Raw genomic sequence first — 115,343 nt, 5'->3', positions numbered from 1 at the left:
TTTCCCCAATCTCAGAAAGCTTTTCATTAATTAAGCTTACAGCTAGTTCTACATTTTCCTTAGATGTTCCTAAAGTAATAGTATAGAGCTTAATACCCTTTTCATTTTTAATTTTCCCACTTATATCATATACAAGGCCTCTGTTTGTTCTTATTTCGTCATATAAAAGACAGCTAGTACCTTCTCCAAAAGCTTCATTAAAAACCCTTAAAAGAGTTACTTCCTCGACCGTTAAATGTTGTATAGGAAAAATATACTGAATTTTAGCTCCACTAAGATTTGAACTTTTTTCAAAGTATGTATCCTCAGTTGGATTTTCATAAAGTGGTTTTGTATGTTTTTCTTTGGACTTTTCTATATCTCTACCACCTGGATTCTTTTCTATCACTTCAGAAATTTCACTTGTATTGTAGTCTTCATCAAAGGATTTTCCCATTTCTCTCCAAGAACCAAATATTTCTTCAATTTGTTTAATTACTTCTTCATAAGCTAAAGAAGTTACTACAGAAATTACTGTGTTATTAGGAGTATACAATCTGTTATAAAATCCTTTAATATCTTCTATGGTAAAGCTTCTAAGGATACTTTCCCTTCCAATTATCAAATGTTTAATTCTTCTTTCACTAAAAGCATTAAAAAATAGCAAGTCTTCACAATGCTGAGATAAATCCTCACTCCATTCCTTAAGCTCTTCAATTATCACTTGAATTTCTTCTTTATACCCTTCTTGCCTAAAGGCAGGATTTATAATTATATCACTATAAATCTGAAAGGCTGAAGCAAAATCTTCACTTAAACAAGTTCCATAATATACTACATAGGGATAGTTAGTCATTGCATTATGAAACCCAAAAACCTCATCACACAACTTATTTATTTCTTTTTCAGTTTTAGTTTTGGTTCCCTTAAAAACCATGTGTTCTACCACATGGGCAAGACCTAACTCTTTCTCTGTTTCTGCATTAGCCCCAGCTTCTACCCCTATGGTGAAGGATGTTATACTGCCTGGAATACTTTTATATATAATTTTTATGCCATTTTCTAATATAACCTTTTTCATACTAAAACTCTACTTTCTATAAGATTTCAACTTTTTCAAGGTAGTCATCATTTGAACAAAGCATAATATTTTTTCCTCTTCCAGCCCTATTTTGAACAGGAACATGACTTAATTCCAATGTCTTTTCTTCCCCTTTTATTGTACTTAGCCTTAATGTACCTTCATATTTATCTACACATAAATCCTTTAAGGAGTTTGAATTTAAAGGTATTGTGCTACTTATTAAAGCTCCAAACACCACTTCATCATCATCTTTTAGACTAATTCCAGTAACCCCCGCAGCATTTCTTCCCATAGGATTTACAGTAGTGGTTGAAAATCTTATGCACATGGCTTTTTGGGTTACTACTACAAGGTCACTAGGATTTCCCTCTAGATAAACTGAAATTATTCTGTCTTCATTACCTTTTAATTTGCAAGCTACTCCATAGTCAAAATCCCCACTAAATTCTGAACTGCTAGTCTTTTTTACCATTCCTTTTGAGGTAACAAAATAAACGCCTTCAGTATCTCTGTAATTCATAACTGAAATTATGCTAACTATAGAATCTTCTTCATTAAAATTTTCTAGAATTTCACTAATATCTATTCCCTTTTTATCAATATTTTGAATTAAGTTTCCTTTAAGTTTATGCACATTCCCTTTAGCAGTAAAGAATAGTAAATCACTAGTAGAGGTTGCTATAGTAATTAACTTTTCATTACTTTTTCTATTACTACACCTTAAAGTACCTTTTCCATTTAAAGTTACATAAAATTCTTTATAGTTAAATTCCTCTGTATACTCAATACTTACTGCATCATCATCTTTTACTAATTTAAATAGTTGCTTTCCACTTATGGTTCTATCCAATGCCTCTAATTCAGGCTCTTCAACAGTAAAGTTTAGACCTTTTTTAGTAGATATATTAATAAATTTACGTTCTCTATCCTTTGTTATTAAATCTGCATTGATTAGGGTTTCTTCTTCCCTTAGCTTAATTCCAAGTAACTTACTATAGTTGGTGTTAAATTTACTTAGCTCTGTTTTCTTAATTACGCCCTTTGAAGTAAAGAATAATATATCTCTACTTAATTCAAAGGATTCAACCACATATGCTGAAATAATAGATTCTTCGTTTAAATCTAGGCCTTTAAATAAGGTATCCAGCTTTTCTCCTCTTTCCTTCCACTTAAATTCTGGAATGTTAACAGCCTTCATTTGATACATATTTCCCTTATTGGTAAAGAAAATTGCTGTATCCTTTGTATTTCCCTCCATTAAGAATTTGTTATAGTCTCCCTCTCTATGATCAATATCCTCCACATTTTGAGAAGTTCTATTGAAGGATTTAATCGGAGTTCTTTTAATATAGCCTTCATTGGAAAGAGTTATTACTACATCCTCTTCTATAATAAGCTCTTCTAGTTCAATTTTTGCTTCACTATCATCTTCTACAATAGCAGTTCTTCTTGGATCATCATAGCTTTCCTTAATTTGAAGCATCTCTTTTTTAATAACCTTTAAGAGTTCTTTTTCACTTTCTAAAATTTTTCTTAACTTTTTAATGGTTATTTCAAGTTCTTTATACTCTTTTTGAAAAACGTTAATTTCAAGGCCAGTCAATCTGTAAAGCATCATTTCAAGAATAGCTTCAGCTTGTAATTCAGTAAATCCAAACTGGTTAATTAAATTAATATTTGCATCCTTCTTAGACTTAGAAGCCCTTATGGTTGCAATGATTTCATCTAAGATATCTATAGCTTTAATAAAACCTTCCACGATGTGAAATCTTTTTTCTGCGGTTTCTAGTTCTTTTCTTGTTCTTCTTGTAACAATCTCCTTTTGATGCTCTATATAATAATGGAGCATAGTTTTAAGCCCCATAGTTCTTGGCTTACCATCTGCTAGGGCTACCATATTAAAAGATAGGTTGCTTTGAAGCTCAGTTCTTTTAAATAAATATTTTAAAACCTTATTTACATTTTCCTCATTTGCACTTTTCTTAAACTCAACTACTGCTCTAATTCCATTCCTATCAGATTCATCTCTAATATCGGCTATACTCTCTAAAGCTTTCGAATGTTTCTTGTCTCCAGTCATATCCGAAATGGTTTGAAGTAGCTTTGCTTTATTTTTTCTATAAGGAAACTCAGTAATAACTATACCAAGTCTTCCATTTTCTAAGGTTTCAATGTGAGTCTTAGCTCTTAGGGTTACCTTACCTTCACCTGTCTCATAAGCTGAAATTAATGAATTTTTCCCTATGAGTATTCCTCCTGTTGGAAGATCTGGCCCCTTTATATAATTCATCAGTTCTCTTGTAGTTATCTCTGGATTGTCTGCTAGCGCAAGAGATGCATCAATTACTTCCCCTAAGTTATGAGGAGGAATATTTGTTGCTAGACCAACTGCAATACCAAAGGCACCATTTACAAGTAGATTTGGATATCTAGAAGGCAGCACTGAGGGCTCCTTTTCTGAATCAGAATAGTTATTTACCATATCAACTATATCCTTATCAATATCCCTTAGCATTTCTAGAGCAATATTAGATAGTCTAGCTTCAGTATAACGCATAGCCGCAGCACTATCTCCATCTATACTTCCCCAGTTACCGTGGCCATCAATAAGTGGTTTTCTTGTGCTAAAATCCTGTGCCAAAATTACCATGGCATCATATACAGAAGTGTCTCCATGAGGATGATACTTACCTAAGATATCTCCAACTATTCTAGCTGATTTATAATAAGGCTTATCCGGAAAAGCTTTAAGCATATAGGCTCCATAAAGTATTCTTCTATGAACTGGCTTCATTCCATCTCTCACATCTGGAAGAGCTCTATCCTTTGATACTTCCACAGCATAAGGAAGGTAGTTATCCGGCATTGCTTCATCAATAGAAACATTTATTATATTATTATCAACAGGTATATTGTCCTTTTTCTTCGCCATATTAATCCCTCCTAAAACTCAGCATACTTATACATATAGTTTTTTCTTGGCTCCACCACATCCCCCATAAGAAGAGATATCATCTTCTCTGCTTTGGCTGCATCTTCAATGGTTACCCTTTGAAGAGTTCTTGTTTCTGGATTTAAAGTGGTTTGCCAAAGCTGCTCTGGGTTCATTTCTCCAAGTCCTTTATATCTTTGAATAAGAGCACCTTTACCAATTTCCTTTTTTACTGCTTCTAATTCTTCATCACTATAAGCATACTTAGCTATCTCCCCATTTTTAGTAGTTTTATACACTTTATAAAGTGGAGGGAGTGCCATGTATAAGTGACCATTTTGAATTAGCGGTCTCATATATCTATAAATATAAGTCATCCATAAAGTTCTAATGTGGTAGCCGTCTACATCGGCATCACTCATTATTATTATCTTTCCATATTTAAGTTCCTCTTCTTTGTAATTATCAAGGACCCCTGTACCAATGGCTGCATTGAATATTTTAAGTTCTTCGCTAGCTAGCACATTTTCAAGTTTTTGCTTTTCTGTATTCATTATCTTACCTTTAGAGGGCATTATAGTTTGAAATCTTCTATCTCTAGCCTGTTTTGCAGATCCTCCCGCAGAATCTCCCTCAACCACAATAAATTCTGTAAATTCAGGATTCTTTAGAGTACAAACTGCTATTTTTCCTGCTAGGGGTGCAGTACCATTTCCTATTTTCTTTCTTTCTGCTTCATTAATTTTCTTTATTTTATCTCTTCTTGCTGCAGCAGAAAGGGCATTATTAATAAGCACCGTTGCAATTTCCTTGTTATCTTCTATCCACTCACCAAATTTAATATAACAAAGTTCATTCATCATAGAGTAGGCCTCTACATTGCCAAGTTTTGTTTTAGTCTGTCCTTCAAACATAGGGTTGCTGATTTTTACTTTAACAATAGCAGTCATACCCTCTCTTAAATCGTCTCCCTCAAACTCCTTATCTTTTTCTTTAATAAGGTTTAGTTTCTTACTCCATTCTTTAAAAGCTCTAGTCATTCCCGTTTTAAAACCTGTTTCATGAGTTCCTGATTCTGTAGTTGGTATGTTATTTACATAGCTTGCGATATTCTCAGTAGTAGAATCCGTAAATTGAACACAAATTTCTCCTTCAACTCTGATTCCATTAACTTCTCTTTCTCCACCAAATAAAACAGGCTCTTTATGAAGTACTGTTTTACTTTCATTAAGATAATCTATAAAATCTAAAAGTCCTCTTTCTGAGTAATAAGTCTTTTCCACAATTTCATTTTTTCTCAAATCCTTTAAAACTAAGGTAATTCCTTTATTTTGAAAAGCTAGTTCTTGAAGTCTTTGATCAATAATTTCAAACTTAAAATCCACATTACTAAAAACTTCATTATCTGGTAGAAAGGTTACTTTTGTTCCAGTCTTTCTTGTATTTCCTATAACTTCAAGAGATGTTACTGGTGTCCCTGGCATCTTTCTTTTTAATTCCTTATCATAGGCATGTTCAAATCTTTGCTTAAAAATACTTCCCTTTTGATAAACTTCTACCTCAAGCCATGAGGACAGTGCGTTAACTACCGCAGCACCAACCCCGTGAAGTCCTCCAGAAGTTTTATAATTAGAATTATTAAATTTACCCCCAGTGTGTAGTTCAGTATAAACCATTTCTACTCCTGATTTCTTCTTTATAGGGTGAATTCCTGTAGGTATTCCTCTTCCGTTATCTATTACTGTAACAGTTTTATCTTTATTTAAAATTATTTCCGCTCTATCACCATAGCCATTTGTAAGTTCATCAATGGCATTATCTAAAATTTCCCAAATGCAATGATGAAGACCTTTGCTTCCCGTAGAACCTATGTACATTCCTGGTCTAACCCTTACTGGTTCTAACTTTTCAAGAGAAGTTAAGTCCGTAACCTCATAGCTTGAGTTTTTATTTTCATTAACTTGCATAATATTCCTCCTAAAAATAGAGTTACAAACTTTATTTTATAATTTTATTTGAAGATAGTAAAGAGAAAAAAATAAAAAACAGAAACAAATGTTCTGTTTTTTGTATTTCTGTTGTTATTCTGTACAAGCAACACAGGATTCTTTATCTTTTTTCGAGTATTGTTCTATAAAATTTTCTAGGGCTTTTGCTGCTTCTTCAACCTCGTTAACCATCAGCTTAAAGTCATAGTCGTACTTATCGGAGCTATGCATATAAAGAGGGTCATAGTATTTCACCATTAACTCTTTAACCACTTCATCATATTCTCCTTGCCTTACTTTTTCGCAGTACTCTTCTATATTTTTCTCACTAATATGTTTTTTTAATTTTATAAGAGCTTCACAAATTTCTTCCTTACAATTTTCAACCTTGGTATATTCTCTTACAATAAGGTCTTTTCTAAATTCTATATCAGCATCCACAAACACATGAATTCCACTTTTCATTTTATTGTGAATATATTCAGGTATTACAACCCTTCCAATTCTTCTACTTTCTGCCTCAACAAACACATACTTACCTTGAGTTTCTCTTAGCTGTTCATATACATTAGACTCAAATTGCTTTTGTGAAGTTGTTTCCCCAAGCCCTACAGAGCCAAGTATAGAACCTCTATGATTTGCACAGTCTTCTAAATCAAGTACATTATAGCCATGTTCCTTAAGCTTTTTTAAAATTTCTGTCTTTCCTACTCCAGTGTTACCATGAAGCACAACATATTCTACTTTTTCATTTAACTTTGGAAGCTCTTCTGTAATAAAGGCTCTGTAACCTTTATATCCATCCTTTATTCTTTCAACTCTTGTACCAAGAGCTCCTAAAAGTTCTGCAATGGAACCACTTCTCATACCTCCGCGGGCACAAAAAAGCACTACTTTTTCATATTGTTTTTCTAATTCATGTACATTATCATATATCCCTGGCAATTTTTTTGCCACAATTTCTACTCCTAGTTTTTTTGCTTTTTCAGTACTCTCTCTTGTGTATATAGTTCCAACGGTAGCTCTTTCCTCGTCATCGAATAAAGGCAAGTTAATTGCTCCATTTATTGTAGAATCCTTATATTCTCCTGGACTTCTCACATCAACTATTACATAATTTCCTTTTAAATCTTTATATTCAACGGTTCTTGCCATAACGATTCCTCCATGAGTGAAAATCTAATTTTATTTTTAATCTATAAAAATCTGGTTAAGATTTAATATATGTAAATTCATTATTGAATTTTTTAAAAGCAGTTCCTCATATTATTTTTTTATACTATGAGCAACTATATTGTACAAATGATATGCTATCACTTGCTTTAAAATTTAAGAATGATTTTTTAACTATTAAAAACTTCTATAACTTCTGACTAATTTATTTTATATCCTAATAGTAAGTGTGTCAAATTTCTTTCTTTTTATATAAGTCATCTTCAAAAAAATTAGGCAGTACCATTATTTATTTTGTGTTATACTACATGTCAGACCCTATAGATAACTCCACTATCTAATAACCTATTTCTTTGTCGGCACAAGCTTCCTTATGAACACAAGCTTGCTTGTGAACTCAAAATATTCTTCACACCTTTGACCTATTATTTATTTCCTTCTACCTAATTATTTACAAAATCAGAAAATAAATATACAATTACTTACATTTGTTATTACATTTGTTGTATAATTATAAGAAATATCAACTATACTTAAGTTGCAAAATTATAAACTGGAGGAAAATAATGAGCATAAACTTATCAAAGGAAAGTATCTATGAAAAAAGAATTCATAGATTTTCAAAAATAAAAAAATCCTGGACGCAGCTAAGTAGCTTCTATAGCTTAGTGAGATTATTATTCTTTTTACTTTGTACTATAATTTTCATTTTTTCTTACAAAATATCAAGCTACTACTTAACCTTATTTTCTATATTACTTTTTATTATTGGGTTCATATATATTTCAAAAAAACATAGTACTATAAAGTCTGCTCTACTGAAAGTGGAAAACTTAATTCATCTTAATGATTTGGGAGTTAAAAGAATCAATGGCGACTATAAAAACTTTTATGATGGCAGTGATTTAAAGGAAGAAAATCCTTTTTACAGTGAGGATTTGGATATCTTAGGAAAAAACTCTCTTTTTCAAAAAATATGTTCCTCTATAACACCTCTAGGTAAAAAAAGACTAAGAGATGAGCTTTGTGGGGATATAGACTTTCAAATAGATAAGATAAAAGAAAGACAATCTGCCCTTGAGGAGTTAAATAGCAAATTAAGTTTTTGCCAGAGATTCTTAGCTGAAGGAATGAATAATCCAAAGGGTTTCTCTAATCCCGAGGAGTTAATTAAATGGGGTGAAAGTGAAAATCCCTATTTTTTAAAGAGCTATATAAAGCCTTTATGTAATATTATGACCATATTAATCATAGGTTCTCTAATTTTACCTTTATTTTTAAGGAATTTTACTTTTGCCTTTGTAAAAATATTTATTGCATTAAGCATCATGCTTCTACTTATCAACCTAAACAAGATAAGCAATTCCTTAGAAAAAGTATTGAAATATAATAAAGATATCGCTAATTACTCAAATATGATATCTTACCTAGAAAAAGCAAACTTCAAAAGTTCTCATTTAACAGAGCTACAAAATAAGCTTAAGATTACCAATGACAAGTCTGCTACTTTTATAATTAAACTATTAGACAGCCTGGCAAGCAAAATTTCTGATAGAAGCAATATGTTTTACTGGCCCCTAAATATTATCCTTCTTTGGGACTATAGAACTTGTTATGAACTTGAAAAATTTAAAAAGCTCTATGGGAAAAGCTTGAAAACTATGGTAGAAGTTATTGGCGAGTTTGAAGCTCTTATAAGTTTAACTAATATAAATAGAGATAACCCTAACTGGTGTATGCCTACCTTTGAAGAAAATAAAATGATTGTAAAAGCTGTAGATTTAGGTCATCCCCTTCTAGGTGATAATTCTATATGTAACAGCATTACCATTGATGAAAATAAAAAAGTTATTCTTATAACTGGTTCTAATATGGCTGGTAAAAGCACCATGCTTAGAACCGTGGGGATTAACCTTGTACTTGCATATGTTGGAACTAAAGTTCGAGGCAATACATTTATCTGTAGTAAGTTAAAGCTTATCACCTGTATGAGGACCAGTGATAATTTAGAAGAAAGTATTTCTTCTTTTTACGCTGAAATTTTAAGAATAAAAACTTTAATTGATAAAACAAATGAAGGCCACAAAGTATTTTTCTTATTGGATGAAATTTTTAAAGGCACAAATTCCATAGATAGGCATACGGGAGCAAAAATATTAATTAATCAATTGAGTAACAAAGCAACCCTTGGAATGGTGTCTACTCATGATTTAGAGTTAGGTGAACTATACAGAGAAAATCCTACAGTAAAAAACTATCATTTTAAGGAGTACTATAAAAACAATAAAATATTTTTTGATTATAAATTAAGAGAGGGAGTCAGTGATACAAGGAATGCCCTTTACCTTATGAAAATGGCAGGAATACAAATAGAATAAAAATAGGTCTCAACTCTTATAGTGTTGAGACCTATTTTTATATTACTTCATTCTAAAATTACTAATATATTCCTTATTAAAATAATGTTACAATTTAACTCAAACAATAATTTATCTTCTAATGACACCCCTACAAAGATGTCTAGGTGAATTATTCTTATACAATATCTTTAAATTCTTTAACTAATGTTGGCGGTTTTTCTCCACATAGAGCCTTTACCATGTTTTCTGCTGCAAGCATTGCCATCTCATCACGAGTTTTTCCTGTAGCAGATCCAATGTGGGGTAGTAAAACCACATTATCCATTTTAAGAAGCGGATTGTTTTTATCTACAGGTTCTTTATAAAACACATCAAGACCTGCTGCAAAGATTTTATTACTATTTAATGCATCTATTAGAGCTTCCTCATTAACAGTTTTACCTCTAGATCCATTAATAAATATAGCTGTATTTTTCATCATATCAAATTCTTTATAACTAATAAGCTCTTTAGTATCCTCTGTTAATGGCGTCATAAGCACGATAAAATCTGAATTTCTTAGAAGTTCTTCTAAAGAGCAATATTTTGCTCCAAGTTCTTTTTCTGCCTGTAGTTTTCTACTTCTGTTATGATATAAAATATCCATACCAAAGCCAAACTTACCTCTTGTAGCTACTGCTTCACCAATGTTTCCCATACCAATGATTCCAAGAGTTGCTCCGTGAACATCTAGTCCAAAATGGCTTCTTTCAATATCCTTCTCCCATTTTCCATCTCTTACGAACTTATCTAATTGTACTACTCTACGTGAAGAAGATAAAATAAGTGCAAAAATCAAATCAGCTACTGTATCATCTAGTACATAAGGTGTGTTCGTTCCTATTACTCCTCTGGCTTTCATAGCCTCTATATTAAAGTTATCATATCCTACTGATAGGTTACTTACCACCTTTAGCTTAGGTGCAGCATTTAAAAGTTCCTCATCTATTTTGTGACCAAATACTATTAACCCATCAACGTCTTTGATATTTTTTAATAGTTCCTCTCTGGTTATTTTTGAACTACCATCCCAAATTTCATAATCACAACTTCTTCCTATATACTCTTCAACATATTTAGGAATTGAATTTGCTATATAAACCTTTTTTTTCATGTTTTCCTCCAAAAATTATATTTTTTAGACTCGGCATACAATATAATATAGTATTTATTAACTTTACTAACCTTAGTCATCTTCAAAAAATAAATAAGTCAGTATGCTGGTCTATTTTGAGTTATACTGCGTCAACAGAACCCTTAGATAGCTCCACTATCTAAGGAACCTGGTTCCTTGTCTAACCCAAAATATCCTCCACATCTTTGACTTATTATTTATTTTCAGATGCCTTAATTATATTCTACACTGTTTTCACTGAATATATAAGACCTATTTTACTTAAAACTCTGTTAACATTTTATCTAACTTTTCTATAAATTATCTTCTTTAGTTTACATAATTAAATTTTCATAGTTTCCTAATCTTAAAACTAAATCTAAGGCCAAAGCTTATTTAATTAGAATTCATTTATGTAATTTTATGCAAATGATCTATATTTACATCCATTTATTTCTTCTACCATAAAATTTACATTAAAAGTTGAAGTATTGAGCATTTTATATATAGGGAACCAAAGTTAAGATTTAACTTGTTAATAACTGTTGCCTTTGTATCCTTAAATCCATTTGAAAATGGATTAAATAAACTTATATGATGTGAAGTTATATTGAATTAACTTTTTAAATTATTCCTTAATATCATTTTCACTGTAATATATTGTATTGATTTTTTAATAGTATAATGGTAAATTTTACATACATATGTTAATCATTATTTAATCTTAATTATCGATTTAATTATAATTCTTTCTTTCCAATAAAATAAAACTAGAAGAAAAACTTGAGGTAATTATAATGAAAAAATATAAAAATTTTATACTGCAATATTCTAACCTTTCTAGAGGTGTATACATACTTTTCATCACTAATATTATTACTAAATTAGGAAACTTTGTTATCCCTTTTTTAACCTTATATTTAACTAAAGGGCTAAACTTTCCCCCTGATAAAGTAGGCTTTTTGATTATGATTGGAGCTGGTTTTTATATTCCTGGTTCCTTAATAGGAGGAAAAATAGCAGACCACTATGGTAGAAAATATTTAGTTATTTTTAGTCAACTAGCTGCTGCCCTTTGTTTTATACCGTGCACAATAAATCCCTACTCATTTTACTCAGCCTATTTTATCTTTGGATTTATTTTCTTTAGCGCCATGACTGAACCTGGCTATATAGCCTTGATATCAGATTTTACTACAAAAACTAATAGAAATGAAATTTTTTCCTTGCTTTATATTGGTTCTAATGTGGGTACTGCAATAGGTGCAATTTTAGCAGGATATTTATTCAATGATTACATAAGATTTATATTTATAGGTAACATTGTAGCAATACTTATTTCTATTATATTGGTTCAATTTTTCATTGATGAACCCTTTAAAAAAGAGAAATTTCACAGCTCCAATGGAGAACTAGATGAAAGTGAAAAAGCCGTTGACTCTGGGTTTATTAGGGCATTTTTTTCAAGACCCCTACTTGTAGCCTTTTCTATAACCTGTATTATCTTCTCTTTTACTCATGCTCAGTGTTTATTTGTTATTCCCCTTCAAACTTCTGAATTATTTGGAGGAGAAGGTTCAAAAATTTTCGGCTATGTTATTACAACAAACTCAATTATAGTTGTTACTCTAACGACTTTTATAACTACTGCAACAAAAAAATTCCCTGCTTTAACAAACGTAGCTTTAGGCGGTATAATGTACTTTATAGGTTTTGGAATGCTGTATTTTGTTACTTCACCAACCTTATTTATTTTATCTTCTATAATATGGAGCACTGGTGAAATCTTAGTTTATACAAATCAATCAATATTTATAATTAGCCAAACTCCCATCAGCCATAGGGGAAGATTCAACGCTGTTCTCCCCTTAATAACTGGTGCTGGTAGAGCTGTTGGACCTGCTATTATGGGGAAATTTATAGCCTTAACAGAAATTAAAGCAGCTTGGCTTTTAATAATGGTGCTAATTTCTCTAGCCTCAATGACTATGTACTTTTTACAAATTTATTCAGTAAATAAATCAAACATTCAATAACTTAATACAACAATTTCTCCAAATAAACTTCTTTATTATTTATTAGAATATGTAGTATAATACGAACACTTGTGCTATAATATATATATTATAGTTTTTAACGAGGTTAATATTATGGAGTTAATGGAAAAATTAAGAATTTTATCTGACGCAGCTAAATATGATGTGTCCTGTTCTTCTAGTGGAAGTAATCGAAAAAATACTAATAATGGACTGGGAAATTCTCATGCTAGTGGTATCTGCCATAGTTTTACACCGGACGGTAGATGTATATCCCTGCTTAAGATTCTTTTAACAAATTACTGTATTTATGATTGTACTTATTGTATAAATAGGCTTAGTAATGATGTTGAAAGGGCTGCTTTTACACCTGAAGAGGTTATAGATTTAACAATTAATTTCTATAAACGCAACTATATTGAAGGCTTATTTTTAAGTTCTGCAGTTTTTAAAAATCCTAACTACACCATGGAATTATTAATCAAAATTTTAAAAACCCTTAGATTACAGTATAAGTTTAATGGTTATATTCATGTGAAAGCAATTCCTGGAGCTGATGACTATTTAATCAAAGAAGCTGGACTTTATGCAGATAGAATGAGTGTTAATATCGAATTACCCTCTTCTCAAGGTTTAAAACTTCTTGCTCCACAGAAGTCCAAGGAAAGTATTTTAAAGCCCATGTCTCTCATTAATAAAGAAATAATAACTTCTTCTCAAAATCATAAAATCTTTAAGAAAGCCCCCCTCTTTGTTCCTGGGGGACAAAGTACTCAACTTATTGTGGGTGCCACTGCTGATACAGACTATAATATTTTAAAGCTATCTGAAGGTCTTTATAACAAATTTTCTCTTAAAAGAGTTTATTACTCTGCTTATGTGCCTATAAACACCAACAAAAATTTACCCACCATTAAGCATCCTCCTCTTGTAAGAGAAAATAGATTATACCAAGCAGATTGGCTTTTAAGATTTTATGGATTTAAGGCTGACGAGCTACTTAATGAGCAAACCCCTAATTTTCATGAGCAACTAGATCCTAAAACCAACTATGCTCTAAACAACTTAGACTGCTTCCCTTATGAGATTAACACAGCCTCCTATGAGGAACTTTTGCGAGTTCCTGGCATTGGTGTTCGTTCAGCTAAAAGAATTGTAATTACAAGGAAGGTCCATTTTTTAAACTTTGAAGATATAAGGAAACTTGGAGTAGTTATGAAAAGAGCCCAATATTTTATAACCTGCAAAGGGAAATATTATGGGGATGTAGGCTTTGATAAGGACAAAATTGAGGATAAACTCATTAATAAAACTCCCATTAAATCCTTAAGCACAATAAATAATTATGAACAACTTTCTTTATTCACTTCACTCCCAATGGTATTACCAGAAAAAGACAAGGTTAGTGCTCTTATAGGCGAATTGTGATTTGAAGGTGAAAAGTTATGATAATATATGTTTTTAATGATACTTTTGAGGGTTTTCTTACAGCTGTATACCATAGTTATTATACAGATAAAAAACCTAATAAAATAATCCCTAATAGCTGTTATGAGGAAGAGTATAATTTAGTAGATGAATTTATTAATATAACTACAGATGAGACAAAAAGCAAAAAGGTTAATACTGCTCTTAAAAGAGAGTTTTCTAAACAATCTCTTATTCATATATATTATTGTTCCTTAAGCAGCGATAAAGACATTTTTACACTGCTATACAAATTTATTGTTCTAGGTTTTAAACTTAAAAAGGAGTTAGATTCCCATTTGCACAATGAGACTGTTATACAGGTTTTAAAAACAAGTAGAAAAGTTTCACTAGAAAGTCATAGATTTTTGGGCTTTATTAGATTTAAAAATATGGAAGAAGACTTTTATTATAGTGCCATTGAGCCTGACCATAACATTCTTCCGCTTATTGGCGCCCACTTTGCCAGTAGATTTAAAAACCAAAATTTCATTATTCATGATATAAAAAGAAAAACCGCAATATTTCATAGTCAGGGCCAATGGATTATTCGAGACTTAAACTCCCTTGAAAATCAATCACTCCTTAGTTGTGAGGAACAAGGAATTTATAGTGATCTTTGGAAAACTTACTTTAATTCTACTACCATAAAAGAAAGAACAAACTCTAAACTTCAAAAACGTATGATGCCTAGTCGATATTGGAATCATCTTACCGAAATAGAATAATATTTATTTTACTGTAAATACTATAAATACCCTTAATATAAAGAAGTTTACTTTTTAAAGTAAATTAATAAGGAGGTAATATTTATGGGATTTTTAAGATGGCTAGGTGGAATAGTATTTGCATTTTGGCTAATTGGATTTCTTTTTAACTTCTTTGGTACTGCTATTCACTTTTTATTAATAGCTGCAGTAGTAATCTTTTTAATCGATTTAATATTTGGAAGAAGAAAAGTATAAAAAAAGTGCCAACATATTTTTATGTTGGCACTTTTTTCATCCTACAATTTATTTCATATAGGAAACATAGATGTAAATTTTCTATAAATCAAACAATTAAAGATGTGCACTTCTGTTCATTGAAAATGCACTCCTTTCATATTTTGTATTCTAATATAACTTAGATTATTTTTCTTTTTCTACTTTGAAAGTTGAATTTAGCAATTTTATTGAAAGAAAAATAATAAACATAACTACAAAGATTCCTGCCATACCTTTAGCCATCACTGGAAGTGTTTCTAAAAAAACTTTTATATTTTCACTCATATTTAATTCCTCCTATCCAAGTAGAAAAATTATAAGTCCGCCGGCAATAACTGATGCTATCTGTCCTGCTACGTTTGCTGATACCGCATGCATAAGTAAGAAGTTTTGGTTATCTTCCTTTTGTGCCATCTTCTGAATTACTCTAGCTGACATTGGGAATGCTGATATTCCTGCTGCTCCTACCATTGGATTGATTTTTTCCTTTGAGAATAAGTTAAGGAACTTTGCAAATAGTACTCCTCCAATTGTATCAAAGATAAAGGCTACAAGTCCTAAGCCTATTATTGTTAAAGTTTCAAAAGTTACAAAATATTCTGCTCTCATTTTGGATGCAATAGTGATACCTAATAATAGTGTTACTAGGTTTGCTAATTCGTTTTGAGCAGTTTGTGATAATCTTTCTAATACTCCACACTCTCTGATTAAGTTTCCAAACATTAAGAATCCTACTAGGGATACTGCTGTTGGAGCAATTAATCCTGCAATAATTGTAACCACTACAGGGAATAGTATTTTTGTTGTTTTTGAAACTGCTGCAGGGTTATACTTCATTCTTATTTGTCTTTCTTTCTTTGTTGTTACCATTTTAATTGCTATTGACTGTATTATTGGTACTAAAGACATATATGTGTATGCTGCAACTGTTATTGGCCCTATGTATTTACTATTAAAAAAGTTTGCTACGAATATTGACGTAGGCCCATCTGCTGCTCCTATGATTCCAATTGAAGCTGCATCCTTTAGGTCAAAGCCTAGTAAAGCCGCCGCACTTATTGTAAAGAATATACCAAATTGTGCTGCTGCTCCGAAAAGTAACATCTTAGGGTTTGTTAGTAAAGGTCCAAAGTCAATCATGGCACCTATACCAATAAATAAAACTAGTGGAAATAACTCATTAGCAATTCCCATACTAAATAGGTTATCTATTATTCCTATTTCTTCATGTCCACCAATAATTTGTGTTACTGCTCCTGAGAAAGGAATATTTACAAGAATTGCCCCAAAACCTATTGGTAATAATAGTGCTGGTTCAAAGTCTTTTTTCACAGCTAGATAAATAAGTACTGATCCAATAATCCACATTATTACCTGTTGAATGGTTATAGAACTAATACCTCTTAATAAAAAGTCCATTAATTATGCCTCCTTTGTGTACTAAAATTTAACAAAACTGTATTATTACACACGAACTTTATTATACACCAAAACTATGTTTTAGTATATAAATTTCTAAATTTATTTTACCCGTAAAATTTTAATAAATCCAATGAATTTGAAACTTTTTCTTTTAAGGCATGTGAAAATAAATAACAAGTCAAAGATGTAAAGGATATTTTGAGTTCACAAGCAAGCTTGTGCCGACAAGGAAACAGGTTCTGCAGATAGTAGAGCTATCTAAGGGTTCTGTTGACGCAGTATAACTCAAAATAGCCGAGCATACTGACTTGTTTATTTTTTGAAGATGCCTAATTAAATTCAATATAAAAAGAGCTGTACCAATGATATTACTGTAAGTTTAGGTATCAACTCTTTCATATTTTTTTATAAATTAACTATTTTTTTGTTTAAGAATTCCTCTAAATCATTTTTTGGCAAGGGCTTACTATAAAAGTATCCCTGAATTTTATTGCAACTCATTTTTTTAAGTATATTAAGTTGATCTGAGGTTTCAACACCTTCTGCAATGACTTCCAAATTTAGATTATGTGCTAATTTTATAATTGTATCCATAATAAGTTCTTTATTACTGCTCTCATTTATATTATCTATAAAGGATTTATCAATTTTTAACGAATCTATTGGCAATTTCATAAGATAATTAAGTGAGGAGTAACCCGTTCCGAAATCATCCATAGCAATATTAACTCCTAAAGTCCTTAATTCCTCTAAAATTTTAATGTTTTCATCAATAAATTTCATACTTACATTTTCAGTTATTTCTAATTGAAGGTACTTAGGATCTAGTCCACTTTTACTCAAAGCATTTTTTACTACTACTACAAAATCTCCCTGTTCTAATTGAAGAGGTGAAACATTAATTGATACTTTAATAGGTGCAAATCCTTTATCTGACCATTCTTTATTTTGCATACATGCGGTATTTAGTACCCAAGTTCCAAGATCCCTAATAATTCCAAATTCTTCTGCAATAGGTATAAAAACTAATGGAGAAATCATCCCCTTAGTAGGATGATACCATCTTATCAAAGCCTCTACACTATCTACACTTTCAGTATTAGCATCTATAAGTGGTTGATAATGGAGTACTAGCTCATTTTTCTCAATTGCTTTAATTAAATGTTTCTGAATTTCCATCTTATTTTCTATTTCTTTTGTCATTTCATCTGTATAGAACTTGAAATTGTTTTTCCCACTCTCTTTTACCTTATGCATTGCAATATCAGCATACTTTAAAAGATGAGTGGAACTTTCTCCTTGTTCTGGGAAAATACTAATTCCTATACTAGTAGATAAATTTATATCATTATTATTAATTGTTCTTATTTCTTCTAATGATTTTAATATTTTTTTAGTAAAATCTATAACCTCTGTTATATGGGTGAACTTTGGTATAACTACAACAAATTCGTCACCACCAACCCTTGCTGAACTGACATCACCATGACAAATATGCTTAATTACCTCTCCCACCTTAGTTATAACTTCATCTCCGAAAGAATGTCCTAATGTATCATTTAAATTCTTAAAGTTATCTAAATCTATAAATAGTACTGCTCCCTTAGTACTATTAGATATTGCATCACTAATTATCATATTTAGTTTCGTTTCAATGTTGATTCTATTTGGAAGTCCTGTAAGACTATCATAAAATGCACAATTTTCAAGCTTAGCATATACTAATTCAAAGTTCTCTTGATTTGTTGCTAGTTCTTTCTTTATTTTTGTTACTTCTGTTATATCTTCATGAGTACCTAATATGCACAAAGGCTTTCCCTGTTCATCTCTTGATATAACTTTTATCCTTGTTAAAATATCAATATGACTTCCTTGACTATGTTTTACCTTATAGCTTAGAGAAAACTCATCTTCTAGCAATAAACTACTTATACCTTCGTGAATGTGTTTTAGATCTTCATCTGCTACATGCTTTATCCATTCTTCTGGCGAATTACTAATTTCATTTTCTCTGTATCCTAATAATCTCTCCCAATTTTCACTATAGGAAATGTTATTGTGCTCTCTTTTCCAAATCCAATATATATATCCATTTTCTACCGTGGCAAAGGTTATTAACTCCTTATGGTGTCTGTCATCTTGCTTTTTCATAAAAGTAGCTCCTTAAATTTTATCCATTAATGTCTATACCTTAGAGCATATCATATTATAAAAATAAGTACTCTTAGTCATATTATCGAAACAAACTTCTAGTTTTTAAGTGCTCTTACAATAAAATTTTAACTTCCCTTATACCTTTGAGAACAATTACACTTTTAAACTCGCTATGTTGACATTTTTAAGCTTAGAGAAATTAACATAGTTTTAAATTATAAAGGCACTACTCCTAGTGCCTTTACTTATATCTATTTACTTATTTACTGGTAAATGCACAATAAATTTGCTTCCTTCTCCCATCTTACTCTCAACACTGATCTTACCTTTTAAAACTTTCACTATATGCTTCACAATAGCAAGCCCTAAACCCGTGCCATCAACTTCACTAGCCCTAGACTTATCTACTCTATAAAATCTATGGAATATTCTTGGCAAATCCTCTTCACTAATTCCTACTCCATCATCCTGGACAATAAATATTGCTTCATTTCCTTTGAGTGAGCAGCTAACATAAACATTACCGCCCCGTGGAGTATACTTAATTGCATTATGAATTAGATTTAAAAATAACTGCTTAAACCAATCCTTATTACATATTTTTATCTCCACATGTTCTGGAATATTAAAGTGAAGAGTTATATCTTTACTCTCAGCTAAAAACTCTACTACACTATTTAGTTCGTTGAAAATATTTTTTATATTTAAGTTAATACAGCCTTCCTCATCAAACCCGTGTACATTTTCTAACACTGCTAAGTTTAACATATTTTGTGTTAGTGATTTTAATCTATTAGTTTCTGACTCAATAATTCCCATGAATCGTTGTTTTTGCTCTTCATTCTTGTAGTTACCTAGTCTTATGGTTTCTAAAAAACCACTAATTGTTGTTAGAGGAGTTTTTAGTTCATGGGAAGCATTAATTATAAAGTCTCTTTTTAGGCTTTCTGATTTCTTTATCTCAGTAATGTCTTCAAAAACTAATACCATCCCCTTATTCTCTGGGGCACCTTCGTAGGAAAATAAATTTGCTTTAACCTTATATACAAAGGACGGATTAAACTTAAAAGTCATCTCCTTTGTATCTTGATGTTCTTCTCTTGAAGTATCTTCAATTAGTTCTAATATAGCATCATTCTCAATGAAATTATATATATTTTTCCCCTCTAATTCATCTTCTTGTAAGTTAAGGATATCTTTAGCTAAATCATTAACTAGAATTATATTACCACTAGTATCAAAGGCTAAAATTCCATCTACCATTCCAATAGTAATAGCATTTAATTTTAAGTTTTTTTCATTAAGCATATTAATACTTTTTTCTATGGTTTCAGCCATATAGTTAAAGGTATTTCCCATATCTTCAATTTCATCACCAGTACTTATTCTAACTCTTTTTTTAAAGTTTCCTTTAGCAATAAGTTTTGATACCGTAGTAATGTCTCCTATGGGCTTTAAAATTCTTCTACTGTACAAATAGCCAATACTAATTGATGTGAAAATACCAATTATTATAGCAATACCTATGCTTCTAATCAAAATTTGTGTGAGCTTATGCAAATAATCTAATGGACTTTGAAGTTTAACTATAACTAAGTTATTTTGAACCTTAATTGCAGGCATCACCACTGAAACGTAGGTTATTTTATTTAAATCGTTATTTACTAATATTGTTTTATTTCCATTTAATGCGCTATCCAATTCAGGCTTCCCATTAATACTATGAAACCTTATATTATCCATAGAATCTGCTATAAGTTGACCACTGGCATCAATAAAAGTGATTCTTTGACTTGTTTCTTTTTGCAACTCTTTTGCAAGCTCTTTATAATTTATTTCTTCATTTTCCTTATTAAGTAGAACTTTATGAATAAGATTACCATTACTAATTAGCCTGTCTGAAATATTGTTTATAAGAGATTGTCTTATTAAACTTATAGATAATGCTCCAGTAATAACAGAACTAACTAGTATTACTATTAAACATCCAGCAACTAGCTTCTTTCTCATCTGCACAACTCCTAGTATATAGCAAAATTGCTATTAGATTTAATCTTACTTCAGCTTATAACCAAGCCCTCTTACAGTTTCAATTAAATTTGGGTATTTCTCATCATCACCTAGTTTCTTTCTTAATTTTCTTATATGAACGTCTAAAGTTCTGGTTTCTTCAATTAACTCATAGCCCCAGACTTGTTTGAATAAGTCATGTCTTTGAACAATATTACCTCTATTATGAGCTAATACTTCAAGAAGCTTAAATTCCATATAAGATAAATTTATTTTTTCATTTTCAACAAAAACTTCTCCTGTTTCATAATCAATTCTTAAACCATCACTTTTATTACATATACTCATGGTTGAATTAGTGCCTTTAGCATCAATTCTCCTAAATATTGCTTTAATTCTAGCTATTACTTCACGGACACTAAATGGCTTGGACATGTAGTCGTCTGCTCCTAATTCTAATCCAATAACCTTATCAATTTCGTCTCCCCTTGCTGTAATCATTATTATCACAGTATTAAAAAGTTTTGGATGGTTTCTAATTTTTTTACAAATTTCAAGTCCATCTAAACCTGGTAACATTAAATCCAATAACACAACATCTGGTGTATTAGCTTCACACAGTGCTAAAACGTCATTACCATTGTCACAAGTTATAACTTCAAAACCATTGCTTTCTAAATTTACCTGTAATAACTCAAGGATATATTTTTCGTCATCTACAATTAAAACTTTCTTATCCATAATCTAACCCCTAACTTTTCATTGTTTTACTTTACGTTCCCTTAGAGAACAATATTGTTCTTAAGTTATTATGAAGCCTTCTTTATTCTTCAGTAATAGCTTTCAAACTTTATAAGTTACTAATTATCATAGTAAAAAAATATTTTTCCATAACTTTCACAACATAAGCACTTTTTATTAGAAATCACCTTCAAAATTAATTTACTGTTACAATATAATCTCTATATCATAACACTTTAGTAACATTGTTTTTACTACTATTATTATAAAGTGTACTCATAAAAAATTAAAGGGGCAAACCTACATTTCCCCTTTAATAATTATTCTTACTTTTTCTATTCTTTTTTCTTTCACTTCTTCGACTTTAAATATCATGTTATTATATTCAACAGTTTCATTAACTTTGTTAGGAATGTTATCAATCAAATTCACCACAAAACCACCAATAGTATCTGAATGTTCAGATTCTAAATCTAGGTTTAGATAGTCATTAACTTCATTTATAGATAGCAACCCATTTACTATATAGGTATTATTATCAAGTTTCTTTATATCAGGTTCAGCATCATCGTATTCATCAAAAATATTGCCCATAATTTCTTCAATTAAATCCTCAATGGTAACAATTCCAGCAAAGCCACCATATTCATCAATGAGGATTGCCATATGGTTCTTTGATTCTTGTAATTCTTTAAAAAGAACATCAATATTTTTTGTTACTGGGACAAAATATGGGTTTCTTAGAATATCCCTTATATTAACCTTATTAAAACCATGCACACTTGCCTCAATAATAAAATCTTTCATATAAAGTATTCCTATTATATTATCCACATCTTCTTCGTATACAGGAATTCTTGAATATTTTTCTTCTAGCAAATCTTCAAGAATTTTTTCAGAAGCAGAGTTTATATCGATTAAAAACACCTCTGTTCTAGGTGTCATTATTTCTTCAGCTATGGTATTGTCAAACTCAAAAATACTTACTATCATATCTTTTTCAGTTTTATTTATCACTCCATGCTCTTGCCCCACTTCTATAAGCGAACGAATCTCCTCTTTTGAGACCTTTTCCTCTAAATTCTCCATTTGTATTCCTGATATCCTAACCAATAGATTTGTGGAGTTAGACAGAAGTTTAACAAAAGGAATAGTGACTTTAGAAATATATACTATAGGTTTAACAGCAGCCATTGCAATAGCCTCTGACTTTTGTAGTGCAATTCTTTTAGGATATAATTCACCGAAAACTAAGGTAAAATATGAAAGAATTATAGTTATAATTACAATAGAAACTTTACTACTGTAGGGAATATTATATCTGTTAAGAAAAATTGCAAACTCGCTTGATAGTCCAGTAGCCGCAGAAGCACTAGCGAAAAAACCTGCTAAAGTAATCCCAACTTGAATAGTTGCTAAAAATTTGCTAGGTTCCGCCATGAGTTTCTCTAATAAGATTGCTTTCTTATTTCCTTCATCAGAGAGGAGTTTAAGTCTATTTCTATTTAATGATACAATAGCCATTTCAGCAGATGCAAAAAAAGCATTAACTAAAGTTAAAATGGCTATGAGTATTATTTGAAATATTATTTGACTGCTTGAATTTATACCCATTAGTTTCCTCCCTTATGAATTATAATAACTATATTATTAGTTTGTTCAAATTAATAATAAAAAAACATAATATAATTAAGTTTTACTAAAATTCAATTATATTATTCAATTTGTATCTCATTTAAACACTATGTCTTACTAAGTACTTTACTAACCATATATGTAATAGTGAGTTTATTAAATCTAATGCTTATAAATAAAAAATCTCTATATTTGGCACTTTTCAACTCTAAAAATCTATTGATATCTTAACCTACTTACATATTTACAATAATTCAAGCTTGAAAAGAATCCGTACTTTTTTGTTCCAATATTTGAACTACTTCTTGGAATCAATGGTTCAAATATTAATGTGATTATCTATATTTAATATTAATTTTAAAATTAATAAGGATAGCACTTAAGATGCTATCCTTATTGAAGTTAGTAATACTTCTATGCTAATTCTACTTTACTTTCGTAAATACTATTTTGTTCTATTTGCATATCTACTTCCTTAATCTTTTCTTTAATGAGATTTACTAGTGGATTAAATTCTTCAAAGAAAACAACTATTACGTCTCCAGGTTTTCCCTTATCAATAGCAATATTTAAGGCTTCTTTTTCGTTTAAAACAATTTCAAAACAGTTTTCACTGTAACCTGTTGACAATACACCATTTTTAAGAATTTCAGCTACCTCTCCTTCTTTTCTTCCCCTTTTATCTAAGTCTTCCTTGATGTAAATATAATCAAAATATTGAGAAGAAATTTTACCCAAATCTTCAATATTTCTATTTAATCTATCACCTGGAACCCCGATTATTCCTATTAATCGATTTCTCTTCATATTTTTTAAACCTTGAATTACTGCTTTATACCCCTCGACATTGTGACCATAATCAAGCACCACTGTAACTTCTCCAACTTTGTAAACATTAAATCTTCCTGGATTTAGCTCTTCATTACAATAAAATGTAGCTAATCCATTTTTTATAATGTCATAATCAATACCTAAACCCACTAGCGCGCTGCAAGCTGCCATAGCATTTTCTATATTATATTGAAGATTACCATTGAAGGTTATTCCAATATCTTCTATATTCATAAGATTAGTTATACCTTCCTTATTTTCTATACATAAAAGGCCATTTTCTACATACACTCCATAGCTACCATCTTCAATATTATTTCTTAAGTAGATATTATCTTTGTTTTTTGAGAAAAATATAATAGGACTCTTCATTCTTTCTACAATAGTTAAACTCATTTCATCATCTGCATTCAAAACTACATATCCATTAGGTTTTACAGCTTCACCAACTAAAGATTTTACATGAGCCAAATTCTCAAGGGTGTCAATACCATCTATACCGAGATGGTCATCTGTAATATTAGTTATGACACCAACATCCGCAAGATCGTAAGCTAAGCCAGAACGTACTAGCCCACCTCTTGCGGTTTCTAGTACTGCGGCATCTATTTCCCTATTAAATAATATAGTTCGTGCACTCTGTGGTCCAGTAGTATCTCCTTTTCTTATACATTTATCATTAATGTATATACCTCCAGTTGTAGTCATTCCAACTTTTTTACCAGATAATTGCATCACATGGCTAATAAGTCTAGTAGTTGTGGTTTTTCCATTAGTACCTGTAACAGAAACAATTGGAAAACTATCCTTAGTATCCTTGAATAACATGTCAACTATTTTTTCTGCTACATTCCTGCTTTTTCCCATGGAAGGATAGTGATGCATCCTTATTCCTGGAGCAGCATTAACTTCAACAATTATTCCTTCATTATAAAGAGGTTTGCTAATATCCTTGGTAATTATATCAATACCACAAATATTTAACCCAATTGCTATTGCTGCACGTTTGCAAATTTCAATATTTTCTCTGCAAATTATATCAGTACAATCTAAAGCTACTCCTCCGGTGGATAAATTTGCATTTTCTATTAAGGTTATTTCTTCACCTGCTTGAAGAATTGTATTTAAGTTATATCCTTTTTTTCCTATATGTTGAAGCATTTTATCATCTATTTTAACTTTTGTTAGTGGCTTTTCATGGCCTTCACCTCTAAGTACATCCTTGTTAAGCTCTGATATCAATTCACTAATAGTGCTTTTACCATCACCTAAAATAAAAGGAGGCATTCTCTTTGCAACAGCTATTACTTCTCCATCCACTACACAAACTCTATAATCATCTCCCTGAACGTATCTTTCTATAATGATATCTCTGTAATCTTTTGAAAGCTTTGTAAAACACTGAATTAATTCTTTTTCATCCTTAATATTTGCATAAACACCTTTGCCTTGATTTCCAAACTGAGGTTTCAAAACTAAAGGATAACCTATATTTTCAGCTTCATGTAATAAATCTATGGTATTATTTATTTTAGCTCCTGGAGCTACTGGTAAACATTGAACCTCTAAAATCTGTTTTGTTAGAAACTTATCACAAGCTGTATCTACCGCAATAGTTCCTGTGTTTTCTCCTATGGTAGCTTCAATACGTTTTCCGTATTTTCCATATCCTAATTGAAAAATACTGCCTCCTCCAATTCTTAGAGTTGGTATCCCTCTTTTCCTTGCTTCTTCACAAATAGCAAGAGTACTTGGACCTAGCTGCTCACTTAGTAGGGTTTTCTTGATTTCTTCAACCTTTTCATGTAGGTTATAACTAGTTTTCTTTATAAGAGAATTAATAAACTCTACTATAGTGTTTGCAATATGGAGAGCAGTGTTTGGATAAACATATTGAAATATAATATAGTAATGGTCCCCTTGTACTTCTCTTGCTTTTCCATACTTTGCGTCTAGCCCTAGACGATTTTGAATAGCTATTATACAATGTTCACAAATATGAGCTAAGTATGTTCCTTCATTTAATCTTTTTACAAAACCACCTTCCTCATCAATACCACAACGATGAGTTTTTAACTCAGGAATAGCATTGACAAGACTATCATTAAAACCAGAAATGGACTTGCTTGGCGTTTCACAAAACCCTTCTAAATCTAAATCCATTCTAATACACTTTTTATGTGAGTATATATTTCTCCCCTCAAAAGTGTTAAAACTATTTATTTTCATTTTTTTCCTCCTTGTTTTCGAATGGCTGCCTTTTAATTAAATCAAATCTATCATCACATTTTAGTACATGCATTTTTACATTGAACATTGACAATAATTCATCTGGATTTTGCTCAGACACATTTGTATATGATATATTACTTGCATCTATAACATACACTGCACTAGAACCAATTACTTTAAAATATCCTTTATCACAAACTTCAATTGCAGTATCCTCATCAATTCCTATGCCTAAGCATTCTGGATTTTCAGCTATTGCCCCTAATAACCTTCCAACTCTTCCTCGTTGTGCAAAGTGTTGATCTATAATTACATCTTTAATCAAACCTAAGCCTGGAGCCATTTTTACTGTACATTTTTTAGGAGAATCATCATCGGAACCGCTTATGATCATAGTATCACTCATAACAGAAGCTCCTGCTGAAGTCCCAACAAACACGCACCCATCTTTGTATATGTCCTTTATAACCTTGTACAAAGGTGTGCCTCCTAATAAGCTAGTGATTTTCAATTGATCTCCACCAGTAAAAAATACTATTGAAGCAGCTTTTAACATATCAACATTTTTTTCTTCAAAAGCATGCTCTCTTTCTTGTATATCTAAAACACTTATTTTTTTAACACCTAAATTTCTAAATATCTTTGTATATTCTTTGCCTACTTCCTCTGGAAGTTCTGTTGCTACTGTAGCAATTACTAATTCTTCATTTTCTCTATCTAATTTGCTACATACCTCCTTTAATATCTCCTTTTCACCCTTTTTATCCTCTGCTCCTCCAATGATAATTAAGTTACCTTCAAGCTTTGGTTCCAAACATATCACCTCATCTTTTTTTTACGCATTCTATATTTTTCCCAGTAAAAAAAACTATTATACACTTTTTCCCCTAGTTCTTTTACAAATATAGAAATTCATTTACGAATATAAAAATATGACTAAAAAAATATTTTTATAGAAGTTTTTACAAGTTTTTTTCACTTTTACTATAAATCTGATAAAATATAATGGTGGAATTAAATTTGGATTTTTCACCATTATAATAATGGTGTTGATATATATTTACCCAAATTTATAAAATATTATTTAAACCATTCACAAGTTTTAGTTATTTTGTTTTCTTGTAGGAAAAACTAAGTCTATATTTAAAATTTATCTACCTACTCCTTTAAATATAAATAGATTTATGATTATAACAAAGATTAAAATATTAAAGCTTTAAATTTTGCTAGGAGGAACTATTATGTTAAACTTTCAACCTTTAAGATTAGAAGATAAGCCCTTATTTGATAAATATCTAAAACCTTATAAATTTAAAACTTGTGAGTATTCTTTTACGAGTTTGTTTATGTGGAGGAAGGCCTTAGATATCCATTATGCTATTTTCAAAGACATGTTGATTATAAGAAAACTTGATTTTCAAGGAAACTATCACATGATGGAACCCCTGGGATATACTAAAGAAAACTTAAAAGAGGTCGTTGAAGCCTTAGAAGAATATAAAGAAAAAGAAGGCCTTGGGTATCTTTTTAAAGATGCTGAGGAATCTTTTGTCCAAGATTTAAAGGAAACTTTTGGCGATAAATTAATAGTGGAAGAGGATAGAGATAATTTTGATTACATATACAGCAGTGAAAAACTAATCTCCCTTTCAGGAAAAAAACTGCACAGTAAAAAAAATCATTATAATAATTTTATCAAAAATAACACATATAGAATTGAACCGATTACAGATGAATTAGTTTGTGAATGTATTAAGGCCGCTAGGGAGTGGTGCCGAAAAAATGACTGTAAGGGCTATCTTTTATATGAGCTAAGAGCCATTGAAGAAATGCTAAAAAGCAGTCATTATTTGGATTTTAAAGGTATGGTGGTATATGTTAATGAAAAGATTGCTGCCTTTACCATTGGTGAAAAGGTCAGTGAGGATCTAGCAATAATTCATGTAGAAAAAGCTGATTCAAATATTAATGGTCTTTATGCATTCATAAATAAAACTTTTGTAGAAAATTATTTTAGTGAAGTTCCTTTTATAAACAGAGAACAAGACTTAGGAATTGAGGGATTAAGGAAAGCCAAACTTACTTACCAGCCAGTTAGGCTTGAATCTAAATATATAGTGAACTTTTCCAAAGGTTAACATATTTTCACATAAGTCTAAGCTTACAAATATCCTAATTAAAACTTATATCATAAGAGCTCTCTGCGCTTCAAAACAAAAATGGCCATCTATACAATGTATAGATGGCCAAACTTTACTTTAGTTATATTTCGAGTTTATTAACACCAAAATTCACAACAATTGCAGCAGCTGCAAGGATCACAACAGCAATTATTATTGCCTCTACCGCAGCCAAAATTTAATCCACCACCGCAGAAGCAGAATAATAATGGAAGTAGAAATAATAAGCCTGAACCAAATAGCCCAGAATTTTGATTACAATTATTTGGTGGGCAATAATTATTGTAATTATTGGGATAATAAGCTCCCTGTGTATAACTATTATTTAGTGCAGCACTAACATTTTCGTTTTTGCTTAATTTGACTAGTAGTTTTCTTACTTCGGGATCACTCATAAGAGCATTTAGCAACTCTTGATTTTCCATAAACTTCAAACTCCCTCTATATATTTTATTAAGGAATTACAACCTTTCATTTGTAAAGGTTATAACTTCTTAAGTATAAGGAAAATTTCATTTCTGATAATTTCGTAAATGTCCTTTTCCTAAAAACTCTTTAATATTTTTAAAACTTAACCAGAGGGTGTTTTTAAATAATGCTACACTTATTATATACTATGAAGAAGTATAGATTTTGTTTACTTAAATTAACAAACTAACAATTACTCTAAATAATCTATTAAGTTTTGTCTATTTTCTTGTTTTTCTTTAAGATTACTTAATTGCGCTGAAGACATATGATCTGCATTATAATTAATGTATTTTTGAGTTTTTTCATAATTTGCCTTAACATTTTTCAAATCGTTGTTATTAGCATTATTTCCAAAGGCTATTTTATTTTCTAAGGTATCAATTAATTCAGATCTTTCATTTTGTATATTTTGTGCATGCCTAATTTGATCCTTAGAGGCTATATCAGAATGTTGTTCTAAATGTCTTTCAGTTCTTACATAGCTATTCATTAAGTTTTCAACTTCCTCTACTCTGTTTTTCATTTCTTTTCCTTTTGTATCACACATAAATTTACCCTCCTTTATTATTAACCTTATTGTTCATCATCGCTGATTCCTCTAGTATTTTATGTAGAAATTTCACTTAAATACTATTAAACCATAACCTTAAATTGAGAATTTCTACTGTCATGGAACAAAATTCATAAACAAATAGAGGATGTTTATCGTGAAAAACATCCTCTATTTTACAATTTTATAATTTTAAAAATTTTATTTTTTTTATTTTAGTTTTTATCTGTATTTTTTAAAGCCTCAGCTAAAAAATCTTTTCCAGTGATTTTTTCGGTTAAAACTAGAGACATCATATTCTCAAATACATTTGGTATTTTACTATCCCCTGAACCCATTACGATAGTTGGCACTAAAGGTATTTTTCCATCTTTTATAGCTTCAGTGAAGGAACCCATAACTTCTTTCATTACATAGAATTGCGGATTACCATAAGCTTTTATTTGTGCCATATAAGCTTCACCTTTAGCTTTACCTACTTCTCTCTCACGGAAGGCCTCAGATTCACCTATAGCTTTAATTCTGCTTGCTTCTGCAGTACCTGTTTTTTCAACTTCATATGCTCTTGCTACTGCTTCTTTCTGAATTTTTTCTGCATTAGCATTTGCCAAGTTTTTAATACTTTCAGATTGTGCTTCTGCTTCTTTTATGGTTTGATACTTTCTACCATCAGATTCCTGCTGAGTCCTATATTTATTCGCCTCAGCTAACTTCTGAATTTTCAAAGCTTCTTGAGTGGCAAGTTGTAGTTCAGCTTTACCTTTATTTTCTTGTATTTGAATATTGATATTAGACTCTGTTAAGTCCTGTTGCTTAGCTGCAATAGCCCTAGCTTCATTTAATTCCTTCTCTTTTTCTGAAGACTTTTGTTGAGCATTAAAGGTTTCTATTTGCTCTCTTGCAACTTGCCTATCTCTTAGTTGTGCCAAGATTGTTTCTATTCTATTATCAGCCTTTGAAGGAGCAGGTGTACCAATTAAAACCTCTTCTAGCTCTAAATCATAATGAGTAAACTTTTCTTTCATTTCATTAGATGCTCTTAGTTGTATTTCATTTCTGTTTTGAATAAGTTCTATTAAAGTCATTGTTTGACCAACATTTTTAAAATATCCTGATATCATTGGATCTATTGATTGCTCAATGAGCATTTTTACATCTCCAAATCTTTGTATAACACTAGAAGCTTTTTTGTAATCTATATGAAATACTACTGTAAGAGGAAGTGATGGTTCAAAAGCATCCTTGGTGATTAAAGAAACTTCTTTTAAATTTTCATCCAGTTTATGTCCCCCGATTTGCCCACTTATCCACTTCAAAATTACGTTTGTTGTAGGAACCTTAACTACTTTTGCTGCATAGGTATTAAGTGCGTATTTCCCTGGTGCCAATGCATGCTGCCAAATACCTCTACACCCTTCTGCCACTAATTCTCCATGTTTATATTCTTCTCCTGAAACATCGATACCTCTTTCGCCATGGTAAGAGTTAATAACTCCCACTTCTCCAATATTTATAATGGTTTTAGGTATAAATTCTACAGTTGCAAACAATCTATTAATAAAGTAAGTTCCATCAACTAAAGTCGAGTATTGTTTCCCTCTAAATCCTCCAGCTCTTAAAAACTTTTCAATATCTTGAAAATTATTATGATAAGTTTCTTCTTCATTTGGATTCGCACCAACTGAAGGAGCAATAATGCTACCCTCAGGCAGTGTCTTACCATCATGTACTGTTACTACACCTACAGTGTCCTCTGCATCGCTAATCACTACAGGTTCAAATCCACCTCTTGCCTTTAACATTCTTGTCATTTCATCTATTGCCATTGCTTCTGCCTTATCTCTCATTGGCAGATAATAAGTCTTATCTTCTGTAATTATTATAAATTGTGACAAGTTAAAGGCATAAGTACCTTCACGTAGTATTCCTCTTTGAGGTCCCTTTTGTCCTCCATTGAGTAAAAAGCCTTTCACATCTTGAAAATTGCTTCCCTCTTTAACAATTTTACCTAAGGTTTGAATCGGTTCCATCGGTTGTCCGTCCCTAGCAAATACATATCCAATTTTCCCTTGTGGAATTGTAATAAGTGGTTCAACATAAACTCTGTACATTAGAGGTGTTCTTAAATGAAACCCTCCTCTTAATACATTAGGCTGAAATCCTGATTCTCCATTTAATGCAATAATTCCACCATCTTTTATTGAGCCCTTTAAGCTCCACCATTTCTCTACAATTCCCACGCAATCGCTAGGTATAATTCTAATTCCTATTACTTTTAATACTATAAAAAGTAATATTATCGCGCCAATTATTATATATACAATAGGTGGTATCATCTTTAAATATTCCATAATTTCTCCTCCCAAAAATATTTAATATTTAATCTGATAATAACAGTAGTAGGGTTCAACTATTAACATTTTACTCCTCCCTTTTCATTGCTGTAAATTTTGAGAACTATATTGTATTAAAAGCTTTAAAGCAACTAAAACTTAATAACTTCATCACTGACTTTTAAATTTTACTCTCTTTATTTATATAAATACTATTATAAATGCTTCAGGTTTCACTTAAATGTAAAGGTAAATCTATAAAAAACTAATAAAGATAAGCATATTAATATATATGTAATGATTTTTGTAATAGAATAAAAGCATAAAAAAAAGAGCACTAAGCTCTTTTATTTAACTATTAATTTATCAGAAGGTTTTTTCAGAAACTCATATAGGGATTTTTCCTTCAGCACCATTGCAAATATCCCCTTTATTGTTAAAACTGTTAAAGGACCTAAAATAAGTCCCCCTGGTCCTATTAGCTTAAACCCAATATAAATTCCCATTAGAGTAACCAGCGGATGTACCCCTATTTGATTGCTAATAATTCTTGGCTCAACCACTTGTCTAACAATCAAAATAACTAACCATAGCAAAAATAAACCTACAGCCATATATATTTTTCCAAAGAATAAATTGTAAATAGCCCATGGAATAATAACAATCCCGGTACCTAAAACAGGGAGTAAATCAATAATGCTAATTAATATTGCTATTACAAAGGCATACTTTACTTTTAATATTGATAACCCTAAAAATAATTCACTGAAGGTAATTAAAAGTATAATAATATAAGCTTTTATAAGCTTTATTATAGATACTACAGAGTCATGCTTCATTTCTTTTATATTATTATGCCATTCCTTTGGAACTTGAGATTTAACGTAGTCCATTATTGTGTATCTCCCACTAGCGATAAAATATGTAGAAATGATAGTTGTAAGTGTAAATAACAGAATTTCTGGAAAAGAAAATGCTGTATAGAAAGCTCCTTTAACAATTTTGTTTACAATATTCATAAAGTAACTTAATAAACTAACTGCCATACTTTCAATATGGGAAGTAAACTCCTGTGGTAATTCTATATTCAAAATCGTTATTTGACCACTGGAAATTTTTTGAATATTGGCATATAGCTCACTTATTACACCAGGCATAAAATTTATAATATCCTTTAATTGATTAATAAAGCTGGCTATTATAAATAGTATAATTAGACCAATTATACTAATTATTAATATTAAACTAATGAGAGTTCCAACTTTTCTTGGAATTTTGGCCCTTTTCCCCAAAAACCTAATTACCGGTTCCATTAATTGAGCAATAAAAAATGCTATGATAAAAGGTAAGAAAAATTTTATAGACTTGTAAATTAATACAAGACCTAAGAGAATTCCTAATGTAACCAACGAAATTTTTAATAACTTTTTTCTATCTATATTATATATTTTTTCCAAACTAAAAACCCACCTCCATTTTTGCTTTATCCATCAAAAATATACATAATTCTATTATATAATACACTATAAAACCAAATTAAACTATAATTTGGTTTTAAATTTTAGTGCTAAATTAATTATTTAATACTTATTACATTATTTTCCAAACACCAAGAAAATATTCTTCTCAAAAAAATATAAGGCAGATGCTAAAGCATCTGCCTACAAAAATTATTGTCCTAGGAACATTTTCATGTCGTCTTCTACGTTTGTTATTCCACCAATTCCAAAATTATCAACTAAAACTTTTGCTACGTTTGGTGATAAGAATGCTGGTAAAGTTGGTCCTAAATGTATATTTTTCACTCCTAAGTATAATAGTGAAAGTAATACTATTACAGCTTTTTGCTCATACCATGCTATATTATAAGATATTGGTAGCTCATTTACATCTTTTAGTCCAAATACTTCTTGTAACTTTAATGCAATTAGAACTAGTGAATAAGAGTCATTACATTGTCCTGCATCAAGTACTCTTGGAATTCCACCGATATCTCCTAAGTCTAATTTATTATATTTATATTTAGCACATCCTGCTGTTAATATAACTGTATCTTTTGGTAACGCTTGAGCGAAATCTGTATAGTAATTTCTGCTCTTCGCTCTTCCATCACAACCAGCCATAACAAAGAATCTCTTAATTGCTCCACTCTTAACTGCATCTACAACTTTATCTGCTAATGCAAATACTTGGTTATGAGCAAATCCTCCGATAATTTCCCCTGTCTCTATTTCTACTGGAGCCGCACATTTTTTAGCATGTTCAATAATAACTGAGAAATCTTTCTCTCCTTTTTCATTTGCATCAATGTGAGTTAATCCCTCAAACCCTGTAACACTTGTAGTATATACTCTGTCTTTATAAGAATCTTTAGGTGGTACTAAGCAATTTGTAGTCATTAGGATTGGTCCATTAAACTTTTCAAACTCTTCAGTTTGTTTCCACCATGCATTTCCATAGTTCCCTGCAAAGTGTGAGTACTTTTTGAACGCTGGGTAATAGTGAGCTGGAAGCATTTCACTATGTGTATAAATATCTATTCCAGTTCCTTCAGTTTGCTGAAGTAATTGCTCAAGATCTCTTAAATCATGTCCGCTAATTAATATACCTGGATTTTTTCTAACTCCTATATTAACCTTTGTAATTTCAGGGTGTCCATAAACCTCTGTATTTGCTTTATCAAGTAAAGCCATACCGTCTACCCCATATTTTCCTGCTTCTAATGTTAATGCAATATAATCATCTAAAGTTAGCGTATCATCTAAGGTAGCAGCTAGTGCCTTATGCATAAAGCCATGTATTTCATCATTGTCATATCCTATATGCGTAGCTTGTTTCACATATGCAGACATTCCTTTTAATCCATAAATTATAAGCTCTCTTAAAGATCTGATATCCTCATTTTCAGTAGCTAAAACTCCTACAGTTTCTGCTTTTACATTAAAATCTTCTACATTATTAGCAAACCAAATTGCAGCATCTGGTAGATTGCTTTCCTCTTCTCTCTTAAATCCTACAAATGAAAGCATTTTCTTTAACCAATTTTCATTTGCATTTGAATTTCCTAAGTTTGCACCAGCATTAATAACTTGTTGTTTTAACTCTTCTCTTAATTGTAACCCTCTTCTAACTCTTTGAATAAACACATTTCTATCAAAGTTAGCATTTGTAATTGTAGCAAATAAACCTTCAGTAATGAACTTGTCTACTTCTTTATTAATTACCCCTACTTCTCTTCCTTTAACACTATAAACTGATATACCTTTTAGTATATATATTAATAAGTCTTGTGCTTTTGCTAAATCCTCTGTTTTACCACAAACACCTTTCACTGTACATCCTTTGCAGCCTGCTGCCTCTTGACATTGATAACAAAACATACTCATTTTTATTCCTCCATATACATTTATTTTTAGTAAGTAAACTAATTAAAATTTTTTCTAATTTATTACTATATATGTTAAATTTTCTTCGGTTTCTTGTTTATTGCATTTCCTTACTACAAGATAAATTATACTAGGATACTCAATATTAATCGGTAACTTATGTTACAGATTAATATATTTTTAAATTTATTTTCTTATACTTTAATCTCTTGTTTTAAAATAGTAGTCATTCTTCTAATAAAGCTACTTTATTACCTATTAGAACAAGCAATTAAAAATTAATAACTTCAAAAAAAATAAACCATTCCGTTGTTTAATATATTCAATATGTACTTTGCATAAAGAATATAACTTTTTAACTGAATGGTTTTATCTTATTTATTCATTAAAGGTTTTTCTAACCTGAAGAAGCATATTTCTTATTGGTAAATCATAAGGACATTTTTTTTCGCAGGCTCCGCATTGTATGCAATCTTTTGCAGTAAAAGCCATTGTTGAATATCTTTCTTCTGCCCACTGTGCTAAATTATATCTTTCCTTATAAGCACTAAATACAAACATTGTTGGAATATCTATTTTTTGAGGGCAAGGTGCACAATAACCACATCTCCTACAGAAACTTTCTCCTAACTCCCCTGCAATCTTCGCGGCCTTTTCCATGTCGCTATCTGAGAATGTCCCCTGTTTCATAGCTGCACCTGCATTTATTGTAACTTCTTCTACTGTGGCCATGCCAGGGATAGCAGTAGTAACATTATGATTTTTAAGTATATATCTAAGGGCTAAATCTCCGTCTTCTAAAGCCCCTCCAGCCATAGGTTTCATTGCTATAACTCCAATATCTAACTCTTTTGCTCTTTTAAATAGCTCTTCGCCTTGATTTTCCACAATATTATATGGATACATTATAGTTTCAAATTTATCCATTTCAATTGCTACTTTAAGCAAATCTAAGCTATGAGAAGTAATACCAATATGCTTTATTTTACCTAAAGCTTTTGCCTCTAGAAGTGCGGCATAGGCTCCATCCTCTTTTAATACTCTTTCTAACTCTTCCACAGTTCTTATATTATGAAGTTGGTATAAGTCTATATAATTAGTTTTAAAGTTTTTTAAGCTTATTTCTATATCCCTTGCCATTGATTCTTTATCTTTCACCATACTCTTAGTTGCTAAAATCCAATTTTCTCTTCTTCCTTCTAGAGCTTCTCCTATATATTCCTCAGATACAGAGTATCCTCTTCCACTATCTACAAAATTTATTCCTAATTCCTCTGCTTTTAGAAGTACTTTTTTAGTTTCTTCTGAATTAACTCTTTGAACAGGTATACCTCCAAATCCTACCACAGATACCTTTAAGTTTGTTTTACCTAAATTTTTATACTTCAAAAGACCCACCCCTTTCTGAAAAAATTATATCATACTTATATTACATTTATGATAATTTTTTCGTAGACTTTAACATTACGTATAAATTTATATATATACATAAATTGTACTTTTGTTTCATATATAAATAAGTTAAATTTTATTCACAATTTGTAGAATCTTAAGATAATTTCATCAAAAGTTAACTTTTAGATGGTTGTAATCGTTTAATTATAAGATATAATAGTATTGTGTAAAATATTACTACTTAAAATAAAGAGGTGCTAAAATGAGTAATGTTAAAAATATTGACTGGGGTAAGTTAGGATTCAATTACATTAAAACTGATCTTAGATATGTGTCTATATGGAAAGATGGAAGTTGGGATGATGGTAAACTAGTTGAAGACAATAATATAACAATTAGTGAAGGCTCAACAGCTATTCATTATGGACAACAATGTTTTGAGGGATTAAAAGCTTACCGTACTGCTGAAGGTAAAATTCAATTATTCAGACCTGATGAGAATGCAAAGCGTATGAATAATAGCTGCAAACGTCTATTAATGCCTGAGCTTCCAATCGAAAAATTTGTAGAAGCTTGTGTACAAGTTGTTAAAGCTAATGAAGCTTATGTTCCACCATATGGAACTGGTGCAACTTTATACCTTAGACCTTATGTTATAGGAATTGGAGACAACCTTGGTGTTAAACCAGCTCCTGAGTTCCTATTTGGAGTGTTCTGTTCTCCAGTTGGTCCATACTTTAAAGGTGGACTTGCTCCTGTAAACTTTATGATTTCTGATTATGACAGAGCTGCTCCATATGGTACTGGTGCTGCAAAGGTTGGAGGAAACTATGCTGCAAGTCTTTTAGCTCATGAAATAGCAGTTAAAAGAGGATTTGCTGATTGTATTTATCTTGATCCATTAACTCATAGTAAAATTGAGGAAGTTGGAGCTGCTAACTTCTTTGGAATAACAAAAGATAATAAATTTGTTACTCCAAAATCTGACTCTATTCTTCCAAGTATAACTAAATATTCTTTAATGCATGTAGCTAAAGAATATCTTGGACTTGAGGTTGAAGAAAGAGACGTACTAATCGACAATTTAGATGAGTTTAAAGAAGCTGGTGCTTGTGGAACTGCTGCTGTAATCACTCCTATCGGTGGAATAGAGTACAAAGAAGAACTTCATGTATTCCATAGCGAAACTGTAGTTGGTCCTATAACTAGAAAGTTATATGATACTTTATGTGGTATCCAAATTGGAGAAGTTAAGGCTCCAGAAGGCTGGATTGTAGAAGTTAAATAGTTATGTGTGAAAATAAAAATACGGGAACTTTCATAGTTCTCGTATTTTTATTATGCTGTAATAGCTTTTATAATTAAGTTATGATTATTTTCCAAATCCATAAGATCCAATTTATTAAGTAATAGCATTAGATATAAGCTACTGAAATTTATATTTATTACATATTTACTATAAAGCTTTAACTGAAAAAATACTTTAATCTGTTCTTAAACATCTTCTTATGTCTTCCTTTACACCTCTTACTAAAGCTACAATATTTTCATAAGTTTTCAAAGTTCCTATTGTAACAATAGGTCTTCCAAATCCTACCCAATGAAGTCTTCTCGATGTAAATCCTCCAATTTTCATCAAGTTATTTACCGTAGGTGAAGTATCAGCTAAGAAAAATCCTTCCATATTTCCATTCATGATATTATATAAATCAGTAATAGCTGGAATTACAAGTTGTGGTTTGTATTGCCTACTTAAAGTATAAACCTTTATTCCAAATTCATCTTGACCTATATATAACAAGTGACCTTGATCTTTCTTTTCAATTTTATCGAAGGTTGGAAGATTTAATAAATCTTCCCTGGAGGGGATTTTATCCACAGGTAAATTATTAACATGAATATTTGCTGCGGTACAAGAGGAGTGTGCTCCACCCACGTCATGGTATATTACTATCATATTCTCACTTCCCTACCTATTATTAATAATATAAAATGTTCAAATAGATTTAACTATTAATACTTATCCTTAAGTTGTATTAACCCTTATTCCTTTCTTTAAGGATTACGCTAGCAAAAATTAATTTATTGTATATAAGTTGCATTAATACTTATACAATATAAGGTAATTTTAAGCAACTTATATTAAAGAAAATGCAAGGTAGAATTCCGTCTACTTGCCCAGTATCTTTATTTCATTCTATGCTCTAAGAAATTATGCAAAAGCTTAAAGATAAAGCTCCTATTATTACCCCTTATTATTGCAGACTAAATTAGATATTATACAAATAACATAAACTAATATAATGAAGATATATTCTAGTCATTTCATGTCATTTAGCAAACTACATTTAAATGAAAATGAGATGATTTCTCATCTCATTTTCATTTCTATAATGCTGCTTTAAATATATTTAATACATCCTGAGAATCTAATGGTCTAAATAATCCTAAACTTCCATGTCTTGTGGCTGCTTTAGCCATAGTTTCAAGCTTTTCTTCCCCTATACCAACTTCTTCTAAATGCATAGGTATATCTAGGGAAATGAAAAACTCCTTTGTTTTTTCTATAGCCTCTTTTGCTATTTGTAGCTTATCCTTATCTGGATTAATTCCCCAAACATTTACCCCATACTCGACAAAGCTATCAATAGTGGTTTCATTCATTACATATTCCATCCAATATGGAGTTAATATGCCAAGGCCAACTCCATGAGTTATGTCATAATAAGCACTTAACTCATGCTCCATTGGGTGAACACTCCATCTTGACTCCTTACCATAACCTAATAATCCATTTAGCGCAAGACTTGAAGCCCACATTAAGTTAGCTCTTGCTTCGTAATTTTCAGGTTCTTCCATGGCAAGTTTACCATATTGTATGCAAGTTTTTAGGATGGACTCTGAAAGTCTATTTTGTACATAAGCCCCTTTAGTGCTGCTAAAATAATTTTCAAAAACGTGGCTCATAATATCTACAGTTCCTGCAGCAGTTTGATTTTTAGGAACTGTGAAAGTGTATGTAGGATCCAAAATAGAAAACTTTGGTTTCATGGAAGGGTTTCCTGTTCCAAGTTTCTCATTAGTATCCATATTTGTGATCACAGCCCCTGCATTCATCTCCGAACCAGTAGCTGCAAGAGTTAGTATAGCTCCTATTGGAAGGGCATTTCTTATTTTAGAAGGGTCTAAAACTATATCCCATGGCTCTCCCTCATAATAATATCCTGCTGCAATTACCTTAGAACAATCAATAGAACTTCCTCCACCTACTGGTAAAATAAAATCGATATTATTCTCTCTACATAATTGAATACCCTTTCGCACACTAGTTATTCTTGGGTTGGGATCAACTCCTGAAAGTTCCCAAAATTTTATGTCATTAGAGTTTAAAAGCTCTACAACCTTACTATAAACTCCATTTTTCTTTATACTACCACCACCATAAACTAAAAGCACCTTGGTGCCATACTTTTTAATCTGCTCAGGTAAAACCTTTATTTGACCTTCACCAAAAAAAATTTCTGTAGGTATAGAATAATTAAAATTTTTCATATTATCTTTCCTTCCTTTTATATCATCACGATTAATTCAGTATACTTGAAATTATTATACTTTATTTTATATATTTTGTTAATATATTTATTATAATGAACTTAATGCTTATGTAGCAATATATTTATTAAATTTGAATCCTACATAAAATTATTATTGTGAAATTACCCAATAGCTGAAGTATACTAATTCTGAATTATTAGTAAAAATATATAACTCTATAGGTAAGTTATTCAGTTCCTTTCACTTAACAAACTTATACTTAACATTATCGTACCTAGAAATAACCTTGATACCAATAAATTACTGATAAATAGAAATTGATACCTTCTTTATTATTGCTTTCTTAATAACTTTTAGTCATATAATCTAATAAAAGAAGGATATGCCAACCTATATTAACATATCCTTCTTTATTTAAAGTTAATCTGATAAATTCTTAAAAAGTTTCACTCCTAGTGTATTTACAAGATTATATAGAACAATATCTAATACTAAAATTATACAAACCATTATACCAAATGCTATATTTGTATTTACTTTTAATAAAGCCACAGGAATTATGGTTACTGCTCCTAATAAAATTGCTATCAACATAGATTTTAATGAGTTAAAATTTTGTTTTACAGCTTTTTGCTCGTTATCCCATATAAGTTTAGGCGATGATAAATCAATTAGCACTCCAGACGCCCCAGCAAAATAAAGCACAAGAATTGACAATACTAATGTCATAGCAAGGATTTTTACACCTGCTCCAAAAACTATTAAGCATATTAACAAAATTACTACTGTAGCTCCATTTAGTATTATACTTGAGATTATTTTTGCATTAATTTGAGTTTTATAACTTACTGGAAGGAATTTAGAAATAAAAACTTTCTCTCCCTCTCTTGAAATGGATGTAGATGCTGCTGGGTTAGTTCCACAAGTAAATAATATACCTCCAAAAGCAGCCATTAGAATTATTGAGTACATTTCTTTATTGGTCATCATTCCTCTTATCATCTCTAAAGTTGCAGCTCCATCTCCTTCTGCAATTAAAGAAAATAACAATATTATTGGTAAAAGTATTATAATTGCCACACAGTTCAACAAGTAGGCAGGAGTTCTAAAAAGTATAATGAGCTCTTTTTTAACCCAAGTGCCAAGTTGTGAACTTTTAATAATTTTTCTATCCATTTCCTTACCACTTAATTTACTTTTCTTGCCGTAGCCTTCCGTAGCTCCTACCGCTCCTTTTAAATAAAAACTATTCGAGACAACTACGAATATAGCTAAAGCAATTAAGGAAATTATTATAATTAGTAAAATATTTATTAATATCTTCCCTATATCATTACCTATTGCAGCAAAGACCCCTAGCTTAGAGGTAATAAAAAGATTTGACATGGTATTTATAAGTGAGTTATTTCCATCAGCTAAAAGCTTCTGAATTGACTGTGGATCCTTAAATCCTTTTTGAGTCATGCTATTAACCACAAAATTAACACCTAAGGCAATTACCATAGCTAAAATCCCAGCTATTATCCTAAAACCATCTTTATGCTTTGAAATGTTAGTAAACCTCATTAGGATCATGGAAATTAAACTACTATAAATTAAAGGTAATATTGGAATTGTAACAAAACAAAAAATCGATACTAAGTAAAACCCTATGCCTGCCGCAGACTTAACTCCAAAAGCAATGGTTACAGGAGCCATTACAAAAAGCCCTACTATATATTCGTATATTAATACAGAGAAAAACTTTGCAAGGGATATTTCCCAAGGTTTAAAAGGCATTGGAAGCACATACTCCACGTCTTTAGCAAAATAAAACACTGTAATTACTGACATTATGCCAAAAATAAAAACCATAAGAGCATAAACATTGTAGCCTAGGGCAACAAGAAGTCCTGTTTGTTGAATGGGTTCTAAAAAGTCATAAATCCCGAAGAGCATAGCCCCAATACTAGCTGTAAAAACAATGAAAGCAAAGATAATAGCAATAATATTGGCATATTCCCAGCCTTTTTTCTCTTTTCTTTTTGTAGAATTTTCACTGCTAAAATTACTCTTTAAGAAAGCTCTGGTTAATAATATTACCCTACTCATTTTCAGTCATCTCCAAGAACATTTTTTCAAGGGATTCATTAGTCTTAAAATGTTCTTTCATTTCAGCTAAAGTCCCACAGAATAAAACTTTACCTTTGTTAATTATAGCTACCCTATCACAAACCTTTTCTGCCACATCAAGTACGTGAGTAGAAAAGAAGACAGTTTTCCCGCTATTTGCATGTTCTCTCATCATTTCTTTCAGTATATAAGCCGATTTAGGATCCAGTCCAGTAAGTGGCTCGTCCAATATCCATACCTCTGGATCGTGTATTAAAGCCCCCATTACAACAATTTTTTGTCTCATTCCATGAGAATAAGTTTGGATTTTATCTCCTAATGCATTTTCCATATCAAATCGCTTTGAAAGATTTTCAATTTTTTCTTTTCTTCTATCTATAGATACACCATAAACATCCGCCATAAAGTTAAGATACTCTATGCCCTTAAACTTTAAAAACATATCGGGATTATCAGGAACATAAGCAAAAAGCTTTTTTGCACCTAATGGATTTTCCTTAATGCTAATACCATTAACCTTTATATCCCCTTTATTAGGCTCCAAAATTCCAGTAATCATTTTAAGAGTTGTAGTTTTTCCAGCTCCATTTGGTCCTAAAAAACCAAATATTTCTCCACTTTTTATTGTTAGGTTTAAATCTTCTACTGCATTGTTAATATTATTATAGGACTTGGTAACATTTAAAATTTCTATCATATACTTCTCTCCTTCTATACCTAATAAATATGTTAATGACACCTTGAGATTCATAAATGCATTTATAAATAAATATTAAATTAAAACACACCGTTAACACCATTTAGTTAATCTAATGAATCATAAATTTAGTAAGATAAGTTTATACCTTTAATGCCTATGTAATAATATAACTCAATACCCCCTAAAAAAGTTCATTTTTTAGGAGGTATTTTTATTTTTTTGAAGTTACTATATGTTCACTGCTAAGTTTTTAAGATAGCTCAGCGTAGTTATTAAAGAGAATATTACAACAGAAGCTAAATCTGCAGTAGTATTGTCAAGATCAAATCTAGGTGATACTTCACAAATATCGAAACTTATAACCTTCTCTGATTTTAGTATGTACTTTAACAATTTTAACACTCTTTCTGGATCCAAGCCTAAAGATTGAGCTGCACTTACACCTGGCGCAAAAGCAGAGGAGAATACGTCAGCACACACAGTTATATAAATATAATCCTGTGATTGTATAAAATCATCAAGTTCTCCAAGTACACTCCAAACGTCTTTATCAATTATATCCTTTGCTAGTATATATTTAACTCCTAGATTATCTGCAGTCTTAAATAAATCTACAGTATTACAATGCTTTTGTACTCCTATACAGAAATATGAATAACTCAGATGACTCTCCTTACAAATATCAGCTATTTGTCTAAACATAGTTCCTGAACTTCCTCCATTTGAGTAAGGTCTTAAGTCAAAATGAGCATCAAAATTAATTATTCCAATTTTAGGTGAAGCACTTTTTTCTTTTAAATGACCAAGTACACCCTTGTAATTACCTAAAGCAGTTTCATGTCCTCCTCCAAGCACTATAGGAAAAAGATTTAAATCAAGAATTTTCTCTATGGTTTTTGAAAGAAGTGTTTGGCTTTCTTCCAAAGTAATTTGTTCACAATACACATTGCCTGCATCAAAAAACTCCACTTCCTTCATAAAAGCACAAGGAAGATTAGCCATTTCCTTTCTAATACTTTCCGGTCCCTTTGCGGCACCAACTCTACCTTTATTTAAATTTACACCTTCATCACAACAATATCCTATAAAAGCAAATCCTAATTTTCCCTTAAAAGGCTTTATGTTTTTATCCATTAGGTTTAATGGTTTAACCCACTGGTGCCATCTAAAGGCATCAAAATTTGTGTCACTGTCTACTCTTCCCTGCCAGGTCCTAATATCTATAGGTTTATAATTTGAATGAAACATTGCTAGCCTCCCATTTTAGCATTAAAATTAATTAATCCTTTACTTAAACTATTCATAATTATAGTATAACAGTTTGTTAATTGTGTCACATTGTTTCCTAACTAAATTATATATTATTCTTACAATTTATACAATTCGTTTATATTTTAATATTAAGTGTAATTTTTTTAAACAACCCTAAATACTGCTATATACATAATCCTATATAACTATATACAAATAAATTAAAATAAAAATCAAATATGATAACTTAAATAACTATAAGATAAAGACAAAAATAAACGGGGAATTTACCAAAATAATTATAAAAAAAGAAGTTAGGTTATTGTATCCTAACTTCCCATATTATTAAAAATCCTATATTATATGATGTTGTCTTTCTTTTCCCATAAAGAAAATTGCCAAATTTCCTGGTCCTCCATGAGTTCCAACTGCTGGTCCAGTATAATTAATCATTACATCTTTAACTTTTACAGCTTTAAGAATACTTTCTTTTAATTTAAGAGCTTCTTCTATACAATCACCATGACATATAGCAATTGTTTGCTCCTCAGGCGCTTCAATTCTCTCTGCAATAATTTCAACTAATTTATTTATAGAACTTTTTCTTCCCTTAACCTTAAATACAGGCATTACTTTGCCTTCATTATTAATTGTTAAAATAGGTTTAATATGAAGGACTATTCCTATCATGGCAGCAGCAGAGGATAATCTTCCTCCCCTTTTCAGATGATGTAAATCATCTACAGTCATATAAGTATTTAACTTTTGTTTAATCTTTTCTATATAATGAACTATTTCATCATGTGTTTTTCCAGCTTCTTTCATTTCAAGAGCCTTAATTACCATTAATCCTTGTCCTAATGATGCTGTTAAAACATTTACAATACTGATCCTTATTTTTGGATACTCTTCTAGTATCATATTTTTAGCTATAGTAGCACTATTTTCTGTTCCACTTAAACCTGTTGATACACATATATATATAATATCCTTGTCCTCATCAGCAATAGCTTTAAATTTCCCATAAAACTCTTCTACGCTAGGTTGTGAGGATAAAGGCGTTACTCCATTCCTTAAATCTTGAAAAAACTGTTTATGCGTTAAACTTTGACCAAAATCATCAAAGTACTGTTTATCTTCATAACTGCATGTAAGTCTTGCAAACTTTATGTTTTTTTCTCTTATAAATTCTATAGGTAAATCACAACATGAATCTGTGAATATTTCAAAATCTCTCATACGCTATTTCCTTCCATCTTTTTTAGACATATTTTTTCATTTTACAACATTATGCTGTAATGCTAACATAATTATTCATAGGTTACAATATAAAAGTTACATATTATTTGTAGAAATCTTAGCCAGTTACAAATTAGAAGAAAGTAAACGAATTTTGATTTTAACTTAATTAACACGCTATACTGATATACCATTAGCTTAATACATAATTTAAGCTTTAACTTTCAAAATAACAAAAGATTTGAAGCCCATAACCCTCTTCAAATCTCTTCCTTTAAAACTTATTTATTTGTCTTTAATAGTCTTTTCTTAAGTTATCTATTTCTTCTTGTAATTCACTCATATTATTTATATATCTTACTAACCTTTTATTTAAATCTTGTATTTCATCATCCCTATCATCCAACTCATTTTTAAGAACCCTTATCTCATCTTCTTTTGAATTTATTTCAACCTTAAGTAATCGTATTTCTTCTTCTCTTTCATCAATTTCATCTTCTAAATTACTTATTACCTCTTCAACATCATAATTTTCATCCACTGGATTATTTACCTGAAAATACATTTCTTCATCATTTTTTAGTATAAGTTTTTCCCTCTCATCATAGGTTATCTCATTTCCATCTTCATCTGAACAATATTTTCTTGGTGTATTTCCACAAGACGTACACACCGCAGTCCATAGCTCTCTATCTCCAAGTTTTTTCACCTTCACCTTAAATGATTTACTTCCACAGTTATAGCAATTAGCCTCAAGCTGTACATATCTTTCCAGAGATATTTTTGATATTTGATTTTGACAGTTATTACAGATTAACTCGTAATTCTCAAAAGAAGAATTAATATTGAATTCTACATTCCCACACTCTGGACATGCCTTTGTAATTTGCATATACATCCCACCCTATAATTATACTTTTTATAATTATATTAAGATGCTACAAATAACATAATTTAATTTGATATTGTTCATAAATAATTCATACTTATAATGCTACATTTTATCCCTTTCCTTCCAACCAAAAATATGCATTATTAAGTACAATGTGGACTCTTTTTATCATAGACACTTTTATAGCAAAGCTATGTGAGACGTTGTCAGAACATTCTATGCATTACCTCTTGCTAAATCTTCTTCTTTTTCCTTAATTGCTTCCCTTGTCAATTCTTGTTTATCTAGAAAGGCTCCCCCATTTATTAATTCTTCTTTTCTTATAGGAGCTCCCATAGCTATGGCATAATCTGTATTTATCCCTTCTTTTTTAGATCTCATATCAGCATGTTCACCACCTTATAAGCTAAAATTACACTTACATATTAGTATTTGATAGTTGTAATTAAATATAACTACCATTAAAATAATATTTTATTTTTTAATAATCACTCGTATAAGAAAACTTTAACTACTAATAATAGTATTATTGAGCTTGTTGTGAAAAATATTTTTACTAACAAGTATATCCATAAAAGCAATAAAAAAATGGTCTATATGAACTTTAACTATGTTTTATTAACATTCCTAAAACTAATAAATGCAAACCAGTATCTGCTTAGCAAATATTTCGCATTACATAATTGAAAGAAGGTGATACATAATGTCTAAAAGTAAAGATCTTACTCCAGAACAACAAGAGTATAAATCTTTCGCAAAGGACAGGGAACCTAAACGCCCTATAGTAAAGAATTGTCTGAGAGCCTTTTTAGTAGGAGGTTTGATTTGCACAGTAGCACAAGGATTACAATGGTTTTTTATTAACTACTTTGGCTTTAATGAGACCAATGCTGGAAATCCCACTGTAGCAATCTTAATCATAGCTTCAGTATTACTTACTGGCTTTGGCGTTTTTGACCATATTGCACAATGGGCTGGAGCTGGTACAGCAGTACCAATCACTGGCTTTGCAAACACTATTGCCTCAGCTTCCATTGAACACAGAACTGAAGGTTATGTACTCGGTGTGGGTGGAAATATGTTTAAACTAGCAGGCTCAGTAATTGCTTTTGGAGTCTTTTCTGCCTTTGTGGTAGCACTCTTAAAAATTTTAATCACATGGTTAGGTGGGATGTAAATGCTAAAAGGCGAGCAAACTTGGGTTTTCCAATCAAAACCCTCAATTATATCTTCAGCCACTGTAGGAGGGCCTTTTGAGGCTGCCGGTGCTATAGCTGATGATTTTGATATTCTACATGATGATATTTGGATTGGTGAAGACAGTTTTGAAAAGGCTGAGAAGAAAATGTTAGAACAATCCTTTCAAACCACTTTAAGTAAGGTTAATCTTACAAGTAAAGATGTTCAATTTTTAATTAGTGGTGATTTAATGAACCAGATTATCTCTAGTAGCTTTACTGCTAGAACTTTGGGGATACCTTTCCTAGGTATCTTTGGTGCATGTTCCAGTTCCATGGAAAGCCTTGCATTAGCTGCTCAACTAGTAGACAGCAATGCCGCTAATTATGTCCTTGCAGGGGCTTCAAGTCATAACGTTGCTGTAGAAAAACAGTTTAGGTATCCTACAGAGTACGGAGCTCAAAAACCTCCTACAGCACAATGGACAGTAACTGGAGCAGGTTCAGCCTTAGTTGGGAAAAATGGCACAGGACCTAAAATTACTTGTGCAACCATTGGAAAAGTAGTAGATATGGGCATATCGGATCCCTATAACATGGGAGCCGCCATGGCTCCAGCTGCTGTTGATACCATAGAAAAACACTTTAAAGACTTAAATATTGATCCTTCCTATTACGACTTAATTGCTACAGGTGATTTAGGTCGAGTTGGCCATCAAATTGCTGCTGATTTATTAAGTCAACATGGCCTAAATATTCCTAAAGAAATATTTACAGATTGTGGTCTTTTAATTTATAAAAAGGATCAACCTGTAATGGCCGGCGGAAGTGGTTGTGGTTGTACTGCTACAGTGACCTATGGTCATTTATTTAACAGAATGCAAAGGGGAGAATTAAAAAGAATATTAGTAATTGCAACTGGTGCATTGCTGTCTCCATTATCATACCAGCAAAAGGAAAGTATTCCTTCAATTGCTCATGCAGTAGCATTTGAAATGTAAAGAGGTGATTTTAAATGGAAAAATTTATTTGGGCTTTTATTGTGGGCGGAACTATTTGTGTTATTGGACAAATAATGATGGATAAATTCAAACTTACTCCTGCTCACACTATGAGTACTCTGGTAGTTGCTGGTGCTATATTAGGAGGTCTCGGCTGGTATGATCCTTTAGTTAAATTTGCTGGTGCTGGTGCTTCAATCCCGATAAGTAGTTTTGGTAATTCACTAGTTAAAGGTGCCCTTATGGAAGCAGAACAAAATGGCATAATAGGAGTTCTTACCGGCATATTTGAAATTACCAGTGCAGGTATTTCAGCTGCTATAATATTTGGTTTTTTAGCTTCTTTGGTGTTTAAACCTAGAGGTTAAAAACTTATATATTTTTATAACTTTAATTAATAATTAAATCTAATGGAGGTGTAATCTATGTCTGATAAAATTCGTAAAGAGAACAAAAACAATAAGGGTGCTAATCCGAAAACCGCTAACCCTATTACAATGGAAAAAGATAAAAATATGCATAAACCAGTTAGAGGATTACCTAACGTATAGGCTTAAAGTACCGCCATATCTTAAAAATATGGTGGTACTTTTTTTGTATATGAATTATTGCTTAATGAAAATTTTATTTTCTAGTTGTTTCACCACTTAAATCAATGATTTTTGCACCTTTTATATGATTATTTATTATATATCTTCCTAAGTTAAACCAACTTTTACAATTATCAAGAATTACGGAGTCACTAGTAATAATCCTCTCCATTTTTGCTAATAGCAAATCTGGATTTGGTGTTAGTTCAACTTCTGTGTTACAAGTCCAACTTTCACAAAGGTTTAGTATTTTGCTTTTTAATCTACCTGAATTAGATACAGGAGCATCAAGGAAAATCTTCACACTAGAAACCTTAAGTTCTTCAAGTGATCTCCCAATAAGCTCTAAGGCCTTAGTTGTTTTATCAATAATTCTATAGCTACCTCTTAAACCTGCAATATCTCTTATGGTTCCATCATTGCAAAGCAATAATATTCCCTGTGACATTGCCACCTCTAAGGTTATAATTAAATTAAATCCATCTATATATAATTCTTTATTTTTTATTTCTGAGTTCTCTAGCAACGAGGCTCTCCTATTTTCACATTGCGATAGTATGCTAGTCCCACGCTGCAAAGCATTCCTTTGTCTTTGTGAAAACTGATATACATTTCCTATAAACTGGCAAGTTGATTCCATTTTATATCCTCTATTAAGTAGCCAATATAGCTCTTCTTGAGCTTGTTGAAGTCTCACAATTTCCTTGTGTGAGAACCATTTATTATCTTCCTCATTAAATCCTCTTCTCACAACACTTTTATTTTCATTTACTGCTATAGAATTATCACTTTGAAGCTCTATATTTAAAAGGATTTCATTTTTCTTTAGTTCCTCACTAGTATTATTTTTTATCAATATTTATACTCCTTCTTTCCTATAATTTTCACTTTAAATTAAAGGGCCTTTTACTCTTTATTATCTCCTTTTATACTAAATTAAATCTATAATATGACAAATTTATACCACGTTTCATAAACTATAAGTAGAGTGAACTAAAGCACTTGAAATGTAAGCCTTTTTTATCTCCAATGTAAGTTCATAGTTCAAAATTTATATAAAAAGAGGAGTAATTATATGACAAACACAAATAATAATCTTCCAAGAAACTGGTCTATGCTCTCCTATGGTAATGAATTAAGAGTTCCTTATGCTGAGGACCCTATGGGTAGTACCTGGCCAACCTATTTCTTGAAAAGAAATGAAAAGGGCAATTTTGTAGATGATAATGGAAACTATCTAGCTTTTCCAATGCGAGAACCAGATACAAGTATTGATTTTGATGGCAAGCAATTAACTGCAGTAAAAGATGCTCAAAGAAAATTAAACTCCAATCAGATAAATATAGCTAAATATTGGGGTACTGGTCCTGCAACTAAACAGTGGACTCCAATTATTGATATATTAATAGACACCTATAAGATAACTGCATTTAGAGCCGCACGAATACTTGCTGCAGTACATGCAGCACTGAATGATGCCTTTGCAGTTACTTGGTACTTTAAATATCTTTGGAAAATACCAAGACCTAATCAATTAGATCAAAGTTTCATTTCTCTATTACCAATGCCTAAACATCCTAGTTATCCTGCGGGACATGGTGTTGTTGCCGGTTGTGCTGAAGTTGTTCTCAGCTATTTTTTCCCACCGGAGGCTTATCGTCTTCATGAACTTGCTGAAGAATGTGCTATTTCTAGGTTATATGCAGGCGTACACTACCCAATTGACAATGAACAAGGTTTAATTTTAGGAAGATTCATTGGAGAAATGGTTGTAGAAAAACTAAAAAAACAAAAGGATGATAATTCTTGCTACGTGGACTATCCAAATTCAGAATATCTGGGGGCTAAACTTCCTCCACCTCCTTATAAACAAGTTATTTCTTATGCTGAAGGTCATTACTGTCCTTTTGCTGAAGATTTGTATTCATCAGATAAATTGGCCAAGGAAATTGAAAGTTAGAGAAAATGGTTATTTCATGACAGATTGAACCTAAATAATATAAAAACCATGGATAAAGAGTTAACCCTCTTTTGTCCATGGTTTTACAAATATTTAATTAGTAGTGATTTTCCTTAATTCAGCATTTTGTATATCTGTATTTTATTATTCACAAGCAATAGTCAGCATTACATCATCTGCCATACTAAAACCGTCTCTACAAAGCAATCCCAGATTTTCAATGGTTTCTTCTGCAGTATTTCCAATAATACCAGTTTTATTAGGAACAATAGTTCCATTCTTAGCTAAGTAAGCAGAAATGATTGCTTCTGCTGCAGAGGTAGATAATTTTATAGCACAACTTTCCTTAGCTCCATCACAAACCATACCAGTTAAGTTTGCTAACATATTCTGTATAGTTCCTTGAATTTCTTTATCTTTTCCTCCTAGAAGCCAAGACACTCCAACACTTGCTCCTATTCCTGCTGCAATAGCGCAACCACAGATAGCTGATAATTTTCCTGTATACTTTTTAACAAAATTATTTACAACATGTCCTAAAAATACTGCTCTTCTTAGAGTTTCTTGAGAAGCCTTAATATCCTCAGCAACCACCATTATAGGAAGAATTACACATAAACCTTGATTTCCACTTCCTCCACTAGTCATAATAGGGCATGTTCCTCCACTCATTCTTATATCAGAACCTGCAGCAGTTAAAATCCTTGCAGTTGTAGCTGAATCTTTTCCGATTTTACCCTCTTGTTGAAGCTTTAAAAGCGATGCTCCCCAATGTAATCCTTTTTCTCTTCTTAACCCTTCAACTGCCGCTTCCTTGTTCATACTAATACCATCATCTATAAATGCTAGCTTTTCACAAGGAATCTCTTCAGCTATAATTCTTAAATCCTTTAGGGTTAGTGATTTAAAAAAGCTATAGCTTTTTGTATCTCCTTTAAGTGATTCACCTTTAAATAGAATTTCTCCATTGACCTTTATTTCATTTATATTTGTATGAGAACCTCTTAGTATAACAGAAACTTCTTCATCATCTCCTATGATAGTAACTTCTACAAATACTGAATCTTCATTACTAACAGGGATTACATTTACCAAATTTTCATCTATAAGTTTATTAGCCTTTTCTACCTGAGCTTTATCTACATTTTTAAATACCATTAGTCCTGCATCAGCATCTCCACAAATGAGACCTAAGGCTGCAGCCATATGTACTCCACATTCTTCAGTATTTGGAATAGTAACCGATTTACCATTCTTATATATATTCTTGCTAACCTTTAAATCTACTTTTGTTGGCTCTCCTTTTAAATACTTTTTAGCAGTTGCAACTGTTAATGCCACAGCTACCGGTTCTGTACAGCCAACTGCTGGCTTCGTTTCATTTTTTATAATTTCAATTAATTGCTCAAATACTTCTTCTTTATTTAAAATGCTCATTTTACTCTCTCCTTAAATATCTAATTGCTTTATAAAAATATAAGTACATAAAAACTTTAATACCATTTAAATTTCTGTTGTATTAACTACTTAATTATACAAGCAATAACCATGCCAACATTTTATCCTAAATGTAGTTTTTTAATATAAACTTTAAGCCCCTAGCCAAATGAGAAGGCTAGGGGCTTAACTCGTATCCTAAATCAAACTTACTGACAGTTCAATAATTTAAAAATCTATTTATAGAGTTCTTTTTCTAAAATTTCATTTTTGTTTTTGCACAATTGCAAAGACATAACAATACTTTTTCGCATTCCTGCAATTTTTTCGCACTATTGCAAATTGTACTTTTTCAGTTTTCTATATAAGGTCGATAAATCTATATTTAAAGCTTCTATTATTTTATTTTTTCCTTCACTATGGTTTCCATAGGTGGTTAGCATATCTACTAAAATGTTTTTTTCGAATTCCTCCAGAGATTCCTTTAATCCCTTACTTACTAATTGCTCTTTAGGTATTATAATATTTAATCTCTCCTCTTTTTCATCATAGGCTTCATTAGAATGCCTGTTATAATTTGAACATTTTATATTTTGAGATTCTAAAGGCCTACTCTTACCTGCAAAATTTACCGGTAAGCTTCCAATTCCAATAGTTTCATCCTTAGCAATATTTACAGCATACTCAATAACATTCTCAAGCTCTCTTATATTCCCTGGCCAAGAGTACTGACTGAATATGTGCTTAACATCTTCAGATATCTTTTTACTCTTCATATTAAATCTACAACAAAACTTATTTAATAAGTAGTTGGTTAGTAAAAAGATATCCTCGCCTCTCTCTTTAAGACTAGGCAAATAGATAGGAATTACATTTAATCTATAATATAAATCCTCTCTAAACTCACCATTTTTAACCATAGCTTCTAAATTCTTATTGGTTGCTGCAACAACTCTTACATCCACATATATTTCTTCTTTTCCACCGATTTTTCGAAAGCTATGCTCCTGCAGCACTCTAAGTATCTTTGGCTGAAGATGTAGTGGTAGATCACCAATTTCATCTAAAAATATAGTACCTCCACTAGCTAGTTCAAACTTTCCAATCTGCCCTTCTCTTCTTGCTCCAGAAAAAGCACCTCCCTCATAACCAAAAAACTCACTCTCTAATAAGTTATCTGGGATAGATGCACAGTTCACCGCAATAAAAGGCGCCTCTTCTCTATTGCTTTCATAGTGTATGGATCTAGCAAAAAGTTCTTTGCCTGTACCACTTTCTCCTCTTAATAAAACTGTTGAATCTGTTTTCGCAATAGTTTTTGCCATGAGTTTTACATTTCTTATACTGCTACTTTCACCTATAATATCTTCAAATCTAACTATATTGCTACTTTCAAGCAACCTATAAGCTGCTCTTACCTCATCACTCTTTTTATTAAATTGAACTATATTACTAACTCTTTCCCCACTCCAAATAATTGGACTACTCTTTACAATAAAGCTCTGTTTCTTACTATGAAAATTAAAAGCTTTTCCTTTAAACTCCCTGCCTAGTAACCCTACATTTAAATCAGGTAATAACTCATTTACATGATTATTTTTTATGTAGGCCTCTGATACGTCTAAAAGTTTTTCACCTTTTCTATTTAAGTATTTTACAAAACCATTATTATCAATGCATAAAATACCATCATTTAAACTATCAATAATATGATTGGTTTCTTCTTTTTGTATCTCAAGATTTTTAATTGTATCCTTATACACAATGTTTCCAACTAATAAAGTACTTAACTTATTTAAAAATACAATCATAGAATTAAAGTCCTTGGAAATTATATCACATTGTTTTTCATCAAATACATTTATACCAATAATGCCAATTACCTCTTCACTTTTCATGATAGGATACCCTACAGTAGCAAACTCAGTACAAGTATCTTTTGCTTCACAGGTATTGCATACTAGGTTTGTTATATACTCATCATCATTTGCCGGATTCCTCTTTATATAAAGGGGTCTTTTTTCCTTCAAAATAAATTCAAACAAACACTTTGAAGGGATTTTATTCCCTATAAGCTTTTTATAATGTCCAGTAGCAGCAATTCTTTCAAATTTATTATCAATTATAGTAACATCTACATGAAGCACTGCAGAAATAGCCTCTGCTACCTCCTGCACCGAATCTTTTATACTATTTAATGCCACAACCTTCACCCCTTACAACTTTATCACTTTCATTATAATAGGATATGAACACAAATACAAAGTTATTTGTAAAATTTTAATTTCATATTATCAACACACATTATTGCTTAAGGCTTTCTAAACATTTTGTTGTTTTTTATCGAAAATGTTCGGATTTTCTCTTGATAAACTTCTACTTATTTGATAATATAAACACGGGTACTAAGGAATTATAAATTCATAAAAGGAGAAATAAAATATGTTTGAATCTTACTTTAAATTAAAGGAAAATAATACAAACTTTAAAACTGAAATATTTGCAGGTATAACTACCTTTATGACAATGGCTTACATACTAGTTGTAAATCCAAGTATTTTATCTCAAGCTGGTATGGACTTTGGTGCAGTATTTACTGCTACAGCTATTTCCTCAATTGTTGCAACCTTATTAATAGGAGTTTATGCAAAGCTACCTTTTGCCGCAGCTCCAGGTATGGGACTTAATGCATTTCTTGCCTTTACTGTGTGCACAGTTATGGGGTACTCTTGGCAATTTGCCATGACTGCTGTATTCCTTGAAGGTATAATTTTTATACTATTAACTATGTTTAATGTTCGTGAAGCTATTATAAATAGTCTTCCTCTAAATATTAAAAGAGCTATCTCAGTAGGTATTGGTCTTTTTATAGCAATTCTAGGACTTGATAATGCACGTATTGTTGTTCATCCTGAAGGTGGCGGTCTTCTTTCTCTTGGAAACCTAAGAGATCCATATACAGTACTTGCTATTATAGGAATTATTCTAACCAGCATTTTAGTTGCTAGAAAAGTTAAGGGAGCCTTACTTATTGGTATTATAGCAACTACAATAATCGGAATACCTATGGGAATAACTCAAATACCAAAAAGTATTTTAAGTATGCCACCTTCAATGGCCCCAACTTTTTTAAATTTTGAATGGAATCATGTTTTTTCTGTTGATATGGCTATTGTATTGTTCACATTATTATTTATGGACATGTTTGATACCATAGGAACCCTTGTAGGTGTAGCAACTAAGGCTAATATGTTAGATGCTAATGGTAATGTACCTAGAGCAAAACAAGCCTTACTTGCTGATGCAATTGGAACAACTCTTGGAGCTTGTCTTGGAACTAGTGCCTTAACTGCTTATGTAGAAAGTGCTTCTGGTGTTGCAGAAGGTGGAAGGACTGGACTTACTGCTGTGTCAACTTCAGTGATGTTTATAATCGCATTATTCTTATCTCCAATATTCTTAATGATACCTTCACCAGCAACTTCACCAGCTTTGATTCTAGTTGGACTATTTATGCTTGAACCAATAAAAGATATAGATTTGACTGATTTTTCTAATGCAATTCCAGCATTTATAACTTTAATTACAATGCCTATGACTTACAGCATTGCTGATGGTATTGCTTTTGGTATGATTTCTTACGTTATAATAAAATTGTCAACTGGCAAATACAGAGAAATTACACCTGCCACTTATATAATTGGTTTGTTATTCTTATTAAAATTTTTTATACATTAAAATTTTCAAAACAAGAAATTTATCCTTTCAGGGTAGATTTCTTGTTTTTTATCTTGAAGCATGTTATTTTTACTACCTCTAACAAACTTCTACTAAACCTATCTAAATTCCAACCTAAATATACAAGTTTAATTTTAATTACAATCTTACCCAATTTTTTGTTACTTAAATACATATAATCTGCTCTCTTACAATTATATTAAGTTATGATAACTTATCTATAATTTACATCTAATACTTTTTACATTTAGAGCCATAATAACTATGAAGCATGTTTCGTATCACATTAATTATGCAATGGAGATGTTATTATGTACATTTTAACTATCTTTCTTTTATTTTTAATATGGATTTTAGCTACTATTTTAATTTTGTTTTCAGTATTGTTAATACTAGTTCCAATAAAAGCATTTTTTAACTATAATTTTGAGGAACCTAAAAATTTTCAACTAATTATTCGCTGGATGAACTCTTTACTTAAATCCACAATTAACAAAAATGATGATACAACTACCATTAATGTGTATGTATTTAATTTTAAAATATTAAGTAAAAGTTTAGAAGGTAAAAATGGAAGCTTTTCAAATTATTTTAAACTTGTAAAAAGTTTAAATCCTTCATTTTTAAAAATAAATGCTTCTTATGGTTTTGTAGATCCATCCATTACTGGTATGATTTTTGGAGCTACAGAATTAGTCTGTGACCATATACAAGGTGTAGAGCTTAGCAATAATGCTGACTTTAATACAGATTATGATTACGGAAAAATATATGCCATGGGAACCTTTAGATCAATACCTACTCTGAAAATATTATTAAACTATAAAAATCAGAGTTCACTATCCCCTGTTTTACAAGGGGCTAAATAAAGGAGGAAATTGATATGAACGAAAATACATCATTTACAAATAACATGGATACTTTATTTACTGATCTTCATGATTTTGTCAGCACAGATACAGTACTAGGAAACCCTCTTTCAGTAGGAAACAAAACCTTAGTTCCTGTTATGTCAGTAACTATGGGCTATGGTAGCACAGGTATGTCAACTAAGCTGCAAAATAGCGGATCAAATAATGCTAATAATGCTACAAATGGTGTAGGATTAGGCGCTAGAGTAACAACAAGTGCAGTTGTGGTTATTGAAAATGATTCAGTATCAATGCTTCCTGTTAATGAAAAGAGTAATATGGAACAATTAATGAACAAACTTCCAGAGGCTGTTTCTAGCTTAAGTCAAAGTTTTTCTGGTGGTGGAATGATGAACCAAGGCAATGGTCAAGGATCACAACAAGGTCAACAAGGTAGTGAAGGAAGTGGTTCTTCACAAAACAAAGCACAAGGTTCAGCAAACAAACAGAATTCATCTAATCAAAAAAACTAAAACAAAGCCCATGCTAAATTTACTTTGGCATGGGATTTACATTTGTTAATCTATTTTGTCATTATTCACTCTTTAGTTTATCTCTATCTTCTTGCACTACTTTAAAGTATTCCACAATTAAATCATCTAAAAGTTGACTAATAAAAAGTGTTTTCTCTTCATCTTCTGAAGTTATGCAAGCTTCATTTAATATCTCTCTAACTTCTTCTATACGTTTAGCAAGTTCCACTAATTTGTCATCTAATTGCTCCATAAAATGTCCTCCTATAACTGTAATACTTTCTTAATGCAAGAAAAATAATAACTTCATAAATAGAGTTTCCATATTTTATAATATTATAAGCGAAAAATTTCAATATTTAACAAATTATATACTTACATTCTTATTCCTACTAAATAATAGTCAAAGTTATTCCACTTAAAATGATAAAAGGTTATAAAAAAAGACCATAAAAGGTCCACAAGTATCTATTATATATATGATAAATTATTATTTTAAAAATATGAACTAAAAACTTCACAAAATTTACTAATTTCATTATACTTCTTTTCCTGCTCTTTTTCAATGGATTATAATGTATTTTTTCCATGTTACCTTTAATTTTTCTACTTGTGCATGGAGCAATTTTGTATTTATAAAATTTACTAGAAGTTATTTTAACAAACCACATTAAGTTTTTTAAGAAAACAGAAAGGGAAAAGAGAGATGAGTTTATATAAGAAATTAATTCACCTCTCTTTTCATTAATATAAGTTTTTATTATATATTAAAATAGTTTTTCTAACAGGGTCTCTTATGCTAAAGTTAAAATATATTTGAAAACTAGCCAATAGTGACTTAAGCTCCCTAATAGCACAAAAATATGAAAGATTTCATGAGCTCCAAAAGTTCTTTTTGTACCATTTTTCTCCAAACAATAAAATACAGCACCAACAGTATATAAAATTCCTCCAAGCAGTAAATATTTAACCCCTGCAGCTCCGATGGCTCTTAATAAAGGAGAGAATGCAATTATAGCTAGCCATCCCATTCCTACATATAAAGTAGCAGATAGCCAAGATGGACAATCAATCCATAAGAACTTAAATATTATACCAAGTATGGCTAAAGTCCAAATTGTAAAGAAAATCCCCCATCTCCAGTAGGATTCTAAAGCTATTAAACATATAGGAGTATAAGTACCTGCAATAAGTATAAAAATCATAGAATGATCTAGTTTTCTTAAGAATCTTATTACTCCTTCTTTTGAAACTACTAGATGATAAGTACAACTTGCTGTATAAAGAAATACTAAACTTAATCCAAAAACTAAAGTAGCAAAAATGCTAAAGCTAGTATACTTCCCCATGGTTAGTTGTTTGTACAATAGGGCTACAAGCCCCACTAAGGAAACAACTGCTCCAAATAAGTGTGTGAAACCACTAACTGGTTCTCTAAATTTTTTCATATTACTACAACCTCCATTTAACATAACTTTATCACATAGTTTTAATAACTATGTGATACCTTGTTTATATTATACACTATTTATTATAATTTCAATACTATTTTTTGTTATTTTTTTAAAATTTATTTAATAAATTATATAGTAAAAATTTCAAATATATGTGAAAATATAATGGTAAAGCATTACATAGAAAGCAGGTGTAATTTATGAATAAAGACTTTTTAAAGAAGTATGCAACTTTAGCTGTGAAAACTGGTATTAATCTTCAAAAGAATCAAATACTTGTTATCATGTCTCCTATTGAGTGTGCTCCTTTTACAAGAATGATTATGGAAGAGGCCTATGATGCTGGAGCAAAAGAAGTTATAGTTCATTGGGGTGATGAACAATCTGCAAAAATCAGATTTATGAAAGGTCCCGATGAGATATTTGAAACTATGCCACAATGGCAGATAGATTCCTATATGCATTATGCAGAGCAAGGTGCAGGCTTCTTAAGCATTTCTGCATCTAATCCTGAGTTATTAAAGGATGTTAATCCAGATAGAATCGCAAAATCTCAAAAAACTCGTTCCATGGCACTTAAGCAATTTAACGCAAGACTTATGAGCAATCAAAACTCTTGGTCTATAGTATCCATTCCTACTGAGGGATGGGCATCTAAAGTATTCCCTGGAGTTTCTTCTGAGGAATCAATTGAAAAACTTTGGGATGCAATATTTAAAATAGTTAGAGTAGATCAAGAAGATCCAGTTCTAGCTTGGGAAAACCATAAAAAGAATTTAAAAGAAAAAATGGATTATTTAAATGGTAAAAACTTCAAAGCACTTCATTTTAAAAACTTAAAAGGAACTGATCTTCATCTAGAACTTCCTGAAAATCATCTTTGGGTTGGTGGAGCAGAAAATAATGAGCGTGGAGTAGAGTTTATTGCAAACATGCCTACTGAAGAAGTATTTTCTATGCCTAAAAAAACTGGAGTTAATGGTATAGTTTATAGTTCTAAACCACTTAATTATGGTGGAAATTTAATTGATAATTTTTCTATTACTTTTAAAGATGGAAGAATTGTGGACTTTACTGCTGAAACAGGATATGATACATTGAAGCATCTTGTAGGAACTGATGAAGGTTCTCATTATCTTGGAGAAGTAGCACTAGTTCCTTATAACTCACCAATTTCTAATAGTGGCATTATTTTCTACAACACTCTATATGATGAAAATGCTTCTTGTCATTTAGCCATAGGAAGAGCTTATTCTCTTTGTATAAAAGATGGAGAAAAAATGAGTGAGGAAGAACTTGAAAAGGCTGGTGGAAACTATTCTCTAGCTCACGTGGATTTCATGATTGGAACTGAAGATCTATCAATTATAGGAATTGATGAAGCTGGAAATGAATCTTATGTATTCCAAAATGGTAACTGGGCATTTTAATTTTTTAATATGATTATTTTACAAATGCTTAGATTAATTATCCTTAATGAGTTTTACTTTTAATTCTTTGGTACTTCCAAAAGCTTAAAGAATTAAATAAGTTCATTTAATTTAAGTTTTATAATTATATTGTACAAAAACCTAAGCCCCATATTTCTTAATTCAAGAAATATGGGGCTAGATTTTAATAATAAGTTTTATTATTTTTTAACAATCTTTTTTTTAATAAATACATTGTAGGCTTCTATCAAAAGTATAATAGCTAGCACAAATAATACTATTGCAAATATTCCTAAGATAAAATTGGTTGTTGCTCCAAATATATATTGCTTAATTAATAATGCTAATGCAGAAAGAGTTACACAGAACATTAATATCATAGGCACTAGAACCATTGAAGTCTTTTTCCCCATGCTCACAAACCAAGAAGTTAATGCTAGTAATGCAAGTGCTGCCAGCAATTGGTTCGCTGAGCCAAAAATTGGCCATATTTTCGAGTATCCATATACTAATATAGCACAGGAAGCTGCCACAGTAACTATGGTAGATACATATATATTTTGACCTATTTTCTTTGTTCCCTCTGACGCCTCATCAAAGAATTCTTGGAATATATATCTACCAATTCTAGTAGCTGTATCTAAACTTGTTAATGCAAAGGCTGAGAAAGCTAAAATAACAAAAACTTTTCCAACTTCTACTGAAAGTCCAAAACTATTCATAAAGTGAGCTAGTCCATTTGCAAATATATTAGCTGGTGTACCCTCTGCCTTTGCTACATACCCAACTGCAATAAGTGCTATAACAGCTACAATTCCCTCTATAAGCATAGCTCCATAGCCTACAAACTTAGCATCTCCTTCTTTATTTAGTTGCTTAGAAGAAGTGCCTGAACCTACAAGTGCATGGAATCCTGAAACTGCTCCACAAGCAACAGTAACAAATAAGAATGGGAATAAAGTCTGATTTTTAACTGTAAATCCAACAAATGCTGGAATCTCCATAGTTGGATGAGTAATAAAAATACCAACTAATCCACCTGCAAGCATTGCATATAGTAAGAAGGAGCATAAATAATCTCTAGGTTGTAACAATATCCAAACTGGTAATATGGAGGCTAAAGTAATATAAATAATAAGTACAATATTCCATCCCATTTTTGAAAGTTTTACAAATGGATACTCATAACCAATCCAAACACAGAAAAATAGTAGTGCAACACCGACTATTGTAGCAAGACTAAGCTTAGCTCCTTTTCTGTATACAAAGAATCCAAATAACATTGCTAAGAATATAAATAAAATAGATGCGGTTCCTGCCTGTGCTCCAGTTAAATTATTAGGATCATAAGCAAAAGTTGAGGCACAGATGTCTGTAAAAGCAGCAACCACTAGAATTAACGTTGCCCATGCAAAAATATTAAACAATTTCTTCCCTTTTGTTCCTAAAGTTGTTCGAATTATTTCTCCGATAGATTTTCCTTCGTGTCTTATTGATGCAAATAAAGACCCAAAGTCATGAACTCCACCTACAAAAACGCTTCCAATAACTATCCATAAATATACTGGTAACCATCCAAAGATAGAAGCTAAGATAGGTCCCGTAATAGGTCCTGCTCCAGCAATAGAAGAAAAGTGGTGCCCCAAAAGCACTTTAGCATCTGCAGGTACATAATCCACATTGTCATACTTTGTGTGAGCTGGTGTTTTTCTATTTAGGTCTATTCCCCACTCCTTAGCAAGCCAAGCGCCGTAAGTAACATAGGCCAATAGAAAAATTACAACTGCCCCAAGAATAAGTAGTAATGAATTCATATAATTGCCTCCTTATAAAATTATATTAAGGTGTAGGTAGATACACCTTTTTAACATCCTCTCCTTTTCTATTCGTTATTGTAGTTTTATTGTGTAAATCTACAACTACTAGCCTAACATCACTATAGCCTTGTAAATAAAGTTTATAGTACCTACTGTATTTAAACTTAGTTACAAAAATTTCAATATCCTTAGTTATAGGTTTCTCACTTACTATGACTCCAGTTAGGTTTGTACTTCTATGTTCTCTGTGAGGTTTTACAAAACTTACTGTTAATTGTTTTAAAAACTCTGTAAATCCATGTATAGTCTCTAAATTCACACCATCTAAAACTTTAATAAAACAATGCTCATTTACCTCAAACTTATCTATAATATCCTTCTGTGTTACAAAGGTTCTACCTGTAACTTCACTATATTTAGCATAAATATCAAAGGTTTTTCCCATAATCAATTGGTTATTCTTTATTTGAAAGTGCTTCTGAAATCTTTCATTTAATAAATTTAAGTAGTAGTCCTTTTTCATAAAATCCTCCTAGCTATAAGTTATATTGTTTATGAACGATAAATTTGAATTATAATTATAAAAAATAAAAAAGGAGTAAACACCCATTAATTTAAGGGCATTTATTCCTTCGTAATTTTACTGTTTTAATTTATGCTTTCGTTTGCATTGTTATAAAACCAAAAACACTCTAAGTATATAATAAAAGTATCTTAGTCCTTACTTTTAACCTAATGATTTAATGCAATCCTTTTCTATACTATAATAATATTAAACTCGTTTTATAGTTATGACTAAATCTCATAATTTTTCCACAAAAATAAAATAGAAGTTAAGTTTACCTTAACTTCTATTTTTACATGTTACACCGGATTGATTTTGAGGATTTTTAACTATTTTCCATAGTTCACAAAGTTGTTATAATACCCACTTAGTCCTTGTACTCTTTTATATTATTTTATTCAAATTTGAACTCCCTATTTACATACTTACTTAGAAGCTCTATAGATCCTTCAGTATCCTTCATATTAACAAAGCAATTTGGTCCATGAACATATCTTGTAGCAACTGATATTCCTGCTGCTCTTACCCCAAAGTTAGATCTATTGATAGCTCCAGCATCAGTACCGCCTCCATCAATTACATCTAGCTGATATTTTATATTATTTTCTTCACAACATTTCACCATTTCTTCAACTAAATACTCGTTGCATATTACAGAACCATCTGATACCTTTATAGCAGTTCCGCCTCCTAAGGTATTGCTAACCTCTGCAGCATTTGGATAGTCGTTAGCAACAGTAACGTCAAGAGCTATTCCTAAGTCTGGATTTATTCTCTCTGCTGCTACAGTAGCACCTCTAAGCCCTACTTCTTCTTGAACTGTAAATACAAAATATAAATCATTGTATGTTTGCTCAATTTTCTTTAGTGCCTCAATCATAATGTAGCAACCTATTCTATCATCTAGTGCCTTACCAGTTACATTATTGTCTTTAAGCTCTAAATATTCACCAACATAGCAAGCTACATCTCCAACTTTTACATATTTTAATGCCTCTTCCTTAGATTGAGCTCCTATATCTATATATAATTTTTTTATGTCATTTTTTATATCCTCAATTTTTACAGTGCTAGAAACTATACCTATTGTTCCATTTCTAAATTGCACTCTGTTCATAACTGTTGCAGGAACTGGAATTCCTCCTAAGGCTCTTACTTTTATTAATCCCTTGTCATCAACCTTTATAACTTGGAATCCAATCTCATCCATATGAGCAGCTGCCATTATCTTTTTCTTATTTTCCCCATTTCCTTTTTTAAAAACTATAAGATTTCCAAGTGGATCTACAGTTATTTCATCTACATAATTCTTTACTGTCTCCTTAATAACTTCTCTTATTTCTCTTTCATATCCACTAACTCCAAAAGCTTGTGTTAATTGATTTAATAACATGATATTTCCCCCTTTGATATTAAGCAATCATTCTGAACTTTACTACACTATTATATTACCACTTTCTAGATAATATGACAAACTATTTCGTGACTAGAAATATTAGATACTCTAAATATATTTATACAATTTCAGGTATTACACCTAATTCAAGAATTATTGAATAATTTAATAAAACCATGAAGAATAGGAATTATCCCCTATTTTCCATGGTTTTCATATTAATTAGGGACTTTATGCTCTAGCACCATCCACTAATAATATTTTATCTTTATTCAACTGCTTTTATTATCTCAACTACTAAATTAGAAGCCTTTACAAGATCCTCAATTTTCAAGTGTTCTTCTAAAGTATGTGGCTTTCTTTCTCCAATAGCTAAGTTCACAGCTTTAATTCCATTTCCATTTAGCACATTAGTGTCACTTCCGCCACCAGTTGATTTAACTGCTGTTGGTACTCCCATATTTGTGCAAGCTTTCTTCACAAGAGCTACTACCTCATCATTCTCACTTACTACGAAAGGTCCATACATTCTCTCAGTAGTTATTTCCACCTTAGCATCAAACTCATTAGCTGCCTCTTCAAAACATTGTACCATATGAGCTGTTTGTTTATCTAGCTTTTCACTACTTAAGCTTCTTGCCTCAGCATTAACAATAATTTCAGGACATACTATGTTAGTTGCCTGTCCTCCATTAATCATACCTATATTAGCAGTTGTTTCCTCGTCAATCCTTAAAAGGTTCATTCTATTTATAGCAGAAGCTGCTACTTGAATAGCACTTATTCCTTCTTCTGGTGCAACACCAGCATGGGCAGGTCTTCCAATAATTTTAACATCAATTTTATCTTGAGCTGGTCCTTTGATTACAATTTCTCCTATTTCTCCGCCGCTATCTAAAACAAAAGCAATTTTTGAAGCAATTTTATCATATTCAAGATTTTTAGCTCCAAAAAGTCCTCCTTCTTCAAAAATACTAAACACTATTTCAATTGGACCATGTTCTATGTTATTTTCTTTTACTACTCTAATAGCTTCTAAAATTGCAGCAATCCCTGCCTTATCATCTCCACCTAGAATTGTAGTTCCATCACTATAAATAACTTCATCTTTTATTATAGGTTTAATTCCTTCCCCTGGTGAAACCGTATCCATGTGACAGCTAAATAGTATAGGTTGTACATCTTTAGATCCATTAAGTTTTGCAATAACATTTCCTGTATCAGAACCTACTTTCTCACCAGCACCATCTATGTAAACTTCTAATCCTAAAGCTTTAAGTTCTTCTGAAATAAACTTTGCAAAATTGCCTTCTTTCTTAGTTGGGCTATCAATTTGTACATACTTTAAAAATTCATTAGTAACTCTTTCTTTATTTATCATCAATATTACCTCCTAATAAGTTGATGTAAAGCTTATCAACTTCTCTAGTATATCAATATAGTCAAATAAAGTAAATATTTTTACTTTGTTTTTAAACTATTTAAATTTATTTCATTATTTTTAATATCTCGAAAATAGGCATAAATTTCCTTAATTAAATTGTATTGGCTTAAAAAGTTAATATAATTTTTCTTAGCAACTTATTTTCAGTAGACTATTCTTCCAAGGAACAACTTAACCCCAAACTTTAAATCGAAAAATACAAGCTTAAATTTATGGTAGTCTAGAACCCGCATGATTACTACATCTTCTTATAAAGATATAAATATATTAAGATATAAATACCTATCTAAACATAATAATACCCTAAGAATTATTCCTAAGTCCTAGGGTATTTTAGTCAACCACTTTAATAGCTTTTATAAGTAAAATATTACTTTATCAAGTATTATTCCAGCAAATAAAATTGTAATATCAATAATCCCAAGTACATTGATAAAGTGGATTACTTTAAATTGTTCTTTCCATCCTTTTTTGTTTTCCAAGGGTCTTCTAGCATCTCTTTTAGCTATAAAGCCTGCGCATACAAACAATCCTAGTCCGCCAATAATGAATAAAGTATTTTTTACACTGTCCAAAGTAACGGCTAAATTTCTCTCATTAACCAAAACACTAAACAATCCTGATATAACCATTAGTATAATTGATGCAATTACCCCTGCTGTAAGTGATTTAATTATATCCTTCATAAGATCTATAATTTTATCCATTGCATTACCTTCCTATCACAAATTTATATACTTACTGAAGTCCCTATAACATAATTAGTCTTAATATAAGTGACATGCTACAAAGTGATTTGGCCCAACTTCCTTAAGTAATGGCATTTCTTCTGCACACCTTGGTGTAGCATATTTGCATCTCTTTTTAAATCTGCATCCTGCTGGAGGATTTATTGGACTTGGTACATCCCCTTCAAGCATAATTCTTTGTCTTGCTCTTTCTACATAAGGATCAGGAATTGGTATTGCAGACAAAAGTGCTTGAGTATATGGATGTAATGGGTTTTTATAGAGCTCTTTACTTTCTGTAAGTTCAGCCATTACTCCAAGATACATAACTGCAACTCTATCTGAAATATGCTTAACCATTGAAAGGTCGTGGGCTATAAATAAATAAGTTAATCCCATCTCCTTTTGTAAGTTCATAAGAAGATTTACAATTTGTGCTTGTATAGATACATCAAGAGCTGAAATTGGTTCATCACACATTATAAACTTTGGCTCAACAGCAAGGGCTCTTGCTATTCCTATTCTTTGCCTTTGACCACCAGAGAATTCGTGAACGAATCTGTTTGCATGCTCCTTATTAAGTCCTACTAGTTTCAATAAATCATTAATCTTTTCTGTTCTTTCTTTTGTATTCTTTGCAAGACCATGTATATCAATACCTTCTGCAATAATATCACCAACGGTCATTCTAGGATTTAGTGACGCATAAGGGTCCTGGAAAATCGTCTGAACTTCTTTAGAAAAAACTCTTTTTTCTTTTCCTGATAAGGTATGAACATCTTTCCCCTTATATATTACAGATCCTTCAGTTTTTGCATACATTCCTATAGCTGTTCTGCCACAGGTAGTTTTGCCACAGCCTGATTCTCCAACTAATCCTAAGGTTTCTCCCTCTCTTATAATAAAGCTTACATCATCAACAGCTTTCAATATTCCTTTTTTACCAATCTTGAAATATTTTTTTAGATTTTTCACTTCCATTACTACTGGATTATTGTTTTTGTCCATTATAGAGCACCCCCTACTTCAAAAGGTAAGTCTAACTTTGGAGCCATTGAATGATGAAGCCAACATGCTGCTTCATGTTCTTCTCCAAACTTGAAAGTTGGTGGTTCTTTAGTCAAGCAAACCTGCATACAGTATTGGCATCTTTGTGCAAAGCCACACCCCTTTGGAGGTGCTATTAAGTCAGGTGGTGTTCCATGAATTGAAACTAACTGTTCTTTTTCATCATTATCAAGTCTTGGAACTGCTTTTAAAAGCGCCCAAGTGTAAGGATGTTTGGGACTATAGAATATCTCTTCAAAGGTTCCCTTCTCAACTAACTTGCCCGCATACATAACGAATATTCTATTAGCAAGATCAGCTACTACCCCTAAATCATGAGTAATAAGTATAACTGAAGTTCCCATTTTCTGTTGGAGATTTTTTATTATATCAATAATTTGAGCTTGAATTGTTACATCTAAAGCTGTGGTTGGCTCATCTGCAATAAGTATGCTCGGATTACAAGCTAAAGCTATGGCAATCATAACTCTTTGTCTCATTCCTCCAGAAAACTGGTGAGGATATTGATGAACTCTTTTATCTGCATTTGGAATGCCAACTAGATCCAGCATTTTTATCGCTTCGTTTATAGCCTCATCCTTTTTCATTCCTCTATGAGCAATTAAGTTTTCCGCAATTTGCTTCCCAACCTTCATGGTAGGATTTAGAGCAGTCAAGGCATCTTGAAAAATCATGCTGCATTCTCCACCTCTAAACTCTTCCCACTGCTTTTCTGTATAGTCTAATAAATTTTTGCCGTTGAACATTATTTCGCTACCTTTTTTTACTTCCCCTGGAGGAGATTGAATAAGTCCCATTATGGCTTTAGACGTAACTGTTTTACCGCAACCAGATTCTCCAACTATAGCTATACACTCTCCCTTGTTTACATCAAAGGACATACCTCTAACAGATTGTACTTCACCAGCATAGGTATGATATGATACTTTTAAATTATTTACTACTAATTGTTTTTCCATAGTTCATTCCTCCTATTATTGACGAAGTCTTGGATCTAGTGCGTCTCTTAAACCATCTCCAAGCAAGTTAAAGGCTAAAACAGTTAAACAAAGTGCTACACAAGGGAATACTAACTGATAAGGGTAAAACTCCATAGCTTGTTGTCCATAGGATATTAATACACCCCAGCTGGTATTTGGAGGTTGAAGACCTATTCCTAAGAAGCTTAAAGATGCTTCACCAAAGATATATCCAGGTATACTTGAAGCAATATTTAATATAAGTATTCCAATGGTATTTGGAATTAAATGTTTAACTATAACTCTAGTAGGTGATGCTCCAAGAACTTGAGCTGCAAGTACATATTCACTTTCTCTAAGCTGCATCAACTGTCCTCTAATCATTCTGGCAGTTCCACACCAAGCAGTAATGGTTAATGCAATGATTAATGTAGGAATACTATTACCCAAAACTACCATCATAAGAATAGTTAATAGTAAATCAGGTACACTTGTGATTACTTCTATGACTCTCATCATAACTTCATCTACCCAGCCCCCGAAGTATGCCATTATTCCACCATAGAAACATCCAATAATTATTTGTATTGATGTAGCAATAATTCCAATGGCTATAGATATTCTTCCACCGAGCCAAATCCTAGAGAATAAATCTCTACCTAATAAGTCAGTTCCAAACCAATATTCACTGGAGGGTGATAAATTCTTTTTACTTGGATCCACTACTAGATATTCTTTACCACTAATATAAGGGCCTACTATAACCATAATGGTTAAAAAAATCAATAATCCTAAAGATGCCATTGCTACTGGGTTTTTCTTAAGCCTTCTCCACGCATCTTGGAAGTAAGTTATATTTGGTCTATTTATTATGTCTGCATCGGCATCATCGCAGCCGATAACATGAAACTCTTCTCTTTTTAACTCTTCCATTGTAAGCTCCCTCCTTTATTTCTTTCCACCGGTTATTCTTATTCTTGGGTCTACTATTGGATATAATAAGTCTGTAACAAATAAACACACTACATATATCGAAGTAAGTAGTATAGTTTCACCCATTAGTATCGATAGATCTTGGCCACTTACTGCTCCAATGTAATATAACCCAAGTCCTGGTATTGAAAATACTCTCTCAATAAAGAAGGATCCTGTTATACACATAGCAATTGTTAATGGAAGATTTGTTACTATTGGAATAAGTGAGTTTCTTAATATGTGCTTAAATATAATGCTTTTACTTGATAACCCCTTAGATTTTGCAGTTAAAATATAATCTTGGTTAATAACATCTAACATAGAAGTTTTTAAAAGTCTTGAGTATCCTGCTATATAACCAAAGCATCCTGATAACGTTGGAAGAACTGTATATTTCCATCCTCCAAACCATAAGTCTTTTCCTTTTGGCCACCCAATTACTGGGAACCAACCAAGATTTCCAGCAAAAACCTTTTGAAGGCCCAATGCAAAAACAAATGATGGGATTGAAATTAAAAGTATTGCAGTGGTTATAATTGAATAGTCAACCCAGGTCCCCCTTCTCATGGCTGCTAAAATTCCTAATAATACTCCAAGGCTTAGTCCTACTACCATTTGCTGTATTCCTAACCTTGCAGAAACTGGAAGTTTTTGTTTAATTATACTTGCCATGGTTTGTCCAGGATAAATAACGGATTGTCCAAAATCACCCTTCATTATTCCTGTCATTGTTTTAATGTATCTCTCACCTACTGGCTTATCAAGACCATATTTTTCATACATTGCTGCTTTAATGTTTGGTGGTAACTTTTGTACCTTTGGGGTAAGTGGATCCCCCGGTACTGCTTCTAACAAAAAGAATGTAGCAGAAGCTATTATAAAAAGTGTCAATACCATTTCTGCAAATCTTCTAATGGTATATCTAATCATGAAACTTCCTCCTTCTTTATTAATAATAAAATACTTGTTTTGATATAAGATTAAACTAGTTTTATCATTTCATAGTTTTTAAATAATGCACATGGTTCAAAATGAATCCATGTGCATATTGTTACTGCTATCTGCCCTCTGTGTAAGCCCATCTCCACTCATAAGTTGGTCCAAACTTAGGATACATGAAATCTTTAACATAGTTTTGTAAGAATCTTCTTGTGTCTCCATAATAAAGTGGAGCAAAAGCTGCATCTTCCTTAACTAATATTTCTTCCATTCTTTGATATGCTTTTAATCTCTTAGCAGGATCTACTTCCTTGTCAAGATCATTTACAAGCTTATCAAACTCTTCATTTTTAAACTTAAGTCCATTGTTTCCACTGTTTGATACCCACATATCTAGGAAGTTAATTGGATCATCAAAGTCTCCAACCCAACCATAAGTTATAATATCAAACTTCATGTCATCTACAGCTTGTTTCCAAAGAGTGTAGTTTCCTAGAACTTCCATTTGAAGATCTATTCCCAAATTCTTTTCGAATTGTTGCTCCCACCACTCTTGAGATTGTTTAGAAGCTGCAGTATCTCCGTAAGTTACAAACTTAACTTTTATATTTTTTAAGTCACTAGTATCCTTTCCTAACTCCTTAAGTCCTTCTTTAAGTAAAGCTTGTATCTTTTCTGGTTTATTAACATAATCAGTTGCCATATCTTTTAATGGCTCTTTTGTCACTGTTCTATACATATCTTTATTGGAATGTAAAGCCTTTGGAATCCATCCATAAGCAGGAGTATATCTTCCAAGTAATGTTTTTAGATATTCTTCCCTATCAAATGCCATTGAGAAAGCTAATCTTACCTTTTTATTGTTCATTATTCCACTTGGTCCACCCTCATTGTTAAAGCCTACATAGTTCGATGATGCTGTATCACCTACACCGGCAACGAACTCACCCTTTTTAGCTTTTTCTGTCCACTTCTCGATATATTCTTGTCTTGCGCCAGTAACGTCTAGTTCTTTTGATTCAAATAATTGTGCTTGAGTTGAGAATTCTTGTATATCATTCATCTCTACCCTTTGAATATAAACATTTTGAGCGTCCCAATAATCTGTGTTCTTTTCAAAGGAAATACTGTTATTTCTTACCCAATCTTTAATTTTATATGGTCCACAATAAACTTGTTTTGTATGATCTGTATTCCAGTTTTCTCCACCTTTTTGGATAACATCAAGTCTGATTGGGAAGAAAGCTGTAAAGTTTAATTTCTTTTCAAAATAAGGAGTAGGTCTGTCAAGAGTTATTTGTAAAGTCTTATCATCTTTAGCAACAACTCCAACATCCTCTTTCTTTCCTGTGCCTTCATTAAATGCTTTGGCACCTTTTATTTCATAAACAAAGTATGCATATGGGAAAGCTTTATCTTTATCAAGCAATCTTAAGAATGAATCTACATAATGCTGTGCTGTAACTGGCACTCCATCACTCCATTTATTATTTTCTCTTAAATGGAAAGTCCAAACCAAACCATCTGGAGAAACTTCCCAGCTTTTTGCTCCAGCTGGTTCCATTTTATCTTCATCATTTACAACTTTAACTCTTGCTAGACCTTCTTGTGTTGCGTTGATTATTGTAAAGGAGTCCACATCTGAAGCCTCATTTGGGTCTAATGTACTTGGTTCAATAAAAACTAATTTCAAGAATTGATCTGCATCCTTTTTTACTGTTTCAGAAGGTTTTGGTGCATCTGTACCTGGGTTTTGTGCTGGTTCTGGGTTCTTATCCTTACAGCCTACAAATGCAAAAGCAGATGTACCAACCATAGTTGCAACTAGCAATGAGCTAAGCCACTTTTTTGATTTCATTTTTTTACCCCCTTATAATTTTAAAAAAATATATATTATAACCCTTAGTTTATTAAGAGCTACATACTTTAAGATTTTTAATAACTCTTAAGTAATCTCTTTCCGTCTAAACTTTGCTACCATAGTTAATAATATTTTAATAGGAATTAAAATATTACTTTTTTATTTGGTATTAAAACTTTTTATTTAGAAATCTTCATTTTTAGTCATAAGTTCATAAACTTTTATTCTAAATTAACCTAATTAACGTAAAAAGCTGTTTAGAGTAAGAATCCTTATAATAAGGTTTCTCGCTTCTAAACAGCTTAAATAATTTAAAATATCCAATTCATGAAACAAAATTTATAGTTGATTTAAATTTTTCATGGTAGTTTTCTATTAATTTTAAGGTATAGAAAATTATTTTTTAAAACTCACTAATTATATAAAATACTTATCAATGATTTTTTCCGCAATTCTTCTTTGAGTATTTGCAGAATGTACTAAGGTAAGCACTGTTAAAAGTAAACTTTCATAATCTTTATTATTGCCTTGGTTTCCCACTTCTTCTACTTCATTTATAATCTTACTAAGTACTTCTTCTTCATTTCTTACTTGTTCCTTTTTAATTTTAAGGAAGTTACTGTATAGAGAGGCTAAATCTATTTGCGCCTTTTCCTCTTGTTGGAGATTACTCACTATGTTATTAAACAGTACCTTTATATCACTTATAGATAGACTTTGCTTTAAATTATAAATAAGTATCATTAAAATCACATGATTTCTGCTATATTTTTTATTTTTAACTGGCATTAAAAGTTTGTCTTTAGTGTAGTTATTAATCATCGTCTTAGTTAAAAGCTTATCTTCCTTATTTCTTTTAGAATTAGAAAGAGTATTTTCAAATAGTTGTATCACTTGATCCATATATAAGTCTAATTGTGGTATATCAATTAACTCAATATCTTCTTCAAGATTTAATACATTTAAAATTTCTATCAATTCTTCTTTATTAAATTCCATAATATTACCTCTTGTATTTTTTAGTTTATACTTCTTTTTTCATTAACATATTTATTCTCTCATTTGCACCATTAATAATTTCCTCTGGATAGCCAATATATTTTAATAGTTTAATCGCATTTCTTGTAGGTGAAACCCCTAATTTTATAGTGTAATCAAACTTTAACCCTTCTTTATCATCCACATCCTCACTAAAATAGTAGCAATCATAATTATCATTAGCTATTTCAGTAAGTTCTAAGTCATGAGTTGCTACCAGTGCTAGAGCATTTTTCCGAGAAATATACTTTAGTATTTCTTCTGAAGCACTTATTCTCTCCACAGGATTAGTACCTCTAAAAATTTCATCAATCATTGTTAATGTAGGAAATTTCTCCTCAAAAGAATTTAAAATTCTAAGAAGTGCCTCAGCTTCTCCCAAATAATAGCTTTTTCCATTTTTCACACTATCCTCCGGGCTTAAGGAGGTTAGTATTTTGAAAAAGTTTCCCCTATATTCTTTAGCTAAAGTGGTGTATATGGTTTGAGCTAACAATGCATTTAAGGCCACTGTTCTTAAAAAGGTAGACTTACCTGACATATTGGATCCTGTTAGGATAATACCGCTTTTATCTAAATTTATAGAATTAGGAACTGCTTCATCTATTAATGGATGTACTGCCTCCTTTAAAATAAGTTCACGGTGATCTTCTTCAAATTTAGGAGTAGAGTAATTCTTTATTCTTTCTCTATAAGCGGCTATAGATATTAAGCTATCTATTTCACCAACAACTCTGTAGATTTTTTTGATATTCTCATTATAGTCATATATTTTATGAATAGCTTTATAATATGACCGTAACTTTGCTAAAAATAAGATGCTTACATAATCCCCCAATACGTCTAAGCCCTCAACCCTGCCAATAATATCTGAATGCTTATCAATATCTTTTATCTCTTTTAGATTCAAGCTAATTTCAGCTACAAAACTTTTTAATACTTCATTATTTCCTTTTGCTATGTCCTTACTAACAGCAATAAGCCTGCCAAGATAAGCAATAGAATTAACTCCATCAACAATATTATTGCCAACCTTATATTGTATATAGCTATTAATTAAGTATATTATCATAAGAGGTAATAATATTTGCAAACCATAAACAAAGTAAAAGGGTAAGATTACAAGTGGTATTATACCTAAAATATCATAAACAAATTTAAATCTTGTATCTACCTTTTCATGATTAAAAAGTTCTAAAATGTCTCCCTGTCGCTGTATTCCTAAGCCTAATAGAGAAACTTGCAAATTCTCTCTCTCCGTTGTGTTATTTTGAAAATACTCGATGACTGCGTTTCGTTCCCTTAATTCATCCTCCTTGAATAAAGGGTTCCTCAAAACACTATATAACACATGCTGTCCTGGAGTAGTAATGCTATTATCAATTTTTAAAAACACATCATCCATATCTAAGTCTGTCCAAGTTTGGTCATCAACAAAATAAGTATTCTTCTTTTCTTCATTTGTAAGAGTAAAGTATTTTTTTATATACTCCAAATTAACTTTTCTTTTTATGGTGTTTGGCCAGTTTTCCTTAAGGAATATAATATTATTAAGCCTTTTATTTTTTTTATGAAAATAGTAGGCTAGAATGGCTGAAATTAATGCTGCCATCCCAGTAAAATAATAATTTAAGCTACTTATTTCCTTATCCAGTATTGCATAGGTAGCCACCCCCCCAATAAAAGTAAATCCAATAAGTACCTGTGATACTACTTTGCAAAATTGCGCTTTCTTTCTCATATAAATCCTCTCTTTCAAAACCACCCTTTTTAGCTCTAACAATAATATTTATTAGTTTTTTATAGATATTTTATCTATTGACGAAAAAACAAATTTAAATCTAGATACATAATTATTATAGTGCATAAATTTAACATTTCAAATGGTTATTTCTCTAATGAAATTTGATTTTATGATTTAGATGGATTACTTAAGGAATATTTTGTATAATAATCTATGTAAGAAGTTATCACGGAATCTGAAAATAAATAGCAATTCAAAGATGTGAAGGATATTTTGAGTTCACAAGCAAGCTTGTGCTGACAAGGAACCTATTGACGCAGTATATCTCAAAATAGATAACCATACTGACTTGTTTATTCTTTTGAAGATGCTTAATTCTAAAATTAGTTAAGAATATAGAGTAAAACTCTAAATTCTTAACCCAACTGGGGGTTTAATCACATGTCAAAATTTCAAACACAAGACCTAATAAAAACTTCTATGCTATTAGCAATTGCTATAGTTATTCAAGTTTTAGGAAGAAACTTTCCTCAAATAAATCAATTCTTCGTTGGACCTATAATAAACTCAATTTTAATTCTAACAACCATATTATGTGGCTTAAAATGGGGAATCTGTACAGGTGCTCTAACACCTATACTTGCCTGGTTAGTAGGACAACTACTTCCTCCTATGGCTCCTTTTATTCCCTTCATAGTTATGGGCAATATAATTTATGTGATATTATTTGCTTCTGTTTCTAAAATTAGATACGGAAGTTATCTAGGTATCCTATTAGGCTCTTTTGGTAAGTATTTATTTCTTAGCCTTTCAGCCTCTAAGCTAGTCACTCTATTAGGAGTTAACATTCCTGCTAAGGTATTAGCAAAGCTTACAATAATGATGAGTACTCCTCAACTGATAACTGGGCTTGCTGGAGGTATTTTAGCTTTAATACTTGCCTCAATTCTTTCTAAAAGAAAGGTATTTAGTAATAACTTATATCAGTAATTCTTACTATAAAAAAGATGTAGATCTATGTTAGAACTACATCTTCTTTGATATATTAAATCTATTAACTGGATTTTCAAAAGTACAAGGGACCTTTTATCATCAAAACAAAGTCAACTGTTCCTCTTCGTTGGTTTTCAAAGAAGTTAAGGAAACTCCAATTAGCCTTACTTCCTCCTTTAACTCTAAAACTTCAAGTATTCTCCATGCTGCCTCAAAAATATCCCTTTTTGAATATATGTACTTATTTAAAGTCTTACTTTTGGTATGATTTTGGAAAGAGGCAGTTTTTAATTTTAGTATAACTGTTTTCCCACTTAAATTATTTTCTAATAAGTACTCTTCAATGTCTTGTGCAAAATCTTCTATATATATTTTCAAATCTTCCTTTTCTTGGGTGTTTCTCTTAAGGGTGGTTTCTCTTCCAACAGACTTTCTTTCTCTATAAACTGTGACTTCACGGCTATCCTCTCCCCTGATCCTATTATATATTTCCCCACCAAATTTTCCAAAGTAATCATAAAATAGCTCTCTAGGCAGATTATAAAGTTGCTCTACATTGAATATGCCAATATTATTTAATTTTTTTACCGATTTTTCTCCAAGTCCATGAACTTTTTTTAAAGGTAATGGAAATAAAATCTTAGGCACCATGTCTCTAGTTATAATTTTTAATCCATTTGGTTTGTTCCAATCTGATGCTAGTTTTGCCAAAAACTTATTGTAAGAAATTCCAATGGAAATAGTAAGTCCTAGTTTTTTTCTAACCATATACTTTATCCTGGAGGCAATGACTTCTGGCCTTTCTTTTAAATAGGTAATATCTAAATAAGCCTCATCAATACTAACAGGCTCTACTTTATCCGTGATTGAGTATAAAATTTTAAATACCTCATTAGAAATTTCCTCATATCTATAATGCCTTGGATGTATAAAAATTCCATGAGGGCATTTTTCTTTTGCTATATATGTTGGCATGGCAGATTTTACTCCAAACTTTCTGGCTTCATAAGAGCAAGTAGCTACAACTCCCCTTTCAGAAGTTCCCCCAACTATAACAGCCTTACCTTTGAGGGTTGGGTCATCTATAACTTCTACTGCTGCAAAAAAAGCATCCATATCTACATGTAGAATTACTTTATCCAAAGCTCCTCTCTCCTAACTATAAATATACTTCATATAATTTTACTATTACTTTTAGTTACTTATCAAGTTTATTAAATAATAAAGATTTTAAAGGAATACTAAAGTTATAATTATTGCCCTCTTCATTAATTCATTTTAAATTTAAATCAAAGTTTTATTTATATTCAAAATCTACTACTTTCCTTAGACATTTTTAAAGGTATGAAAATAAGATTGAATTATAAAAGTCCAAAAAACATATAAATCCCTGAAAAAACACATACTAAAGTATAAATATTCATCATAGGAGGCTGTATTTCTACTGTATCCCAATGAATATTATCATTTTATTATACCTAAATATTATTTTAATTGAAGTAACTCTTATGAATTTGTATTTTCATATATAAATGGCATACAAAAATAAACAATAGGAGAAGTGGTTGTTATGAGAGAAATTTTAAAAGCTTTTTGGAGTGCTTTAACTAACTTAAATGAGAAAGAATATATGAAAAGTGTTATTGCCTATAATTGTGCCCCAACGATAAAAGGTCTTAAAGCTGCTAGTACTGTAACCTTATGTGACTATGATAGAAATATGAAAAATAATTGGAGACTTTATAAGGAAGAAATTCTAAAAGAATTAAGTATAAAATCCATTGAGCTTAGAGAGACCAAGGATTATATCGCAATATTATTTTACGATGAAAGATTGCTATACAATAAGCTAAAAAAAGAAGACATTACCTGCTTTCTCTCTGACTACGGCTATAAACCTGGTTCCTCTCTAGATCAGTATCTTTATACTTTAAAAAGAAGATATGAGGCTATGAATTGTCCCCATGAACTAGGAATTTTTCTAGATTTTCCTCTTAAAGATGTGAAAACTTTTATTGATAATCCCAATGAACCCTACCTTTTATGTGGTTATTGGAAAGTATACCATAATGAAACTTCTGCTTTAAGAACATTTAAAAGTTTTGATGAAGCAAAGTTGGAAATAATAGGAAGAGTTTTCAGAGACAATTTACTGTTAAAAGAAACTTTGTTAACCTAAGTCTAGGACATTTTTCTATAAGAACTTGATTTAGCCATTATTAAAAAAGGCAGTAAGATTAACTCTTGCTGCCTGTTATACTTCATGAGTTTGCTAGAATAATTGATTTTTACTCATAATATAATCTTCTATAATTTATATTTAAACTAAACACTATCAACTATAATTCAAGTTAAACTTCAACATTTAATATTTCTTATTAAGTCATTATCCTTTTCTACTATTTATTTAAAGCATTTTCTATTATAGCAACGCTACAATTATCTCCATTCACCTGTGCCTCAACTCCTAAAGGTATAGTAAGTTTAGGATTACAGTGCCCAGCCATAACATTATATATTGTTGGCTTATTCGCTGGAACTATGATATCTTTAAACACCTGCATAAGAGAAAGCCCATAATCCTTGTGCTCAGGTTCGCAATCCCTAAAATCACCTAAAATTATTCCATTGCAGTCTTCAAACTTTCCTGCTAACTTTAGTTGTGTAAGCATTCTATCAATAGCATAGGTATATTCTCCTATATCCTCTATTAAAAGAATTTTCCCCTTGGTGTTAATTTCAAAAGGAGTTCCCATGGTGCTAGCTATTAGTGATAGATTTCCACCTACAATTTTTCCTTGGGCAGTTCCAGGGTTTAGGCTTTTAATTTCAACCCCACTAGGATTTGAAAGATTTCCTAGAGGCTCAGTTGAAGTAATTGCCTTCAAATAACTTTCCTTAGAAAAGCTATCAAAATCATCTATCATATCAGATACAGTCATAGGACCATGAAAGGTCACTAAGTTACAAATTTGATTTAATGCAATATGAATAGCTGTTATGTCACTATATCCCAGAAATATCTTTGGATTTTTTCTTATGTTATCATAATCAAGCATATCTAATATTCTTGGAGTTCCATATCCTCCTCTAATGCAAAATATTCCTTGGATGCTTTTATCCCAAAACATTTTATTTATATCTCTAGCCCTCACCTCATCACTGCCTGATAGATGACCATACCTATCCCTACAACTATCTCCTACCTCAACTTTAAAACCTTGTTCTTCTAGAACTTTTACTGATTTTTCTATACTGTCTAGGTTTCTTGTTGGACTTGATGGTGCCACAATTCCTACTGTATCACCATTTTTTAATGGTCTGGGTTTTATCACGTTATCACAACCTTTATAATCATATAATATAAAAATGCAAACAGGTAAAAAGTAAGGCAGCATGGTTAAAAAGTATAGTTGAAGTTTTCCTATAATTACAGTCAATAATCATGAATAGCGGATTAGTTATAAATAATTCCTTGATCTTTTTCCGTAACTTCTACCTTTTGGCTTTCACTTCTTATTTCGTCAATAAATTACCATTTTCTATTAGTTAACTGCAAAAAATATAAATTTTAAAACATCCATATAATCTTTTGCTTCATAACCAATAGTTTTTGCATCAATATGCCTTGCTCCAGGATAGAAACCACCTTTATATGCTGTAAAATGATCCTTAAACTTAACTTCCACTTTAAATTCCTTAGGAAGCTCTATAATATTTTTTGTTAAATCACCTTTAAATACTTCACTTACTTCTTCTTTAATTCTTTTTACTGCTAGATTTGGGTGAATTGAAATAGATCCTTGCCCAATTCCCTCACTCACAGCCACAGTTCTAATATTTTCATTTAGTTTTTTTACTGATTCACAAAGTTTCTTATCCCCACTTAAAAATAATACTGGAACTTTAAAGTAAGCAGCTGTATAAGCATTTATTAAAAACTCACTAGCCACTTCTCCATTGATACGCATGTGTTGAATACTTCCGTTTAAGGTGTGTGATAGGGGATTACCATTTTCTCCGGCAGCTGAATGATAGCCAGTAAAAATTACACCTTGAAAAGATTCATCTAACCCGGCCATCATAATCAGTGGATTTCTTGCCCACCCTCGCATAATTTTAATATTTTCTGGCAGTTTTAATGGATTAATATTTCTTGCTGGCCCATGAGCATCTTTTATAAAAATTTCATCTACTCCACCTTCTATAGCACCCTCACAAGCTGCATTAACTTCCCTAGTCATTTGTTCGCAAAAATATTTACTGAATTCCTTATCAATTTCTGTTTCATCCCAATTTACAACTCCAGCGGTTCCTTCAATGTCTGCGCTAATAAATACCTTCATAACTATCCCTCCCATAGAACTTTTTAATTCTTTAAATCCTTTGAATATACATTAAACCTAAAATCATTTCTTCTCTAGAAGCCTAAGAGCTATTAAAGTATGAGTGAGAACTCCTAGTGGAAGACAATCCTCATCAATATCAAAGCATTCATTATGAAGAGGTGCGGTAATATTCTTTTCTGCATTTCCGCAGCCTAAATGGTAAAAAGCTCCTTTTGCTGCATCAATAAAATAAGAAAAATCCTCTACTCCTAGACTTGGCATTTCCTTAATTACTAATGCCTCCTCCCCAAAATTCTCTTTGATAGTATTAATTATTTCCTCCACAACCTCTTCAGAATTAATTAGTGCTGCATAGCCCTCTTCAATTTCCACTTTACCTTCTCCGCCAAAAGACTCGGCAACATTTTTAACTATAGCTTTAATTCTCTCTTTTACTCTAATTCGCGTATTAGGGCTAATAGTTCTTAAGGTTCCTGTAATATGCACTTCATCAGCAATTACATTTCCTTTTACCCCACCTTTTATAGTACCTAAGGTTAATACTGCTGAATCTAATGGAGACACATTGCGACTCACAATATTCTGAAGTGCTGTAATTACCTGACCTGCAATTGCTATGGCATCAACACCTAAATCAGGATATGCTCCATGGGCTTGCCTGCCTTTTATAGCTATACTTATTCCATCACTTGCACCATTTAGAGGCCCATACTTGGTTTCTATAATTCCGCATGGATGATTTGGCATTACATGAAGTCCAATTACATAGTCAACTTTTGGATTTTCCATACATCCAGCTTTAACCATTCTGTCTGCTCCTCCAACAGTTTCTTCTGCTGGCTGAAACAGTAGCTTTATGTTCCCATGGAGCTCCTGTTTAATACTACTTAAAATTTTCCCTGCACCTAGTAGTATAGTGGTATGGGCATCATGACCACAGGCATGCATAACTCCATGATTTTTAGATTTATAAACTACATCATTCTTTTCTAATATGGGAAGCGCATCCATGTCAGCTCTTATAGCAATAGTTTTTCCTGGAAACCTTCCACGAATAATTCCTACCACGGAGGTTTGACCTTCATAGGTCTCATATTCAATATTCATATCATCTAAGTATTTTTTTATCATAGTACTAGTTCTATTTTCTTCTAACCCCAGCTCGGGATACATGTGTAAGTCCCTTCTTATGGAAACAAGCCAATCCTTCATATTAATTATTTCATTTCTTAAGTCATCGATTCTCATTCCATGCCCCCTAAATTTATTTAGTCTAATACATAATCTACTATGTGAGAGATGTTTCCATCTTTTATATATACTCTTGGAACCCTTCTACTTATTACACTTAAAATCTCATTTCTATTGGTGTTGCATTTTTCAGCAACTTCTATAATGTCAATAGAATTTCTCCCCTGCCCTCCTAGAAGAATTACCTCGTCTCCTACATTTACACCTTCAACATGAGTTAAATCTATCATAGTTTGATCCATACATATCTTCCCTATGGCCTTAGCTTTTTCTCCACCTATCATAACCTCACCACTATTTGAAAGGCATCTCATATACCCATCTGCATAACCTACAGGCAAGGTGGCAATCTTAGATTTTTTTTCCGCAATAAACGAAAAGTCATAACCAACCCCCTCGCCCTTTTCTATATTCTTTATATGGGCTACTTTTGTTTTAAAAGTTAATGCAATTCTTAAGTCAACAGCTTCATCTGTAACTCCTGTTGGCCTCATTCCGTACAAAAAAGCTCCAAGTCTTATCATATCCATATGATATTCAGGGTATCTTACCATGCCTATACTATCGCAAATGTGTTTTACTGGTATACTGATACTTTGTTCTTCTAATTCTTTAATTACCTTTTGAAATAACCTATATTGCTTTTCATCCTCCATTCTATTTACTAAAGCTAAATGAGTAAATATGCCTTCAACATATAAATTTTTCATATTATAAATAGTTTGAATAGCATACTTTAAATTTTCACTCCATTTTAACCCTAATCGATTAAATCCTGTATCAATTTTTACATGTACCTTTGCAATTACACCTAGAGCTGATGCTATGTTAGATATTTTTTCTCCTTGAGAAATACTAAAAATAGTTAAAGTGATTTTATTTTCCACAGCTATAGAAAGATATTCATCTGCAGTATATCCCATTACAAGTATCGGTACTTCTTTAAATACTCTTCTAAGTTCTAAGGCTTCTGATAAACATGCTACAGCTAAATAATCTACCCCACTTTCTATAAGTACTTTTGCAACACCTATAGCTCCATGTCCATAGGCATTGGCCTTTAATACTGCAGCTATTTTAGTTTCCTTAGATACAATTTTTTTAGCTTGGTTAAAATTCCAAATTAAATTATCCAAATTTATTTCTACCCAAGTATCTCTAAATCTTGTAGGTACATTCTTTTTTAACACTAAAAATCCCCTGCCTTTTACTATAAAACCAAGGTTTTATTCATTGAAGATGTCTTAGTCTCTAAGTTAATGTAATTATAATAAACACCTTTAGTTTAATTATATTAACTTAAGTGCTAATATATAATATTTAAAAAAGAAAAAGGAAGGTTTCCCTTCCTTAAATCATTGGTTGCTGACTATTCATAGACCAACCTTCATTTTTTATATCCAACAAGTCTATTGTATCAGTATTTATTTGCACAGGCTTTAATTTCTTTATAATACCAAAGGGTTCTTTTAAAGAAAGCTTATCTCCTCTCCCTGAAATAAGCCAAAGAGTTGTATACCCTGATGGCATTATGCTTAATTTTTCTTCCCCCTTACCATCCGTAAAATATATTAAAATGTTGGCATCTGTACTGTTGATATACTTAAAAACCGGTGTAAACTTTGTTCCTCCCCCTGTAATTATTCTCTCCTTTAAGTCCTTAATTCCTTTTACCTTATATACTCTTCTAATTTCAGTATCACATTCTACAATGGTAATTTCATGATTGTAGTTTTTAACTATATTTAATACTTCCTTCATAGCTTGATTAAATTCTTCATCACTAATACTTCCGCTTATGTCAATCGCTACAGTTATTTGGGCTACATGACTTCTAAGTTCCCCTCTTAAATCTAACCTATTAGGCTGACGCCTATTTCTTCTAGTAATAGTTTTCTTCTTTTTGCTTTCTAAAGTTCCTATAAGTTTTTTTAAATATATATTCCAGGGTATTTCTCCCTTTTCCCTATTTAAATCTTCAAGCATTGAGCTTAAATACACTGGTATAGTCCCTTTTATTGCCTCACTTGCAAATTTTTCTGTAAACTCTTGAAGTGTTTTATCATCTATGTCCTTAATTTCTCTCCACTGATCATGAGTTTTAGCTAAGTCATACTCCTTTTCAATGCCACTTTCCTCCCTCTCCTCTGTTTCACTGTCCTCCTCAAGATTCAATTCTCTCTGAATTCTCTCAGCATAGTACTCCAAGGGATTATAAGGTTTTAAATTCAATTTATAATGAGAATTCACCCACTCTATGGTAGTGGCATATGGTGGCAAGTAATTTAAATATTGATTTGCTACAATATCCATTGCCATGTTGATTACTAAATTACTATAAGTTCCTTTTAAACCCTTTGCTCGAATTAGGTGCAGGGCTATCACATGGTGAATTTCATGTTTTATGGTGCTTAACATCTGCTCCATGGTAAGACTTAGGTATATAAAAGGGTTAAAAGCAATGACATACTTCGCTCCTTTAAAGGTAACAGAAGTAGGAGATGCTATATCATATTTTATTTCTCTGGTCATTTGAAGAAGAAAATGACCATAAAAGTTTTCCCTGTCTTCCATTAACATAAAGCTAACCATATTAATAAGACTTAAGAATCTGCCTTGAAAATCCATAGGGATTTCTTCTAAGGTCTGTACCTCTGAAATAACTTCATAAAGTTCTTCTCTTAAAATCTGAAAATTACTTCCCATTAGTCCACCTAACCTTTAATCTCGTCATAGGCTGCAAAATACATATTTATAAACTCTTCCTTCTCTAGGGATAAATTATAAACATTATTATAGCTCAATTTCATATCTTGCATTAATGCAAGTCTTAAATCTATAGGATAAAGCTTTAAAAAATCAATTAGCCTTTCTATATAAACTTCAATCAGGGATTCCTTTTCTAAAATATGAAGAAGATTTTTAGCCGTTAAATATAATCTAGTGTGACTTTCTTCTTTTATTCTTAATTCTAATTCCTTTGATATTTCTTCGTTGCTAAAAACTTCTTCAAATGCAATTAAAGGCTTATTGTTGGAATCAATAAAAGAAATAAATTCTTGAGCTATTTTATTGCCCACATTTCCTGCAACAATATTTAGCAATATTCTCTTAGGTATATTATTTTCATTTTCCATATATAGTTTAAAAACCTTTGATACTCTCTCATAACTTCTTGGGGTAGCCTTAGTATTAGTTCCCTTTTCTGTGCTATGGAGGTATTCAGGAAAAGTAGCTATAAACTCTATAACTTTTTCTTCTAGGCCACTTTCAACTGCCCATTGAAGCCAGGTCTTAACATCACTGTCCATATAAAGCCAAACAAATCTATTCTCTTGAGCAGAATCCATATCCACTACTTGATAATCAAAGTCGTCGCCATATTTACTAGAAGGATTCATTGCAGCTAAAATTTTTACTCTAGGACTCAATTCATAGCCATTAATTTCTCTATTTAATATAAGATTCATCAGCTCCTGCTGCACTGTATGCTCACAACGATTAATCTCATCAATGAATAATAAAACTTCTTTTTCTTTTTTTATAAGCTCCTCAATTTCTTGAAGTTTTGTATGAACAGCATAAACTGTTCTTTTTTTGTTTATAAGGATTCCTTCTGCATTCTTAACAGTATAATCCTCTATAGTTGGAAGTCCACCAATTTCACCCTCTTTAAGTAAATTCCCATCTATTACAACTAAACTCCACTCGTGTTTCTTTGCAAGTTCTTTAGCCAGGGCGGTTTTGCCAATTCCGCTTTCCCCAACTATCAAAGGCACATCCTTGGTTTCTATAATAAGTTCTGCACTAACTAATGTATCATTAAAGTTCATATGGTTTCTTTAAGCAGGTATTCCCCCTTAAAGCTTCACTTCCTTCCTCTTTTTGTTACTTTCATGGTACCATGGTTATCTCTCAACGTTTTAACTATTACTAGGTTTTTATAAAATTAATTGGTCCTATATAATAGTTAACATAATGGAATTACTTCCTTTTAATGTACTGTTAACTTTTCATCTACAGTAATTTTTTTTGCCTCTCTGCTTCCAAATTTATAAATAAAAAGAACCTTATCCATAGAAATATTGCCTTGGTTTTCGCTAATACTTTTACAATTGATATAGGCTCTAACATACTTTTCACAGACCTTTTCACTAGATAGTACTTCCTTTAATGCAGCTTCTACTTTTTCCTTAGAAATGTCATTATTAAAATACTTCATCACTAGTGGATTAGCTTTTAGCAGTAGTATTTTTTTATTCTCATCTAGATTTGTTATAAACTTAATAGCCGCCTCATTTTCTTTCACAGCAAGAATTTCTGCATTCAAAGTTGGTTTGTCTATATATCTTAAAGCTTCATAATTTATGGTTATGGCAAGTAACTGTAGTTCTTCTGCTGGACTTTTTATATATTTTATAGAGTCATAATCCTTTTCAATAGCCAATTTTTGAAGTTCCAAAGTTGGGTTTATAGCATATCTTATTGCCCATCCCTTTTGCTCTAAGGCAATTTTTATCAAGTCCTCAGAGGGATCTTTAAAGTACTGTAGAGTATTCCAAGCCTGGGTTACTGCATATTTTTTCATCTCATAGCTAGGGTTTTGTATAAATTCAATAGCTCTAATGCTACTTTTTATGGCTACCTCTTTCATTTCCTCAGTAGGGTTTTCAATATACCTTATCATAGTCCCATCTCTTTTAACTGCTGCTAGCTTTACCTTTTCACTAGGACTCTGCAAACTTTTTATGATAATGGGGTTGGTTTCTATTATCTCAATCAACTTATCCTCTGTCATAAGTCCACACCTCATTTTTAATTATATTAAGTAGTTAATAATAATTATTCTTACCATTTAATTATAAAGCTTTTAATTATAACCAACAAGTTAGTTTGCTCATTTTTAATTAATATAAAAATTATGATACTTTAATAATTATCACAGTTTTAGTCAAACTTAGTTTATAAGAGGTTGTATAAATATCCTCTTTCAAATTATACTTGAACCCCAATATTACCAGCATATAAAAGGTTGACTTAATGGTTTTATCAACTTTATTTGCAACAAATTATATGTTCATGGTTTTATTAATGCTTTTCTATGATATATAAAATAAGTTATAATATTACTTATGTGTTTATACTGATAATTAAGGTTACAAATAAATATTATAATAATAAATAAACAAATTTAATTTAATATAGAACCTGTAGGTATAAATAAGTATATAATAATCATTAATAACGCCTTTAATTTTATTATTTATTTGCTTATTGAAATTATTGATTTTTAATAAAGCTAATATTCCATGAAAATATATCATATAAGGAGGGTTACTATGAGCTATATAATATTTGATTTGGAATTTAACCACCCCTCTAAATCGCAGGATGAAGAACAAAATAAAATAAATAAAAGGTTTCCTTTTGAAATAATTCAAATTGGTGGATTAAAATTGGATAGTGATTTTAATACCATAGCTACCTTTGATAAATTAATTAAACCCGAAGCCTACACTGATATTAAGCCCTATATACAAGAGATAACTGGTCTTACATCAGAATTATTAAGTACTGAAAATAATTTTAAAGAATTATATTTAAGTTTATATGATTTCATGAAGGGTGATAACATATTATGTGTATGGGGTGCTTCTGACATCAAAGAGTTATTTAGAAATTTTAAATATCATAACCTAGATCACAGTGATATTTCAAAGCAATACATTGATATACAACACTATGCCTCTAAGTATTTTAATTACCCGAAAGGTACAAACATTGGTCTTAGTAAAGCCGTTGAACTTTTGAATATTCCTATAAAAGAGGAATTTCATAATGCTTTTAATGATGCCTATTACACTGCAGAGGTATTCAAAAAGATTTACAAAAAAGAATATCAACCTAAGACCTATAATTTAAATAAAACTAAATCAGCTAGGGAAGAAGTTCAACGTACTAAGCTAGATACTAATAAATTGCTTAAACAATTTGAAAAGATGTTCAATCGTGAACTCACCAAAGAGGAACAATCAATGATTAAGCTAGCCTATAACATGGGAAATACTAACCAATTTCAGGTCCAAAAAAAGAAAAGTTGAAGCTTTTAAGTTTCAACTTTTTCTTTATATTCATATTTCTAGTTTACAGCTCATATAACAAATTTCATATTGAACAAGCTTAAAACATTATTCTTGAAATCTAATAGATTCAACATTGGTAAAAATAAAGTTATTAAAATCCCCTGTACCTACTTTACCCTTGTATAAAACTGTACCCTTTTCTAAATCAACTACTGAAACTATCATTTTGGGTCCCTTTGCATCATTAACCTCATAAGCACTATATAGCTTACCATTTTCTATTACTGCATGTTGAAGCCTTATAGCATTACCACTTCTAACCTTATCATTTTCATCAATAAACTTCACATCTGTTGATTGAACAAAGTCTAAGTTGTTTTTATAGAATTTAGTGAGTTTTCCAAACTCCCCATCTACCAAATAAATATAGTCTCCACTACTTATTAACCTAGTTCCTTCAAAGCTTACAGTGGTATCCACAGCCTTTTTAGTAACCTCTTTGGTTTTTAAATCATATACCCATAATTTTTCCTTAGCATACTTTTTAACTTCTTCCTCTGATAAGTTATCCCCTTTAGCTCCCTGAGGATACATTGCCATAATAAGTCTATCATTTTCTAATAAATAACCACAAATTGTTTGTCTGATATTTCTAGTTTCACTAAGCTTCACAAGTCCATGACTTTGTTGCTTATTTACTAGATTTATATCATATACAAGCAAATTACTTTCTTCCCCATTATTGTCATAGGTGGTATTTGTCATTAAAATTACAGCTTTACCCTCCACAAGTCTTATGCTACTAAGTCCCATAGTATTCTTTGTTTGTCCATCAGTTTCCAACTTTATGTTATTAGTTTTATTTGTATTCTTATCTTTTAAGTGTAAGACATAATCATCAGTTCCATTCTTAAGTTCTCTACTAAGAATTATAACAAAATTCTCATTTTCGGCATAGTTCTTTTCTCCTTTGTTATTTATTTCCCAAACATCTTTTCCCCTAAAAAAGTTTTTATGCTCTTTATTTATAATTACTCTATTTCTAGATATATCATAATTTTTATTTATTTTAATATCCTCACTATTTGGATTTAAGTTAATATAGTTTATATCATACTTTGTAGCACCTCTTGCCTCCATATTAACCTCCATAGTGCCTAATTGACCTATGTCTCCAACCTCATCAACCAGTTTAAACTCTTTTTTATCAATATTATTTGTCATTATATTTGTTGAAATTCTGTATCCAGCCACTGTTAATAAACTAAATATAAGTAGTGCATAAAAAGGATTTTTTTTCATATCTAACTCCTCCTATACTGAAATTTTCTTGGTAATTAACCTTTTAGACCAAGAAACATGACCCATAAAATTCAAAATACCCCAAGCAAGGGAAACAATCAAAGCTTCTTTAATGAAAAAGAAACCAGACTCAAATATAAGTAAATACGTAAACAGGTATATACCTATAAGAGTTATTCCTGCAAATAGTCCCTTAAATCTATAACTTCTCTCTAATAAAACCATTAAGAATATGCCCGTAAGCAAGCCTAATCCTATAACAATGTAAAGAAGAAAATCTCTGTAATCTACTGGTACAATGGTACTTAGAATATAATTTTGAAATAGTTTAGAAAAGGCAGCTTCTTCAATTAAATCTTTTGGAACTCTCCATAACATAATCATATAGTTTATAAAGAAAGAAATTATTAAAGTGCCAAGGGCAGTTCCTATAAGTAAAATAATTGAAAGAAGTTTAGCATAGTATATTTTCATTCTTTCCATAGGTATCATTAAAAGAGTATAAATCGTTCTATTGTTTCCAAACCATTCTCTATACCATATAAAAATACTATATATTAAAATAAGTCCAATAATAAGTAAGAAGCCCATGATAATAATGCTATCAGCATCTAAAAAACTGTGCACATTATAAGCTTTCCCTATACTTTTTATAGCATCTTCATAATTCATCATGTCTCCAACAACTTTATTTGAATATGCATTTTCTCTGATATTCCTCATTACTCCACTAATCTTTATTAAAATCTGTATAATTTGCAAAGCTACATAAACTATCAAAGTTGGAATGAAAAATTTCAACACCCTGTTTAGTTCAGTGTTCACTAAATATATGAACTTACGCATTCCTGTAAACCTCCCTCATCATATCCATGATGGATTTGCCATAATATTCCCTACATTCCTCAGCAGAAAATTGTTTAATAACTTTTCCTTCTTCAAGCAGTACCACATCTTCTGCTAAGTTTTCAATTTCTCCAATTTCATGAGTAGTGATGATTAACCCTTGTCCTTCTTCAATGAATTCTCCACTCATAGCACCTATAAAGTCCTCTCTAGTAAAAATATCTATACCAGAGAAAGGCTCATCAAGAAGCAAATATTTTGACTTTTGTCCAAAGCCTAATATAAGCTTTACTCTTGCTTTATTTCCTTTTGATAGTTCATTGATTTTTTTATCCTTAGTTAGTTTGAAAAATTCCAACATTTTATTTGCTTTTTCATTATCCCAGTTTTTATAGTAGATGCTCATAAAATTAAAAGCTTCTTCTATGGTCATGTGTGGAAAAATTGTATTTACATCTGGAACCATAGCAATTTTATTGTAAACCTCATAATTTATTGGCTCACCATCTATAAGAATTTCTCCACTGTTTATTGGTATTAAACCCATAATAGCTTTTAAAGCCGTAGACTTTCCCACTCCATTTATACCCAATAAAGCAGTTACTCTTCCTTCCTTTGCAGTAAATGTAGCTTCATCTAAAGCAATAATTTTTCTATATTTTTTCACTACATTTTTAACCTCTATCATTTTACTCATCCCCTCTTAACGTATTAATTCATTCATACACTAAAGTTATAAAACATTTAGCCAATTTCTTTTTATAGAATTCCAAGACCTTAAATTATTTTACCAGCTTGTCACCTAATATTTTCATTATTTCAGCTGGAGTTACATTAATATCTTCCATAGCCTTTATAAATTTACCAACCGCATCTTCGATAAGCTCTTTTCTAATATGCTGTACTATAATTTCATCTGTAGTAATTGTACTTGGAAAGTTTCTAACAGTTTGAATCATCCCCATATCCTCCATTTCTTTATAGGCTCTTTGCACCGTATTAGCATTAACTTTCAACATAGTTGCTAGTTCCCGCCTTGATGGTACCTCTTCTCCCAGACCTAACTTACCTAATACCATTTGCTGTTTAAAGTACGTTATTATCTGAAAATATATAGGTTCCTTAGAGTCAAAATTAATTATCATATTACACCTCATTTCCTACTATAGTGAGTTTTGATGTATTAAGCACCTAATACACTAAAGACAAAAAAATTTATTTGAGTGCTTTTATTTTTCTATTATAAGTGTATGATAGCATTAATACACTTATGCGTCAATACACAAATTAATCAGTTTAACTTATCATTTTTAAAAAGGAACCAAGGAGGTTCAGTTAGCAGCTTATGAGCCCTTTGGTTCCTAAAAATATATTCCTAAGACTAAGACTAATAATACAAGTATAAAAGCTATAATCATAAATTTTAATGAATACTTTATCCATTTACCATAAGGTACCCTAGCGATTGCTAGCCCCCCCATAACCACTGCAGAAGTGGGAGTTATTAAATTAATGAGCCCTGAAGCTGATTGGTAGGCTGTGATAACTATAGCTCTAGTTACACCAGCAAAATCTCCTAGTGGTGCCATAATTGGCATTGTTAAAGTTGCGAGGCCAGAGGTTGAAGGTATTAAAAATGATAAAGGCATATAAAATAAATAGGTTAGAATTACAAAACCTACAGATCCTAACCCTTTAAGTAGATTTTCTCCATAATTTAAAATTGTATCAGTTATAATACCAGCATTCATTATTATTGTAATTCCTCGAGAAAGACCAATTATAAGAGCAACTCCTAACAAATCCTTAGCTCCATTAACAAAGGCTGAAACAAGCTGTTGCTCCTTCATGCCATAAACTAATCCAATTATTATTGCAAAAACCAAAAATAAAGTTGTTAATTCACCGAACCACCAACCTAAAGTTGGAATTAATGTAATATTCATATCTGAGAATGGGATTACTCCAAAGACCATAGTAATGAAGGTTAATATAAATAATATTAGAGCTAACTTTCTTTTTCCAGTTAACTCTGGAAATCCACTCTCATCTTTAGAGTGTAGAAAGTGAGCTTCATTATCTTGTTTCAGTTCGTAAATTATTGATTCTGATGGCTTCCTTTTAATCTTTTCAGCATATCTCATAGTGTAAATAATTGCTGCAGCTTCTAATACTACCAAAATCAGTAATCTAAGCCCTATCCCTTCCCCTATAGAAGTTCCTGCAAAGCCTGAAGCTATCCCTGTGGCAAAGGGATTTACCGTTGAGCCTAGTACTCCACAGCCTGCTCCTAAAAGTATTACAGATACAGCGGTAAGAGCATCATAACCTGCTGCAATAAATACTGGTACTATTAAGGGATAAAAGGCTAAGGTTTCTTCTGCCATACCAAAGGAGGTTCCTCCTAAGGAAAATACTATCATTAATATGGGAATCATCAAACGCTCTCTGCCTTTTAGTCTTGTAATTACTGTAGCAATTCCAGCATCTATAGCTCCTGTATTCATAACCACCCCTAAGAATCCTCCAATTATGATTATAAATAAAGCTACTTCTATAGCTTCATAAAACCCACTAACCGGAGCCATTAACACATCCGTAATTCCTTGAGGATTTTGCTCCACTAGATGGTAGGTTTCAGGAATTGGTGTCTTTTTTAAGGCACTTGGGTCTACATAACTATACTGGCCTGCTGGTATTATCCATGTAAGCATAGCTACCACTATAATAATAGAAAAAAGTATAGTATAAGCACTAGGCATTTTAAAATTCTTTTTCATCTTTATATTTTCCTCCTTATATTCTCCTTAAGGAGTTAGACCTTCTATAACCTCTTCAAAGGAGATGTTTTCTAAGCCTTCAGGAAGTTTAAAATTCGGATTTTCTAACTCTCCACCCAGATTCTTTATTATAGAATTTACTTTTTCTCTATCTTTTTCATTAGCACTCACAACTACTTTGTAGTTTACATCTGCAATTTCCTCAAAGCCTCCCATTCCACTAGCCATTGGACTTGCTGCTGCTAATGGTCCTTGTTCTGTAGTGTACAGTGTATTTGAAGATGTTAATACTAAGCTAGATATATTTGGAGAGTTTACTGCACCACCTTCATTTCCACCCCTAGTATAGTTAAGTATATCATGGGTATTTAAGTCGGAGTATGCATTAGCATATCCATTTTCTTTTAATTCTTCTACAGCTCTATTTGCATTTTTTATCCCACTAAAATAACTTACGATTTCCATAGTTCTTCCTCCTTTAAGTCTATAAATTTATCTTCTCACTAAATTATTAGTATTATTCTCATAAATAAATTATAAAATTAGGATATATTGTTCGCATTAAGTGTCAAAATACTATTTATTGTATAGTATAAATAAGGAGCTTTTTTACAAGAGATTTATATTTTTATATAACAAAAATAATTCTTTATACAAAGTCATGGAAATACATATAAATAAATCATAAATTAATATTAATAAATCATAAGATAAATAATGGGTACTTAATAGATTTAGTTTGCTATTTAAAAGGAGGTTTCATTTATGAATAAAGTTGAAATTTATACTAGTGATACTTGTGGTTACTGCCATCAAGCTAAGGATTTTTTACAGTCAAACAATATTGACTACTTAGAATATAATATTTCTAGAGATTTAAATGCTAGAAAGACGCTTATGAGAAAGGGTTATATGTCAGTACCTTTACTAGTGATAAATGGTGAGGAAATTCTTGGATTTGATAGAGAAAGAATTTGCTCTATCCTAGGACTGTAATTAGGTTATTTTAAAATGTTATATGCATTTAATGATTTAATTTACACCCCACTGAATCCTATCTCACAGCTAACATTTCTTATTTACTAGCAAAACAAAAACTCATAGGAAAAATTTCCTATGAGTTTTTTATGAGTTTTTATTTTATTGTGTCTTCCATACTAAATGTTAATATTATTAAATTCAAACTCTAATTAATAAATTCATGTATTTTATTATATAGATTTTCAGCATCTAACCGACCATTGCGAAACAAACTATAAAGTTTTTCTTTATTTTTTTCTATTCTTCCAACAGTGACTTCCTGAGATGGTCTTATAACTATAGCCTTCCCCTGTTTCTCTAACTCTTCAATAAAGTCTAAAGTTTCATTATAATTTTTATACCTGTTTATAATGGTATCCACTAACAATGGATACTGTTTATATTTAAGCTTTACTATTTTTTCAAATTTCATCGGACTTTTTCTGTATTCTTTATTTCTTGTTAAAATAATAATATTTTTTTCATTACCATCCTCAATAGATTTTTTTATTGGTATGGAATCTGATATACCACCATCTAAAAGTTCATACCCTTTAAACCTTACTACTGGCGAAATAAGTGGTAGTGAAGCAGTAGCTCTTAGTGCATGAAATCCCTCAGTTACATCTTCCTTGTTTAGGTATACAGGTTTCCCAGTATTGCAATCTGTTGCCCCAATTAAAAATCTACTAGGAGATTTATTAAAAGTATTATAATCAAAAGCCACATATTTATTGGGGATTTCATCAAAAATGAAATTCATACCAAAATAAGACTTCTCTCTTAAAAGATTCCTAAAACTTGCATACTTCCAATGATTAGCAAATTCAATGTTTACTTTTTCATTTCTACCCTTTTGTTTTGATATGTAAGAAACAGCATTACACGCTCCTGCAGATACTCCAATTATATAGTTAAAATATAATTCTTTTTCCAAAAATAATTCTAAAACTCCACAGGTATATAACCCTCTCATGCCGCCGACCTCAAGGACAAGACCTACTTTTCCCATTTTAATTCCTCCACTGAGATAAATTCTATACTATCTATTATATCACTTGTTTTTTATTTTTTTAGTTTAGCATATTATATTTATGAAATATTTATTTTGCTAAGGAATACAAATTGAGTTTATACGAAAAAGGTTGTCTATAAATTTAATACTAAAAATTATAAATTAAATATGAATTAGTTATTTATATTTGTTTTACTTTCACATCCTTGAATATCTATTTACCTTTATGCAATACTTTACTAACCCAACCACATAGAGTACTTACAGAGAATTTTTTTCTATTTTAAGCTAATACTAAATTTAGAAAAACTTAAGGAGGGTTAAACTTATGGAAACCATAAAAAACTTATTAAATGGAAGCTTAAACCAATATGGCGATAAAGCAGTCCCAAAAGTCCCTGTATTTGCAGGTAGTGACATTACTTCAGAGGTTTACTTCTTTAAACCTAATCAAATCCTAAGTAGACATAGACACCCAAGTGGAGAACAAATATTTTTTATTCTTAAAGGTGAAGGTAGGATGATGGTTGGAGAAAGTGCTTTTGATATTGAAGTGGGATCCTCTATCTTTGTTCCTGCTGGAGAGTGGCATGAAATAATCAATGGAACAGTATCTGAAATGGTTGCAGTACAAGTTACTAAAGTTGGTGCAGGATTTGAAGCTCATAACGGATAAGCACCAATTTATAATTACGTTCTAACACTACTAAAATAAAGTGATACACTAATTAACTAAACTAGTGTATCACTTTATTTTTATCACAATACCTATTAGTTAAAACTTAGCTTCAATTTTTTCAAATCAATTTCATATTTATGTATGTAAAGGCGAATTTAAGAGAAAAACCTAGTAAGAATTATATATTCTTTCATAATAAACTCTAAGAACTAATGAGCACATATTGCATAATGTTGACATATATATGTATTAATGATATAAATAGTGTATCACATAAATTAGTTTACTCTTTATGTGATGCATTAATTTATATAATAACATGATATTTAAATACATATATTAATTTAAAAGTTTTGGGAGGAAAATTTATGTGTACTAAGGTTGCTATTAATGGTTTCGGAAGAATTGGACGTTCTGTTTTAAGAATTTCTCAAGAAAAACTTGGGGATGACATAGAAATTGTTGCAATTAATGCTAGAGCAGAAAGTGAAACTTTAGCTCATCTTTTTAAATACGATTCTTGCTACGGAACCTTTAAAGGTGATATAACTACTACAGAAGATTCTATAACTATAAATGGAAAAACAATAAAAATTTGCAGAGAAAGAGATCCAGAAAACTTGCCCTGGAAAGCTCTTGGTATAGATATTGTAATCGACTCCACAGGAGTATTTAAAGATAAAGAAAGCCTTATGAAGCATGTTAAGGCAGGCGCAAAGAAGGTAATTTTAACTTGTCCTGGTAAAGATGAAGATATAACTGTTGTGATGGGAGTAAACGAAGAAAAAATAGATTTAGATAAGCATACAATTATCTCTAATGCTTCTTGTACTACAAATTGCTTAGCTCCTTTTGCAAAGGTTTTAGACAAAGAATTTGGTATAGTAAAAGGATTAATGACAACTATACATTCTTATACAAACGATCAACAACTTCTTGATAAAAATCATAAAGATTTAAGGAGAGGAAGGGCTGCTGCAGAATCTATAATCCCTACAACTACAGGTGCTGCAAAAGCAGTAGGTAAAGTTCTTCCTAATTTAAACGGTAAACTAAATGGTTTCTCTGTAAGGATACCTACTCCAACGGTTTCAATGACTGATTTAGTTTGTGAAGTTTCAAGAAATGTTACAGTTGAAGAAGTTAATAAGGCCTTAAAGAAAGCTGCTGAAGGTGAAATGAAAGGAATTCTTGGTTATTCTGAAGAACCTCTTGTTTCAATCGACTATAGAGGTGATGAGAGGTCATCTATTATCGATGCCCTATCAACTATGGTTATGGACGGCAACATGATTAAAGTAGTTTCTTGGTATGATAACGAATGGGGATATGCTTGCAGAGTTGTAGATTTAGCAAGCTATATAGCTTCAGAAATGAGAATGTCTCAAAAATACAATGAAAAAATTGCAATATAATAAAATCACGGAGAGTTAATATAATATTATTAACTCTCCGTGATTTTATTATAAGCTACATAACATTTATTTTACTCTTTCACTTTAAAAGTTGAATTTAGCAATTTTATTGAAAGAAAAATAATAAACATAACTACAAAGATTCCTGCCATACCTTTAGCCATCACTGGAAGTGTTTCTAAAAAAACTTTTATATTTTCACTCATATTTAATTCCTCCTATCCAAGTAGAAAAATTATAAGTCCGCCGGCAATAACTGATGCTATCTGTCCTGCTACGTTTGCTGATACCGCATGCATAAGTAAGAAGTTTTGGTTATCTTCCTTTTGTGCCATCTTCTGAATTACTCTAGCTGACATTGGGAATGCTGATATTCCTGCTGCTCCTACCATTGGATTGATTTTTTCCTTTGAGAATAAGTTAAGGAATTTTGCAAATAGTACTCCTCCAATTGTATCAAAGATAAAGGCTACTAGTCCTAATCCTATTATTGTAAGTGTTTCAAGGGTTACAAAATATTCTGCTCTCATTTTAGATGCAATAGTGATACCTAATAATAGTGTTACTAGGTTTGCTAATTCGTTTTGAGCAGTTTGTGATAATCTTTCTAATACTCCACACTCTCTGATTAAGTTTCCAAACATTAAGAATCCTACTAGGGATACTGCTGTTGGAGCAATTAATCCTGCAATAATTGTAACCACTACAGGGAATAGTATTTTTGTTGTTTTTGAAACTGCTGCAGGGTTATACTTCATTCTTATTTGTCTTTCTTTCTTTGTTGTTACCATTTTAATTGCTATTGGCTGTATTATTGGTACTAAAGACATATATGTGTATGCTGCAACTGTTATTGGCCCTATGTATTTACTATTAAAAAAGTTTGCTACGAATATTGACGTAGGCCCATCTGCTGCTCCTATGATTCCAATTGAAGCTGCATCCTTTAGGTCAAAGCCTAGTAAAGCCGCCGCACTTATTGTAAAGAATATACCAAATTGTGCTGCTGCTCCGAAAAGTAGCATCTTAGGGTTTGTTAGTAAGGGTCCAAAGTCAATCATGGCACCTATACCAATAAATAAAACTAGTGGAAATAACTCATTAGCAATTCCCATACTAAATAGGTTATCTATTATTCCTATTTCTTCATGTCCACCAATAATTTGTGTTACTGCTCCTGAGAAAGGAATATTTACAAGAATTGCCCCAAAACCTATTGGTAATAATAGTGCTGGTTCAAAATCTTTTTTCACAGCTAGATAAATAAGTACTGATCCAATAATCCACATTATTACTTGTTGAATTGTTATGGAAGTAATACCTCTTAATAAAAAATCCATAGAAAGTTGCCTCCTGATTTAGTTTTATATATAATTAATTTGCTTTTAGAAAGTATGTTATTTAATTCTAACAAGAACATCTCCTGCATTGACGCTTTGTCCTTTAGTAACAGCAATTGATGTTACTATGCCATCCTTAGGAGAAACTATTTCATTTTCCATCTTCATTGCCTCTAATACAACTAACAATTGACCTTTTTTCACAAAATCTCCAACTTTTGTAGCAATATTAACAATGCTTCCTGGCATAGGAGCTTCTAAAATCTCACCTTCAGCACTTGTTGGAGCGCAGTTTTGTGTCCCATTATTTTGTGAAGGAGTTTGTTGTGGGTTGTTTACAGGAACATTACTTATTTTCTCATAAACAGCACTTGTTTCTCCTGTAACTTCTTCCATTTCTACTTCATAAACCTTGCCATTTAATTTTATAACATATTTTTTCATTGCACTTAATACCTTCCTTTTTCACTACTCTTGTAGAGTTTATTTTTACAGATAGTTAATTAACTTACTTTAGTTATTTTTGATATATGAAAATGAGAATTTGGCTTGTCCTTTCCCGCCATAATTGATGCAGCTAAGGCTACTACTAATTTTTCCTCTTCTTCAACCTCATAGTTAACTCCCTTAAGAGAAGGATTCTCATAACTATTATTTACTCTAGTTATTTTTGAAATGTGAAAGTGAGAATTTGGCTTGTCTTTTCCTGCCATAATTGATGCAGCTAAGGCTACTACTAATTTTTCCTCTTCTTCAATTTCATAACTGTCTCGATTAAAATAAGCATTTTCATAGGTGTTATCTATCCTAGTTATTTTTGAAATATGAAAGTGAGAATTTGGCTTGTCTTTTCCCGCCATAATTGATGCAGCTAAAGCTACCACTAATTTATCATCACTATCTATTTCACTATTAACATAGCTATTTTTATTTGTAACTTGCTCAATAAAATTTTCTTCTTTGGCTTCTTCTAATTTTTCACTTTTATTGAAAAGAAACTTCAAAACTCTTGAAAATATAGAGTCTCCCATGGTATTTCACCGCCTTTAAATAATGAGTACACTAATGCTGATTAACATCTTTCAAATTATCATTAGATAATAAGTTTTACATAGTTACAGTAATATAATGTATCTCTTCTTCCTTTGTATCTAGTTTTGTTTCAGAGTTCTTCTCTATTTCAGCGGCTACTACTGTACTTTGCAATCTATTTTCGAAAAACTTTTTTGCAACTTGTGGAAATAACGCATAGGATAGTACATCTTCTAAAGATGATGCTAGTTCTCCTATTTCCTCTTTATACTTCTCTAATTCAGGCTGTAATAAATCAGCAGGCCTTACAGTTATAACTTCATCATTACCGATAATTTTTTCCCTTATTTCATAATTAATTGGTGCTGGTGAAGCTCCATATAAACCCTTAACATATTCTTTGATTTCCTTAGGTACCATCTTATACCTTTCTCCTGCTAAAATGTTAAATACAGCTTGAGTTCCAACCATTTGACTTAGAGGAGTAACTAAAGGTGGAAATCCTAAATCTTCTCTTACTCTTGGTATTTCTTTAAGAACTTCTTCATACTTATCACTAGCACCTTGAGTTTTTAGCTGAGAAAGAAGATTTGATAACATTCCTCCAGGTACTTGATACGTTAAAGTGTTTGGTTCTACATCCATAACCTTTGGGTTTAGTATTCCATTTTCTCTATACTTTTCTCTGATTGGTTTAAAGTAATCAGCAATTTCACATAATAAATTCACATCTAAGTTAGGAGCTCTATGTCCTTCTTTTAAAGTGACTACCATAGATTCTGTTGCTGGCTGGGAAGTACCTTCAGAAAAAGGAGAAATAGCTGTATCTATAATGTCTACTCCTGCATCAACAGCCTTTAAATATGTCATTGATGCAATTCCACTAGTACAATGAGTATGAAGCTCTATTGGAATATTTAGCGCTACCTTAAGTCTTGACACTAGTTCGTAAGCTGAATTCGGAGTCAATATTCCCGCCATATCCTTTATACAAATGGAATCAGCTCCTAGCTCCTCCATATCTTTTGATAGTTTTATGTAATAATCTAGATTATGCACTTTACTTGTTGTATAGCTTATAGCACATTGACAATGGGCACCAGCTTCTTTTATTACTTTTATAGAAGTTTCTAGATTCCTCAAATCATTTAAAGCATCAAAAACCCTAATAATATCTATCCCATTTTCCACAGATTTTTTAATAAATGCTTCTACAACATCATCTGAGTAATGTTTATAACCTAATAGATTTTGCCCTCTTAACAACATTTGAAGTTTAGTATTTTTTACTGTCTTCCTAATTAATCTTAGTCTTTCCCAAGGATCTTCATTTAGAAAACGAAGACATGCATCGAAGGTTGCACCTCCCCAAACTTCTAAGGCATAGTATCCAACCTTGTCCATCTTTTCTAAAATAGGTAGTATTTCTTCTGTAGTAAGTCTAGTTGCAATAAGAGATTGATGTCCATCTCTTAAAGCTGTTTCAGTAATTTTTATTGGGTTCACTATATATCACTTCCTAACATAGAATTTCTTTATCATACTCCAACTCTAATTTAAATTCCAATATTCCTACTAACCACAGTAATATATAATGCAACATTCAAAGTATTTTTAATAACTTCTCATTGTGCATCTACTATAGATTAGTTACTTTTTTATTAATAATACTTATTTAACACACTAACTTGAGAAAACCATTTCCTTCCCTTTAGCCAGCTCCTTAATAAGGTCGGTGACCCATTAAAAAAAGAATATGATTTACTGAGAGCTTTTATAATTTTAAAAAGATGTTATGCACATATATTTTCGGGAGGCTTTATTTATAACTTTTAACTCTTCTAAAATTAAGTTTGCAAGTAAGTTTTAGAAGGTCTAGAATTTTAAATTTTAAATTCTTAAACTAAATGTATTTACTATAAACCTTTTCAGATATTAATTCTTCATATCTTTTTAAAATATCCCTTTAATCTATTAATTCTATTTTTAATGGTCACTCACCTTGTAAAACCTATCACACTTTTATTTCAGTTTTCTTACAACATCTATAACAGTGCCATCTCTATACTCAACTATTGCAACTACTTCCTTTTCATAGTGAATTTTATCGGGAGTACCTACAATGGATTCTGCTTTATTCTTTAACTCTTCAATCGTATATACTGGTATACTACTATTTTTGAATTGCTCTATTAAATCAGTTCGCTTTGGGTTAATTGCCATCCCAAGTTCTGTAACAAGCAAATCAATACTGTCTCCTGGAGTTATCACAGTATTTACTGAATCAACTACAGTTGGTATTCTTCCTCTGATAAGCGGTCCAACTATCATGGTTAATTTCGCGCTAGCCGCAGTATCACAGTGGCCACCAGAAGCTCCTCTTAAAACTCCATCAGAGCCTGTTAAAACATTTACGTTAAAGTCTGTATCTATTTCTAAAGCTGATAATACAACTACATCTAAATTATTGGCAATACATCCTTTATTGTGAGGATTTGCATAAAAGGATGCGTCTATTTCATGATGCATAGTATTTTTACTTATAGAATCTACGGCGCTTAAATCAAAGCCCTGTACATCGAATATATTCTTAATCAATCCCTCTTCGTGCATTTCAACCATAGGCTTAGTTATTCCGCCTAGAGAAAAACTAGCTTTTATATTTTGTTTTATCATTTCATTTCTAAGAAATCTACTAACTGCTAAAGTAGAACCCCCTGTTCCTGTTTGAAAGGAGAATCCATCCTTTAAATAACCTGACTCAATTATTGCTTTACTTGCATATTCAGCAATAAGTAACTCTTTTGGGTTTTTAGTAAATCTTGTAGCTCCAGATGCTATACCGGAAGGGTTACCTATCTCATCAACTTTAACTACATAATCAACATCTCTTTGTTCTATACTCGCAGGCATGTTGGGAAAGTCCACAAGACAATCCGTAATTATAACTACCTTATCAGCATACTTTGCATCTACTTTTGCGTATCCTAGTGATCCACAATTGGCTTTTCCTCTTGAACCACTGGCATTTCCATACTCATCTGAAGAAGGTGCACCTAAAAATGCCACATCTATTTTTATATCACCTGCTTCTATAGCCCTTGCTCTTCCTCCATGGGATCTAATTACAACAGGCTCCTGCATTAATCCTCTTGATATTTCCTCTGCAAGTTTTCCTCTTAGTCCACTAGTAGTTATTTTTGTAATAACTCCATTTTTGATGTGTTCAATTATTGGTGCATGCACACTTCCTAAAGAACTTGATGCTAGTGTTAAACCTTTAATTCCTAACTTTGATATAGTATCAATCACCATATTTAGGATATAATCTCCTTCTCTAAAATGGTGGTGGAAAGAAATAGTCATACCATCTTTAAGTCCAACTTTATTAATAGCTTCTTCTATAGTAGTTAGTAATTTTGTATCTTCTGGCTTTACCGGTTTTACTCTTCTGCCAATAGTTTCAAGTTCTTCATTCTTTGCAAATTCCCCTTGATAAACTGCTCTTCCTACTAAAACCTCATCTGGAATTTCTCTTCCTATACTATTTTTCATCTTCAGCTTCCTCCTTATACAAACCTACAGCGCTTGCTAATTGAAGTACTCTCTCTGCCCTATCTACAATAGGCTTATCAATCATTTTTCCATTAAGAGAAATAACTCCTAATCCCCTTTCTTCAGCTTCCTTGGCAGCTCGTATTATATTCATTGATTTTTTAATCTCATCAACTGATGGGGTGTAAACCTGATTTACTAGAGGTATTTGTCTTGGATTAATTACCGACTTTCCGTCAAAACCAAGTTGCTTTATAAGTTCTACTTCATTTTTAAAGCCTTCCTCATTATCAACCTCTGTATAAACTGTATCAATGGCATAAATTCCAGCAGCTCTTGCAGCAATTATTATTTGAGTTCTTGCACCTAGTAATTCTAATCCATTTGCATATCTCTTAGTTTTCATGTTTGTAACATAATCTTCTGCACCAAGGGCTATAGCTATAAGACGCTTGCTTGCTGATGCAATCTCATAAGCATTAATAACCCCAATTGGACTTTCTATCGCAGCCATCATCTTTGTTGAACCTACTTCTCTTCCAATTCTTCTTTCAACTTCTTCAATAACTGCCTCAACTTCTAAAATATCTTCTTTTCTCTCCGTTTTAGGAAGTCTGATTACATGAACTCCAGCTCTAACAACAGCTTCAATATCATCTTTACCATAAGGAGTGTCTAGTCCATTAATTCTTACCACTAGTTCAGTACTGCCGTAATCAACTGTTTTCAAAGCATTATAAACTAAAAATCTAGCAGAATCCTTTTCAGTTATTGCCACAGCATCTTCAAGATCAAACATTATAGAATCAGCACCATATATGTATGCTTCTTTTATCATACTTGGATTACTTCCAGGAACAAACATCATAGTCCTTCTTAATCGTTCCATTAGTCAATTACCTCCCAATCAAAGTTTTCCTTGATTCCAGCAGCTCTAAAAACTGCACTTTGTACCCTAGCTTTTATTGTACAATCTAAAGCACCTTTATCTGTTGCTATAATTTTTACATTTTGAACTCCTAGTTTTACTAAAGTTTCTAAAATAACTTTTTTTATTTGCCTTCCAAACTGTTTTTCCACAGAACTTTGTAACTGAATTTCTATTCCGCTTTCTTCTTTTGGTTCAAGCATTATAAGAATATCGCTAGACTCTACAGTTCCAGCCATTGAACTTTTAATAATTTCCATATAATTCACCTCTATAATTTAATGTAAGACACCTAATGTCTTCCTAGGTTTACCTTAATTTTATCTATTAATAATTTTGCTTCATCAGATTGAAAGTACTCATAAGTTGATTTCGGAACTATCGGTTTTATTTCTTCAATATTTCCATTTACTATTAACCTTCTAACCTTAGATGCACTAATTGCTTCATTTTTAACTTCTAATCTTGGTACAATTTCACATTGTATTCCAGCAACTTCAAGACTCTGCTTCATTATACTATTATAGGTTTTTGTAACCTCACAATAAGGTTCTTCCCCTACGTACCTACTTGTAATTCCTAAGGCAGGAATTATATATGTTTTATATACTTCTAAGTCTAGTCTCGCATGCGCTTCCACAACATTTTTATCATCTTTTATAAAATAAGAAGGAAAGGTTGCACTTGAAATAATATAGTCTCCAGCTTTATGAAGGATTATATTTTTCAAATGCTGTGTTCCTCTTTTAATTAGTTCATATCTAATCTCAAAGGGAATTACTGACGCCTCTTCAGACACTACAAATACATGAACAATATCATTTTCATTAGCAGCTTTTTCAATAAGGTGTAAATGTCCCAAAGTAAATGGATTAGCATTCATTACAATACTAGCTACTCTATGTCCTTTTACCTTTTGCTTAGATAATTCTTTGGCATACCTTCGAATTCCGTTGGGCTTATTTTCCATAAATACCACCAAATCATCAACTCTAGTTATTTCATTGAAACCTAAGTAGCTAAAAAACTCTGCAGTATTGCATTTCGTATAAAGAAAAATATGATTATATCCCCTTGCGTACTGTTCATTTAACAAATGAGATACCACTTTATTTAACATACCTAGTCCTTGGTACTCTGAACTTACAGCCAAGCATTTTAGAGTATTTTTATAAAAAGAACCAGTAGCTATGATTTTACCTGCATCATAAATTCCCATTGTATAATCCAAGTTTTTATCTAACTTAATACCCTCTTTTTTTAAGAACTCTTCTAAATTTCTTTTTTCATAGGAATCCTGCAAGAAAATTCTTTGTTCTACTAACCTATAATCCATATGCTTCCCGTTTCCTTTCCTAGACTGGTGAATAACTAGACTTTATTCTATACAATTCCTTATTAATGAAAGTTTGCGCCTTTTATAATTTAATTATAAGTGAGGCCACTTACATACCCAAGTTTTATAGGTGTTCTTTCATGTACTTTTAATGTTCTTTTTTACATTTTTATCCTTTTCACTTACTTTAAACAAAAATGAGGAACCAATCACTACGGATTAATTCCTCAACATGATATTTGATTAAATTTTTCCTGATAATAATGCTAAAAGAATACTTACAGCTAATAAGTCTGCTGAACCACCTGGACTTATGTTTTTTTGAACAAATAGATTGTTTATGTATTCAAGCTTTTCCTTTGCTTTATCCTGATACATTCCACCAGCTTCTAAAAAGGAAGTGGAAATATCCATTACATATTGGAGGCTTTCTAGCCCTCCCCTAGTAACCACATTAGTATCCTCACTTTTTGTCATTATACTTATAAGCATTTCCAGAAATAAATCGTTCAAATTAAGAGTTTTGTTAGTTGTCCACTCATTTAAAACTAATATTGAAGTATTTTGAATGGTAGAAAACCCACTCTCTACTTCTCCTCTAATGCCTTTAAAGCCATACTCCTTAAATAAAAACTCTCCATGAGTTAAGTTGGTTTTTTGGGTAATATGTTGAAAGTCTTTATAGCAGAGATTTTCACAAACCTGTTTAACCTCGTTGCAAATTTCACTAATTTCAAACTCAATTCTATTGGTTTTTAAATATAGATTTCCCACTACAGCACATATGATGCCAATAGAAAATATAATCCCTTTATGTGTATTAATTCCATTAGTAGCCTTAAACATAGCTTCTTCACATCGAATTCCTGGTTGCCTTATTCTATCTAGCAGTTTTGTCTTATCTGCTTCTTGAAAATTCATACCTTCTAATGCACATTCATACATCCCTTTATATAATGACGAACCGCTAGCCATAAAGGTGAAAATATCCATATCTTTATGCGCCCCTGAATTGCTACAATCTACTAAGCCAGGCTTAGGTGTAGTAGTTACTTCATAGAGTATGGCTCTTTGCGCTAGTGAAGCTATATAATTGGCAATATCCTCTTTAGTTTTCATAACTTTGACCTACTCTCTGATTTCTAGAGCCACTACTTCTAGTGATTTCTCTAGATGACTTTTTATAATATTTTCAATTTCACCTTTATCTTTTAATATAATTGCTCTTAATATTTCTCTATGATCTTTTAGTGCAGATTCTCTTCTTTCATTATCAGATATAGAAATATTTCTAAATCTTTGTAGATACTCATTTAATTTACTAATCATACTTGTGAGCCTCTTCATTCTGCTAGCTTCATAAATTTTCTGGTTAAATACTCCAAAAAGTTTTATTACCTCTTCTATATCCCCTTCTGCATTCTTTTCTTCTGTAATGGTAAGCAGTTCTTCAATTTCCTTAATTTCTTCCTTAGTAATATTATCCATAGCACTAACAGCAGCTAATACTTCTAGATGTTGCCTGATTTTATATATCTCAAATACATCCTCAATTGTAATTCTTTTAACCACAACTCCTACTCTTGGTATATATTCCACTAATTCTTCCATTTCCAAGGCTCTAAGAGCCTCTCTTACTGGGGTTCTACTAATATTTAACCTTTCAGCATACTCTTTTTCCACAATTCTTTCACCAACTGGAATTTTCCCGCTAATAATTGTGTTCCTTAAGCTCTCATATACTATCTCTCTAATAGGCTTACTTTGATGAAAATTTGTACTTTTAACAAATTCATCCATATAATTTGTCATAAAAATCTTCCTCTCCACATTATTAAATGTTAAGATAACTTATTATAAATTTTACCCAACCTGTTTGAAAATATCTATAGGTTTAATCATAATTATTAACAAAATTATATATTTTACTTTGAAGCAAAGCGTCATATAAGCTTTCATGATGAAAGTTTATATTCAATAAGTCTTAATGGAACCAAGGTGTATTCAATATACAATTTAAGTGTTAAATTTGAATCCCTATAATGAATAATTATTATCAGATAAAGTTAAACTGTTAACAATTTTACACTAAATCCATGTTTTTTACGCCAATAAAAAAGTTCCCTAAGGAACTTCTTTATTGGCGCTAAAATATTTTTATTATACTGTTTATTTTATAAAGGCATAGCTCCTGTGATTACTGCGGCTAATACAAATATTACAAATGTTCCAATTGACCATTTAGCTGCATGCTTTTGCCACTCTCCCATGTCAACTTCTGTAAGTTGTAGTAAAAGATATATAAAAGCAACTAGTGGACTTAACAAATGGAATGCTTGTCCCATGGTGGAAGCTACCCCTATTTGCAATGGTGTAAAACCATAAGCTACCCCAGTTTCTGCCAATACTGGTAAAACTCCAAAGTAAAAAGCATCATTTGATAATAAGAAGGTTCCTGGTATACTTATGATAGCTGTAACAAGGGACCAGTGAGATCCAAAGGATTTAGGTACAATTGACGCTAAGTTCAGTGCAATAGCTTCCGCCATTTTTGTTTCTGTTAGTATTCCCATGAACACCCCTGCTGCAAGTACCATTATAATAACTTGTATCGCATTACCAGCATGAATTTCAATAAGCTGTCTTTGTGTTTTTAAGTGTGGATAGTTTATAATAAGGGCTAATGCTACTCCAACTTCAAATATTACTGCTGATGGAACTTTTCCTGAAATTAAAGTATACATAACTAAAATAGTTAAAATAAAGTTTACCCATATTAATTTTGGTCTTTTAAGTTCTTTTTCTTCATCACTTAATGTTGCAGTCATTTCAGCTAAAGTATCGTTATTAACTTGTACAATACCAAGTCTTTTACGCTCTTTTAATCCAAGGTAATATGCAACTCCTATAACATAAATTACTGCAATTATCATTCCTGGAACCAAAGGTCTTAATATATCTGACCCTTCAATTTTTAAAGCAGACATTATACGAGCAGTTGGTCCGCCCCATGGTAACAGGTTCATTATTGAGTTTTGCATAATTATTATAGTAGCTAAATAAAGAGGTTTAATTTTAAGTTTTTTATAAACTGGAAGCAGTGCTGAACATACTATCATTGTTGTTGTTGATCCATCACCATCTACTGATACTACTGCTGCTAATATTGCAGTTCCCACAAGTACCTTTACTGGATCACCTTTAACAAATTTTACAATTGCATTAACAAGAGGATCAAACAATCCAACATTAATCATAATCCCAAAGAAAAGGATTGCAAATAGCAGCATAGTCGCTGTTGGTGCAACACCTTTTATTCCTGTAAGTGCAAATTTTCCAATATCTGCACCAAAGCCTCCAAATATAGCAAATATAACTGGAATAACTATAAGCGAGGTAAATGCAGTCATACGTTTTGTCATAATTAAAATCATAAAAGTAATTACTATTCCGTAACCTAATATAGCTAACATAATATACACCTCCGTAAATTTGTAAACGGTTTAAAACTATACTCAAATTCTCTAGCTAGATTAAGTTCATTATATATACTTATTTTTTTAATTTCAACAAGTTTTGAGGCATTTTCCTTCATTTTTTTGAATTATTTTTCAATTCTTAAAATAACATTAAAATAATCTTAAAATAATCTTAAAACATCTTTTGTGTTTTTTAGATTTTAAAAGAGCTAGGATTTAGTATATCATTTTTAGACCAAACCCTAGTAAGTATTAATAAACAATGATGCTATTTATTATTTTGATAACTAAAATAATAGTTCTTTAATTGTTTTTGTTAAACTATTGATTTCTACAGGTTTAGAAATATAGGCATTTATATTTTTATCTTCACCAATACTGTTTCCACTTTGATCCATATATCCACTTATAAGTATTATCGGTATATTACTTTCTACTTCTTTTAATTTTTTAGCCAGCTCGGATCCATTCATGTTAGGCATCATATAGTCAGTAATAACTAAATCTATATTCTCATATTCTCTTTTAAATGTTCCAAATGCTTTTCTAGGTTCTGTCTCTGAAATTACATAGTATCCAAGGTGCTCTAAACCTTTTTTTAATACTTTAATAACTGTCTCATTATCATCAACTATTAAAATTCTTTTATGTTCATGACTTCTTTTAGAGTTAAATTTTTCGCCTTCTTTATGTTCATCGATTAAGGGCAAGTATACTGTAAAAGAACTGCCTTTGCCTAGTACACTTTCAACCATTATAGCTCCTTTGTATTTTTCTATGATATTTCTTACTACAAAAAGACCTAGCCCTGTACCTTCTTCAGAAGGTTTTGTAGTGAAAAATGGATCAAATATTCTATGTTGAGTCTCTTCATTCATACCACAACCACTATCTTTAATAACTAACTCAGCATAAAATAAATCCTTGTTTATATCTTTAGTCATTTTACTTATGTTTGAGCCTTTTACATTCCTCAGTGATATTTCTAATATCCCATTTAAATCTTTCATAGCTTGATAAGCATTGGTGCATAAATTAAATATTACTTGATGTACATGTGTAAAGTTAGCATTTATATAGCCACAATTTTCTTCGATATTTTCTTTAATAACAATATTTTTAGGTATAATAGTTCTAATAAGCTTTATAGTTTCTCTAGTAACCTGATTTATGCTAATAGCTTCAACATTTGTTATGCTTTTGTCATTTCTGCTAAAGGCTAATATCTGTTCAATTAGATCTTTACCCTTTTGAGACGCTTTTAGTATCTCTTCTACATCTTCGTAATATTCACCGCCCTTAGGCAGTCTCATAAGTAAAAGTTCTGAGTATCCAAGTATGGGTGTTAGCAAATTGTTAATATCATGAGCTATTCCCCCTGCAAAGGTTCCAACCATTTTTAGTTTGCTTGAATGATAAAGTTCAGCCTCTTTTTCTCGAAGTTGTTCAGAGGTTTCATTTAGAATTTTTAAATATTTAGTTTCTTTTTCTAACTCCTCTTTATTTTTTTTCATTTTGATCAAAGCAGTTATAAAAATAGAAATAATTATGGCAATTAAAACTGCAATGGTGATTATTTGAGCTAAAAATTTATTTATTGGTTCTTGAACTTCATCATAGGACATTGTTAATGCAACCACCCAAAAGTAGTCCCCAAGTTCAACTGGTGTATATGCATTAAGCTTCTTTACTTTTTTCAAAGAACTTTCTGCCCACCAATAGGAGTGATATATGGCTGTACCTTCTCCCCCAGTAAGCTGGTCATTTATCAATTTTTCAAGCTCTTCAAAATCTAATTCTGGATATAAGTGTTTTCTTGTTTCTATAACATCCATCCCAACCTGCTCTTTTACATTATGCATTATGATAATGCCGTATTGGTTTTTAACTAATGCATATCCTTTTTTTCCAATCTTTACAGGTTGAATCAGCTTATTATAAATAACATCTAGACTTATACCTACAGATAACACCCCTGTAAATTCCCCATCTTTAAACACAGGCTCATAAATATTTAATATAAATGTATTCTTTTCCTCATCTAAATAAGGGTTTGCTATGTATGCTTTTTTGCTTGAAATAACATAATCCACATTTGCTTGGATATAATTTTCCACAGTTTTTGATCCTTTAGGATATTGATTAGATAACTCTCCATCCTTATTAAAAAAATAAATCCCATTAATAGAATCTTTATGTGCTTCATAATATGGCTTTAAAGCTACTCCATCATTTCCATTATCTACACCTGAGATCTTTTTAATGAATTCTCCATCTAATGAAATAATTTTCATACTATCTTTTATATCATTAATGAATAACTCTATACTACGAGATATAGACCTAGATATCCCTAGCATATTTTGCTGTTGTTGATGTACAATAGTTTTTTCATACTGCCTATAGGTGAAGTAAGTCAAAGTACTTAGAATAACTGTAAGTATAACTCCTATGAATGAAATTATGACTTTTTTATCCTTCAACTTAATATTCCTATTTTTTTTCACCTCTACCGCCTCCTAAGAGCTAACTAGATAATATAATTTTTTGGTATAATTAAAATGAAAATCATATTAAATGTATTATACTTAATCTAAGCATTAATCATTAATAAAAGCAAATACTAATCTTATTCTTAATTTTTCTTTTATTGAGATTACATAATATTACCTTAAAATTATATTGATTTCTCTACTAATTATTTATTATAATTAGTTTGAATTATTAATATATTTTAATTCAAAAGTTATATTGTTATTTTAGTAATTATTGTTTTGGAGGAAATATGGGAAAACCAAAAATTCTTATTGTAGAAGATGACGAAGCTATTAGAAAACTAATCTACAGGACCCTCACTATGGAAGGTATGTTAGTTTATCAAGCTGAAAATGGTGAGCAAGGCCTTGAAATGATATTTAACACCGACTTTGATTTAGTTGTTTTAGACATTTTGATGGATGGACTCTCTGGTTATGATGTTGCTAAAAAAATTAGAAACACTAACTTACAATTACCAATTATTTTCCTCAGCGGAAAAAAAGAAGACCAAGATATTATCCAAGGGTTGTATCTTGGAGCAGACAGTTACATTACAAAACCTTTTAGTCCAGCAGTGCTTAGTGCTCAAGTAAAATCTCAAATAAAAAGACGTATAGAAATCCTGAATGAAAACACTGATTCTGCAAGTTTAGTCCACGGTCCTTTCAGATTTGATTTAAGTAGTTATAAATTTTATAAAAATGACGTAGAGATAAAGTTATCTTCAAAAGAAGTTAAACTCATAAAATTTTTTATGGAAAACCCTAATCAGGTATTTACTAAAGAGCAACTTTATGAAAGCGTATGGAACAGTAATGAGGTAGATAACAATAGCATTATGGTCTATATGAAATATTTAAGAAATAAAATTGAAGATAATCCAAGTAAACCAAAGCATATTAAAACTGTATGGGGAATTGGATATCAATTTTCTATTTAAAACTAATGCCTATGATTTTTGAAGTAGGCATTAGTTTTTATTTGTATTATATTTTGATGTAAATAATCCTTATAGCACTACTCACTACTATTAAAAAGCAACAGCATATGATAAAAACAAATATAGCTTTTTACAGAGAATCTGTACTCACTTTAAGTTAAATCTTTAGGTAATTTTCACTAAAACATTAAATGTTCCTTTAGAAATTTTATTAGTATAGGAAAAACTGTAATTACCGTGGTCAATCTTATTAAGTGCATCAATGCTACCACATGTGTTTGCGCTCCATAGGCTTCTGATAGTAAAGACATATCTGTTAGCCCCCCAGGTGAACTACTAAATAACGCAGTGACCAAATCTAAACCAGTGATTTTATGTATCAAGATTCCTAATAATAAACTAAATACAGTTAAGCCTACTACCAGTACAATTGATGGTAAGATTAATTTTTTTAATGCCAATATTGACTCCATATTAAAATTTAATCCCAGCATTGCACCAACAACCACTTGTGCTACTAATTTAAAATCTCTTGGTATATATCCTTGAGAGGTTTTTATATTATAAATTGCAACAAATACCATTGCCCCAATCATTGCTCCTGCAGGTATCTTCAGTTTAATTCCAACATAGCCTCCAATAGCTGCAACAATTAAAGTATATATTATTTTTTCCATATCTGACTCCTTTTCCCCTAATTATATTTTTTAATCCCTAGTATATAAATAATATGTTATAAAGGTTTATAATTAATTTTAACCTTTTAATTCTATGTCTACAACACAGTTTCTTCTATTAATATTTTAATTAAAGCTATTACAAAATACTACTTTGATTTTTACCTTTTGAGAAATGCTTCTAAAGGTTTTTAACTAGTATTATTGACTAATATTCTATAATAAGTTTAGTATATTATTAGAAATAAATAAAATAACATTTTTTTATGTTTATCCATACAAAATTGTTATTTCTGAATTGGAGGATTAAAGTGGATAATCGGGACTGGCTTATTCTTAAAGTTATATATGATAAAAAAAACATTACTAAAGCTGCAGAAGAATTATATATGTCACAGCCTGCCTTAACTAATAGATTAAAACAAATTGAAAAGGAATTTGGTGTAAACATTGTTACAAGAGGAAGAAGAGGAGTATGTTTTACGCCCCAGGGAGAATATTTATACAAGTGTGCTAATGAAATATTACTAAAAATTGAGAAGACAAAAGAAACTCTTTGGAACATGGATAATGAAGTAGTTGGAACTTTGAAACTTGGTGTATCTAGGTTTATGATGAAACATAAACTTCCTGCACTACTTAAACTCTTTAAGACAACATATCCTAAAGTTGAATTTAAAATTATTACAGACTGGAGTAGTGATATAGTCACCTTGCTACTTAACAAAGATATCCACCTTGGATTTGTTAGAGGGGATTTTAATTGGAGAGGAGAAAAACATCTACTCTTTGAAGAGAACTTATGTATTGTTTCTAAAAATAAGATTACCATAGAAAATCTTCCTAATCTTCCAAGAATCGATTATCAAACAGATCATTTACTTAAAGCCTTAATTGATAATTGGTGGGCTGATAACTTTTCCAATGGCGCTCAAGTAACCATGAATGTTGACCAACTTGACACCTGCAAAGAAATGGTTATCAATGATCTTGGTTATGGAATTATGCCTAGTCTAGTAGTAAATAATTTATCTGATTTACATACAATTAACTTAATTGACAAAAATGGAGCACCTATAATAAGAAAAACTTGGTTATTTTATGAAAAAGAAGTTTTAAATTTAAATGTTGTTAATGCCTTTGTTGATTTTATTAAGAATTATGATTTACAAGATGTATAATATTTCTAGTTTTCTTCCTTTTTTCTATTTTTAAATTCATAATTTATTTAGACAAAAACTACTATTAAAATAAATAACTATAGTGACTTTAGTTTAAATCACTATAGTTATTTAGATTTATATATTTATAATCATCTTAATATGGTTTTTAAAATTAGACCTATAATTATTTTTAATTGTGAATTACCTTTTAGCAATGGCACTCTTTATTTTTAAATTTCCATTATAATTGGTAAAATGGTTGGTCTTCTCTTAGTTCTTTCAAATAGATACTTTTCAATAGCAGATTTCATATTTGCTTTTAGTACATACCACTCAATAATCTTTCTGTCTAAGCAACTTTCAAGTTCTTTTTTAGCTATTTCCTTTATTTCATTGATAAGTTCTTCCGATTCTTTTGCATAAACAAAGCCTCTTGTTATTATATCTGGCCCAGCAATTAAACTAAAGGATTCCTTCTCTATAGTAGCAACTACTGTAACCATTCCGTCTTGTGCTAGGTGTTTTCTATCTCTAAGAACTACAGTACCTACATCTCCAACACCTATACCATCAACAAATACTGAACCTGTTTTTACCTTTCCTGCTACCTTTGCTTCGTTCTCTGAAATTTCCAGTACATCTCCAGTTTCTAAAGCAAAGATATTTTCTCTTTTCATTCCCAACTTTACTGCTAAATCTGTATGATGTTTTAAATGTCTATACTCACCATGAACAGGCATAAAGAACTTTGGATGAACTAAAGTATGAATTAATTTTAGCTCTTCTTGATAAGCATGACCTGAAACGTGAACTTCCTCTAAATCTTCATAAATTACATCTACACCTTTTCTAAACAGTTCATTAATTACTCTAGAGATAAGTTTTTCGTTTCCAGGAATTGGAGAAGCTGAAATAATGAACAAATCATTTGGCTCTAATTTGATTTTTCTATGAGTAGAAAAAGCTATTCTAGCCAGTGCTGCCATAGGTTCTCCCTGACTTCCAGTTGTAATTATAGTAACTTTTTCGTTTGGATAATCATAGATTTCCTCTGCTTTTATCACTTGACCTTCAGGTATGTGGAGATATCCAAGCTCCATAGCTACTTGGGATATATTCTCCATACTTCTGCCACTAAAGGCTACTTTCCTACCATATTGTATTGATGCATTTATTATTTGCTGCATTCTATGGATATTTGAAGCAAAGGTAGCCACAATAACTCTTCCTCTAGCTCCTGAAATGACTCTAGATAGGGTTTCACCAATAGATTTCTCCGAAATGGTATGTCCTTGTCGTTGCACGTTAGTACTATCAGCCATAAGAAGTAATACACCTTTTCGCCCTAAGGCTGATATACGCTCTAAATCCATAACCTTTCCGTCAATTGGAGTGTAGTCTATTTTAAAATCTCCAGTATGTAGTATTATTCCTACAGGTGTATGAATTGCAATTGAACAAGAATCAGCTATACTGTGAGTATTTCTTATAAATTCTACATTTAAATTCTCTAATTTCACAATTTGCCCTGCTTCTACTCCATTAAGGGTACACTCTTGAAGCATATTATGCTCCTTAAGTTTATTCTCAATAATTCCTAAAGTTAATTTTGTTCCATACACTGGTACGTTTAACTGCTTTAAAATATAGGGTAAAGATCCAATATGAT

The 115,343-nt window shown here is 31.1% G+C and carries 98 protein-coding genes (2 of these 98 cut by a window edge); 24 read left to right on the top strand and 74 right to left on the bottom strand.

Annotated features, from left to right (window positions below; genetic code table 11):
* The 4 genes from J2Z44_RS04160 to mnmH form a co-directional block, all read right to left on the bottom strand.
* A protein-coding gene (locus J2Z44_RS04160; protein WP_021281836.1) for a M16 family metallopeptidase crosses the window boundary here: on the bottom strand, window positions 1-1,060 show its 5' portion. The gene continues 248 nt to the left of window position 1, outside the view; the window shows 1,060 of its 1,308 coding nt (coding positions 1-1,060); its start codon is at window positions 1,058-1,060; its stop codon lies off the left edge, out of view.
* Between the two features lie 16 nt (window positions 1,061-1,076).
* Window positions 1,077-3,995: a DNA topoisomerase IV subunit A gene (locus J2Z44_RS04155; protein WP_021281835.1), complete on the bottom strand. Its 2,919-nt coding sequence runs from the start codon at window positions 3,993-3,995 to the stop codon at window positions 1,077-1,079.
* A gap of 11 nt (window positions 3,996-4,006) precedes the next feature.
* Window positions 4,007-5,962 (bottom strand): DNA gyrase/topoisomerase IV subunit B, encoded by a 1,956-nt coding sequence (locus J2Z44_RS04150; RefSeq protein ID WP_021281834.1) that lies wholly within the window; start codon window positions 5,960-5,962, stop codon window positions 4,007-4,009.
* Window positions 5,963-6,076: 114 nt separating this feature from the next.
* Window positions 6,077-7,138, bottom strand: coding sequence for a tRNA 2-selenouridine(34) synthase MnmH (mnmH, locus tag J2Z44_RS04145; protein ID WP_209649363.1), 1,062 nt, complete (start codon window positions 7,136-7,138; stop codon window positions 6,077-6,079).
* A gap of 584 nt (window positions 7,139-7,722) precedes the next feature.
* Here mnmH and J2Z44_RS04140 point away from each other — a divergent pair.
* A complete protein-coding gene (locus tag J2Z44_RS04140) occupies window positions 7,723-9,534 on the top strand; it encodes a MutS family DNA mismatch repair protein (RefSeq protein ID WP_209649362.1) in 1,812 nt (603 codons plus the stop codon).
* Window positions 9,535-9,691: 157 nt separating this feature from the next.
* Here J2Z44_RS04140 and J2Z44_RS04135 read toward each other — a convergent pair whose 3' ends face one another.
* Window positions 9,692-10,669, bottom strand: a complete 978-nt coding sequence (locus J2Z44_RS04135) for a 2-hydroxyacid dehydrogenase (RefSeq protein ID WP_209649361.1) — start codon at window positions 10,667-10,669, stop codon at window positions 9,692-9,694.
* Between the two features lie 797 nt (window positions 10,670-11,466).
* Here J2Z44_RS04135 and J2Z44_RS04130 point away from each other — a divergent pair.
* From J2Z44_RS04130 to J2Z44_RS04115, 4 genes are all read left to right on the top strand, one after another.
* Entirely contained in the window at window positions 11,467-12,705 is a 1,239-nt protein-coding gene (locus tag J2Z44_RS04130; RefSeq protein ID WP_021281828.1) for an MFS transporter, read from the top strand.
* A 114-nt stretch (window positions 12,706-12,819) separates the two neighbouring features.
* Window positions 12,820-14,133, top strand: a complete 1,314-nt coding sequence (locus J2Z44_RS04125) for a putative DNA modification/repair radical SAM protein (protein WP_021281827.1) — start codon at window positions 12,820-12,822, stop codon at window positions 14,131-14,133.
* A gap of 17 nt (window positions 14,134-14,150) precedes the next feature.
* A complete protein-coding gene (locus J2Z44_RS04120) occupies window positions 14,151-14,900 on the top strand; it encodes a TIGR03915 family putative DNA repair protein (protein WP_021281826.1) in 750 nt (249 codons plus the stop codon).
* Window positions 14,901-14,984: 84 nt separating this feature from the next.
* Window positions 14,985-15,137 (top strand): lmo0937 family membrane protein, encoded by a 153-nt coding sequence (locus J2Z44_RS04115; RefSeq protein WP_021281825.1) that lies wholly within the window; start codon window positions 14,985-14,987, stop codon window positions 15,135-15,137.
* A 165-nt stretch (window positions 15,138-15,302) separates the two neighbouring features.
* Here J2Z44_RS04115 and J2Z44_RS04110 read toward each other — a convergent pair whose 3' ends face one another.
* The 8 genes from J2Z44_RS04110 to J2Z44_RS04075 form a co-directional block, all read right to left on the bottom strand.
* Window positions 15,303-15,443 carry an OadG-related small transporter subunit gene (locus tag J2Z44_RS04110; protein WP_021281824.1) on the bottom strand — a complete coding sequence of 47 codons (141 nt, stop codon included), beginning with the start codon at window positions 15,441-15,443 and terminating at the stop codon, window positions 15,303-15,305.
* Window positions 15,444-15,455: 12 nt separating this feature from the next.
* On the bottom strand, window positions 15,456-16,577 hold the full coding sequence (locus tag J2Z44_RS04105; protein ID WP_209649360.1) for a sodium ion-translocating decarboxylase subunit beta: 1,122 nt from the start codon (window positions 16,575-16,577) through the stop codon (window positions 15,456-15,458).
* A 408-nt stretch (window positions 16,578-16,985) separates the two neighbouring features.
* Window positions 16,986-18,731: a putative bifunctional diguanylate cyclase/phosphodiesterase gene (locus tag J2Z44_RS04100; protein WP_209649359.1), complete on the bottom strand. Its 1,746-nt coding sequence runs from the start codon at window positions 18,729-18,731 to the stop codon at window positions 16,986-16,988.
* Between the two features lie 258 nt (window positions 18,732-18,989).
* Entirely contained in the window at window positions 18,990-20,744 is a 1,755-nt protein-coding gene (locus tag J2Z44_RS04095) for a HAMP domain-containing sensor histidine kinase (RefSeq protein WP_021284518.1), read from the bottom strand.
* Window positions 20,745-20,789: 45 nt separating this feature from the next.
* Window positions 20,790-21,488, bottom strand: a complete 699-nt coding sequence (locus J2Z44_RS04090; RefSeq protein ID WP_051186161.1) for a response regulator transcription factor — start codon at window positions 21,486-21,488, stop codon at window positions 20,790-20,792.
* 297 nt (window positions 21,489-21,785) lie between these two features.
* Window positions 21,786-23,099: a hemolysin family protein gene (locus J2Z44_RS04085; protein ID WP_021284516.1), complete on the bottom strand. Its 1,314-nt coding sequence runs from the start codon at window positions 23,097-23,099 to the stop codon at window positions 21,786-21,788.
* A gap of 435 nt (window positions 23,100-23,534) precedes the next feature.
* Window positions 23,535-26,180, bottom strand: coding sequence for a cyanophycin synthetase (cphA, locus tag J2Z44_RS04080; RefSeq protein ID WP_021284515.1), 2,646 nt, complete (start codon window positions 26,178-26,180; stop codon window positions 23,535-23,537).
* Window positions 26,167-26,997: a cyanophycinase gene (locus tag J2Z44_RS04075; RefSeq protein ID WP_021284514.1), complete on the bottom strand. Its 831-nt coding sequence runs from the start codon at window positions 26,995-26,997 to the stop codon at window positions 26,167-26,169. Before J2Z44_RS04075 ends, cphA begins: the two co-directional genes overlap by 14 nt.
* 427 nt (window positions 26,998-27,424) lie before the next feature.
* Between J2Z44_RS04075 and J2Z44_RS04070 the strand changes: the two genes are divergently transcribed.
* Window positions 27,425-28,321, top strand: a complete 897-nt coding sequence (locus J2Z44_RS04070; protein WP_021284513.1) for a DUF2156 domain-containing protein — start codon at window positions 27,425-27,427, stop codon at window positions 28,319-28,321.
* A 140-nt stretch (window positions 28,322-28,461) separates the two neighbouring features.
* On the opposite strand, the gene J2Z44_RS04065 is transcribed toward J2Z44_RS04070, so the two are convergent.
* The 6 genes from J2Z44_RS04065 to J2Z44_RS04040 all read right to left on the bottom strand — a co-directional run bounded on the left by J2Z44_RS04065 (window position 28,462) and on the right by J2Z44_RS04040 (window position 36,492).
* A complete protein-coding gene (locus J2Z44_RS04065; protein WP_021284512.1) occupies window positions 28,462-28,788 on the bottom strand; it encodes a hypothetical protein in 327 nt (108 codons plus the stop codon).
* A 236-nt stretch (window positions 28,789-29,024) separates the two neighbouring features.
* Window positions 29,025-29,381, bottom strand: coding sequence for a hypothetical protein (locus J2Z44_RS04060; RefSeq protein ID WP_021284511.1), 357 nt, complete (start codon window positions 29,379-29,381; stop codon window positions 29,025-29,027).
* Between the two features lie 218 nt (window positions 29,382-29,599).
* A complete protein-coding gene (locus J2Z44_RS04055; RefSeq protein ID WP_209649358.1) occupies window positions 29,600-31,735 on the bottom strand; it encodes an SPFH domain-containing protein in 2,136 nt (711 codons plus the stop codon).
* A 329-nt stretch (window positions 31,736-32,064) separates the two neighbouring features.
* Entirely contained in the window at window positions 32,065-33,174 is a 1,110-nt protein-coding gene (gene ytvI / locus J2Z44_RS04050) for a sporulation integral membrane protein YtvI (RefSeq protein ID WP_021284509.1), read from the bottom strand.
* A gap of 213 nt (window positions 33,175-33,387) precedes the next feature.
* The gene (gene hcp, locus J2Z44_RS04045; protein WP_021284508.1) at window positions 33,388-35,103 is read right to left on the bottom strand and encodes a hydroxylamine reductase; all 1,716 of its coding nucleotides are present in this window, start codon (window positions 35,101-35,103) and stop codon (window positions 33,388-33,390) included.
* Between the two features lie 378 nt (window positions 35,104-35,481).
* Window positions 35,482-36,492: an aldo/keto reductase gene (locus tag J2Z44_RS04040; protein WP_021284507.1), complete on the bottom strand. Its 1,011-nt coding sequence runs from the start codon at window positions 36,490-36,492 to the stop codon at window positions 35,482-35,484.
* A gap of 268 nt (window positions 36,493-36,760) precedes the next feature.
* Between J2Z44_RS04040 and J2Z44_RS04035 the strand changes: the two genes are divergently transcribed.
* Window positions 36,761-37,786, top strand: coding sequence for a branched-chain amino acid aminotransferase (locus J2Z44_RS04035; protein WP_021284506.1), 1,026 nt, complete (start codon window positions 36,761-36,763; stop codon window positions 37,784-37,786).
* A gap of 195 nt (window positions 37,787-37,981) precedes the next feature.
* Here the strand turns inward: J2Z44_RS04035 and J2Z44_RS04030 are convergent, their stop codons facing one another.
* The 8 genes from J2Z44_RS04030 to J2Z44_RS03995 form a co-directional block, all read right to left on the bottom strand.
* The gene (locus J2Z44_RS04030; protein WP_209649357.1) at window positions 37,982-38,455 is read right to left on the bottom strand and encodes a DUF3189 family protein; all 474 of its coding nucleotides are present in this window, start codon (window positions 38,453-38,455) and stop codon (window positions 37,982-37,984) included.
* A gap of 431 nt (window positions 38,456-38,886) precedes the next feature.
* Entirely contained in the window at window positions 38,887-40,050 is a 1,164-nt protein-coding gene (locus tag J2Z44_RS04025) for an iron-containing alcohol dehydrogenase (protein ID WP_021284504.1), read from the bottom strand.
* Between the two features lie 423 nt (window positions 40,051-40,473).
* A complete protein-coding gene (locus tag J2Z44_RS04020; RefSeq protein WP_209649356.1) occupies window positions 40,474-42,144 on the bottom strand; it encodes a putative ABC transporter permease subunit in 1,671 nt (556 codons plus the stop codon).
* On the bottom strand, window positions 42,137-42,862 hold the full coding sequence (locus tag J2Z44_RS04015) for an ABC transporter ATP-binding protein (protein ID WP_021284501.1): 726 nt from the start codon (window positions 42,860-42,862) through the stop codon (window positions 42,137-42,139). The genes J2Z44_RS04020 and J2Z44_RS04015 overlap by 8 nt, the downstream gene beginning before the upstream one ends.
* A gap of 231 nt (window positions 42,863-43,093) precedes the next feature.
* Window positions 43,094-44,113 carry a formimidoylglutamase gene (hutG, locus tag J2Z44_RS04010; RefSeq protein ID WP_021284500.1) on the bottom strand — a complete coding sequence of 340 codons (1,020 nt, stop codon included), beginning with the start codon at window positions 44,111-44,113 and terminating at the stop codon, window positions 43,094-43,096.
* A 357-nt stretch (window positions 44,114-44,470) separates the two neighbouring features.
* Window positions 44,471-45,355 carry a DegV family protein gene (locus J2Z44_RS04005; RefSeq protein ID WP_021284499.1) on the bottom strand — a complete coding sequence of 295 codons (885 nt, stop codon included), beginning with the start codon at window positions 45,353-45,355 and terminating at the stop codon, window positions 44,471-44,473.
* Between the two features lie 295 nt (window positions 45,356-45,650).
* Entirely contained in the window at window positions 45,651-46,247 is a 597-nt protein-coding gene (locus J2Z44_RS04000) for a hypothetical protein (RefSeq protein ID WP_021284498.1), read from the bottom strand.
* A gap of 216 nt (window positions 46,248-46,463) precedes the next feature.
* The gene (locus J2Z44_RS03995) at window positions 46,464-46,628 is read right to left on the bottom strand and encodes a hypothetical protein (RefSeq protein WP_021284497.1); all 165 of its coding nucleotides are present in this window, start codon (window positions 46,626-46,628) and stop codon (window positions 46,464-46,466) included.
* A gap of 322 nt (window positions 46,629-46,950) precedes the next feature.
* Here J2Z44_RS03995 and spoVAC point away from each other — a divergent pair, with 322 nt between their 5' ends.
* Genes spoVAC through J2Z44_RS21765 form a run of 4 tightly spaced genes read left to right on the top strand, consistent with a single transcriptional unit; the run spans window position 46,951 to window position 48,977 of the window.
* Window positions 46,951-47,424 (top strand): stage V sporulation protein AC, encoded by a 474-nt coding sequence (spoVAC, locus tag J2Z44_RS03990; protein WP_209649355.1) that lies wholly within the window; start codon window positions 46,951-46,953, stop codon window positions 47,422-47,424.
* A complete protein-coding gene (gene spoVAD, locus J2Z44_RS03985) occupies window positions 47,425-48,426 on the top strand; it encodes a stage V sporulation protein AD (protein ID WP_021284495.1) in 1,002 nt (333 codons plus the stop codon).
* Window positions 48,427-48,440: 14 nt separating this feature from the next.
* Window positions 48,441-48,794: a stage V sporulation protein AE gene (spoVAE, locus tag J2Z44_RS03980; protein WP_021284494.1), complete on the top strand. Its 354-nt coding sequence runs from the start codon at window positions 48,441-48,443 to the stop codon at window positions 48,792-48,794.
* Between the two features lie 57 nt (window positions 48,795-48,851).
* Window positions 48,852-48,977, top strand: a complete 126-nt coding sequence (locus tag J2Z44_RS21765; protein ID WP_021284493.1) for a hypothetical protein — start codon at window positions 48,852-48,854, stop codon at window positions 48,975-48,977.
* Between the two features lie 73 nt (window positions 48,978-49,050).
* On the opposite strand, the gene J2Z44_RS03975 is transcribed toward J2Z44_RS21765, so the two are convergent.
* Window positions 49,051-49,872, bottom strand: a complete 822-nt coding sequence (locus tag J2Z44_RS03975; RefSeq protein WP_021284492.1) for a DUF434 domain-containing protein — start codon at window positions 49,870-49,872, stop codon at window positions 49,051-49,053.
* Window positions 49,873-50,091: 219 nt separating this feature from the next.
* Between J2Z44_RS03975 and J2Z44_RS03970 the strand changes: the two genes are divergently transcribed.
* Complete coding sequence (locus J2Z44_RS03970; protein WP_021284491.1) at window positions 50,092-50,976, top strand: vanadium-dependent haloperoxidase; 885 nt, start codon at window positions 50,092-50,094, stop codon at window positions 50,974-50,976.
* A 144-nt stretch (window positions 50,977-51,120) separates the two neighbouring features.
* Here J2Z44_RS03970 and J2Z44_RS03965 read toward each other — a convergent pair whose 3' ends face one another.
* The gene (locus tag J2Z44_RS03965; RefSeq protein WP_021284490.1) at window positions 51,121-52,413 is read right to left on the bottom strand and encodes an L-cysteine desulfidase family protein; all 1,293 of its coding nucleotides are present in this window, start codon (window positions 52,411-52,413) and stop codon (window positions 51,121-51,123) included.
* Window positions 52,414-52,745: 332 nt separating this feature from the next.
* Window positions 52,746-54,617, bottom strand: a complete 1,872-nt coding sequence (locus J2Z44_RS21440; RefSeq protein WP_021284489.1) for a sigma-54 interaction domain-containing protein — start codon at window positions 54,615-54,617, stop codon at window positions 52,746-52,748.
* A 238-nt stretch (window positions 54,618-54,855) separates the two neighbouring features.
* Between J2Z44_RS21440 and J2Z44_RS03955 the strand changes: the two genes are divergently transcribed.
* The 3 genes from J2Z44_RS03955 to J2Z44_RS03945 all read left to right on the top strand — a co-directional run bounded on the left by J2Z44_RS03955 (window position 54,856) and on the right by J2Z44_RS03945 (window position 57,535).
* Window positions 54,856-56,151, top strand: a complete 1,296-nt coding sequence (locus tag J2Z44_RS03955; RefSeq protein ID WP_021284488.1) for an NCS2 family permease — start codon at window positions 54,856-54,858, stop codon at window positions 56,149-56,151.
* A 311-nt stretch (window positions 56,152-56,462) separates the two neighbouring features.
* Window positions 56,463-57,020 (top strand): hypothetical protein, encoded by a 558-nt coding sequence (locus J2Z44_RS03950; RefSeq protein WP_021284486.1) that lies wholly within the window; start codon window positions 56,463-56,465, stop codon window positions 57,018-57,020.
* 14 nt (window positions 57,021-57,034) lie between these two features.
* Window positions 57,035-57,535, top strand: a complete 501-nt coding sequence (locus J2Z44_RS03945; protein WP_021284485.1) for a GerW family sporulation protein — start codon at window positions 57,035-57,037, stop codon at window positions 57,533-57,535.
* A gap of 61 nt (window positions 57,536-57,596) precedes the next feature.
* On the opposite strand, the gene J2Z44_RS03940 is transcribed toward J2Z44_RS03945, so the two are convergent.
* Window positions 57,597-57,788 carry an aspartyl-phosphate phosphatase Spo0E family protein gene (locus J2Z44_RS03940; protein WP_021284484.1) on the bottom strand — a complete coding sequence of 64 codons (192 nt, stop codon included), beginning with the start codon at window positions 57,786-57,788 and terminating at the stop codon, window positions 57,597-57,599.
* A 541-nt stretch (window positions 57,789-58,329) separates the two neighbouring features.
* The gene (trhA, locus tag J2Z44_RS03935) at window positions 58,330-58,983 is read right to left on the bottom strand and encodes a PAQR family membrane homeostasis protein TrhA (RefSeq protein ID WP_021284483.1); all 654 of its coding nucleotides are present in this window, start codon (window positions 58,981-58,983) and stop codon (window positions 58,330-58,332) included.
* A gap of 206 nt (window positions 58,984-59,189) precedes the next feature.
* On the opposite strand from trhA, the gene J2Z44_RS03930 reads away from it, so the two are divergent.
* The gene (locus J2Z44_RS03930) at window positions 59,190-60,419 is read left to right on the top strand and encodes an aminopeptidase (RefSeq protein WP_021284482.1); all 1,230 of its coding nucleotides are present in this window, start codon (window positions 59,190-59,192) and stop codon (window positions 60,417-60,419) included.
* 200 nt (window positions 60,420-60,619) lie between these two features.
* Here J2Z44_RS03930 and J2Z44_RS03925 read toward each other — a convergent pair whose 3' ends face one another.
* The 12 genes from J2Z44_RS03925 to J2Z44_RS03870 all read right to left on the bottom strand — a co-directional run bounded on the left by J2Z44_RS03925 (window position 60,620) and on the right by J2Z44_RS03870 (window position 74,950).
* Window positions 60,620-62,233 (bottom strand): carbon starvation CstA family protein, encoded by a 1,614-nt coding sequence (locus J2Z44_RS03925; protein WP_021284481.1) that lies wholly within the window; start codon window positions 62,231-62,233, stop codon window positions 60,620-60,622.
* 25 nt (window positions 62,234-62,258) lie between these two features.
* Window positions 62,259-62,759, bottom strand: coding sequence for a DUF8052 family protein (locus J2Z44_RS03920; protein WP_021284480.1), 501 nt, complete (start codon window positions 62,757-62,759; stop codon window positions 62,259-62,261).
* A gap of 436 nt (window positions 62,760-63,195) precedes the next feature.
* Window positions 63,196-64,194 (bottom strand): M42 family metallopeptidase, encoded by a 999-nt coding sequence (locus J2Z44_RS03915; protein WP_021284479.1) that lies wholly within the window; start codon window positions 64,192-64,194, stop codon window positions 63,196-63,198.
* A 271-nt stretch (window positions 64,195-64,465) separates the two neighbouring features.
* Window positions 64,466-65,578 carry a M20/M25/M40 family metallo-hydrolase gene (locus J2Z44_RS03910; RefSeq protein WP_021284478.1) on the bottom strand — a complete coding sequence of 371 codons (1,113 nt, stop codon included), beginning with the start codon at window positions 65,576-65,578 and terminating at the stop codon, window positions 64,466-64,468.
* 419 nt (window positions 65,579-65,997) lie between these two features.
* Window positions 65,998-66,348 carry a hypothetical protein gene (locus J2Z44_RS03905; RefSeq protein WP_021284477.1) on the bottom strand — a complete coding sequence of 117 codons (351 nt, stop codon included), beginning with the start codon at window positions 66,346-66,348 and terminating at the stop codon, window positions 65,998-66,000.
* 60 nt (window positions 66,349-66,408) lie between these two features.
* Window positions 66,409-67,377 (bottom strand): ABC transporter ATP-binding protein, encoded by a 969-nt coding sequence (locus J2Z44_RS03900; RefSeq protein WP_021284476.1) that lies wholly within the window; start codon window positions 67,375-67,377, stop codon window positions 66,409-66,411.
* Window positions 67,377-68,396 (bottom strand): ABC transporter ATP-binding protein, encoded by a 1,020-nt coding sequence (locus J2Z44_RS03895; RefSeq protein WP_021284475.1) that lies wholly within the window; start codon window positions 68,394-68,396, stop codon window positions 67,377-67,379. The genes J2Z44_RS03900 and J2Z44_RS03895 overlap by 1 nt, the downstream gene beginning before the upstream one ends.
* 15 nt (window positions 68,397-68,411) lie before the next feature.
* Window positions 68,412-69,329, bottom strand: coding sequence for an ABC transporter permease (locus tag J2Z44_RS03890; RefSeq protein WP_021284474.1), 918 nt, complete (start codon window positions 69,327-69,329; stop codon window positions 68,412-68,414).
* A gap of 15 nt (window positions 69,330-69,344) precedes the next feature.
* Window positions 69,345-70,301, bottom strand: coding sequence for an ABC transporter permease (locus J2Z44_RS03885; RefSeq protein WP_021284473.1), 957 nt, complete (start codon window positions 70,299-70,301; stop codon window positions 69,345-69,347).
* Between the two features lie 127 nt (window positions 70,302-70,428).
* Window positions 70,429-72,168 (bottom strand): peptide ABC transporter substrate-binding protein, encoded by a 1,740-nt coding sequence (locus tag J2Z44_RS03880; RefSeq protein ID WP_021284472.1) that lies wholly within the window; start codon window positions 72,166-72,168, stop codon window positions 70,429-70,431.
* 420 nt (window positions 72,169-72,588) lie between these two features.
* A complete protein-coding gene (locus J2Z44_RS03875) occupies window positions 72,589-73,170 on the bottom strand; it encodes a DUF1836 domain-containing protein (protein ID WP_021284471.1) in 582 nt (193 codons plus the stop codon).
* 25 nt (window positions 73,171-73,195) lie between these two features.
* Entirely contained in the window at window positions 73,196-74,950 is a 1,755-nt protein-coding gene (locus J2Z44_RS03870) for a MutS-related protein (RefSeq protein ID WP_021284470.1), read from the bottom strand.
* 444 nt (window positions 74,951-75,394) lie between these two features.
* Here J2Z44_RS03870 and J2Z44_RS03865 point away from each other — a divergent pair, with 444 nt between their 5' ends.
* Entirely contained in the window at window positions 75,395-75,943 is a 549-nt protein-coding gene (locus J2Z44_RS03865) for an ECF transporter S component (protein WP_021284469.1), read from the top strand.
* 102 nt (window positions 75,944-76,045) lie between these two features.
* Here the strand turns inward: J2Z44_RS03865 and J2Z44_RS03860 are convergent, their stop codons facing one another.
* Window positions 76,046-77,089: a DNA polymerase IV gene (locus J2Z44_RS03860; RefSeq protein ID WP_021284468.1), complete on the bottom strand. Its 1,044-nt coding sequence runs from the start codon at window positions 77,087-77,089 to the stop codon at window positions 76,046-76,048.
* 427 nt (window positions 77,090-77,516) lie between these two features.
* Here J2Z44_RS03860 and J2Z44_RS03855 point away from each other — a divergent pair, with 427 nt between their 5' ends.
* A complete protein-coding gene (locus J2Z44_RS03855; RefSeq protein WP_021284467.1) occupies window positions 77,517-78,125 on the top strand; it encodes a DUF3793 family protein in 609 nt (202 codons plus the stop codon).
* 220 nt (window positions 78,126-78,345) lie between these two features.
* On the opposite strand, the gene J2Z44_RS03850 is transcribed toward J2Z44_RS03855, so the two are convergent.
* From J2Z44_RS03850 to J2Z44_RS03820, 7 genes are all read right to left on the bottom strand, one after another.
* Window positions 78,346-79,281 carry a S66 peptidase family protein gene (locus J2Z44_RS03850; protein WP_209649354.1) on the bottom strand — a complete coding sequence of 312 codons (936 nt, stop codon included), beginning with the start codon at window positions 79,279-79,281 and terminating at the stop codon, window positions 78,346-78,348.
* Between the two features lie 210 nt (window positions 79,282-79,491).
* Window positions 79,492-80,292 (bottom strand): M55 family metallopeptidase, encoded by an 801-nt coding sequence (locus J2Z44_RS03845; RefSeq protein WP_021284464.1) that lies wholly within the window; start codon window positions 80,290-80,292, stop codon window positions 79,492-79,494.
* 63 nt (window positions 80,293-80,355) lie between these two features.
* Window positions 80,356-81,543 carry a M20 metallopeptidase family protein gene (locus J2Z44_RS03840; RefSeq protein WP_021284463.1) on the bottom strand — a complete coding sequence of 396 codons (1,188 nt, stop codon included), beginning with the start codon at window positions 81,541-81,543 and terminating at the stop codon, window positions 80,356-80,358.
* 20 nt (window positions 81,544-81,563) lie between these two features.
* Window positions 81,564-82,736, bottom strand: a complete 1,173-nt coding sequence (gene alr / locus J2Z44_RS03835; protein ID WP_021284462.1) for an alanine racemase — start codon at window positions 82,734-82,736, stop codon at window positions 81,564-81,566.
* 160 nt (window positions 82,737-82,896) lie between these two features.
* Complete coding sequence (locus J2Z44_RS03830; protein ID WP_021284461.1) at window positions 82,897-84,252, bottom strand: vWA domain-containing protein; 1,356 nt, start codon at window positions 84,250-84,252, stop codon at window positions 82,897-82,899.
* Between the two features lie 8 nt (window positions 84,253-84,260).
* Window positions 84,261-85,379, bottom strand: coding sequence for an ATP-binding protein (locus J2Z44_RS03825; protein WP_021284460.1), 1,119 nt, complete (start codon window positions 85,377-85,379; stop codon window positions 84,261-84,263).
* Window positions 85,380-85,540: 161 nt separating this feature from the next.
* Window positions 85,541-86,344 (bottom strand): hypothetical protein, encoded by an 804-nt coding sequence (locus J2Z44_RS03820; RefSeq protein WP_021284459.1) that lies wholly within the window; start codon window positions 86,342-86,344, stop codon window positions 85,541-85,543.
* 541 nt (window positions 86,345-86,885) lie between these two features.
* Here J2Z44_RS03820 and J2Z44_RS03815 point away from each other — a divergent pair.
* Complete coding sequence (locus J2Z44_RS03815; RefSeq protein WP_021284458.1) at window positions 86,886-87,647, top strand: 3'-5' exonuclease; 762 nt, start codon at window positions 86,886-86,888, stop codon at window positions 87,645-87,647.
* Window positions 87,648-87,734: 87 nt separating this feature from the next.
* Here J2Z44_RS03815 and J2Z44_RS03810 read toward each other — a convergent pair whose 3' ends face one another.
* From J2Z44_RS03810 to J2Z44_RS03785, 6 genes are all read right to left on the bottom strand, one after another.
* Complete coding sequence (locus tag J2Z44_RS03810; RefSeq protein ID WP_021284457.1) at window positions 87,735-88,931, bottom strand: hypothetical protein; 1,197 nt, start codon at window positions 88,929-88,931, stop codon at window positions 87,735-87,737.
* Window positions 88,932-88,943: 12 nt separating this feature from the next.
* Window positions 88,944-89,777 carry a hypothetical protein gene (locus tag J2Z44_RS03805; RefSeq protein ID WP_021284456.1) on the bottom strand — a complete coding sequence of 278 codons (834 nt, stop codon included), beginning with the start codon at window positions 89,775-89,777 and terminating at the stop codon, window positions 88,944-88,946.
* On the bottom strand, window positions 89,770-90,465 hold the full coding sequence (locus tag J2Z44_RS03800; RefSeq protein ID WP_021284455.1) for an ABC transporter ATP-binding protein: 696 nt from the start codon (window positions 90,463-90,465) through the stop codon (window positions 89,770-89,772). Before J2Z44_RS03800 ends, J2Z44_RS03805 begins: the two co-directional genes overlap by 8 nt.
* 94 nt (window positions 90,466-90,559) lie before the next feature.
* A complete protein-coding gene (locus J2Z44_RS03795) occupies window positions 90,560-90,922 on the bottom strand; it encodes a GntR family transcriptional regulator (RefSeq protein ID WP_021284454.1) in 363 nt (120 codons plus the stop codon).
* A gap of 216 nt (window positions 90,923-91,138) precedes the next feature.
* On the bottom strand, window positions 91,139-92,557 hold the full coding sequence (locus J2Z44_RS03790; RefSeq protein WP_021284453.1) for a YfcC family protein: 1,419 nt from the start codon (window positions 92,555-92,557) through the stop codon (window positions 91,139-91,141).
* A gap of 27 nt (window positions 92,558-92,584) precedes the next feature.
* Window positions 92,585-93,022 (bottom strand): hypothetical protein, encoded by a 438-nt coding sequence (locus J2Z44_RS03785; RefSeq protein ID WP_021284452.1) that lies wholly within the window; start codon window positions 93,020-93,022, stop codon window positions 92,585-92,587.
* 300 nt (window positions 93,023-93,322) lie between these two features.
* Here J2Z44_RS03785 and J2Z44_RS03780 point away from each other — a divergent pair, with 300 nt between their 5' ends.
* The gene (locus tag J2Z44_RS03780) at window positions 93,323-93,553 is read left to right on the top strand and encodes a glutaredoxin family protein (RefSeq protein WP_021284451.1); all 231 of its coding nucleotides are present in this window, start codon (window positions 93,323-93,325) and stop codon (window positions 93,551-93,553) included.
* Window positions 93,554-93,743: 190 nt separating this feature from the next.
* On the opposite strand, the gene J2Z44_RS03775 is transcribed toward J2Z44_RS03780, so the two are convergent.
* Window positions 93,744-94,589, bottom strand: a complete 846-nt coding sequence (locus tag J2Z44_RS03775) for a patatin-like phospholipase family protein (RefSeq protein ID WP_021284450.1) — start codon at window positions 94,587-94,589, stop codon at window positions 93,744-93,746.
* A 331-nt stretch (window positions 94,590-94,920) separates the two neighbouring features.
* On the opposite strand from J2Z44_RS03775, the gene J2Z44_RS03770 reads away from it, so the two are divergent.
* Both J2Z44_RS03770 and gap read left to right on the top strand, forming a co-directional pair.
* On the top strand, window positions 94,921-95,268 hold the full coding sequence (locus J2Z44_RS03770) for a cupin domain-containing protein (protein ID WP_021284449.1): 348 nt from the start codon (window positions 94,921-94,923) through the stop codon (window positions 95,266-95,268).
* A 371-nt stretch (window positions 95,269-95,639) separates the two neighbouring features.
* Window positions 95,640-96,686 carry a type I glyceraldehyde-3-phosphate dehydrogenase gene (gene gap / locus J2Z44_RS03765; RefSeq protein WP_209649353.1) on the top strand — a complete coding sequence of 349 codons (1,047 nt, stop codon included), beginning with the start codon at window positions 95,640-95,642 and terminating at the stop codon, window positions 96,684-96,686.
* Window positions 96,687-96,757: 71 nt separating this feature from the next.
* Here gap and J2Z44_RS21760 read toward each other — a convergent pair whose 3' ends face one another.
* From J2Z44_RS21760 to J2Z44_RS03705, 13 genes are all read right to left on the bottom strand, one after another.
* The gene (locus J2Z44_RS21760) at window positions 96,758-96,892 is read right to left on the bottom strand and encodes an OadG-related small transporter subunit (RefSeq protein WP_021284446.1); all 135 of its coding nucleotides are present in this window, start codon (window positions 96,890-96,892) and stop codon (window positions 96,758-96,760) included.
* 12 nt (window positions 96,893-96,904) lie between these two features.
* Window positions 96,905-98,026 (bottom strand): sodium ion-translocating decarboxylase subunit beta, encoded by a 1,122-nt coding sequence (locus tag J2Z44_RS03760; RefSeq protein ID WP_209649352.1) that lies wholly within the window; start codon window positions 98,024-98,026, stop codon window positions 96,905-96,907.
* Window positions 98,027-98,083: 57 nt separating this feature from the next.
* Window positions 98,084-98,470, bottom strand: a complete 387-nt coding sequence (locus tag J2Z44_RS03755; protein ID WP_021283439.1) for a biotin/lipoyl-containing protein — start codon at window positions 98,468-98,470, stop codon at window positions 98,084-98,086.
* Window positions 98,471-98,529: 59 nt separating this feature from the next.
* Window positions 98,530-99,057 (bottom strand): hypothetical protein, encoded by a 528-nt coding sequence (locus tag J2Z44_RS03750; protein WP_209649351.1) that lies wholly within the window; start codon window positions 99,055-99,057, stop codon window positions 98,530-98,532.
* A gap of 76 nt (window positions 99,058-99,133) precedes the next feature.
* A complete protein-coding gene (locus J2Z44_RS03745; RefSeq protein ID WP_021283437.1) occupies window positions 99,134-100,564 on the bottom strand; it encodes an oxaloacetate decarboxylase subunit alpha in 1,431 nt (476 codons plus the stop codon).
* 516 nt (window positions 100,565-101,080) lie between these two features.
* The gene (gene citF / locus J2Z44_RS03740; protein ID WP_021283436.1) at window positions 101,081-102,613 is read right to left on the bottom strand and encodes a citrate lyase subunit alpha; all 1,533 of its coding nucleotides are present in this window, start codon (window positions 102,611-102,613) and stop codon (window positions 101,081-101,083) included.
* Entirely contained in the window at window positions 102,603-103,502 is a 900-nt protein-coding gene (gene citE / locus J2Z44_RS03735) for a citrate (pro-3S)-lyase subunit beta (RefSeq protein ID WP_021283435.1), read from the bottom strand. Before citE ends, citF begins: the two co-directional genes overlap by 11 nt.
* On the bottom strand, window positions 103,502-103,801 hold the full coding sequence (gene citD / locus J2Z44_RS03730; protein ID WP_021283434.1) for a citrate lyase acyl carrier protein: 300 nt from the start codon (window positions 103,799-103,801) through the stop codon (window positions 103,502-103,504). Before citD ends, citE begins: the two co-directional genes overlap by 1 nt.
* Window positions 103,802-103,833: 32 nt before the next feature.
* Window positions 103,834-104,877: a [citrate (pro-3S)-lyase] ligase gene (gene citC / locus J2Z44_RS03725; RefSeq protein ID WP_021283433.1), complete on the bottom strand. Its 1,044-nt coding sequence runs from the start codon at window positions 104,875-104,877 to the stop codon at window positions 103,834-103,836.
* 243 nt (window positions 104,878-105,120) lie between these two features.
* A complete protein-coding gene (gene citG, locus J2Z44_RS03720) occupies window positions 105,121-105,996 on the bottom strand; it encodes a triphosphoribosyl-dephospho-CoA synthase CitG (RefSeq protein ID WP_021283432.1) in 876 nt (291 codons plus the stop codon).
* 9 nt (window positions 105,997-106,005) lie between these two features.
* Window positions 106,006-106,689: a GntR family transcriptional regulator gene (locus J2Z44_RS03715; RefSeq protein ID WP_021283431.1), complete on the bottom strand. Its 684-nt coding sequence runs from the start codon at window positions 106,687-106,689 to the stop codon at window positions 106,006-106,008.
* A 362-nt stretch (window positions 106,690-107,051) separates the two neighbouring features.
* The gene (locus J2Z44_RS03710; RefSeq protein ID WP_021283430.1) at window positions 107,052-108,350 is read right to left on the bottom strand and encodes a CitMHS family transporter; all 1,299 of its coding nucleotides are present in this window, start codon (window positions 108,348-108,350) and stop codon (window positions 107,052-107,054) included.
* A 293-nt stretch (window positions 108,351-108,643) separates the two neighbouring features.
* Window positions 108,644-110,863: a sensor histidine kinase gene (locus J2Z44_RS03705; RefSeq protein WP_021283429.1), complete on the bottom strand. Its 2,220-nt coding sequence runs from the start codon at window positions 110,861-110,863 to the stop codon at window positions 108,644-108,646.
* A 278-nt stretch (window positions 110,864-111,141) separates the two neighbouring features.
* Between J2Z44_RS03705 and J2Z44_RS03700 the strand changes: the two genes are divergently transcribed.
* Entirely contained in the window at window positions 111,142-111,834 is a 693-nt protein-coding gene (locus tag J2Z44_RS03700) for a response regulator transcription factor (protein ID WP_021283428.1), read from the top strand.
* Between the two features lie 179 nt (window positions 111,835-112,013).
* On the opposite strand, the gene J2Z44_RS03695 is transcribed toward J2Z44_RS03700, so the two are convergent.
* Window positions 112,014-112,511 carry an AbrB family transcriptional regulator gene (locus J2Z44_RS03695; RefSeq protein WP_021283427.1) on the bottom strand — a complete coding sequence of 166 codons (498 nt, stop codon included), beginning with the start codon at window positions 112,509-112,511 and terminating at the stop codon, window positions 112,014-112,016.
* Between the two features lie 311 nt (window positions 112,512-112,822).
* Between J2Z44_RS03695 and J2Z44_RS03690 the strand changes: the two genes are divergently transcribed.
* Entirely contained in the window at window positions 112,823-113,692 is an 870-nt protein-coding gene (locus J2Z44_RS03690) for a LysR family transcriptional regulator (protein WP_021283426.1), read from the top strand.
* A gap of 212 nt (window positions 113,693-113,904) precedes the next feature.
* Here the strand turns inward: J2Z44_RS03690 and J2Z44_RS03685 are convergent, their stop codons facing one another.
* Window positions 113,905-115,343, bottom strand: partial view of a ribonuclease J gene (locus tag J2Z44_RS03685; RefSeq protein ID WP_021283425.1) — the 3' portion only. The gene runs 226 nt beyond the window's last position; the window shows 1,439 of its 1,665 coding nt (coding positions 227-1,665); its start codon lies beyond the right edge, outside the window; the stop codon is at window positions 113,905-113,907.

The organism is Clostridium punense (genome assembly GCF_017874425.1).
GTDB lineage: Bacteria > Bacillota > Clostridia > Clostridiales > Clostridiaceae > Clostridium_J > Clostridium_J punense.
This window is presented reverse-complemented; position numbering and strand designations above follow the sequence as displayed.

What these genes read in the sequence shown, in the direction of transcription:
- J2Z44_RS04155 (WP_021281835.1), bottom strand. Translation starts at nt 3,995, where the DNA reads ATGGCGAAGAAAAAGGACAATATACCTGTTGATAATAATATAATAAAT.
- J2Z44_RS04150 (WP_021281834.1), bottom strand. Translation starts at nt 5,962, where the DNA reads ATGCAAGTTAATGAAAATAAAAACTCAAGCTATGAGGTTACGGACTTA.
- mnmH (WP_209649363.1), bottom strand. Translation starts at nt 7,138, where the DNA reads ATGGCAAGAACCGTTGAATATAAAGATTTAAAAGGAAATTATGTAATA.
- J2Z44_RS04140 (WP_209649362.1), top strand. Translation starts at nt 7,723, where the DNA reads ATGAGCATAAACTTATCAAAGGAAAGTATCTATGAAAAAAGAATTCAT.
- J2Z44_RS04135 (WP_209649361.1), bottom strand. Translation starts at nt 10,669, where the DNA reads ATGAAAAAAAAGGTTTATATAGCAAATTCAATTCCTAAATATGTTGAA.
- J2Z44_RS04130 (WP_021281828.1), top strand. Translation starts at nt 11,467, where the DNA reads ATGAAAAAATATAAAAATTTTATACTGCAATATTCTAACCTTTCTAGA.
- J2Z44_RS04125 (WP_021281827.1), top strand. Translation starts at nt 12,820, where the DNA reads ATGGAGTTAATGGAAAAATTAAGAATTTTATCTGACGCAGCTAAATAT.
- J2Z44_RS04120 (WP_021281826.1), top strand. Translation starts at nt 14,151, where the DNA reads ATGATAATATATGTTTTTAATGATACTTTTGAGGGTTTTCTTACAGCT.
- J2Z44_RS04115 (WP_021281825.1), top strand. Translation starts at nt 14,985, where the DNA reads ATGGGATTTTTAAGATGGCTAGGTGGAATAGTATTTGCATTTTGGCTA.
- J2Z44_RS04110 (WP_021281824.1), bottom strand. Translation starts at nt 15,443, where the DNA reads ATGAGTGAAAATATAAAAGTTTTTTTAGAAACACTTCCAGTGATGGCT.
- J2Z44_RS04105 (WP_209649360.1), bottom strand. Translation starts at nt 16,577, where the DNA reads ATGGACTTTTTATTAAGAGGTATTAGTTCTATAACCATTCAACAGGTA.
- J2Z44_RS04100 (WP_209649359.1), bottom strand. Translation starts at nt 18,731, where the DNA reads ATGAAAAAGCAAGATGACAGACACCATAAGGAGTTAATAACCTTTGCC.
- J2Z44_RS04095 (WP_021284518.1), bottom strand. Translation starts at nt 20,744, where the DNA reads ATGAGAAAGAAGCTAGTTGCTGGATGTTTAATAGTAATACTAGTTAGT.
- J2Z44_RS04085 (WP_021284516.1), bottom strand. Translation starts at nt 23,099, where the DNA reads ATGGGTATAAATTCAAGCAGTCAAATAATATTTCAAATAATACTCATA.
- cphA (WP_021284515.1), bottom strand. Translation starts at nt 26,180, where the DNA reads ATGAAAATAAATAGTTTTAACACTTTTGAGGGGAGAAATATATACTCA.
- J2Z44_RS04070 (WP_021284513.1), top strand. Translation starts at nt 27,425, where the DNA reads ATGTTAAACTTTCAACCTTTAAGATTAGAAGATAAGCCCTTATTTGAT.
- J2Z44_RS04065 (WP_021284512.1), bottom strand. Translation starts at nt 28,788, where the DNA reads ATGGAAAATCAAGAGTTGCTAAATGCTCTTATGAGTGATCCCGAAGTA.
- J2Z44_RS04060 (WP_021284511.1), bottom strand. Translation starts at nt 29,381, where the DNA reads ATGTGTGATACAAAAGGAAAAGAAATGAAAAACAGAGTAGAGGAAGTT.
- J2Z44_RS04055 (WP_209649358.1), bottom strand. Translation starts at nt 31,735, where the DNA reads ATGGAATATTTAAAGATGATACCACCTATTGTATATATAATAATTGGC.
- hcp (WP_021284508.1), bottom strand. Translation starts at nt 35,103, where the DNA reads ATGAGTATGTTTTGTTATCAATGTCAAGAGGCAGCAGGCTGCAAAGGA.
- J2Z44_RS04035 (WP_021284506.1), top strand. Translation starts at nt 36,761, where the DNA reads ATGAGTAATGTTAAAAATATTGACTGGGGTAAGTTAGGATTCAATTAC.
- J2Z44_RS04030 (WP_209649357.1), bottom strand. Translation starts at nt 38,455, where the DNA reads ATGATAGTAATATACCATGACGTGGGTGGAGCACACTCCTCTTGTACC.
- J2Z44_RS04025 (WP_021284504.1), bottom strand. Translation starts at nt 40,050, where the DNA reads ATGAAAAATTTTAATTATTCTATACCTACAGAAATTTTTTTTGGTGAA.
- J2Z44_RS04020 (WP_209649356.1), bottom strand. Translation starts at nt 42,144, where the DNA reads ATGAGTAGGGTAATATTATTAACCAGAGCTTTCTTAAAGAGTAATTTT.
- J2Z44_RS04015 (WP_021284501.1), bottom strand. Translation starts at nt 42,862, where the DNA reads ATGATAGAAATTTTAAATGTTACCAAGTCCTATAATAATATTAACAAT.
- hutG (WP_021284500.1), bottom strand. Translation starts at nt 44,113, where the DNA reads ATGTTTCATTCAAATTATAAACCTATAGATATTAGGACCTGGCAGGGA.
- J2Z44_RS04005 (WP_021284499.1), bottom strand. Translation starts at nt 45,355, where the DNA reads ATGAGAGATTTTGAAATATTCACAGATTCATGTTGTGATTTACCTATA.
- J2Z44_RS04000 (WP_021284498.1), bottom strand. Translation starts at nt 46,247, where the DNA reads ATGCAAATTACAAAGGCATGTCCAGAGTGTGGGAATGTAGAATTCAAT.
- J2Z44_RS03995 (WP_021284497.1), bottom strand. Translation starts at nt 46,628, where the DNA reads ATGAGATCTAAAAAAGAAGGGATAAATACAGATTATGCCATAGCTATG.
- spoVAC (WP_209649355.1), top strand. Translation starts at nt 46,951, where the DNA reads ATGTCTAAAAGTAAAGATCTTACTCCAGAACAACAAGAGTATAAATCT.
- spoVAD (WP_021284495.1), top strand. Translation starts at nt 47,425, where the DNA reads ATGCTAAAAGGCGAGCAAACTTGGGTTTTCCAATCAAAACCCTCAATT.
- spoVAE (WP_021284494.1), top strand. Translation starts at nt 48,441, where the DNA reads ATGGAAAAATTTATTTGGGCTTTTATTGTGGGCGGAACTATTTGTGTT.
- J2Z44_RS21765 (WP_021284493.1), top strand. Translation starts at nt 48,852, where the DNA reads ATGTCTGATAAAATTCGTAAAGAGAACAAAAACAATAAGGGTGCTAAT.
- J2Z44_RS03970 (WP_021284491.1), top strand. Translation starts at nt 50,092, where the DNA reads ATGACAAACACAAATAATAATCTTCCAAGAAACTGGTCTATGCTCTCC.
- J2Z44_RS03965 (WP_021284490.1), bottom strand. Translation starts at nt 52,413, where the DNA reads ATGAGCATTTTAAATAAAGAAGAAGTATTTGAGCAATTAATTGAAATT.
- J2Z44_RS03955 (WP_021284488.1), top strand. Translation starts at nt 54,856, where the DNA reads ATGTTTGAATCTTACTTTAAATTAAAGGAAAATAATACAAACTTTAAA.
- J2Z44_RS03950 (WP_021284486.1), top strand. Translation starts at nt 56,463, where the DNA reads ATGTACATTTTAACTATCTTTCTTTTATTTTTAATATGGATTTTAGCT.
- J2Z44_RS03945 (WP_021284485.1), top strand. Translation starts at nt 57,035, where the DNA reads ATGAACGAAAATACATCATTTACAAATAACATGGATACTTTATTTACT.
- J2Z44_RS03940 (WP_021284484.1), bottom strand. Translation starts at nt 57,788, where the DNA reads ATGGAGCAATTAGATGACAAATTAGTGGAACTTGCTAAACGTATAGAA.
- trhA (WP_021284483.1), bottom strand. Translation starts at nt 58,983, where the DNA reads ATGAAAAAATTTAGAGAACCAGTTAGTGGTTTCACACACTTATTTGGA.
- J2Z44_RS03930 (WP_021284482.1), top strand. Translation starts at nt 59,190, where the DNA reads ATGAATAAAGACTTTTTAAAGAAGTATGCAACTTTAGCTGTGAAAACT.
- J2Z44_RS03925 (WP_021284481.1), bottom strand. Translation starts at nt 62,233, where the DNA reads ATGAATTCATTACTACTTATTCTTGGGGCAGTTGTAATTTTTCTATTG.
- J2Z44_RS03920 (WP_021284480.1), bottom strand. Translation starts at nt 62,759, where the DNA reads ATGAAAAAGGACTACTACTTAAATTTATTAAATGAAAGATTTCAGAAG.
- J2Z44_RS03915 (WP_021284479.1), bottom strand. Translation starts at nt 64,194, where the DNA reads ATGTTATTAAATCAATTAACACAAGCTTTTGGAGTTAGTGGATATGAA.
- J2Z44_RS03910 (WP_021284478.1), bottom strand. Translation starts at nt 65,578, where the DNA reads ATGATAAATAAAGAAAGAGTTACTAATGAATTTTTAAAGTATGTACAA.
- J2Z44_RS03905 (WP_021284477.1), bottom strand. Translation starts at nt 66,348, where the DNA reads ATGGATAAAATTATAGATCTTATGAAGGATATAATTAAATCACTTACA.
- J2Z44_RS03900 (WP_021284476.1), bottom strand. Translation starts at nt 67,377, where the DNA reads ATGGACAAAAACAATAATCCAGTAGTAATGGAAGTGAAAAATCTAAAA.
- J2Z44_RS03895 (WP_021284475.1), bottom strand. Translation starts at nt 68,396, where the DNA reads ATGGAAAAACAATTAGTAGTAAATAATTTAAAAGTATCATATCATACC.
- J2Z44_RS03890 (WP_021284474.1), bottom strand. Translation starts at nt 69,329, where the DNA reads ATGGAAGAGTTAAAAAGAGAAGAGTTTCATGTTATCGGCTGCGATGAT.
- J2Z44_RS03885 (WP_021284473.1), bottom strand. Translation starts at nt 70,301, where the DNA reads ATGATTAGATATACCATTAGAAGATTTGCAGAAATGGTATTGACACTT.
- J2Z44_RS03880 (WP_021284472.1), bottom strand. Translation starts at nt 72,168, where the DNA reads ATGAAATCAAAAAAGTGGCTTAGCTCATTGCTAGTTGCAACTATGGTT.
- J2Z44_RS03875 (WP_021284471.1), bottom strand. Translation starts at nt 73,170, where the DNA reads ATGGAATTTAATAAAGAAGAATTGATAGAAATTTTAAATGTATTAAAT.
- J2Z44_RS03870 (WP_021284470.1), bottom strand. Translation starts at nt 74,950, where the DNA reads ATGAGAAAGAAAGCGCAATTTTGCAAAGTAGTATCACAGGTACTTATT.
- J2Z44_RS03865 (WP_021284469.1), top strand. Translation starts at nt 75,395, where the DNA reads ATGTCAAAATTTCAAACACAAGACCTAATAAAAACTTCTATGCTATTA.
- J2Z44_RS03855 (WP_021284467.1), top strand. Translation starts at nt 77,517, where the DNA reads ATGAGAGAAATTTTAAAAGCTTTTTGGAGTGCTTTAACTAACTTAAAT.
- J2Z44_RS03845 (WP_021284464.1), bottom strand. Translation starts at nt 80,292, where the DNA reads ATGAAGGTATTTATTAGCGCAGACATTGAAGGAACCGCTGGAGTTGTA.
- J2Z44_RS03840 (WP_021284463.1), bottom strand. Translation starts at nt 81,543, where the DNA reads ATGAGAATCGATGACTTAAGAAATGAAATAATTAATATGAAGGATTGG.
- J2Z44_RS03830 (WP_021284461.1), bottom strand. Translation starts at nt 84,252, where the DNA reads ATGGGAAGTAATTTTCAGATTTTAAGAGAAGAACTTTATGAAGTTATT.
- J2Z44_RS03825 (WP_021284460.1), bottom strand. Translation starts at nt 85,379, where the DNA reads ATGAACTTTAATGATACATTAGTTAGTGCAGAACTTATTATAGAAACC.
- J2Z44_RS03820 (WP_021284459.1), bottom strand. Translation starts at nt 86,344, where the DNA reads ATGACAGAGGATAAGTTGATTGAGATAATAGAAACCAACCCCATTATC.
- J2Z44_RS03815 (WP_021284458.1), top strand. Translation starts at nt 86,886, where the DNA reads ATGAGCTATATAATATTTGATTTGGAATTTAACCACCCCTCTAAATCG.
- J2Z44_RS03810 (WP_021284457.1), bottom strand. Translation starts at nt 88,931, where the DNA reads ATGAAAAAAAATCCTTTTTATGCACTACTTATATTTAGTTTATTAACA.
- J2Z44_RS03805 (WP_021284456.1), bottom strand. Translation starts at nt 89,777, where the DNA reads ATGCGTAAGTTCATATATTTAGTGAACACTGAACTAAACAGGGTGTTG.
- J2Z44_RS03800 (WP_021284455.1), bottom strand. Translation starts at nt 90,465, where the DNA reads ATGATAGAGGTTAAAAATGTAGTGAAAAAATATAGAAAAATTATTGCT.
- J2Z44_RS03795 (WP_021284454.1), bottom strand. Translation starts at nt 90,922, where the DNA reads ATGATAATTAATTTTGACTCTAAGGAACCTATATATTTTCAGATAATA.
- J2Z44_RS03790 (WP_021284453.1), bottom strand. Translation starts at nt 92,557, where the DNA reads ATGAAAAAGAATTTTAAAATGCCTAGTGCTTATACTATACTTTTTTCT.
- J2Z44_RS03785 (WP_021284452.1), bottom strand. Translation starts at nt 93,022, where the DNA reads ATGGAAATCGTAAGTTATTTTAGTGGGATAAAAAATGCAAATAGAGCT.
- J2Z44_RS03780 (WP_021284451.1), top strand. Translation starts at nt 93,323, where the DNA reads ATGAATAAAGTTGAAATTTATACTAGTGATACTTGTGGTTACTGCCAT.
- J2Z44_RS03775 (WP_021284450.1), bottom strand. Translation starts at nt 94,589, where the DNA reads ATGGGAAAAGTAGGTCTTGTCCTTGAGGTCGGCGGCATGAGAGGGTTA.
- J2Z44_RS03770 (WP_021284449.1), top strand. Translation starts at nt 94,921, where the DNA reads ATGGAAACCATAAAAAACTTATTAAATGGAAGCTTAAACCAATATGGC.
- gap (WP_209649353.1), top strand. Translation starts at nt 95,640, where the DNA reads ATGTGTACTAAGGTTGCTATTAATGGTTTCGGAAGAATTGGACGTTCT.
- J2Z44_RS21760 (WP_021284446.1), bottom strand. Translation starts at nt 96,892, where the DNA reads ATGAGTGAAAATATAAAAGTTTTTTTAGAAACACTTCCAGTGATGGCT.
- J2Z44_RS03760 (WP_209649352.1), bottom strand. Translation starts at nt 98,026, where the DNA reads ATGGATTTTTTATTAAGAGGTATTACTTCCATAACAATTCAACAAGTA.
- J2Z44_RS03755 (WP_021283439.1), bottom strand. Translation starts at nt 98,470, where the DNA reads ATGAAAAAATATGTTATAAAATTAAATGGCAAGGTTTATGAAGTAGAA.
- J2Z44_RS03750 (WP_209649351.1), bottom strand. Translation starts at nt 99,057, where the DNA reads ATGGGAGACTCTATATTTTCAAGAGTTTTGAAGTTTCTTTTCAATAAA.
- citF (WP_021283436.1), bottom strand. Translation starts at nt 102,613, where the DNA reads ATGAAAAATAGTATAGGAAGAGAAATTCCAGATGAGGTTTTAGTAGGA.
- citE (WP_021283435.1), bottom strand. Translation starts at nt 103,502, where the DNA reads ATGGAACGATTAAGAAGGACTATGATGTTTGTTCCTGGAAGTAATCCA.
- citD (WP_021283434.1), bottom strand. Translation starts at nt 103,801, where the DNA reads ATGGAAATTATTAAAAGTTCAATGGCTGGAACTGTAGAGTCTAGCGAT.
- citC (WP_021283433.1), bottom strand. Translation starts at nt 104,877, where the DNA reads ATGGATTATAGGTTAGTAGAACAAAGAATTTTCTTGCAGGATTCCTAT.
- citG (WP_021283432.1), bottom strand. Translation starts at nt 105,996, where the DNA reads ATGAAAACTAAAGAGGATATTGCCAATTATATAGCTTCACTAGCGCAA.
- J2Z44_RS03715 (WP_021283431.1), bottom strand. Translation starts at nt 106,689, where the DNA reads ATGACAAATTATATGGATGAATTTGTTAAAAGTACAAATTTTCATCAA.
- J2Z44_RS03710 (WP_021283430.1), bottom strand. Translation starts at nt 108,350, where the DNA reads ATGTTAGCTATATTAGGTTACGGAATAGTAATTACTTTTATGATTTTA.
- J2Z44_RS03700 (WP_021283428.1), top strand. Translation starts at nt 111,142, where the DNA reads ATGGGAAAACCAAAAATTCTTATTGTAGAAGATGACGAAGCTATTAGA.
- J2Z44_RS03695 (WP_021283427.1), bottom strand. Translation starts at nt 112,511, where the DNA reads ATGGAAAAAATAATATATACTTTAATTGTTGCAGCTATTGGAGGCTAT.